The following is a 109,948-nucleotide window of genomic DNA, read 5'->3' as shown; positions in this document are numbered from 1 at the left end:
CCTTGGGGCCGATCCTCCTGGCCGCGGACGACGCCGGCCTGTCGGGCCTGTACTTCACGGATCAGCGGGATCTGCCCCGGGTGCCGGGAGTGCAAGCCGCCGCGGACGTGGTCTCCGATCCTTCGGCGGGATTCCGGGACGGCCGGGCGATCCGCACGTTCAGGGCCCTGCGGGAACAGCCGGCGGGCGCCAGCGGCGATCTGTTCACCGAAAAGAGCGCCGCCGGCGGGAAAGCGGCCGGGCGGCTCGCGCAAGGCGAGTCCCGGCCACAGGCCGCCTTGCGCCTGTTGCAGGAAGGCACCCCGGCCGGCGTTCAAGCGGTGCTGGAGCGGACCCTGCGCGAACTGGACGAATACTGGCGCGGCGCGCGCACGGTTTTCGAGATGCCGCTGGCGCCCCAGGGCACGCCGTTCCAGAAAAAGGTGTGGCTGGCCCTATTGGAAGTTCCTTGCGGCGAGACCCTGTCCTATGGCGAGCTGGCCGAACGGGCCGGCCTGAGCGCGGGCCATGGACGCGCGGTCGGCACCGCAGTGGGCAGCAACCCCATCAGCATCATCATCCCTTGCCACCGCATCCTGGCCCGCAACGGCACGCTGAACGGCTACGGCGGCGGATTGAACCGCAAGGCGCGGCTACTGGAAATCGAAGGCTTCACGATCCGCTGAGACGGCGGCAGGCCGAAGCAGCGTCAGTCCCCGCGGCTTTTGCGCGTGTCGTGCTTCATCAGCCGTTCTTTTTCGCGCGCCCAATCCTTGTCGCGCTGGGTGTCGCGCTTGTCGTGCAGTTTCTTGCCGCGCCCCAATCCGAAGTCCAGCTTGATGCGCCCGTTCTTGAAATGCAGATTCAGGGGCACCAGGGCGTAGCCGCGCTGCTCGACCTTGCCGATCAGCTTGCTGATCTCCTGGGCGTGCAGCAGCAGCTTGCGCGTGCGGGTGGCATTGGGATGGATGTGCGTCGAGGCGGTGGGCAACGGGCTGATGTGCATGCCCAGGATCCACAGAGCGCCGTCGCGCACGATGACATAGGCTTCTTTCAACTGGACGTGGCCGGCGCGGATGGCCTTGACCTCCCAGCCCTCCAGCACCAAACCGGCCTCGAAGCGTTCCTCGATGAAATAATCGTGGGTGGCTTTGCGATTCTCGACAATACTCATGGAGATTTGAACCAGGCTGGGGCTGACAATAGGGGCGGGCCCTCGGCCTGAGGCTTCGGGCGGGATTTCGCGCCGCCGGGAACACGGCGTGCACGCGCTGATAAAATCCCTTCATTCTAGCTTAACCGACCGCCCTGCCGATGCCTGCTATCCAGCGTTCCGTCCTCGTCCCGTTCAGTTGCGAACAGATGTTCGATCTGGTGGCCGATGTCGGCCGGTACCCGGAATTCATGCCCTGGTGCGGCGGAGCCCAAGTGCAGTGGCGCAACGAGCAAGGCATGCAGGCCACGGTGCAGATCCACTTCGCCGGCATCCGCCAGAGCTTCACCACCCGCAATGACCACGAATACCCGGACAAGATCGTCTTCCATCTGGTGGACGGCCCGTTTTCCAGCCTGACCGGGCACTGGGCTTTCCATCCCCTGGGAGACGATGGCTGCAAAGTGCTCTACACCATGGAATACGCTTTTTCCAGCCGGGCGCTTTCGACCGTGGTCGGGCCGGTCTTCAATCGCATCGCCACCAGCTTCATCGATTCCTTCACCCAGCGCGCCCATGCAATCTACGGGGGCTGACATGCAGGTGCATATTGCATTCGCCGCGCCCACGCGCGTGTGGCGGCGGACCCTGAACGTGCCCGAAGGAGCAACCGTCGGCCAGGTGCTGGCCCTGAGCGGCGTTGCCGAAGCGTTCCCCGAGTTCACCGACCATCCGCCCGCGATGGGCGTCTACGGCGAACGCTGCGACGTGCGGCGCGTACTGCGCGAGAATGATCGAGTCGAACTGTACCGGCCGCTGGTCTTCGATCCGCTGGAATCCCGCCGCCGCCGCGCCGCGCACCGCGGGAGCGCGATGAAACGGCCTTTGCCCCCAAAGACGCCGGCCGCCTGAGCCCGCAGGGCGGCTGCCGATTGTCGTGGGCGCGACAGCCGCAGCGCGGCGTCTGCGCTAAGGTGGGCGGGCCGCAGGGGCGTCACCTTCAAAGTGCTACAGTAGGCCTGCGGCGCATCGGCCGGCCCTTACCCGGGCCGGGCCGCGTCGGCCGGCGCCACGAGCATGCCGCGACAGCCCCATAAAAAAATCCGGAGACACGCACCATGGATTTTCGCCTCACCGAAGAGCAACAGGCCTTTGCACAGGCCGCCCGCGAATTCGCCCAGGGGGAATTGGCCCCGCATGCGGCGCAGTGGGACGAGGAACACATCTTTCCCCGCGAAGCTTTCGCCAAGGCCGGCGAACTGGGTTTCTGCGCCATGTATGCGCCTGAATCCATCGGCGGGCTGGGCCTGCCGCGCCTGGACGCCACCCTGGTATTCGAGGAAATGGCCGCCGTCGATCCTTCCACGACGGCCTTCATCACCATACACAACATGGCCACCTGGATGATCGGCAGTTGGGCCCAGCCCGGCGTGCGCGACCACTGGGGGCCGCTGCTGGCCAGCGGCGAGAAACTGGCTTCTTATTGCCTCACCGAACCCGGGGCGGGCTCGGATGCCGCTTCGCTGACCACCAGCGCCCGCCGCGAAGGCGGCCACTATGTCCTGAACGGGGCCAAGGCGTTCATTTCGGGCGCGGGCGACACCGATGTCCTGGTGGTGATGGCCCGCACCGGCGGCGAAGGCGCGCGCGGGATCTCGGCCCTGGTCGTGCCGGCCGACAGCGCCGGCATCACCTACGGCCGCAAGGAAAACAAGATGGGCTGGAACAGCCAGTCCACGCGCCCGATCACCTTCGAGAATGTGCAGGTGCCGGTGGAAAACCGCCTGGGCGAAGAAGGCGAGGGTTTCCGTTTCGCCATGAAGGGCCTGGACGGCGGGCGCATCAACATCGCCACCTGTTCGGTCGGGGCGGCTCAGGGCGCCTATGAAGCCGCGCGCCGCTATATGGGCGAACGTCGCCAGTTCGGCCGCGCCCTGGCGGATTTCCAGGCGCTGCAGTTCAAACTGGCCGATCTGCTGAGCAATATTGTCGCCTCGCGCCAGATGGTGCGGCTGGCGGCCTGCAAACTCGACGAAGACGATCCCCAGGCCACCGCCTACTGCGCGATGGCCAAGCGCCTGGCCACCGATCTGTGCTTCCAGTCTTGCCTGGACGCGCAACAGATCCACGGCGGTTATGGCTACCTGAAAGATTATCCGCTGGAACGACTGGTGCGCGACACGCGCGTGCACCAGATTCTTGAAGGCACCAATGAAATCATGCGCCTGATCGTGGCGCGCCACATTCTCAACCAGGAGGCTGATCTGCGATGAGCGCGTCCGCCGCACATGAATCCGCCGGCCGGGATCCGGTCCTGTTCCAGGAAATCCAGGGCCGCGACGGCCGCCGCATCGGCGTGGCCACGCTCAATAGCCCCCAGACCCTCAACGGCTTGTCCCTGCCCATGTGCCGCCTGCTGGATGAGCGGCTGCAGGCCTGGGCGGCCGACGACAGCCTCGTCGCCGTCGTGCTGAATGGCGCGGGCGGCAAAGCCTTCTGCGCCGGCGGCGACTTGCATGCCTTGTATCGCAGCATGCTCGACAGTCCGGCGGACGATCCCTGGGCGAATGCGGCGGCGCGGGCATTCTTCGAAACTGAATACCGCCTGGACTATCGCATCCATTGCTATCCCAAGCCGGTGTTGTGCTGGGCAAGCGGCATCGTGATGGGCGGCGGGGTCGGGTTGATGCTGGGCGCCAGCCACCGCATCGTCACCGGCACGACGCGCTTCGCCATGCCGGAAGTCACCATCGGCCTGTTCCCGGACGTGGCGGGCACCTGGATGCTCAGCCGCCTGCCGCGCGGGATCGGCACCTTTCTGGCCTTTACCGGCGCGCAACTGGGCGCAGGGGATTGCCTGCACTACGGCCTGGCCGACCGGGTCTGCGAAGCCGAAGGGCTGGAGGCCCTGCTGGCCGCCTTGGCGGCGGTGGACTGGGCCGCCGATCCGGGCAGCCATGCCGTTCAGGTGGATGCCGTGCTCGACGCCTGCCAGACGCCGGCGCCTGAACCCGGCCCGCTGCAGCGACACGCCGGCTCCATCCGCCAGGCCTGCAACCGCACGGGTTTTCTCGAAATCGGCGCGGCCATCGCTGCCTGGAAAAACCACCCCGATCCCTGGCTGGCCCGGGCTGCCGCCACTTTCCTGTCGGGATCGCCCGGCTCGGCCCGGCTCAGCCATACGCTGCTGGCGCGCGCCCGGCACCGGTCCCTGGCGGAAACCTTCCGGACGGAATTCACGGCTTCGCTGCATTGCTGCGCCGAGCCGGATTTCCGTGAGGGCATTCGTGCGCTACTGGTCGACAAGGACAAGACGCCTCATTGGAATCCAGCCACGCTCGAACAGGCGACGGCGGATTGGGCGCAACGGTTCCTGGCCCCCCTGGAACCGGCCGGGCAGCCTCACCCCCTGGCCGACCTGGGCGCCTGGACCACCGGCGCAGCGGCATCATAAGAATTCTACGTATGACAAGGAGACATGCATGAGCAGCACCATCGGATTCATTGGATTGGGCCACATGGGCGGCCCGATGGCACAGAACCTGCTGAAGGCGGGGCACAGGCTCCAGGTCTTTGACCTGGTCCCCGAAGCGATCCAGTCGCTGGTCCAGGCGGGCGCTGCGGCGGCGGCTTCGGCGGCCGAAGCCGCCAAGGGCGCCGACCTGGTCATCACCATGCTGCCGGCCAGCCGCCATGTCGAAGGCCTGTACCTGGGCAGCGAAGGCTTGCTCGCCTCCATCGCCGAAGGCACGCTGGTGTTGGAATGCAGCACCATCGCCCCCGAGTCGGCCCGCAAGGTGTCGGCCGCAGCCTCGCGGCGCGGCATCCGCATGCTGGACGCGCCGGTATCGGGCGGCACCGGCGGCGCCGTGGCCGGTACGCTGACCTTCATTGTCGGGGGCTCCGCGGCCGATCTGGAATCGGCGCGCCCCTACCTGGAGGCCATGGGCAAGAATATTTTCCATGCGGGCGGCGCCGGCGCGGGGCAGGTCGCCAAGATCTGCAACAACATGCTGCTGGGCATCCTGATGGCAGGCACCTCCGAGGCGTTGGCCCTGGGCGTGGCCAATGGCCTGGATCCCAAAACGCTGTCGGACATCATCGCCAAGAGTTCGGGACGCAACTGGGCGACCGAACTCTACAACCCCTGGCCCGGCGTCATGGAAAACGTGCCGTCTTCCAAGGACTACGCCGGCGGCTTCGGCGTGGATCTGATGCTCAAGGATCTGGGCCTGGCGGCCGAAGCCTCGATGCATGCCCGCGCGACTACGCCGCTGGGCGAATTGGCCCGCAATCTTTATGCGTTGCACAGCACCCAGGGGCATGGCAAGCTGGATTTTTCCAGCATCCTGAAGCTGTATCACCAGCCGCGCTGACAGCAGGGCGGGCCGGCGGGCGCCCATGACCGCCGGCCGCTGCCCTCGCTGGCGGGGCCGGCGGAGCGTGCCAGGAGGCTCAGGCTTTCGCGCCTCGGGGCGCCCGCATGTTCAGAATGGGGCCATCGGGCGCGCCGATCGCATAGCGCACCGCCGGCCAGTCCGATAGGGTAATTTCGGCCGCCACGTGCAGCAGCCCCTGATGAACGGCTGATTCGATCACGCGCCCCGCAGGGCGGCCAGCGGCATCCCCGGCCGCATACAGATCGGATGCCGGGGGCAGGGCCGAGGCTTCCGGCGGCCAGGCAGCGGTGCCGTACGCCAGGCGGCGCTTGACCGTCCCCCGGTAATGGCTGCGGGCGATCACTTCCTGGCCCGGATAGCAGCCCTTGGCGAAATCGATGGTGCCGTTCAGGTCCATGTCCAGGGAAGCCGGCAGGAACAGATCCTGGGCCGCCGCGCGGATCCAGGGCCAGCCGTCCGCCAACCGGGCGGCTGCCCAGGCATCGTCCGCCAGCGCAGTGGCGTCGTCTGGCCCGTCAGCCGCGATACGCCAAGCGGCGGGCCGTTCCGCGCGCGACATGGGCGCCACGATCCAGTCGGCGTCCTCGGCCGGGAAGCGCGTCCAGGCAGGCGCCTCGTGCAATTCGATTGGCACGGCCCGCGCCCCCAAAGCACCCCATGCCAGCAACGAAGCGTCCGGATCGATCATGACCCGGGCGCGAAGGACGAACATGCTCAGACGCTTGATCAGTGCATCTGCCACATCTCGGGACACCATCCACACGAAGTGATCGCTCTGTGCCCGCCACAGCACGCCGTTGGCCAGCAGACGCCCCTGGGCCGTGCAATAGGCGGCCGGGGCCGCCAGGCCGCCGTCCAGGCCGGTCACCCCATGCGTGAGTTGCCCGTGCAGGAACGATGCGGCATCCGGTCCCCGGATGCCGACCAGCGCGCATTCGGGCAAGGGTTGAAATCCATGGGGGGCGAAATTTTCCATACTCGATTCCACAACAAAATGGCCCGGTCGCCGCGCGAGTTTCCAGGCGTTGCGGTCTTGAAGGGGTTCGAAGCGCTCAGTCTTCAAGCCGGGCGAAGGGGCATCCATGATAGCGCGGCCGTGCTCTCGCAGGGACGAGGACGGGTCATGTGCAGGGGCATTTTGATGCAAGCATAAATAAATCAATATTTTTTATGCATTTACTAAAATGATTTGAATTTATTTATTTTAAACCGCTGCATAGAATGGCGTCCTTATTCGATCAAATCCCGTTTCTAAACGATGCTGCCGATTTCCGCCATTCCCCAGCCCCTTGCACCCGACGGGCACTTCGATGCGGCTTGCTCGCAGGAAGACGGCGGCCACCGCACTCCTTCGCTGTGGTACGGCCTGCTGCTGGCAGCCGGGCTGGGCGGGGCGGCCTTGCTGCTGGGCGGACGCTTTCCGCTGATCGGCGGACCGGTGTTCGGCATCCTGTTGGGCATCCTGTGGCGCAACACGCTTGGCCTGTCCCCGATCTTCACGCCCGGCGTGGTCTTCAGCAGTCGCCAGGTACTGAAATGGTCCATCATTGGCCTGGGTTTCGGCCTGAGTTTCACCCAGGTGATGAAGACCGGGTCTTCGTCCCTGGCCGTCACCCTGGTCACGCTGTCCGTGGCCTTTCTCGCCGCCTGGCTGCTGGGGCGCTGGCTCAAGCTGGGCGGGCACCTGAGCACCCTGATCGGCGTGGGAACCGCGATCTGCGGCGGTTCCGCCATTGCCGCGGTGGCGCCCATCATCAAGCCGGACGACCACGATACCGCGCTGTCGATCTCCACGATCTTCCTTTTCAATGTCGTTGCCGTGCTGCTGTTTCCCCTCTTGGGCCATTGGATGGGCCTGAGCGATGAGGGTTTCGGCCTGTGGGCCGGGACGGCCATCAACGACACGTCCTCGGTCGTGGCGGCGGGCTACAGCTACAGCACGGCGGCGGGCGACATCGCCACCATCGTCAAGCTCACCCGCGCCACGCTCATCATTCCGATCTGCATCGGGATTGCTTTCTGGGTCGCCTGGCGCAATCAGCATTCGGAAACCCGTGTGTCCTTGGTTTCGGTCTTTCCCTGGTTCATCCTCTGGTTCCTGGCGGCCTCGGGCCTGCGCAGCCTGGGCCTGATTCCGCAAGCCATGCTCGGTCCGCTGCACCAGGTCGCACAATTTCTCATCGTCATGGCGATGACCGCCATCGGTCTGTCTTCCAGCCTGCGCCACATGGCACTGGCCGGCGTCCGGCCGCTGCTGCTCGGTCTCGGGGTATGGGCCGCCGTATCCCTGAGCAGCCTGGGCGTGCAACTGGCGATGGGCAGCCTCTGAGCCCAAGATCCGCAGACCTTTCCGGACCGCCGGGCGGCGTTCCAGTTAAACTGGCGGGCATGGAAAATGTCTCTCTTTTTCATCCCGTGGCCGCCTCAAGATGAAAAACCTCCTGCGCGGATTCCTCTGGCTGTCGATCCTCGGGCTGCTGGCTGCGGCGGTGGCGATCGCCACGGCCGCCTGGTGGGGCTGGAAGCGCCCCGTTCCCATGCAGACACCGGTGGTGGACTACCTCATCGAGGCCGGCAGCACGCCGCGCCAGATGGCCTTGGCCATGCGGGACGCGGGCATCGACATCCACCCCGAGGCCTTCACCTGGCTGGCCCGCTTGAGCGGCCGCGACAAATGGCTCAAGGCCGGGGCTTATGAAGCCCGTCAGGGCGATACCCTCTGGCAATTGCTCGAACGCATGGCCAACGGGGACATGACCCAGACACGCCTGACCTTTCCCGAGGGCTGGACCTTCTCCCAGATCCGGGCGGCGCTGGACGCTGATCCCCAGGTCCGCCACGACACCCGGGGCATGGACGAGCAGGCCTTGCTGCAGCGCTTGGGCCTGGCGGCCGAATCGCTCGAGGGTCTGTTCCTCCCGGACACCTATGTCTTCACCCCGGGCAGTTCGGATCTGGACATCCTGCGCCGCGCCGCTCAGGCGGGCCGCCAGACGCTGGAGCGCGCCTGGGCCAGCCGCGACCGCGACCTGCCCCTGAAAACGCCTTATGAAGCCTTGATTCTGGCCTCCATCATCGAAAAGGAAACCGGCCACGGCGCAGACCGGGCGCGCATCGCCGGGGTATTCATCAACCGCTTGCGGATCGGCATGCCGTTGCAGACCGATCCCACGGTCATCTACGGTCTGGGCGCCGATTATCAAGGCCGCCTGCGCAAGAAGGACCTGACGCGCGATACGCCCTGGAACACCTACACCCGCGCGGGCCTGCCGCCCACGCCCATTGCCAATCCTGGCAGGGCCGCCCTGGAGGCGGCGCTGCACCCTGAGCGACACCAATACCTGTATTTCGTGTCCCGGGGAGACGGCACCAGCGAGTTTTCGAGCAACTTGACGGCGCACAACCGCGCCGTCAGCAAATACATTCTCAAGCGATAGTCCGATGACGACGACCCTGAGCGCCTGCTTCATCACGCTCGAAGGCCTGGACGGGGCCGGCAAAAGCACGCATATCCCCTGGATCGAGGACAAACTGCGCCGCGCCGGCGTGGATCTCCTCTCCACCCGCGAACCCGGCGGCACGCCCTTGGGGGAAACCTTGCGCGACTTGCTGCTGCACCGGCCCATGGATCTGCGCACCGAGACCCTGTTGATGTTCGCCGCCCGCAACGAACACTGGCGCACGCGCATCCAGCCCGCTCTGGAGGCGGGCCGGTGGGTGCTGTGCGACCGCTACACCGACGCCTCATTCGCCTACCAGGGCGGCGGCCGCTCCCTGGGCGCCGGACCCGTCCGCATCCTTGAAGAATGGGTGCAGCAGGGCAGGGGGCCGGATTGCACCGTGCTGTTCGACGTGCCGCTGGAAACCGCCCGGGAACGCCTCTTGCGGGGGCGTGCGCACGCGGATCGCTTCGAGCGCGAGGATGCCGCCTTTTTTGAGCGTACCCGGCAGGCCTATCACGCCCGTGTGGCCGCCGAGCCGGATCGCTTCCATGTCATCGACGCCCGGCGCAGCGTCGATGACATTCGCGCCGAGCTGGATGGCATTCTGGACGCTCTGCTGCGTGCGCGCGGCTTCCGGATTCCGGCATGAGCATGACGGACTTCCTGCCCTGGCAACAAGCGCCCGCGCGTCGCTGGCTGGCTTCGCGCGAGCGCTTCGCCCATGCCTGGCTGATTCATGGCCGGCCCGGTTGCGGGCAGATGGACTTTGCCTTGGCAGGCGCCTCCAGCCTGTTGTGCGAAACCCCCCGCGAAGGGCTGGCCTGTGGCCAATGCCAGGCCTGCCGGTGGGTCTTGGCCGGCAACCACCCCGATTTGCGCCGCATCCGGCCCGATGCGCAGGCCATGCGCGAAGGCGCCCTGGACGTGGCCGAGGATGCCAAAAAACAGCCTTCGCGTGAAATCCGCATCGAGCAGATTCGCAGCCTGCTGCCCTGGTTCAATACGGCCACTCACCGGGGCGGCTGGCGTGTCGCCCTCCTGTATCCGGCAGAATCCCTGAACGTCATTGCTGCCAATGCCTTGCTGAAAATCCTGGAAGAGCCGCCCGAACACACCGTGTTCCTGCTGGCGGCCCAAGCGCCTGATCGGCTCTTGCCGACGCTGGTATCGCGCTGCCGGCGCCTGCCCCTGGCGGTGCCGGGCGCCGCTGAATCCGTGGCCTGGCTCCAGGCGCAGGGCGTGCAAGAGCCCGCTGCCCGACTGGCGGCGGCCGGCGGCGCGCCGCTGCTGGCGCTGGAACAGGCCCGGGCGGGGCAGCCCGTCATGCCCGATTGGCTGATGCTGTTTCTGGATCAGGCGGCCGCGGGCGGCGATGGCGCCGCGCTGGCCGATGCGCTGCAGGCCGTCGACCCGGCCGATTGGGTGGATGGCTTCCAACGCCTGTGGCTGGATCTGAGCCTGGGGGCGCACGGCCTGCCGCCGCGCTATCATCCCGCCGAGGGCGCGCGGATCGCGGCCATCGCCAAAGCACTGGATCCGGCGGCGCTGGCCCACGCCGCGGGCTGGCTCCAGCAGCAGCGGCGGCTGGCGCGCCATCCCCTCAACCCCAAGTTGCTGACCGATCATGCCGCCCGCTATCTGCTGCAAGCGGTGCGGCCCCGATAGATTCCCCCGATCATGTACATCGATTCTCACTGCCACCTGAATTTCCCCGATCTGCAGGCCCAGTTGCCCGACGTCCTGGAGCGCATGCGGGCGGCCGGCGTGGGCCACGCGTTGGTGGTCAGCGTCAACCTGCGCGACTGGCCGGGCCTGATGGCGCTGGTGGAGCGGTATCCGTTTCTGCGGGCCTCGGTGGGCGTGCATCCGGACAATGACACCGAAGACGATGATGGCGCTGAACCCACGCTGGACGATCTGGTGAGCCGCGCCGCCCACCCCAAGGTCGTCGCCATCGGGGAGACGGGACTCGACTACTACCGTTTGAGCGAACCCCTGGAATGGCAGCGCGAGCGTTTTCGAACCCACATCCGCGCAGCGCATGCAACGGGATTGCCGTTGATCATCCATACCCGCGCCGCCGCGGAGGACACCCTGCGCCTGATGCGCGAGGAAAAAGCGCCAGGCGGCGTCATGCATTGCTTCACCGAATCCTGGGAGGTCGCGCAGGCCGCCATGGAACTGGGCTTTTATATTTCCCTGTCCGGCATCGTGACCTTCAAGAATGCCGCCCAGATCCAGGATGTCGCCCGCAAGATGCCCCTGGACCGCCTGCTGATCGAAACCGATTCCCCCTATCTGGCGCCGGTGCCGTACCGGGGCAAGCTCAACGATCCGTCGCGGGTGATCCACGTCGCCGAAAAGATCGCCGAGCTGCGAGGCGTGCCCGTCTCCGCCATCGAAGAGGCCAGCGCCGAAAACTACTGGCGGTTGTTCGCCAAGGCGGCCGTGCCTGCCTGAGCCCGGGCCCGCTTGTCTTCATCGCCACCGACGGAGGTCTTCCGCCATGCTCTTGCGCTCTCTTGTCCGCTCTTTTTTCCGGCGCGGCATCCTGCCCGCCCTGATCCTGGCCTGGGCGCTGGGCGCGGGTTTGCCGCCCGCCGCCTTCGCCCAACAGCCGCCGGGCGCCGATTGGTGGTCGGCCATCCGCCGCGACGATGTGTCCGCCATCCAGGGGATGCTGCTGCGCCATACCGATCCGAATGCCTTCAACGCCCTGGGCAATCCCGCGCTGACGCAAGCCGCGAGGGACCGGTCCTGGAGGGTTTTCGATGCCCTGCGCGTCTCGCCCGACGTGCGGGTGGACGAGCCCAACGCCCGGGACGAGACCGCCCTGATGTATCTGAGCATTCTGGGCGAGACCGAACGGGCCAAGGCACTGATCGCCGCCGGCGCCCAGGTCAACCGCCTGGGCTGGGCGCCTTTGCATTATGCCGCGTCCAAAGCCCAGGTGGAAACGGCGCGTCTGCTGATCGAGCGCGGGGCCATCGTCAATGCGCCCGGTCCGGACGGGACGACGCCGCTGATGATGGCGGCCCTGTCCGGAAAGCCGGACATCGTACGCCTGCTGCTTGAGCATGGCGCCGATCCGACCATGTTCAATGCCGCCCATGAGACTGCGGCGGATTGGGCGCGCAAGCGCAACCACCAGTCCCTGGCGGCGGGCCTGGACGGCGCAGCCGCCCGGACGGCGCAACGCCGGCAAGCGGGGACGGCCCCCGAACAGGCCCCCGCGGCGCCGGCGGATGCGGCCGCCGCACCGGCCGCCCAGGCCGAAGATGCCTCTTCGTTCTCGCGGTATTTCGACCTGGGCCGCTTCGAGGATACGCCGCAAGGTAAATAAACCCGGCTGCCGGCGTTTGCCGGGCCCGCCCGATCCCGGTCGGCTCAGTTCAGGAATACGCGCGCCTGGCGTGGCCGGGCGATGAACCGCTGATGGCCCTGCGCCCGAATCCGGTCGAATTCGAGGCTGGGCATGACGACTTCGATGATTTCCTGGGTATCCTCGCGGCGCAACTCCAGTTGCGCCAGCGGTCCGAAGGCATGCGCCCGCTGCAGATTCACCAGCAGGCCCTGTCCCGCGGGCGGATGATCCGCCGTCGGCAACGGCTCGATCTGGATATCGTGCGGCCGGACATAGGCCGTCCCCGGCGCATCGGCCGTGCCTTCCAGGCCAGGGACATCGAGCGCCGTGGCGCCAGTGACCAGCCGTCCGTCGCGCACCCGGCCGTGAAACAGATTCACGTGCCCGAGGAAACCGTAGACGAAGGCGGTTTCAGGCGTGTCGTACACGGCCTGAGGCGCGCCCTGCTGCTCGACACGGCCCTTGTTCATGATGACGACTTCATCGGCGACTTCCAGAGCTTCTTCCTGGTCGTGCGTGACGAAAATGCTGGATACGTGCAGTTCGTCGTGCAGACGGCGCAGCCAGCGCCGCAATTCCTTGCGAACCTTGGCATCCAGGGCGCCGAAGGGCTCGTCCAGCAGCAAGACGCGCGGCTCCACCGCCAGGGCGCGCGCCAGGGCGATGCGCTGGCGCTGGCCGCCCGACAAGGCGGCGGGGCGGCGGTCGGCCAGCCAGTCCAGTTGCACCAGCTCCAGCAGCCCCATGACTTTCTCCCGGATCCGCCGCTCGTCCGGCCGCTGCCCGCGCGGTTTGACGCGCAGGCCGAAGGCGACGTTCTCGAAGACCGTCATGTGCTTGAACAGGGCGTAGTGCTGGAAGACGAAACCGACATGGCGCTGACGCACGTGCGTGTGGGAGGCATCCTGGCCTTCCAGCAGGACCTGCCCCTGGTCCGGATGCTCCAGGCCGGCGATGATGCGCAGCAACGTCGTCTTGCCGCATCCCGAAGGGCCCAGCAAGGCGGTCAGCCGGCCGTCCGGGAAGGCCAGGGACACATCGTCCAGCGCTGTGAAAGAGCCAAATTGTTTGTGGATGCGGCGGACTTCGATGCTCATGAGGGCTGCTCCGATGCAGTGCGGCCGGACAGGGCGCGCAAACGCCATTCCGCCAGGGATTTCAGGACCAGCGTCAGCAGTGCCAGCAACGCCAGCAGCGACGCGACGGAAAACGCGGCCGCGAAGTTGTATTCGTTGTAGAGGATTTCCACATGCAGCGGCATCGTATTGGTCAGGCCGCGGATATGGCCGGACACCACGGACACGGCGCCGAACTCGCCCATGGCGCGCGCGTTGCATAGAATCACGCCGTAGAACAGGCCCCAGCGGATATTGGGCAGCGTGACATGCCAGAATACACGCCAGCCCGAAGCGCCCAGCACGATGGCGGCTTCTTCCTCTTCACTGCCCTGGGACTGCATCAGCGGGATCAGTTCGCGCGCCACGAAAGGCACGGTCACAAAGACCGTGGCCAGCACGATGCCGGGCACGGCGAACAGGATCTGGATGTCATGCGCCTGCAGCCAGGGGCCGAACCAGCCCTGGGCCCCGAACATCAGCACGTAGATCAGGCCGGCGATCACGGGAGACACGGAGAAGGGCAGGTCGATCAGGGTGATGAGCAGGTTCTTGCCCCGGAATTCGAAACGGGTGACGGCCCAGGCCGCGCAGACGCCGAACACCAGGTTCAGCGGCACGGCGATTCCGGCCGCGATCAAGGTCAGGCGGATCGCGGCCAGCGCATCGGGCTCCGTGATGGCGGCCACGCAGGCCGCCCAGCCCTTGCCCAGCGCTTCGTGAAAGACAGCCGCCAGCGGAATAAAGAGGAACAGGAACAGAAAGGCGAATGCCGTCCCCATCAACGCCAGGCGGACGAGACGGCCTTCGGCATCCGGCCGTTGCGCGGCGGCCCGGGGAAGAGAATCAAGGACGATGGAAGTCATGGAATCGGAAAACCCGTGTCAAGCCTGGCCAGTCGAGCGCCGCCGCACCCAGGCCTGCAGCAGATTGATGGTCAGCAGCAGCAGAAATGAAATGCCCAGCATCACCACGGCGATGGCCGTGGCGCCCGCGTAGTCGTACTGCTCCAGCTTGGTGACGATCAGCAGCGGCGCGATCTCCGAGACCATCGGCATGTTGCCGGCAATGAAAATCACGGAACCGTATTCTCCGGCCGCACGCGCAAAGGCCAGTGCGAAGCCGGTCAGCAGCGCCGGCAGGATGGTCGGGAAGACCACGCGAACGAAGACCTGCGCGCGTGAGGCGCCCAGGCTGCTGGCCGCCTCTTCGTATTCGGGCGCCATGTCCTCCAGCACCGGCTGGACGGTGCGCACGACGAAGGGCAAGCCGATGAAGATCAGCGCCACCACCACGCCCAGCGGCTTGAAAGCCACCTGGATGCCCAGCGGCGACAGCAGGCTCCCCAGCCAGCCGTTGGGCGCGTACAGTGCGGTCAGCGCAATCCCCGCCACGGCGGTCGGCAGCGCGAAGGGCAGGTCCACCAAGGCATCGATCAGCCGCTTGCCTGGAAAGTCGTAGCGCACCAGGACCCAGGCGACGATGCCGCCGAACACCGCATTCACAGCGGCCGCCAGCAGCGCCGCGCCGAAACTCAAACGATAGGAAGCCAGCACCCGGGGGGCGGTGGCGGCCGCCCAGAAAGCCTCCCCGCTCAGCGCCGAAGCGGTCAGAAAAGCGGCCGACAGGGGCAGCAGGACCACCAGACTCAGGTAAGTCAGCGTTAGCCCCAGCGTCAGGTTGCGCCCGGGCAGGACACGAGGCGCAGGCGCGTGCGGCGCGAATGTCGTCGACATGGCCTTATTGCGCGTTCGGCTGATAGATCTGGTCGAACACGCCGCCATCCGCGAAGTGCGTCTTCTGGGCGTCGGCCCAACTGGGTGCCACGTCCGCGAGGGTGAACAGCGACACGCTGGGAAACTGCTGCGCATGCCGTTCGGCGACCGCCTTCAAGGTGGGGCGGTAATGGTTCTTCGCCGCAATTTCCTGTCCGGCCTCGGTATACAGATAATCCAGGTAGGCTTGGGCGACGGCGCGCGTGCCGCGGGCATCGACGATCTTGTCCACCACTGCCACGGGCGGCTCGGCCAGAATGCTGACCGATGGAACGACGATGTCGACCTTGTTGGCTCCCAGTTCCTCGATGGCCAGGAACGCCTCGTTTTCCCAGGCCAGCAGCACATCGCCGATGCCGCGCTCGACGAAGGTGGTGGTCGAACCCCGCGCGCCTGAATCCAGCACCGGCACCTGGCGATAGAGCTTGCCGACGAACTCACGGGCCTTGGCCTCGTCTCCGCCGGGTTGCCGCAAGGCATAGCCCCAGGCGGCCAGGTAGTTCCAGCGTGCGCCACCCGAGGTCTTGGGATTGGGGGTGATCACCTGCACGCCCGGCTTGATCAAGTCGCTCCAGTCGTGGATGCCCTTGGGATTGCCCTTGCGCACCAAAAAAACGATGGTGGAGGTGTAGGGCGCGCTGTTCAGGGGCAACTGCTGCTGCCAGTCTTTGCGGATCGAGCCGCGCGCGGCAATGGCATCGATGTCCGGCGCCAGCGCCAGGGTCACCACATCGGCCTGCAGCCCATCGATCACCGAACGCGCCTGCTTTCCCGAACCGCCGTGGGATTGGCGGATGGTGACGCGGTCGCCCGTCTTGTCCTGCCAATATTTCGCGAAGGCGGCGTTATAGGCCTGATAGAACTCCCGCGTGGGGTCGTAGGACACGTTCAGCAGGGTGAGGTCGGCGGCGTGCGCGGCGCCGGACAAGCCCAGGGCGGCCAGGGCAAGCAGGAATCGGAATCGCATGAGAGGATGTCTCTTCTGTGGGCTGCGGAGACATCAGGTTAAAGCGTTCCTTTCCGGGACAGAACGAATCGTTTTGTCCAACGATATGAATGTCGCGCATTATGCTGCGCTGCTATATGCGTATGCCGTGCGCGGCGCCGCCCCTCAGGATTGCGGCGGCAGGAATTGCGGCCGCAGAATGCCGCGCAGATGGTCGTAGGGGATCAGCAGCTCGGGCTGTCCCCAGGCATAAGGCGCAATCTCGTAAGGCTGGTACTTGACCAGCAGGCCCAGGTCGGTCAGGCCCGCGTTGTCGCTGGAGGCAAAGGGCCACATGCGATTGAAAGTATCCCGGTTGTCGATCGCGTCCGCATGCTGATCCAGCCAGCGGCCATGTTCGGCGCGCAGCGCCGCATCAAAAGCCGGCCGGGCGCCGGGCGCCAGCAGATTGTCGAGCGTCAGCGCTTTTTCGGCCGCATTATCCCAGTTCAGCAATTGCGAACCAGTAATGCCATGGGCCATGCCGGTGCGGTACTGGCCCGCGTCCAGTTCGACCACGGTGAGGCGCTCGTTGCGATAACGCGTCCTGGCCGTCAGGTGGACCTCGTCGCGCGGCCCGGCCGTCTTCCAATAATAGGCTTCGAAGCCGGCCAGCGTGTCGTAGGGTACCGGGTTCTGCGTATCGATCCAGGTCATCGATGCCAGGGCATGGTCGACCAGTTCAGTGAGGCGGGGGTGCCCCGGAAATGCCAGGGATTTCACCACCAGCTTTGGACATTCGCCTTCGCAGCCTGGCCGTTCGCGCGTCCATTCGACCGGCTGCGTGAACAGGCCATCCCGGCGGGTTTCCTGATCGAGCCGGGACGGCACGAGACTGAGGTTGTCCTGGGGGCCGCTGGCGCAGCCGGCCAGCCCCAGGCTCAGCGCCAGGGCGACGGCAGACAGGGCGGCGCGCGAAAAAAGCGGCGGGCAAGATGCGGGCTGCAAGGTCATCGGCATGGGTATCGAGAAGAAAACACGGCGCTCGAAAACTGCGGTCGGGCAGGGGATTCCGGGCCGCCGGATCGTGGATAATGAGGGCTTTCCATCCAAGGAGGCCGCATGCCCAGAATCTACCACAACCCGCGCTGCAGCACGTCACGCAAAGCGCTGGAAGCGCTCCAGGCCACGGGGCGGCCTGTCGAGGTGGTCGAATATCTGCACACCTTGCCATCGCGGGATGAATTGCGCGCATTGATCCGCGCGGCGGGCCTGACCGTGCGCGAGGCATTGCGCTCCAAGGAATCCGTCTACGCTGACCTGGGGCTGGCCGACGCCTCTCTGACGGACGAACAACTGCTCGATGCCATCGAACGGCATCCCGTCCTGTTGAACCGGCCGTTCGTCGTCACGGACAAGGGGGCTCGCCTGTGCCGCCCCTTCGAGACCCTCCAGGAAATCCTCTGATCCGCTGTTGAGGCCTCTGGCGGCTGCTTCGTCCGGCGTCAACAAGGCCGCATCCGCCGATATCCCGCGAGGACTGCATGTTTGATTTCATGTACGACCTGCCCGAATGGGCCATGTTCGCCGCCTGCGTGCTGCTGGTCGGCGGCTTATCGGTGGCCGCTCTGATCCTGATGATCGTCTTCCGGCGCCTGTGGCCGCCCGGCCCGCGTGCCTACAATATGATCAGCACCATGCTTTCCGGCATTCTGCTTCCCACAGGCATCGTGATCGCCTTCGTGGCCTCCGATATCTGGCAGCAGGACGCCAAGGGCCGCACCGCCGTCGAGCAAGAGGCCATCGCCGTGGCCGATACGCTGCGCATAGCCAAGTTCCTGCCGGTCGAACTGCGCGAACAGGTCACCGGCGTACTCGATGATTACATCCGCGAGGTCATTGAAATCGAGTGGCCCTTGATGGGAGACGGGCGGGCCAGTCAGGTTGCCGAAGATCAGCTCGAGACCCTGATGATCCTCTCGGTGGAGATCGAGTCCGGGACCAGCCAGCTCGCTTCGCGGCGCGCCGCCGAAGAACTGCGGCGCTACACGACGGATATCGAAAATGCCCGCAACCAGCGCTTGCTGGTTGCGCAAGGCCGGGTGCTGCCGACGAAATGGGCGGCTTTGCTGGTGTTGCTCTTCACCGCCGCCTGCGTGCTGAGCGAGCTGCACCTCAACCACCGCCGGCCGTTGGTTCTGTCCATGGCGTTGTTTTCCCTGGGGTTCGGCGCCACGCTGTATATGGTTGCCTCGTTCGACCGGCCTTTCACGGGCACCACCGTCATCGAACCGACGTCCCTGTCCGTGCTGCTGGTCAGGGGGTAACGCCGGACGCCGCGGCCTCCCATGAGGTCACCCGGCGCCCTGCCGCCCGGGTTTCTAGGGCTGGACCGACGGTGCGCCGGCCGGGAAGCGGCGCGTGCGGTGCGTGACCGGCAGGCCCCGTCCCTTCAGCAGGATATTCCAGTAGAACCAGGGCATGAAACTGCGTTTGAGCCACCAGTAGAAGCGGCGCGGGATGCGCGGATCCAGCGGGAAGCTGGGCGTGATCGTACCGCCGTAGGTGAATTCGGCCAGCATGACCTTGCCGCGCGAAGTCGTCAGCGGGCAGGCGGCATAGCCGTCATAGCTTTCGACGTTGCCGGCGCCGCGCAGGACACTCAGCAGATTGAGCGTCAGGACGGGAGCCTGGCTCTTGATGGCAGCCGCCGTCTTGCTGTTGGGCGTCGACGTGCAGTCTCCCAGGCCGAACACATTGGCGTAGCGCGTGTGGCGCAGCGTGTGCTTGTCTACATCCAGCCAGCCGTTGGCGTCGGCCAGCGGGCTGTTGCGGATGAAGGCGGGCGCGCCTTGCGGAGGGACGACGTGCAGCAGATCGTAGGCGACTTCCTCGCGCACTTTTTCACCGTCCACCACCGACTCGAAGACGGCGATCTTTTCTTCGCCGCGGACCTGGACCAGGCTCTGGCCGAAAAGCGGCTGCGCGCCATACGAAGCCATGACTTTGTCCAGTGCCTGCGCGTAGAAAGGAACGCCGAAGACCGCGGCGCCGGCGGTGCGGAACTGCAGGCTGTCGGCCTTCACGCCCCGGCGGCGGAAATGGTCGGCCGCGAGATACAGCGCCTTTTGCGGAGCGCCCGGGCATTTCACGGCGCCGGCCGGCTGGGTGAAGATCGCGGTGCCTCCCTTGAATTCGCGCACCAGCTCCCAGGTGTAGGGCGCGAGATCGTAGCGGTAATTGCTGGTCACGCCGTTTTTCCCCAGCGCGTCGGCCAGGCCGTCGATGGCATTCCAGTCGATCTGGATGCCGGCCGCGACCACCAGGTAGTCGTACGCCACGCGGCTGCCGTCGTCCAATTCCACCACACGCTCGTCGGGCAGCAAGGCGGTCACGCGCTGGGCGATATGGCGCACGCCCTCCGGCAGGCAGTCGTGCAGAGGACGGCGGGTGTCCTCGGCTCGATAGGCGCCGCCGCCCACGAGGGTCCAGGCGGGCTGGTAGTCGTGATGGCCGGCCGGATCGATGACGACGATATCCAGGCCGGGCTCATGGCGCCGGAGCTGGGCGGCGACGGTCGTCCCGCCGGTACCGGCGCCGACGATCACCACAGAATGTTTGCGGAGGGGGACGTTGCTCATGAGGGCCTCGAATGGTCGAAAAGAGCCCGGGGCGGGGCGCCCAGGGGCACGGATGCGCTCATTCTAAGAGCCGGCTCCGCATGCGCGAACGACCGATGGGCTATGTCTTTATGACCATCCGCCTCAAAAACCCGATGATTTGCAAGGATATCCGCCGGGCGACGGGCAGGATGCCGCAACGCGGCAGGGGGCCGGCATGCTCACCGCCCGTCCCCGATCCGCGTAGCGGCCCTCAAGCCTGCTCGTCGGGCGCCGGCAGCGCGGCCGCGGGATAGGCGCGGGCGGTGTGCGCCGCGGCATCGAGCTTGAAGCCCGCCACGGCCCGTGCCAGGGTCTGCGCCTGGTCGCGCAGGCTGTCGGCCGCCGCAGCCGACTCCTGGACCAGCGCGGCATTCTGCTGCGTCATGCCGTCAAGCTGCTGCACCGCGATCTCGATCTGGCTGATCCCCAGGCTTTGTTCGCTGGTGGCGACCTTGATCTCGTTGATGATGTCCGTGACGCGCTGGACTTCGGACACGATCCTGTCCATGGCCGCACCCGCCTGACGGACCTGCTCGCCGCCATGCGCGACATGGGTCACGTTGGTGTCGATCAGGGCCTTGATTTCCCGGGCCGACTGGGCGCTGCGCTGGGCGAGCGAACGGACTTCGGAGGCCACCACGGCGAAGCCGGCGCCGTGTTCGCCGGCGCGGGCGGCCTCGACGGCGGCGTTCAGCGCCAGGATGTTGGTCTGGAAGGCGATGCTGTCGATCACGCCGATGATGTCGGTGATGCGGGCCGCGTTTTCGTTCATGCCCTGCATGGTCTCGACCACGCGGCGCATCAGTTCCCCGCCTTCCCGGGCGGCGGTGCGGGCGCTGTCGGCCAGTTGCACGGCGGCGTTGCCCGAATCGGCGGTCTGCTTGACGGTGCTGGACAGCTCTTCCATGGAACTGGAGGTCTCCTGCAGGCTGGCGGCGGCGCCTTCGGTGCGGCGGGCCAGGTCGGAGTTGCCGGCGGCGATCTCGTCGGATGCCAGATGCACGGAATCCGTGGTCTGGCGGATGCTGCGCAATGTGCTGGCGATCTTGTCGACGAATTGATTGAATGAGCCGCCGACTTGAGCCAGTTCATCGTGACCGGTCTGGTCCAGGCGCTGGGTCAGATCGCCTTCGCCGGAGGCGATATTTTGCAAAGCGTCTTTCAGCAGCCCCAGCCGCCGGAGCAGGGTGCGTGTCAGAAGAGCCAGGACGAGGGCGGCCAGCGCAATCATGACGAGGCTCGTCAGGATGGCCTGAAGCCGCATCTGGCGCACGCCAGCCAAGAGATCGCCCTGGTCGAGGGCCACCGCCAGCAGCCAGTCGGTGCCCTGGATGCGGTGCGCGCTGAGCCAATAGCGTCCCGCGGCGCTTTCGACTTGCGCCAGTTCGCCGGGCTGATCCGCCAATTGGCTCAATTGCGGAATATCGAAGTCCGTGAAGACCTCGGTCGCCGGCTTCAGGGACAGCCGCGTGTCCGGATGGGCGATGATCTTGCCGTCGCCGGAAACCAGGTAGGCGAAGCTGTGTTCCGAAGGGCGCAAGGCGCGAGTGCTGGCGACAATGTCGTCCAGGCCGATATCGGCCCCGATGACGGCTCGCGTCTGGCCGTTTTCCCGGACGGGAACCGAAACGCTGAGCACCAGGCCATTGGATGCCGCATCCAGATAGGGTTGGGTCAGGACCGGCTTGCCCGCCTGCGCCGCCAGAGCGTACCAGGGCCGCGTGGTGGGATCGTAGTCGCCCGGCAGGGTGAGCGGCTCGCTGAACTTCATGGTTTTGTCCGCTCCGCCCACGTAGGCGACCTTGAAGCGCCCGGAATGTTGAGCTTGCAGCAGGAACGGCTCGGGCGCTGCCGCCAGGGCCACTGGCCGCAGCGAGGACAGGACCGATATCTTGTCGCGCGCCCAGCTTTCGATTTCCCTGGCGTTGCTGTTGATCAGGCTTTCCGTCTGGGCCGCGACCAGCGCCCTGACGGTATGCTGGGCGGAATACAGGTTGGCGGCGGCCAGCAATCCCATGGCTATGGCGACGGTGGCCGCCGAAGCCAGGACCAGCTTTGCCCGGATGGATAAAGTACGGATGCCCATGGCAATGGATTCCAGGTGAAAGTCGACGCCGGCACAGGGCCGGACGAACGCGAAACAAGAGGGCTTTGAGAACACATGCCCCGAGAACCTTGATGACGGCCGATTTCGGTTACAGTTTAATGATCAAGCAATCCCCCGCGTCTTGGCTGAAACCCCGATTGCTTTCAACCGCGTATCCTGTATGAAATCCCTGCCTGCCCAACACGACCTCGAAACTCTCAACGTCCTGATCGAGGGGCGCGTACAAGGCGTGGGCTTTCGCGCCGCCACCGTCCGCCAGGCGCACCTGCTTCGACTCGGCGGCTGGGTGCGCAATTTATCCGACGGCCGGGTAGAGGCCCTGATTCAGGGCGAGCGCGGCGCCGTGGACCGCATGCTGTCCTGGCTGCTCCAGGGACCGCCCGCCGCCCGGGTGAGCGGCGTGTCGCACACGGAGATCGCCACGGAACGCCACTACGAACGATTCGAGCAGATCTGATCCATCATGGCATGGCGCAACCATGGAACCAAACCGTGCGCTTGCGCTCCAAGCTCCGGTGCGCCGGCCCCGGCGAGCCGCATTTATTTCGAAAGGATGGGCATGAAACGGTTTTTCATTTTCGGCCTGCTGGCCGCCGCCCTGGGGGGCGCTCTATCCGCACACGCCCAGGCGGGCGAGGCGGTCACCGTCTACCAGGATCCGAACTGCGGCTGCTGCCACGGCTGGGCCGAACACATGCGCGCCGAAGGTTTCGAGGTTCGCGAAATCCCGTCATCGGATATGGCGGCGGTCAAGACCCGCCTGGGCGTGCCGGCGGAACTGGCATCCTGCCACACGGCGCGGCTCGAATCGAGCGGCCAGATCGTCGAAGGCCACGTCCCGGCCTCCGCCGTGCGCAAGCTGCTGGCCGCAAAAGACACGCGCGGCGTGTCGGCGCCCGGCATGCCCCTGAATGCGCCCGGCATGGGCCCCCTGGACGGCAATCTGGTGACGCTCGATTTCGACGGCAAGCCGTTCTCGCGCGACTGATCCCGCCGAACCCGCGAAGCCGCCTACAAGGAAGAGGGCGCGGCCGCGGGCTTTTTCTGGACGGCGGCCGGCCGGGCCGCTTCCGGAGAGGCCTCGTCCTGATTCCTATGGGGTTTCTCCACCAGCAGCTCGACCCGGCGGTTGCGAGCGCGCCCTTCAGCCGTGCCATTGCCGGCGATCGGCCGGGAGTCGGCATAGCCGACGGCCTTCAGATGCTCTTTGGCGATGCCGTTGGCCTGCAGATAACGCACCACACTGCCGGCCCGCGCGCTGGAAAGCTCCCAGTTCGACGGGTAGCGGGCATTGCTGCGCACCGGCACGGAATCCGTATGCCCCTCGACGGTGATGTCGTAACCCGCGTCAGACAGAACCTTGACCATCCGCTGCAGCACCGACAGGCCGGCGCGGCTGAGATCGGTCTGGCCGGTATCGAACAGAATCTCGCTATTGATGCGCAGGCTGACGGAACGCTGATTGACGATCACCTCGACGTCATGGCCCAGTTCGCTCAGGGGAAGCGAAGCCGCCAGGGCGGCCCCTTCGGAGGGCGCTTCGGGCTCATGGGGTGCGGGCGCGCCGATGACCGGCGCGGGCGAGGATTCGGCGCCGGAGGGGGAAACAAACGCGAGCGCGGCGTCCTCGGGAGAATAGGGAGCGATATCGTCCGGCGCCGGAATCGGCGCCAGCGCCTCGGACGCCGGGGAGACCGGCACGGGCGGTGGCGGCGGCTCTGGTTCAAAATCGGGAAAGGTCCCGAACAGCGGCGAATGCACGGGCTCGGCCGGCAGCCGCTCGCCGAAGGCGAGGGCGGCGTCTTCCGCCTCGTAGACAAAGACGTCGCCGTCCGGCGCCGGAATCGGCGCCAGCGCAACAAGCGGCGTCTCATCCGCCTGGATGGCGGCGTCCGGCACCGCGGCCCGCTTGCCGATGGAGCCCGAGAACGCCAGCATCACGATCATGACGACCAGCAGCAGGGTCATCATGTCCAGATAGGTGATGAACCAGCCTTCTTCCTGGGTCGATTCCGTCACCGGCCGCTCCAGGCCCCAGCGGTCGGATGCCGCGCGCTTGCGGTCGCGCCGCAAGGCCTGCCGGGCTTGCTGCAATTCAGCTTCCATCGCCCGCATGCGTTGAGCGATGGCCTGCGCCGGACTCATGTCGACGGAGCCATGCCTGCTCATGAAGGCTCCGGTTCCTTGTCTTTTGTCGTGGCCACCGGGCCCGGATCGCGCATCTCATCGCGGATTTCCGCCACGAAGGCTTTCAGCGTTTCGCGCATCAAGGCCGGGCTGCGTTTCTGGCTCATCATGGTGATGCCTTGCATCAAGGTGTTCATCAGGATCAGGCGCTGCTCGGTGCGGCGTTCGAGCTTGACCGCCACGGGCTTGAAGACCAGATTGGCCAGCAACACGCCATAGAACGTCGTCATCAGCGCCAGGGCCATCTGCCGGCCGATGGCCGTGATGTCGCCGTCGCCCAACAGGAACAGCAGGTTCACCAGGCCCACCAAGGTGCCCAGCATGCCGAAGGCCGGCGCGAATCCCGCCATGGTCCGGAACAACTGCGCCTCGGCGTGTTCTTTGGCTTTCATGCGGGCGATGCGCCATTGCAGCAGATCCATGATGTCTTGCTCGGGCACATTGTCGATCACGAATTGCACGCCGTTGCGCAGGAAAGGGCTGGAAACCCGCTCCAGCGCCTGTTCGACGGCGTGGATGTCGTTCTGCATCCAGATGCGGGCGATCTCGACCAGATCCTCCAGGTCTTTTTCGGGATCCAGGGGCTCGTGGTGAACGACGCTGCGGATCAGCCCGAACACGCGCATGACTTCACGCAAAGGATAGGCGATGAAGGTGGCCGCCGCCGTGCCGATCAGCACGATGCCCAGGCCAGGCAGATCGACGAACAGCCGGGGATCCTCGGCCGACAGGAACAGGACAATGGCCAGCAGCAGGATGCTGGCGACGATGCCGATCAGGGTGGATGGATTCATGCGCGGGTCCGTTGGGCGAAACAGTGGCATCTTACCGTGATCGGCGGCGCGGGCGCGCGAAGAACAGCGGGTGCTTTCCGGGCTCGCGACGGGAACCCGCCCCCTCGGCTCCCTTTCTTTAATTCGCATAATGTATATTATGTAAAGTTAAGGAGATGCCCGCCAAGACGCCTGGCTTCACGCTCGCCCGGCCGCGCCGAAACCGTCGTTCGCGGCATGGGCTTTCGGGGTTTCCGGAATTCACCGGAGCACACTCGAAGTCATGCAAAGGCGCCCGCAGGCGCGATGGAGTCAACATCATGCCGCTCATCCTGCTCTGGGTCATCATCGGAACGCTGACCATGCTGGCCTACATCGCATTCTTCGTCGACATCGACAGCCGGTGGGCTGATCATTTCATCGGCTATCCGCTCGTCTACGCGTTCACGGTCTTTCTGTGGCCGGTCACGGCGTGCTGGATGCTCTGGTCGTGGCTCGGTCCCGCAGCCTCTTCCGTACAGCGCCGGTGAGGTCCAGTCCCAGCGTCCACACAGGAGGCCGCCATCATGACAAAGAAAGAGATCATCCAACCGGACACTGCGCGGAAAAACCGTCCGCATGCCGGGCAGGAATCCCCCCCGCTGTGCCCGCGATGCGGTGAGCCGCTCCCGGCTTGCGACTGCGCGAACCGCTGGGAAAACGAAGGCGGCGCCACCGCCCCCCTGCGCAAGCGCAAGGATTCCGGCTGACGCCGCCGGGCAGACTAAGTTCATGCGTGGCGCCGGCGCGCGCCAGGCCCGCTCAGTTCTGCTTGCCCGGATCCTTCACGGCCTCGAAAGTCGCGAATTCGATATTGCGCAGTTCGCCGTCGACCCGCTCCAGCTTGCGGATGTATTCGTTCTGGACGATGTCACGGGTATCGGGGTCGATCTGCACGGGGCCGCGCGGGCTTTCCCATTTCAGGCCCTTGGCCGCCTTGATGAAAGCGTCGCCGCTGGCGTCGCCGCCGGTCTTTTCCAGGACCTTGTAGATCAGTTGCATGCCGTCATAGCCGCCGACCGACATGAAATTGGCCCGGTCCTGCGGATAGGCCTTGGCGTAGGCGCCGACGAAGGCTTTGTTTTCGGGCGAGTCGTGGGCATCCGAATAGTGGAAGGCCGTGATCATGCCCAGCGCGTTGTCGCCCAGGGCGGCCAGCGAGTTTTCGTCGGTCATGTCGCCGGGGCCCATTTCCTTGATGCCCAGCTTGTCGAGCCCCATTTCACGGAAATTCTTGGCCAAGGCCACCATCGAGCTGCCCGGCGGCACGAAAAAGAAGAGCGCATCCGGTTGGGTTTCCTTGACGCGCTGCAAAAAGGGCGCGTAATCGGGCGTGTTGACCGGCGTGCGCACCTCGCCCAGCACTTTGCCGCCCAGTTCGGTGAAGGTTTTCTTGAACTGCGCCTGAGCGTCGTGTCCGGGGCCGTAATCGGCCACCAGGATGTAGGCCGAGTCGATGTCGTTCTTGACGGCCCACTGGGCGATGGCCCAGGAGCTTTGCGGCAAGGTCATCGACACCCGCACGATGTAAGGCGACTTCTCGGTGATCGAGGACGTGGCCGCGTTCATCACGATCATGGGCACCTTCGCTTCCGTGGCGAGGGGCGCCACCGAGAAGGCATTGGGCGTCAGGTCGAAGCCTGCCAGGATGTCCACCTTGTCCTTGATCAGCAGTTCCTGCGCCTGGCGCTTGGCGATGGCCGGCGCGATGCCGGTATCGTCCTTGACGATCAGCTTGATCTTGCGGCCGGCGACCGTGTCGCCATGCTGGGCCATATACGTCTCGATCCCGTTCTGGATCTGCCGGCCATAGTCGGAGAACGGGCCCGACATCGACAGCACGAGGCCGATCGTCAGGTCCTTGGCCTGGGCCGGCAGCGCAAACGCAGCTCCCCCGACGGACAGGGCGGCAATGCCCAGGATTGTGCGCAATTTCATGGTCTCTCTCCTTGTTTTCGGTATGTGCTGCATCCGTGCAGGCTTGTCATCGGTTTTTTCGATAAAAAGGACCGTTCAACCTTCTAGGATTGAAGCACCGCGATCCGATCTTTCCAAGAAAGAAATGACACTATCAGCTATGCCGAAAACAATATAGCGGGGATCACCCCAGCCGCCATGCCAAGGCCGCCAGCGCCGCGCCCAGCACCGGCAGCGTCAGCGCCAGGCCCATGCGGCAATACTGCCCCCACCCGATGCGGATATCCCGGCCGCGCAGCACATGCAGCCAGAGCAACGTGGCCAGGCTGCCGATGGGTGTCAGCTTGGGCCCCAGATCGCAGCCGATCACGTGCGCATAGACCATGGCCTCCCGCACGGCGCCCTGCGCCTGCGAGGCCTCGATGGACAGTGCGCCCACCAGCACCGTAGGCAGGTTGTTCATCAAGGATGACAAGACCGCGCTCAACAGGCCCGTGCCGAGGGTGGCCGTCCATATCCCCTGCCCGGCCAGCCAGTCCAGAACCCGGGTCAGGAGATCGGTCAGGCCCGCATGGCGCAGCCCATAGACCACGAGATACATGCCCAGGGCGAACACGATGATCTGCCAGGGAGCGCCGCGCACCAGGCGCCACACGGGAATGCGCCCGCCCCGGGCGGCCACGCCGGCCAGGCACAGCGCGCCGGCCGCCGCTGTTGCGCTGACGGGCAAGCCCAGAGGTTCCAGGACGAAAAAGCCCAGCAGCAGCCAGGCCAGCACGCCCCACCCTGCCAGAAAAACCCGCCGGTCGCGCACGGCCGTCGCCGGCGCAGGCAGCCGCTGCACGTCGTAGCGCGGCGGAATGTCGCGGCGAAACACCGCGCCCAGGACCGCCAGCGAGACGGCGACGGCCACCCCATCGATCGGCGTCATCACGGCCGCATAGCGGGCGAAACCGATGCCGAAGTAATCCGCCGTGACGATGTTCACCAGGTTGGACACCACGAGCGGCAGGCTGGCGGTGTCCGCGATGAAGCCGGCCGCCATGACAAAGGCCAGCGTGGCGCGGGAGGAAAACCGCAGCGCCGCCAGCATGGCGACGACGATGGGCGTGAGGATCAGGGCCGCGCCATCGTTGTTGAACAGCGCACTGACGGCGGCGCCCAGCAGGACCATCAGCGTGAACAGCCGGGCGCCCCGCCCCGCGCCCAGGCGCGCCATGTGCAGGGCGGCCCATTCGAAAAAACCGGCGGACTCCAGCAGCAAGCTGATGATCACCACCGCCACGAAAGTGCCGGTGGCGTTCCAGACAATGCCCCAGACCACTGGAATGTCGGCCGGCTGGATGACCCCGGCCAGCAACGCCAGCCCGGCGCCCAGGCAGGCGCTCCAGCCAATGCCCAGCCCGCGCGGCTGCCAGATGACCAGCGCCAGCGTCAGGATGAACAGGCTCAGGGCAAGCATGGCGCCTAGCCGCCCAGCCAGCCGGCCGCGTGCAGCAATGTCGCACAGCCCAGGACCGCAAACAGTGCGGCGGCGATGCCGTGTATCAGGCGGGCCGGCAACCGGTCGGCGGCGCGGGCGCCGAAATACACGGCGGGCGCATTGGCCAGCATCATGCCCAGCGTACTGCCTCCCACGACCGCGGTCAGGCTGTCGTAGCGTGCCGCCAAGGCCACGGTGGCGACCTGGGTCTTGTCGCCCATTTCAGCGAGAAAGAACAATGTGATCGTCGCAGTCAGCACTCCCAGGCCACGCATCGGCCGGGGCGCCTCGTCGAGCCGGTCGGGGATCAGCAGCCAGCCTGCCATGAGCAGGAAGGAAACCCCCAGCGCCCATTGAAGGATATCGGGATCGAGCAGCCGGGCGACCAATTGGCCAACCAGGCCGGCCAGGGCATGGTTGGCCAGCGTGGCGATCAGCACGCCCAGACAGATCAGGCCGGGCCGGTGATAGCGGGCGGCCAGCATCATCGCCAGCAATTGGGTCTTGTCACCGATTTCACCCAGAGCGACGACGCCGGCCGACACAAGAAAGGCATCCATGAAACGAGAGATCCGGGGCTGACGCGACTACGCCCCCGCCGGCCCCTTGCGGCGGGAAACGCAGTCAGCGGTCTTGCCAGGCCCGGGCATGCAAAGATGCCAGCGGGCCGCAAGCGCCATGGCCGGACGGCCAAGTGTGTTGACGCATGCACCGCGCGGCGGGCCCTCCTGGGTGGATGGCGCGCCGGACGCGAGTCGGCTACTCCCCGATGACGGGTGGCGCGAATTATACCGGGGATTCCTTTTCGACTGGCGTTTGCCGACAGTGCCGCAGGGTTGAAGGCCGAACCGGCGTGTCGCCCCGCGCCGATGCCCGCTTTGCGCGCAAGGCCGACCCGGGCGATGCGGGCGGCTTTGTCGTATGATGGCCTTCTACCCGTTTTTTCCGCTTCGACCCCATATCATCATGCCCTCAGGTACCCGAATCGTCGAATTCGACCGCCCGGACATGGCTGGCGGCACCCATACGGTTGCCGAAGCCTGGGCCCGGGTGAATCCGCCGCTGTCCCCTCAGGAGCGCGAATTCCAGAAAGACCGCATCCGCCGGCTGCTGGCTTCCCGCAATGCCGTTCTGGTGGCGCACTACTATGTCGATGCCGACATCCAGGATCTGGCCGAGGAAACCGGCGGCTGTGTGTCGGATTCCCTGGAAATGGCGCGCTTCGGCCGGGATCACGCGGCCGACACCCTGGTGGTCTCCGGCGTCCGTTTCATGGGCGAGACGGCCAAGATCCTCTCTCCGGAAAAGCGCATCCTGATGCCCGATCTGGACGCCACCTGTTCGCTGGACCTGGGCTGCGACCCGGTGGCGTTTGCCGCATTCCGGGCCCGGCATCCCGACCGCACGGTGGTGGTCTACGCCAATACCAGCGCCGCCGTGAAGGCTCAGGCCGACTGGATGGTAACCTCCTCCATCGGGCTGGACATCGTGTCCGAACTGCACCGGCAAGGCAAGAAGATCCTCTGGGCGCCTGACCGGCACCTGGGCTCCTACATCCAGCGGGAGACCGGCGCCGACATGGTGCTGTGGCAAGGATCCTGCACCGTGCACGACGAGTTCAAGGGCATCGAGCTCGACTTGATGCGCAAGGAACACCCGGGCGCCCTGGTGCTGGTGCATCCCGAATCGCCCGCCGCCGTCGTGTCCCAGGCCGATGTCGTGGGCTCGACCTCGCGGCTGCTGGCCGCCGTGACCGAATCCCCGGCCACGACCTTCATCGTCGCGACCGACCAGGGGCTGCTGCATAAAATGCGGCTGGCGGCGCCCGACAAGACGTTCATCGCCGCGCCCACGGCCGGCGAGTCCGCCACCTGCAAGAGCTGTGCCCATTGCCCCTGGATGGCCATGAACTCTCTCAAGGGCGTGGCCGACGCGCTGGAGTTCGGCACCAACGAAGTCCACCTGGACCCGGCCCTGGGCCGCCAGGCCAAGGTCTGCATCGACCGCATGCTGGACTTCGCCGCCGCGCGCCGCCGCAATACGCGGCCCGGCCCCGATCTGGCGCAAGAGCAGGCGCTGTTTTCCGGAGTCGGCCCGGCATGAGCCTCCCCTCTTCCACTTTGCGCAATCCTCACGCCCCCTTCTCGCCCGCGCTGCAATCGTCCCTCGACGCCAACATCGAACGCGCCCTGGCCGAGGATGTCGGCGCGGGAGACGTCACCGGCCTGCTGATTCCCGCCGAACAGATCGAGGCCGCCCATGTGATCGTGCGCGAGCCCGCCGTGCTCTGCGGCGCGCCTTGGTTCGAGGCTGCGATGCACCGGGTGGATGCGCGCATTCTGCTTGACTGGGCTTACGCCGAAGGCGATCTGATGGAAGCCGGCTCCGTGGTCTGCCGCCTTCACGGGCCAGTGCGCGCGCTCTTGACCGCCGAACGCACGGCCTTGAATTTCCTGCAGTTGCTGTCGGGCGTGGCGACGGCCACCCGCCGCTACGTGGACCTGACGGCCGGCACGCGGGCATCCATCCTCGACACGCGCAAGACCCTGCCCGGCCTGCGCCTGGCCGAAAAATACGCCGTGCGCGTGGGCGGCGGCAAGAATCAGCGCCTGGCCCTGTACGACGGCATCCTGATCAAGGAAAACCACATCCTGGCGGCGGGCGGCATCGCTGCCGCCCTGCGGGCCGCGCAGACGGTCTCGGGCGGTGTGCCGATCCAGATCGAAGTCGAGTCCCTGGACGAACTGCGCCAGGCGCTCGAAGCCGGTGCTGTTTCCGTGCTGCTGGACAACTTCAGCCTGGACGATCTGGCGGCCGCCGTGGCGCTGAATGCGGGCCGCGCACTGCTGGAGGCTTCGGGCGGCATCCGCCACGAAACCGTGCGCGCCATCGCCCAGACGGGCGTGGACCGGATTTCCATCGGCAGCCTGACCAAAGACATCCAGGCCGTCGATTATTCTCTGCGGGTCCTCTGACCCATCCGCCGGCGCAACCCGCCGGCTGCGCCGCACCTCAGCGAAAACCCTCTTCCGGCGTCATCACCGTGGGCAAAGCCCGGGGCAGCGTCCACGGGAAATCCTGGCAATAATGCAAGCCGCGGCTTTCTTTGCGGGATAACGCTGCGGCGACCACCAGCGCCGCGACCTGGATCAGGTTGCGGCACTCCAGCAAGTCGCTGGTGACCCGGTGTTCCTGATAATAGGCCTCGATTTCCTGCTCCAGCAGGCTGATGCGCTGGTGCGCGCGGCCCAGGCGCTTTTGCGTGCGCACGATCCCGACGTAATTGGACATCAGGCGGCGCACCTCGTCCCAGGCATGCGTGACCAGCACCGCCTCCGAGCTGTCCCGGGCGCGGCTGTCGTCCCATTCAGGCACCTGGCCCGGCAAGGGATCGGCCGGCGGCAAGGCATCGATGTCATGGGCGGCATTGCGGCCGATCACCAGGCACTCCAGCAAGGAATTGCTGGCCAGGCGGTTGGCCCCATGCAAGCCGGTGTAGGCGGTTTCCCCCACCGCGTAGAGGCCGGGAATATCGGTGCGGCCGTTCATGTCGACCACCACGCCGCCGCACGTGAAATGCATCGCCGGCACCACCGGGATCGGCTCGCGCGTCATGTCGATGCCGAACTCCAGGCAGCGGGCGTGGATCGTCGGAAAATGCTCGCGCACGAACTCGGCCGGACGGTGGCTGATATCCAGATCCACATGGGTCAGGCCGCGCTTCTTGATCTCGAAATCGATGGCGCGGGCCACCACGTCGCGCGGCGCCAGTTCCAGCCGCTCGTCATGCCACTGCATGAAGCGTTCGCCCGCCTGCGCGCCGGCCGAGGCCGGCAGGCGCAGCACCCCGCCCTCCCCGCGCACAGCCTCGGAAATCAGGAACGACTTGGCTTGCGGGTGAAACATGCAGGTCGGGTGAAACTGCATGAATTCCATGTTGGCCACGCGGCAGCCGGCCCGCCAGGCCATGGCGATGCCGTCGCCGGTGGAGGTGTCCGGGTTGCTGGTGTGCAGATAGACCTTGCCGGCGCCGCCCGTGGCCAGCACGACGCGGGCGGCCAGGATGGTGTGGACCCGGTCGGCGTGTTCGTCGTAGACGTAAGCACCCAGGCAACGGGCGGGCTGGCTGGCGGCCGGCGTCCCCTGGCCGGCCAGGATGCGGCTGGTGATGAGTTCGACCCCGGAATGGTATTCCAGCAAAGTGATGTTGTGATGGGCGCGGACCTGTTGCTCCAGCGTCTGCTGGACCAAGTGGCCGGTCGCGTCGGCGGCATGAATGATGCGCCGCTGGCTGTGACCGCCCTCGCGGGTCAGGTGGAAACCCAGCTCGGCGCCCTGGTCCGGCGTGAAGGGCACGCCAAGCTCGATCAGCCAGTCGATGGCCGAGCGGCCTTGCTCGACGATGTGGCGTGTGGCGTCGGAGTCGCACAGCCCGGCGCCCGCCACCAGGGTATCGGCGATGTGTTCGTCATGGCTGTCCTGGGAATCCAGCACGGCGGCGATGCCGCCCTGCGCCCAGTTGCTGGAGCCGTCCAGCAAGGCTTTCTTCGACAGGACGGCGACTTTTTTGTCGGCTGCCAGGTGCAGCGCCACCGTCAGACCGGCCAGGCCGCTGCCGATGATCAGGACATCGTATTGGTGATTCATGACACTTCTAGTTTGGATGGTTGCATCCCCGGTCTCCCCGGGCCGGGGGAACCATTCTATATCCGATTGCGCCACCTCGCGGCCTGCATGCCGCTCGGATTCGACAGGCACCGGACAGTCCGCAGGGACTGTTTGTGTGGCATCTCTCCACCTCGCGGCCTGCATGCCGCTCGGATTCGACAGGCACCGGACAGTCCGCGCAGGGACTGTTTGTGTGGCATCTCTCCACCTCGCGGCTTGCATGCCGCTCGGATTCGACAGGCACCGGACAGTCCGCAGGGACTGTCCGGTGTCCTGTCTCATCCACATGCTCCTGTGTAGCCGCAGTGGGTGCAGAACTGGCAGCCGTCTTTCTTGATGACGCTGTGCAGATGGCATTCCGGGCATTCCGTCCCGTGGGCGGGCGGCGCCTGGCGGGCCGCGGGCGCCGCGTCGACCGCGGCTTCGGCCTGGACGACGCCCATCTGCTCGACGGGCTCTCCCTGCTCGTCGAGAATGCCGAGCATCGTGTAGCGATGGATCAGCAGGCGGGCGATGTAGGCTTCCGTCGAGGGGAAGGAACTGGACTTGTCCGTGCCAGGCACCCGGGCGAGGAAATCCCCCTGGGGTTCCGCATACTTCATCAGCTTGCGCAGTTTCATGGCGATCCAGGCCGGATCGACGATGCGCATGTCCAGGCTCAAGAGTTTGAACAGGCCTTCGAAGGCGCGCGGGAACTTGCCCGCGCCCCACACGGAGTACGGCCGGGTGGAGCCGTCGGGCATGCGCAGTTCTTTGACCATGAGCACGAAATCGTCGCCCGTCACCGGGTTGAGGACGTCGCAGATCCAGCCCATCGTGCCGTCCGGGCCCGTCTTGGGCTCGCGCGGCGCGATCAGCGCCTCCATCATGGCCGATTTGGATTTGGCCGAGCGATCGATGCCCAGGGTGCGGTGGCGGAACGCCACCAGCCGCGCCAGGGCGGCCACCGTCGAAGGAACCCAGACGGGTTCGCCTGTTTCCGGATCCAGAACCTGGAAAGCCGTGCCGCCGTTGGTGCCGGCCAAGACCTCGAGCTTGCGGCTGAGCCAGGGGAAATCGTCCGTGTACATGTCCAGGCTGAGCATCTTGGCCACCGAGCCCAGGCCGCGCGGCGGCCGGGCCCCGTTGACCCAGACCTCGAAGGGCCGGTTCTGCAGGTCGGACACGAACACCACGAAACTGCCTTCCGGGGACTCGATGGCGTCCGAGGCCCAGCAGGAGGCCCCGCGCGGCAGCCGGGGGCGGTTGGGCCAGCGCAGGCTGTTGAGGACGGGCTCGATGACGCGCTTGAGCACGAGGCGGCGATCGGCTTCGGACAAGGAAATGGCTTCGGGCTGAGCGGGGTGCTCGGCGGCGGGCGCGACGGACAGTACGGCGGCGCGCTTGCCGCTGGGGCGGTAAGTCGTGATGCCTTTGAGGCCAAGCTTCCAGGCCTGCATGTACAGGTCCTTGAAGTCCTCGTAGGGATAATCGGCGGCCACGTTCACGGTCTTGGAGATTGCGGCATCCACGTGGTCTTTGACGGCGGCGACCATCAAGGCGTGATCGCGCGCAGAGATCTCCAGCGCCGTCCGGAAATACGGCGGCAGTTCGCCGGATACGTCGCCGCCCATCAGGCGGTAAAGGCGGTAGGCATGGTCTTCGACCACGTAGTCCTGCTTGCCGCCGTCGGCCATGCGCTTGGTGCGCGTATAAGTCCAGGAAAACGGCGGCTCGATGCCATTGGACGCGTTGTCGGCAAAGGCCAGCGAGATCGTGCCCGTGGGCGCGATCGAGGTGAGGTGGCTGTTGCGGATGCCGTGCGCCGCAATGGCAGCGCGGATGTCTTCGGGCAGGCGCCGGGCAAAACCGCTGTCCAGGTAGGCTTCGGCCTGAAAGCCCGGAAACGGGCCGCGTTCGCGGGCCAGCTCCACCGAGGCCCGGTAGGCGGCATGGGCGACCTCGCGGGCAAAACGGGCCGCCATCTCGCGCGCGGGTTCGCTGTCATAGGCCAGCCTGAGCATCACCAGGGCGTCGCCCAGCCCGGTGACGCCAAGCCCGACACGGCGCTTGTGGGCGGCTTCGGCCGCCTGCTCCGGCAGGGGCCAGACAGTGGCATCCAGCACGTTGTCCAGCATGCGCACGGCCACCGCCACGACGTCGGCCAATCCTGCCCAATCGACGGAAGGCTCGCCCTGCAAGCCAAACGGATGGCGCACGAAACGCGTCAGGTCGATGGAGCCCAGGCAGCAGCAACCGTAGCCCGGCAGCGGCTGTTCTCCGCAAGGGTTGGTGGCGTCCAGGGTTTCCAGGTAGTGCAGATTGTTCTCTGCGTTGATCCGGTCATGGAACAACACGCCGGGTTCGGCGTAGTCGTAGGTGGACTGCATGATCCGGTCCCACAGGTCGCGGGCGCGGATTTCCCGGTAGACCCACAGGCCGTCCTCGCGCTGGTGCGCGCCGGCCGCCTTGAGGTCGTCGCCGGGCTCCGCCGCATGGGTCAGGGGAAATGCCGTATCGTGCTCGACGGCGCGCATGAAGGCGTCGGTGACGCTGACCGACACGTTGAAATTGGTCAGTTCGCCGGCAGTCTGCTTGGCTTCGATGAACGCTTCGATATCGGGGTGGCCGACGTCCAGCACACCCATCTGCGCGCCGCGCCGGGACCCGGCGGATTCGACAGTCTCGCAGGAGCGGTCGAACACGCGCATGTAGGAGACCGGGCCGGATGCCTTCGAAGCCGTGCCCTTGACCAGCGCCCCGGCCGGCCGGATGTGGCTGAAGTTGTACCCCACCCCGCCGCCTCGCCGCATGGTCTCGGCGGCTTTTTGCAAGGCGTCGTAGATGCCGGGCCGGCCATCCACCGGAGCGGAGACCGAATCCCCGACCGGCTGGACGAAGCAATTGATGAGCGTGGCGGCCAGATCGGTGCCCGCGGCCGAATTGATGCGACCGGCGGGGATGAACCCGCGCTGCTGGGCATCCAGGAACAGGGCGCGGTAGCGGGCGCGTTGCTTCGGTTTTTCGACGGCTGCCAGGGCGCGCGCTACGCGTTGCTGAATCTCGACGATCGAGGTTTCACCGCCCTTGGCATATTTTTCGCGCAGGACTTCGACGGAAATCGATTGGGTCTCCAGACCCGAGAAAACATCCACTCGGTTCATGCAGGCTCCTGTGGGGAAATTGAAAAAACCCTGCGACGGCCGGCGGCCGCACACAGGGTCTCCGGGAATGCCCCGGCAGGCTTGCCCGGGGGCGAAGCCCCCGGGCGCCGTGCGATCACTGCGGAGCGCCGGCCACCAGCCAGTCGACCACCACCTTGATGTCGGCGTCGGAAATGCCGACATTGGGCGGCATCGGGATCGGGCCGTAAACGCCGGAACTGCCTTCCTTGATGTGCTTGGTCAGGACCGCGGCGGCATCCGCCTGGCCTTTGTGCTTGGCCGCAACCTCGTTGTACCCGGGGCCGATGACCTTCTTATCGACGGCGTGGCAGGCCAGACAGGCGTTCTTGGTCAGGATGTCCTTGACCTGGGCGAAATCCGGCGCGGCGTGGGCGGTCTGGCCCAGGGCCAGCAAGGAAAGGCTCAAGGCGAGAGCAGGCAATTTCATGTGTGAATCTCCGTCAAACAGGGAAGTGACCAGGGGGGCGCCCCACGAGCGCCCGAATCAGACCGCTGCAGGCAAGCGGCGGCGAAATCATTTCATTACACCACGGGTGGCAGGCGGGTGGAAGATTACCACTACGGTTTATAGGTTTTCCGGGTCCGGCGTCTTTTCCCCGCCGCCCGCCCGGCCTATCATGGGATGGATCCATCTCTGTGCGGAGCAGCAACATGATCAACGGCGCGGTGCCTCCCCCCTGGGACGTCGAAACCTGGCTGAATCTGTCCGATGAACCGCCTACCCTGGAGTCGTTGCGCGGATCCGTCGTGGTCGTGCATGCCTTCCAGATGTTGTGTCCGGGCTGCGTGTCCCACGGTCTGCCCCAGGCCAAGGCGATCCACGAGTCTTTTCCGCCGGGGCGCGTCCAGGTGATCGGCCTACACACGGTCTTCGAGCATCACGCGGCCATGGGCGAGATCTCGCTGCGGGCGTTCCTGCACGAGAACCGGATCCGCTTTCCCGTCGGCATCGACCGGCCTGCGCCATCGGGCAATCCGATCCCACTGACCATGCAGGCCTGGGGCCTTCAGGGCACGCCGTCGCTGGTGATCCTGGATGCCAAAGGCGGCGTCCGGCTGCATCACTTCGGCCGGCTGGACGACCTGCGGACGGGCGCCGTCATTGGTCAGCTTTTGGCCGAAGCGGACTCGATGGCCCCATGAATCCGGCCAACAGGTCGATGGGGATCGGAAACACCAGGGTCGAGGACTTGTCGCCCGCCACCTGGGCCAACGTTTCCAGGTAGCGCAACTGCATGGCGGACGGCTCCTGGGCCAAGGTATTGGCCGCATCGGCCAGCGCTTGCGCCGCCTGACGCTCGCCTTCGGCATGGATGACCTTGGCGCGGCGGTCGCGTTCGGCCTCGGCCTGACGCGCCATGGCGCGCACCATGGTCTCGTTCAGGCCGATGTCCTTGATTTCGACGTTGGTGACTTTGATGCCCCAGCCGTCGGTCTGGGCATCGAGGATGGTCTGGATGTCCAGGTTCAACTTTTCGCGCTCGGCGAGCATCTCGTCCAGTTCATGCTTGCCCAGTACCGCCCGCAGCGTCGTCTGCGCCAGTTGGCTGGTCGCCTCCAGGTAGCGCTCGACCTGGATGATGGCCTTGCCGGGATCGATCACCCGGAAATACAGGACCGCATTCACCTGCACCGACACGTTGTCGCGGGAAATCACATCCTGAGGGGGAATGTCGAGCGTGACAACGCGCATGTCCACGCGGACCGCCTGCTGCAGGAAAGGGATCACGATGATCAGCCCCGGCCCCTTGGTGCTCGTATAGCGGCCCAGCGTGAAGATCACGGCGCGCTCGTATTCGCGCAGGATGCGAAACAGCTTGAACAGCACGAATATCAGGAAAACGAGCGCCAGCAGGCTCAGGCCCGAATCCAGTTCCAGAAACATCATGAGGGTTCTCCCAGGGAAACATCCCGCTCGGGGACGGGTTCGACTTTCAGCATCAGGCCATGTTCGGCCCGGACTCGCACAGACTGGCCCAGCTTCAAGGGGGTATCCGCGTACACCTGCCAGATTTCGCCGCGCACCAGCGCGCGCGCCCTGCCCCGCGCATCGGATTCCTGGGTGACTTCGCCGGTCATGCCCGGCAGCTCTTCATTGCCGCCCCGGACCCGCCCGCGATGCGCCTGGATGGCGATGATCGCGGCCAGCGCCAGGATCAGCCCCAGCAGCGACAGCGCCCAGACCGATTCCGAACCAAAGTAGAGCAGCAACATGTTCCTTCCCGGAATAAAGAGACGGCATCGGGACCGGGCGCGGCCCCCGCGTGACCGGCGCGTCCGCGCCGGGCGTGTGTTCAGGCAATGCGGTGGCGTTTGGCGTAATCGTTCATGGCGTCGGCCAGGATCAAGGCGTGATTGTGTTCCGCATCTTTGGCGCCGAATACCAGCGTAATGCGTCGGCCCCGGGCCGCCTCGAAGACCTCGCCCATGCGGGCCTGAACCTGTTCATCCCGCAGTTCGGCGGCGTAGTCGCGGCGAAAACCATCCCAGTGTTCGGGCTTGTGGCCGAACCAGGTGCGCAACGCCGGACTGGGCGCCAGGTCCTTGCACCAGAGATCGTATTGGAACGCAGCCTTGGAGAGGCCGCGCGGCCAGAGACGGTCGATGAATACGCGCAGGCCATCGGTATCGGCCGGGGCCTCGTAGACGCGCTTGATCTGTACGGGCGATTTCATGATGACTGCCTTGCGGGCCCGGGGCCGGCATCCATGGCTTCGGACCGTCTGTTGCGGGTTTGTCCACCTCGCCGCCTGCGGGCGGCCTGGACCCGACCGGCGCCGGATAGCCCGCGGGGGGCCGCCGGCGCCGACCGGCCTCATGCCTTGCTGGGATGCGTCATGTCCAGGGGAACGATCCATTCATCGTACTGCGCATCGGTCAGAAAGCCCAGCGCCAGCGCGGCCTCGCGCAAAGTGCTGTGTTCTTTGTGGGCCTTCTTGGCGATCGCAGCCGCCTTGTCGTAGCCGATGTGGCGGTTCAGCGCCGTCACCAGCATGAGGTTCTTGTTCAGGTTTTCCTCGATGCGCGGCAGATTGGGCTCGATGCCCGCGGCGCAGTGCTCGTCGAAGGACAGGCAGGCGTCAGCCAGCAGGCCGATGCTTTCCAGAACGTTGTGCACCATGACGGGCTTGTAGACATTCAACTGGAAATTGCCTTGCGAGCCGGCGAAGGCCACGGCGGCGTCGTTGCCGTAGACCTGGGCGCACACCATGGTGATGGCTTCGCACTGAGTGGGGTTGACCTTGCCCGGCATGATGGACGAGCCAGGCTCGTTTTCCGGGATCAGCAGCTCGCCGATGCCGCAGCGCGGGCCGCTGGCCAGCCAGCGCACGTCGTTGGCGATCTTCATGAGTGCCCCGGCCAGCGTGCGCAGCGCCGCCGACAGGTTCACCAGCGCATCATGGGCCGACAGGGCGAAGAACTTGTTCTCTGCGCTGCGGAACGGCAGGCCGGTGATGTCGGCAATCCGCGCGGCGGCCAGTTCGCCGAAACGCGGATGGGCGTTCAGACCGGTGCCGACGGCCGTCCCGCCGATGGCCAGATCGTAGATGCCCGGCAGCGCCGCCTGCACGGCGTCCAGCGCGAAATCGAGTTGCGCCACCCAGGCGCTGATTTCCTGGCCCAGGGTGATCGGCGTGGCGTCCTGCAAGTGGGTGCGGCCGGTCTTGACGATGTTCTGGTAGGCCTTGGCCTTGGCGTCCAGCGTGGCGCGCAGGCGGCCGACGGACGGGAAGAAATGACGCGACAGTTCTTCCGCCACGGCAATGTGCATGGCCGTCGGGAAGGTGTCGTTGGATGATTGACCGCGATTGACGTGGTCGTTGGGGTGCACCGGGGCCTTGGAGCCCACCTGCCCTCCGGCCAGTTCGATGGCGCGGTTGGAGATGACCTCGTTGGCGTTCATGTTCGACTGGGTGCCCGAGCCGGTCTGGAAGACCACCAGCGGGAATTCGCCGTCGAGCTTGCCCTCGATGACCTCGTCGGCCGCACGCACGATCAGGTTGCCGATCTCTGCAGGCAGTTCGCCGAGTTCGGCATTGGCCTGGGCGGCTGCCTTTTTCAGCACGCCCAGGGCGCGGATGACGGGGGGCTGCCAGCGAAACCGGGTCACGCCGATGGGAAAGTTCTGGATGGAGCGCTGCGTCTGCGCGCCCCAATAATGCGCGGTGGGCACCTCGATGGCGCCCATGGAATCGGTTTCGGTCCGGCTTTCGGCCATGATGTCAAACTCCAATGGAAGAAGAAAAAATTTCAGGCGCCGGCGCGGCCGGCACCAGGAAAAGATCCGCCCAGATGCGCGCCACGTCGAGCATCCGGTTGGCGAAGCCCCATTCGTTGTCGAACCAGATCAGCAGATTGGCGAAACGACCCTGGTTGACCCGGGTCTGGCCGAGATCGACGACGACGGAATGCGGGTCGTGATTGAAGTCGATCGAGGCGTGCGGCTGGCTGGTGCAGGCGATCAGGTCGGGACGGGCCCGGGCCGCCTCGAGGAAAATCGCGTTCAGCGCTTCAAGAGAGGTGTCCCGGCGCAGGTTCACGGCCAGATCGATGGCCGACACGTTGAGGATGGGCACCCGCACCGCCTTGGCCTGGATGCGGCCGGCCAGTCCGGGCAGCAGGCGCTCGATGCCCTGGGCCAGCCCCGTCGCCACCGGCACGATGGATTGCATGGCCGAACGGGTACGGCGCAGATCGGCGTGGTGATAGCCGTCGATCATCGGCTGGTCGTTCATCACGGAATGCAGCGTCGTCAGGAAAGCGCTGTCGACGCCCAGGCGGCGCTCAAGCAGATCCAGGACCGGCACGGCTGCGTTGGTCGTGCACGAGGCCGCCGACGCAATGCGCTGGCCGGCCTGCAGATCGGCGTCGTTGATGCCATGGACGATGGTGCAGTCCACATCCGCCGCGCTTTTGCCGGGATGCGAGACCAGCACCCGGGGACAGCCGGCATCCAGAAAGGCGTGCAGGCTGTCGCGCGTGGAAAAAGCCCCGGAGCACTCCAGCAGCAGGTCGAACGCCAGCCGGCGCCAGGGGCCATCGGCCGGTTCGCGCGCATGGAACACCTGGATCGCCTGCCCTGCGATTTCCAGCCCGCCGTCGATCACGCCGACCTCACCCGGAAAGATCCCGTGGGTCGAATCGTAGCGGGTCAGATACGCCATGGAATCCAGATCGGCCGGCTCATTGATCGCCACCACGCGCACGTTGTGGCGGTGGCGGGATTCCATCAAGGCGCGCAGCACGCAGCGGCCAATCCGGCCATAGCCGTTGATGGCAACGCGCAAAGGGCGGGAGACGGCGCAATCGGAGCGGTCGGCGGGCATGGCGGGCATCTGGAAATCAGCGCACGGCGCGGAAACCGGCGACGACATTGCGGGGATCGTCCCGCAGGAAGGCGTCGATGTTGTCGCATACCTGCAGGATCATCGAACGGATGGCGGCCTCGCTGCTCCAGGCCATGTGCGGGGTCAGGATGAAGTTAGGCATATCCAGCAGGCGCATCAAAGGGTGGTTGGCCGCCGGTGGTTCCTGGGAGGCCACGTCGAAGCCCGCGCCGCTGATCTGGCCGGAGCGCAGCGCGTGTTCCAGCGCGTACTCGTCCACCAGCCCTCCGCGGGCGGTGTTGATGAGCAGCGGCTTGCGTTCCATCAGGGCGAATTCGGCGGCGCCGATCATGCCCCGCGTCTGGGCGTTGAGCGGGCAATGCAGGCTGAGCACGTCGCTGGTGCGCAGGACGTGGTTGAAATCGGTGTAGTCGTGGGTGGGTTCGCCGGTGTCCCGCCGGGCGGCGAACTGCACCTTCATGCCGAAGGCCCGGGCAAGCTCGGCCACGGCTTCGCCCAGGGCGCCCCGGCCGATGATGCCCAGGGTCGATCCGGCCAGGTCGCGCACGGGAAAATCAAAATAGCAGAACTGGCCGCTGGCCTGCCAACGGCCGTCGCGCACCGACTGGCGGTAGGCCAGCAGGCTGCGGCGAAGCGCCAGCATCAGGGCAAAAGTATGCTCGGGCACGGCATGCACGGCGTAGTCGCGCACATTGGATACGATGATGCCGCGCCGGTCGCAGGCCTCCAGATCGACGTTGTCGGTGCCGGTCGCCGTGATTGCGATCATGCGCAGGCGCTGCGCCTGGGCGATGGCATCGGCCGCCAGCGGAACCTTGTTGACGATGACGATGTCCGCATCGCGGATGCGCTCGGCGACCTGTTCGGGCGCCGTGCGGGGATGCGCCACCAGCTCGTGCGGCGCCTGCGGACCGGTGAATTCCGCTGCCGCGGGCAGAGAGTCCCGGTCCAGGAAAACGATGCGCAGGGGATTCATGGCACAGGCCTCATTGAAAGACAGCGTCAACCAGATAGTCTACCCCATGCGCGGCCAGCACAGCCTCGCCCGGCGGCCCGATCCGGGCCATGCGCGCCCGCAATGGTATAAAAGTGGGTCAATCCTCCCCTTCCCTCCGGAGCATCATGAAACTCTACTATTTTCCCGGCGCCTGCCCCCTGGTTTCCCACATCGTCCTCGAATGGATCGGCAAACCCTACGAAACCGTCCGCCTGACCTTCGCGCAAACCAAGGAAGCCGAGTATCTGGCGCTCAATCCAGCGGGCGCCGTTCCCACGCTGGTGGACGATGATTTCGTCCTGACCCAGAGCTCCGCCATCCTGAACTATCTGGCCGAACTGAACCCCGAGGCCGGTCTGCTGGGCGACACGCCGCGCGAGCGCGCGGAAACCCGCCGTTGGCTAAGCCTGTGCAATTCGGACATGCACAAGACTTTCACCTTGATTTTCGGCAACTACTACACCGGCGACGATGCGGCCCTGGGCAAGATCGTGGCCGGCAAGGCGGCCGAAAAGCTGCGCAGCCTGTTCGCCATCGTCAATGACCGCCTGCGCGGCCGCGAGTGGCTGACCGGGAAGCGCTCGGTGGCCGACGCCTACCTGTTCGTGCTGCTGCTCTGGGCAGGCATGAAAAAAATCCCGCTGGACGGATTGGACGAACTGGGCAAATTCCAGGCGCGCCTGAACGCCGACGCCGGCGTCCAAGCCGCCCTCAAGGCACAGGGATTGGCCTGACTCAGGACAGCCCCTGCGGGCTGTCCTGAGTACAGGCCAATCCGAGCGGCATGCAGGCCGCGAGGTGGGAGGACACGCCGCAAAAACAGACGGCCCCGCCTTTCAGGCGGGGCCGTCTGCCATTCGGCACGAAACCACGCAAGTCTCAGGCGCCGAGATAGGCTTTGCGGACCTCGTCGTTGCTGAGGAGATTGACGCCGGTGTCGGCCAGCACCACCTTGCCGTTTTCCAGGACATAGCCGCGATCGGCCACCTGCAGGGCCTTGTTGGCGTTCTGCTCGACCAGGAACACCGTCACGCCTTCTTCGCGGATGGTCCGGATGATATCGAAGATCTGCGCGATGATGAGCGGCGCCAGGCCCAGGGTCGGCTCGTCCAGCAGCAGCAGCTTGGGACGCGTCATCAGCGCCCGGCCGATGGCGAGCATCTGCTGCTCGCCGCCGGACATGGTGCCGGCGCGCTGGTTGGCGCGTTCGCGCAGGCGCGGAAACAGACCGAAGACGTGCTTCATGCCCTCCTCGGTTTCGGTGCGGTTCAGGAAGAACGCCCCCATGTTGAGGTTTTCCGCCACCGTCAGGTCCGGAAACACGCGCCGGCCTTCGGGAGAGATGGCGATCCCGCGCTGCATGATGAGATGCGTGGGCGCCTGGGTGATTTCCTCGTCCAGGAAAGTGATCTTGCCCGAGCTGGCGCGCGGATTGCCGCACACCGACATGAGCAGTGTCGTCTTGCCGGCGCCGTTGGCGCCGATCAGCGTGACGATTTCCCCCTGATTGACTTCCACGGACACTTCGTTCAGAGCCTGGATGGCCCCGTAGAATGTGCTGACTTTTTCGAGCTTGAGCACGGTTATTCCCCCAGATAGGCTTTGATGACGCGGGGATCCGCGCGGACTTCGTCGGGCAGGCCGGTGATGATGGGTTTGCCGTGCTCCATGACCAGAATGCGGTCGGACACGCCCATCACCAGGCTCATATCGTGCTCGATCAGCAACACGGCCACGCCGAACTCGCGCCGCAACTGATCGATCAACGCCTGCAAGTCGCGTTTTTCCTGGGGATTCAAGCCCGCCGCCGGCTCATCGAGCATCAGCAGGCGCGGCTGGGTGATCATGCAGCGGGCAATTTCCAGGCGCCGCTGGTGACCGTAGGCCAGGTTGCCGGCCTCCCGGTTGGCATACTGGCGGATGCCCATGAAATCCAGCCATTGGACTGCGTTCTTTTTGGCCTCGGTCTCGGAATGCCGGAACGAAGGCAGCTTGAACAAGCCCTGCAGCAGACCGGTTTCCATCCGGGTGTGCTGCGCCACCATCAGGTTTTCAAGCACGGTCAGGTTCTTGAACAGGCGTACGTTCTGAAACGTGCGCACCAGGCCGTGGCGGGCGACCTTGTGGCTGGGCTGGCCCGTGATGGCCTTGCCATCCATCAGGATGTCGCCCGTGGTGGGCTTGTAGAAGCCGCCCACGCAGTTGAAGACGGTGGTCTTGCCCGCGCCGTTGGGGCCGATGATGGCGAAGACCTCGTCGCGACGCACGTCGAATTCGACCTGGTCGACGGCCAGCAGGCCGCCGAAGCGCATGGTCAGTCCGCTGACCTTCAGCAATGTTTCACTCATGATTCCAATTCCACTTGCGGACGTTTCATCGGGAGCAGGCCCTGCGGGCGCCAGACCATCATGATGACCATGACCAGGCCGAAGATCAGCATGCGGTATTCGGCGAACTCACGGGCGATCTCGGGCACGACGGTCAACAGCACGGCGGCCAGAATGACCCCCAGCTGGGAACCCATGCCGCCCAGCACGACGATGGCCAGGATCAACGCTGATTCGATGAAGGTGAAGGATTCCGGGTTGACCAGCCCCTGGCGCGCGGCGAAGAACGCCCCGCCGAAGCCGGCGAACATGGCGCCCATGGTGAATGCCGACAATTTGATGTTGCGCGGATTCAGGCCCAGCGAGCGGCAGGCGATTTCATCCTCGCGCAGCGCCTCCCAGGCGCGGCCGATCGGCATGCGGATGAGTCGGCTGGTGAAGTACAGGGTGAACAGCACCAGCACCAGCGCCATCAGGTACAGGTAGATGACCACGTCCTGGCTGTCGAAAGTCCAGCCCATCAACTCGTGAAACGTGGGCGTGCCGTCCAGCGAGCGCCGCGTCATCTGGTAGCCGAAGAAGGAAGGCTTGGGAATGCCCGAGATGCCGTCCGGCCCGCCCGTGAAGCTGGTCAGGTTGATGAGCAGCAGGCGAATGATCTCGCCGAAGCCCAGCGTCACGATCGCCAGATAGTCGCCCCGCAGCCGCAGCACCGGGAATCCGAGGATGAAGCCGAAGAAGGCCGAGACCACGCCGGCCAGCGGCAGCGCTTCCCAGAAGCCCCAACCCGCCCAGTGATACAGCAAGGCGTAGGTGTAGGCCCCCGTGGCGTAGAAGCCGACGAAGCCCAGGTCCAGCAGGCCGGCGAAGCCCACCACGATGTTCAGGCCCAGGCCCAGCATCACGTAGATCAGCACCAGCGTGGCAATGTCCACCTGGGCGCGGCCGGTGAAGAACGGCCAGACCAGCGCGAACATGACCAGCACCAGAATCGCGCGATTACGGAAGCGGTCGGTGATGACGGGCAGCTTGAAGCGGGAGGCCGAGGCGGGCTTGCCGGCCCTGCGCTCGCGCAGCCAGGCGTGCAGGATCTGGAAGATGAACACGGCCAGCATGCCGCCGATGATCATTTTCCATTCGGGTTGCAGATAGGTTTCCTGACCCCTGCGCAGGATCTGCAGGCCATAGACGGGGGCAATGATCACCCCCGCCAGCAGCGAGGCAATCGCTGCATTCTTGAGATTCTGATTCATTTAGACTTTTTCCACCTCGGGTTTGCCCAACAGCCCCGTGGGACGGAACAGCAGGATGAGGACCAGCAGCAGGAAGGCGACGATGTCCTTGTACTGCGAGGAGATGAAGGCGGCGGCGAAGGTTTCGGCCAGCCCCAGCAGCACGCCGCCCAGCATGGCGCCGGGGATGCTGCCGATGCCGCCGAGCACTGCGGCGGTGAAGGCCTTGATGCCGGCGATGAAGCCGATGAAGGGATTCAGCTTGCCGATGGCCAAGGCGATCAGCACCCCGCCGACGGCGGCCAGCATGGCGCCGATGACGAAAGTGATGGAGATGATCCTGCTGGTGTCGATGCCCAGCAGATTGGCCATGCGCAGATCCTGGGAGCAGGCGCGCGAGGCCTGGCCGGTGCGCGAGTATTTGATGAACAGCGTCAGGCCGATCATCATCAACACCGTCACCACGATGATCAGGATGCGGGAATACGGCGCGGTCACGGTGAAGTCGCTGGAACCCAGCGTGAAATTGACCGATCCGTTGATCAGCGCCGGCACGGCCATATCGCGGGCGCCCTGCCCGGTGGCCACCCAGTTCTGCAGAAAGATCGACATCCCGATCGCGGAAATCAGCGGCACCAGACGGGGGCTGTTGCGCAACGGCGCGTAGGCGATCTTTTCGACGGCGAAGCCATAGACCGCCGTCACCAGTACGGCCATGATCAGCATGATCAGCACCATCAGGGGCAAGGGCAGGCCGCTGCCTACGCCGATGGCCGAGAGCGTGACCAGGCCCACGTAGGCGCCGATCATATAAATTTCACCATGAGCGAAATTGATCATGCCGATGATGCCGTAGACCATGGTGTAGCCGATGGCGATCAGGGCGTAGATGGCGCCCAGCGACAAGCCGTTGAACAGCTGTTGCGTCAATAGAGGAAGCAGTTCGGACATAATGTCGGGGGAATGAGACGAGAAAACGGCCGGGCGGCGGGCGCCCGGGAGAACCGCAGCGGCCCCGGATTGCACCGGGGCCGGCCGAGCCCGTCAGGGCTGGATCTGGGTCATGTTGCCATTGGCATCCCAACGGAAGACCGCGAACTCGAAGTGCTTGAGGTCGCCCTTCGCGTCGTAGTCCACCTTGCCGATGGCGGTATCAAAGCTGTTGGCGTGCATGTAGTCGGCAACCTTGGCCGGATCCGTGCCCACCGCGTTGATGCTGCTGGCCAGCACTTGCATGGCGGCATAGGCCGTCATCGTGAAGGCGCCGTCGGGGCTGCGCTGGTATTTCTTGAACTGCTCCAGAATCTGCTCGTTGCCCTTGCGCTTGGTGAAGTCGGCGGGCAGCGTCACCAGCAGGTTGTCGACGGCCGGGCCGGCGATGGCGGCGAGATCCTTGTTGGCCACGCCCTCGGGGCCCATGAACTGGGTTTCCAGTCCTTGCTCGCGCGCCTGGCGCAGCAACAGGCCCAGTTCGGGGTGATAGCCGCCGAAATAGATCAAATCGGGGCCCAGCGCCTTGAGCTTGGAGATCACGGCGGAGTAGTCGCTGTCGCCGACGTTGATGCCTTCAAACATGGCGATGTTCACACCCGCCGTTTCGAGGGCCTTCTGGACCTGGGTGGCCACGCCCGAACCGTAGGTCTGCTTGTCGTGCAAGATAGCGACCTTCTGCGGCTTGAGCTGCTTGGCGATGTAGTCGGCGGCAAACGGACCTTGCTGGTCGTCGCGGCCGATGGTGCGGAAAAAGAAGTGCGGCTTGATGGTGTCGGTCACCAGCGGGGACGTGGCGCCCGGGGTAATGGCGACGATGCCTTCCTGCTCGTAGACGTTGACCGCGGGAACCGTGGTGCCGGAGCATGCGTGGGCTACGGCGAACTTGGCGCCGGAATTGATCACGCGGTTGGCGGCCGGCACAGCCTGCTTGGGCTCGCAGCCATCGTCGATCAGCAGCGGCTCGATCTTCATACCTTTGATGCCGCCGGCTTCGTTCATGGCGTCGATGGCCGTCAGCGCGCCCGCCTGGATCTGATCGCCATACTGCGTGTTGGGGCCGGTCATCGGCTGCGGAATGCCGATCTTGAGGGTCTCGGCATGGGCACCGGCAGCCAGAGCCAGCGCTCCGAACGCGAGGATGCAGGGGGTGATGCGCAATTTGAACTTCATTCGATAGTCTCCGGTAGAGGCGCCGATGGCAATTTCAAATACCCGGTCGGGATTGAAGCCAGGGGCGCCAAGCCTTGGTTTTGCTTCCGCCCTGAGCGGCAGGCGTATTCTGAGGGTTGACCCCTGGGGGTGTCACTACGGTTAATCCCTTATGACGGAACGTTTCTGTACGTTTTCCAGTAAATGGGGCCGGATCAAGAAGAAAACTCGCGCGCCAGTTCGCCCGCCCTGCGGGCGGCGGCCGCGACTGCCTGGCGCATGATGTCTGTCAGGCCGCGTTCCTGAAAGACCGCCAGCGCGGCCGCCGTGGTGCCGCCCTTGGAAGTCACCCGCTCGCGCAGGACCGAGGGGGAATCCGGCGAAAGGCTTGCCAACTGGGTGGCGCCGTGAAAGGTGCCCAGCGCCAGCCGGCGCGCCTGCTCCGGCGTCAGCCCTTGCTCGATCCCGGCGGCGATCAAGGCTTCGAGAAACAGGAAGACATAGGCTGGACCACTGCCGGAAACGGCCGTGACGGCATCGATATCGGCATCGTCGCGCACCCAGATGACCTCGCCCACGGCGCGCAGCAGTTCTTCGGCCAGGGCGCGGTCGGCCTCGTCCACGCCCTCCAGCGCCGCCATGCCGGTCATGCCGCTGGCGATCAGCGCGGGCGTGTTGGGCATGCAGCGCACGATCCGGGCATAGGGCACGGCATCGGTGCCCAGCCAGCGTGCGATCGCCTCGCCGGGAATGCCGGCGGCGATGCTGATGACCAGCGTATCGGGGCGCAGCCAGGGACGGCACTGGCGCACGACCTCGGCCATGATTTGAGGCTTGACGGCAAAGAACCAGACACGGCATTCGGCCAGACGCGCGTCGGGCGCCGCCGCCGTGGTGGTGCCTTGCCCGGCCCATCGCTCGCGGACGGCTTCGCCCGGATCGATCACATGGACGTCGGCGGCCGCGCAGCGCCGCCCGATCAGGCCGCTGGCCAGGGCGTTGGCCATGTTGCCGCCCCCGATGAGCGCGAGAGAAAGTTCGGTTTTCATGATCCGGCATTGTACGGACAAGGGGGGCGCCATGAGAAGCGCCAGGCGGACCGCCGAGTCAAAACGCAGGGAAACACCGGTTGCCAAAGCCGTCATGAGGCTATCACAATGGGTTCCTACAATTCCCTCCAGCCGCCGCCCGGGCTGGTTCGGGAGGCACAACGACAGGAGACCCCTCATGGCTTTTTCCTTGTTCCGCACAACGGCCCTGGCCGCCCTTCTGAGCAGCGCGGGCCTGGCCCAGGCGGCCACCGACATCACGTTCTGGCACTCCATGGAAGGCCCCCTGGGTGAGCGTGTCGGCCAGATCGCCCGGGATTTCAACGCCAGCCAGTCCGACTACGTGGTGCATGCCGTCTACAAGGGCAGCTACGGCGAATCCATGAACGCCGGGATCGCCGCCTTCCGCGCGGGCAATGCCCCCGATATTCTCCAGGTCTTCGAGGTCGGCACCGCCACCATGATGTATGCCAAGGGTGCCGTCAAGCCCGTTCAGGCGCTGTCCGAAGCCGTCGGCGATCCGATCGACCCGAGCGCTTTTCTGGGCGCCGTTGCCGGCTATTATTCGTCTCCCGAAGGCAAGCTGGTGTCCATGCCCTTCAACAGCTCCACGCCGGTTCTGTACTACAACAAGGATGCCTTCAAGCGGGCCGGCCTCGACCCCGAGGCCCCGCCCAAGACCTGGCCCGAGGTCGCCGCCGCCGCCGGAAAACTGCGCGCGGCCGGGATGGAGTGCGGTTATTCCTCCGCCTGGCCGTCCTGGGTGCTGCTGGAAAATTTTGCCGCCTGGCACAACACGCCCTACGCCAGCCTGGACAATGGCTTCGGCGGGCTGGACGCCCGCCTGCAGCTCGACAGCCCCCTGTTCCGCAAGCACCTGAGCTTTCTGGCCGACATGGCCAAGGCCGGTACCTTTACCTACGGCGGCCGCGGCGATGCGGGCAATGCCTTGTTTACCTCCGGCAAGTGCGGCATGTACACGGGCTCCAGCGGCATGCGCGCCTCCATCCTCAAGACCGGCGGCTTTGCTTTCGGCACCAGCACCCTGCCCTATTATCCCGACGCGCCGGGCGCGCCCCAGAACTCCATCATCGGCGGCGCTTCGCTGTGGGTGTTCGCGGGCAAGACCGACGCCACCTACAAGGGCGTGGTGAAATTCTTCAAGTTCCTGTCCAGCCCCGCGCAGGCGGCCGCCTGGCACCAAGGCACCGGCTACGTCCCCGTCACCAAGGCAGGCTATCAGGCCACCCTGGAATCCGGCTTCTATGACCAGAACCCGGGCACGGAAATCGCCGTCAAGCAGCTTGACGCCGCCACCACCGCCAACTCACGCGGTATCCGGCTGGGCTACCTGCCGCAAATCCGCGACATCGAGGACAGCACCATGGAGCAGATCTTCGCCGGCAAGGTCAGCCCCGAGGACGGCCTCAAGAAAATGAATGCCGAAGGCAACGCCCTGCTCGAGCGCTTCGAAAAAAGCGTCAAGTAGGTCGATGGAAAAACGCGTCGTCTTCCGTCATCGCAGCCTGCCCTGGCTGCTGCTGGCGCCGCAACTGGCCATCACGCTGGTATTCTTTTTCTGGCCGGCGGGCCAGGCCCTGTGGCAGTCTTTCCGGCTGGAAGATCCCTTCGGCCTGTCGTCGCAGTTCACCGGTCTGGACAACTTCGCCGAGCTGTTCGCCAGCGCCGACTACCTGAGCTCGTTTCGGACCACACTCTGGTTTTCGGCGCTGGTGGCCTTCGGCGGGCTGGCGATCTCGCTGCTGCTGGCCGTCATGGCCGATCGCGTGGTGCGCGGCGCAGGCATTTACAAAACGCTGTTGATCTGGCCCTATGCGGTCGCGGCGGCGGTCGCGGGGGTGTTGTGGTTGTTTCTGTTCTCGCCCTCGGTCGGCATCCTGGCCGTCTTCCTGACGCAGCTTGGCTTCGATTGGAACCCACGCCTGGACGGGGCCGACGCCATGGCGCTGGTCGTCTTCGCCGCGATCTGGAAGCAGGTTTCCTACAACTTCCTGTTCTTCCTGGCCGGGTTGCAGTCCATCCCCCGCTCGCTGATCGAAGCCGCGGCCATCGACGGCGCGGGCCCGGTGCGGCGTTTTTGCACCATGGTCTTTCCGCTGCTCTCGCCCACGACCTTCTTCCTGCTGGTGATCAACTTCATCTATGCCTTCTTCGATACCTTTGCGGTGATCGACGTCGTCACGCAGGGCGGTCCCGGGCGAGCCACCGACATTCTCGTCTACAAGGTCTACAACGCCGGCTTCAAGGGCCTGGATCTGGGCGCCTCCGCCGCCCAATCCGTGATCCTGATGCTGATCGTCATCGGCCTGACGGCGCTGCAGTTCCGTTACGTCGACCGCAAGGTGAACTACTAGTGTCCCGCTTGCCCTGATGCCCCCCATTCCCGACCCATCCGGAGGCGCCCATGGTTGAACGCCGCCCTTTGCTGGACATCGTGTCGCACCTCACGCTGATCCTGGGCGTGGCGGTGATCGCCTTCCCCTTGTACGTGGCCTTCGTGGCCTCGACCCAGACGGCCCAGGAAGTCGCCCAGGCGCCGATGTCGCTGATTCCGGGCGCCCATTTCCTCGACAACTACTGGACCGTGCTGCGCGGCGGCGCCATCAACACGCCGCCCGTGGGCCGCATGCTGTGGATCAGCACCTTCATGGCCTTGGCGATCGCCGTGGGAAAGATCGCCATTTCCATGCTGTCGGCCTTTGCCGTGGTGTATTTCCGCTTTCCTCTGCGCATGCTGTGCTTCTGGATGATCTTCGTGACCTTGATGCTGCCCGTGGAAGTCCGAATCGCGCCCACCTATGCGGTCGTCGCGGATCTGGGCATGCTCAACAGCTACGCCGGCCTGACCTTGCCGCTGATCGCCTCGGCCACCGCCACGTTTCTTTTCCGGCAGTTCTTCCTGACGGTCCCCGACGAACTGGCCGAAGCCGCGCGCATCGATGGCGCCGGGCCCATGCGCTTCTTCAAGGACATTCTCCTGCCGCTGTCGCGCACCAGCATCGCCGCCCTGTTCGTGATCCAGTTCATCTATGGCTGGAACCAATACTTGTGGCCACTCATCATCACCACGCATGAAGACATGTATCCGGTGGTGATCGGCATTCGGCGCATGATTGCCGGGGGCGACAGCGTCACCGAGTGGAACCTGGTCATGGCCACCGCCATGCTGGCCATGCTGCCACCCGCGGCCGTCGTCATCCTGATGCAGAAATGGTTCGTCAAGGGCCTCGTCGACTCAGAAAAATAGGAAACCGCATTCCCCATGGCAAACCTCAGCTTGCGCGCCGTGCATAAAACCTACCCGGGCGGCGTGGCCGTCATCCACGGCATCGACATGGAAGTGCGCGACGGCGAGTTCGTCGTGATCGTCGGGCCGTCCGGTTGCGGAAAATCGACCTTGATGCGCATGGTGGCGGGCCTGGAAACGATCAGCAGCGGCGAGATCGCCATCGGCGGCCGGGTCGTCAACGACCTGGAGCCCGCCGAGCGCGACATCGCCATGGTGTTCCAGAACTACGCGCTCTATCCCCACATGAGCGTCTTCGACAATATGGCCTACGGCCTGAAGATCCGCCGCCTGGGCCGCGACGAGATCCGGCGGCGCGTCGAGGATGCGGCCCGGATCCTCGAACTGGACTCGCTGCTCGAACGGCGTCCGCGCCAACTGTCGGGCGGACAGCGCCAGCGCGTGGCCATGGGCCGTGCCATCGTGCGCGAGCCGTCCGTGTTCCTGTTCGACGAGCCCCTGTCCAATCTGGACGCCAAGCTGCGCGTGCAGATGCGACTGGAAATCCAGAAGCTGCACCAGCGCCTGGGGACCACCAGCCTGTATGTCACCCACGATCAGGTCGAGGCCATGACACTGGCCCACCGCATGATGGTCATGAATCAAGGCGTGCCCGAGCAGATCGGCACCCCCGCCGAGGTTTTCGAGCGCCCCGCCACGGTCTTCGTGGCCGGATTCATCGGCTCGCCGCCGATGAACCTGTTGCGCGTGGAGGCCGACGCACAAGGCCGGACGGCCGGTCCGGACGGCACCGTGCTGCCCCTGCCGGCTCCGCCCGGCCCCGCGCGCGGACTGATTCTCGGCCTGCGGCCGGAACACCTGGTGCTGGGCGTGCCGGGCGGTTTGCAGGCCCGGGTCGAGATGATCGAAATCCTGGGCTCCGAACAACTGATCCATGCCCGCTGGGGCGGCCAACCCCTGGTTCTGCGCTGCGCCGTATCGGCAACCCGGGCGCGGCCGCTGAACGCCGGCGACGAGATCACACTGGGGCCGGACGGCGCACATCCTGCGCACTGGTTCGATGCCGCAAGCGGAAAGCGCATCCAGGATTGACGCCTGGCCTGCGGCGCGCCGCCCGGCGCGGGCGGCTGCGATATGAAAAACGGCGCGCCTCTTGCGAGACGCGCCGTTTTTGGTGCCCGTGCGCGGCGATGCGCCCGGGAAATACCCCGGCTTACTTGAAGACGGACTTGGAGCCGTCGGCGTGCCAGGTGAAGACGTCGAACTTGAAGGACTTGAGGTCGCCCTGCTTGTTCCACGAGATCTCGCCGATCGGGGTCTTGACCGAATTGCTGTGCAGCCAGGCAGCCACCTTGGCCGGATCGTCCTTGCCCGCGCCCTTGATGCCGGCGGCGATGGCTTCGACGGCGGAATAGGCCGTCAGTTGGAAGGCGCCGCCCGGGTTGCGGTTCTTATCCTTGAAGGCCTTGACCACGGACGCGTTGGCCGGATCGGCGGTGAAGTCGGCGGGCAGGGTCACCAGCATGCCTTCGACAGCCGGGCCGGCGATGGCGTTGATGTCCGGATTGCCCACGCCTTCGGGGCCCATGAACTTGGCCTGCAGGCCTTGCTCGGCGCCCTGACGCAGCAGCAGACCCATTTCAGGGTGGTAGCCGCCGTAGTAGACGAAATCGGCGCCGGCGGACTTGAGCTTGGTGATCACGGCGGAATAGTCGCTGTCGCCGGCGTTGATGCCTTCAAACAGGACGACCTTGATGCCGGCCTTCTCGAGATCAGCCTTGACGGCCGTGGCAATGCCTTGGCCGTACGACTGCTTGTCGTGCAGCACGGCAACAGCCTGGGGCTTGACCTTTTGCGCGATGAACTCGGCAGCCGCGGGGCCTTGCTGGTCGTCACGGCCGATGGTGCGGAAGATCATGTCGTAGTTCTTGCCGTCGGTCACCAGGGGCGAGGTGGCGGACGGGGAGATCATGACCACGCCTTCGTTGTTGTAGACGGGCGTTGCGGCGATCGTGGCGCCGGAGCAGACGTGGCCCACGACGTAGTGGATTTTTTCGTTGACGACGCGGTTGGCCACGACGGGACCCTGCTTGGGTTCGCAACCATCATCGATCACGACGGCTTCGAGGGTATTGCCCAGCACACCGCCGCCCGCGTTGATGGTTTCGATCGCCGTATCCACGCCTTCCTTGACCATGTCGCCATACTGCGTCAACGCCCCGGTGAAGGGCCCCGCGATGGCGATGCGGATGGTATCGGCATGCGCCACGGAAGAAAGCATCATGCCGGCGGCCAGACCCAGTGCGGCTGCCATCGGCGTAAAGCGTACGTTCATAAGACCTCCTGTGAAAGACCTTGAAAAGAATACACGAAACCCCCGTACAGCGGTCATTGCGCCGTACGGGGGTTTTCCCGATATCGTCTTGCGCACCGCAGCGGAACAGCGCGCGGATATGGGTTCAAGCCAGCAGGCTGCGCAACATCCAGGCATTCTTCTCGTGCACGTCCAGGCGCTGCGTCAGCAGATCGGCCGTGGGCTGGTCGTTGACGGTGTCGGCGCACTGGAAGGCCCGGCGCGCGGTGCGCGCGACCGACTCATTGCCCTCGACCAGCATGCGCACCATGTCTTCGGCCACAGGCACGGCGGTGGGCTCCGAGATCGAACTCAGGCGCGCGTACTCGGCATAGGTGCCGGGCGCGTAATGCCCCAGGGCGCGGATCCGTTCGGCGATGGCGTCGAGCGCCTGCCAGATTTCCGTGTATTGATCCATGAACATCTGGTGCAGCGTGTTGAACATGGGTCCGGTCACGTTCCAGTGGAAATTATGGGTCATCAAGTACAGCGTGTAAGTATCCGCCAGCGTCTTGGACAATTCGGCCACGACGGCGGCACGGTCCTTGGCCGAGATGCCGATGTCGATCGGCAGGCCGCTCGAGGGCGCGATGGCGGATTTCTTCGGGCTGGTTTTCTTGACGGCTTTGGCCATGGAACACTCCTTCAAAAAGTCGTTCTTACGATGCCAGAATAGCATGGGGAAAAGCGCATGGGCATTGGCCCGCACAGGGCGAAACGCCTCGTTTCAAACCGTCTCGGCGGATTGCGGCGCGGCGTCTTCCAGCATGGTGGCGCCCGGCATGCCGCACTGGCGCACGGCCTGGATCAGCGCCTCGATGGCCGCCTGGCGCGGAAAGCTCTTGCGCCAGACCAGCACCACGCGCCGATCGGGGGCCGGCGGCTTGAACGGGATGTAGCGCAGCAACTGGCTTTCGGCACCCTGCACGCCCAGGGCGCTGGCCGGCAGGACCGTGATGCCGATCCCCGCGGCCACCATATGGCGGATGGTTTCCAGCGAGGATCCTTCGAACGTGCGCTGGATGCCTTCGCTGGAGGCCGAAAACCGCGAAAGCTCGGGACAGACCTCCAGCACCTGGTCGCGAAAGCAGTGGCCCGCGCCCAGCAGGAGCATGTTCTCTTCTTTGAGGCGGCGGGAGTCGACCCGGGCCTCGTCCGCCCAGGGATGATTGTGCGGCACGGTGACGTAGAAAGGCTCGTCGTACAGGGCGCACTGCGACAGGCCGGTATCGGGCAGCGGCAAGGCGACGATTGCGCAGTCGATCTCGCCCTGACGCAGCAACTCCAGCAACCGCGCGGTGTAGTTCTCCTGCAGCAGCAAGGGCATCTGGGGCGTGCGGCGGATCTGCTCGGGCACCAGGTAGGGCAGCAGGTACGGGCCCACGGTATAGATCACGCCGACGCGCAGGGGCCCCTCCAGCGGATCGTGCCCCTGGCGGGCGATCTCGCGCAGATTGGCGCCCTCTTCCAGGACCTTCTGCGCCTGGGCGACCACGCGCAGGCCGATGGGAGTGATGCCGATCTCGGCGCCGCCACGCTCGAACAGCACGACCCCCAACTCTTCTTCCAGCTTGCGGATGGCCACCGACAGGGTGGGCTGGCTGACGAAGCAGGCCTCGGCCGCGCGCCCGAAATGGCGTTCCCGCGCCACGGCAACGATGTATTTCAGTTCGGTCAGTGTCATCAGGGCTCCTCTCAACTGCGTAGATACTGGTCGGCACCCGCCATCCAGCGCTGCCGGTGGGCGCGGGCGTGCTCGGGAAAATCGGCACTCAGCCAGGCGGCAGCCTCGCGGGCCTGCTCAAGCAGGTCTTCGTCGGCCTCCAGGTCGGCAAAGCGCAGCAGGGCCTGGCCCGACTGCCGCAGACCGAGCAATTCTCCCGGTCCGCGCTGGGCAAGATCGCGGCGCGCGATCTCGAAGCCGTCGGTCGTCTCGTACATGGCGCGCAGGCGCTCGCGGGCGATGGCCGACAACGGCGGCTGGTACAGCAGGACGCAGGTGGCTTCGCCGCCGCCCCGCCCCACCCGGCCGCGCAACTGATGCAGTTGCGCCAGCCCGAACCGCTCGGCATGCTCGATCACCATCAGGCCGGCATTGGGCACATCCACGCCGACCTCGATGACCGTCGTCGCGACCAGAAGATCGATGGCGCCGGCGCGGAAGGCATCCATGACGTCCGACTTTTCCCGCGCCGGCAGGCGGCCGTGCATCAGGCCGATGTGCAGATCCGGCAGCGCCGCGCATAGCCATTCATAGGTATCGACGGCCGTCTGCAGTTGCAGCGCCTCGCTTTCCTCGACCAGGGGGCAGACCCAATAGGCCTGCCGGCCGGCGCGCACGACCTCGCCCACCCGCGCCAGGACTTCGTCGCGGCGACGGTCATCGAACAGACGCGTGCGCACCGGCACCCGGCCCGGGGGCAGCTCATCGAGCACGGAGACGTCCATATCGGCGAAGAACGCCATCGCAAGCGTGCGCGGGATCGGCGTGGCGCTCATGCTGAGCTGGTGAGGACGATAGCGGGCCTGGTCCCCCTTGCGATTCAACGCCAGGCGCTGTCCCACCCCGAAGCGGTGTTGCTCGTCACTGATCACCAGCCCCAACGATTCGAATACCACCTTGTCCTGGATCAAGGCCTGCGTGCCGACCGCCAGCCGCGTCTCGCCCGAAGCCATGGCATGCAAGGCCCGGCGACGCTCGGCGGCGGGCAGGCCGCCGGTCAGCCAGACCGGAACCACCCCCAGGGGCGCCAGCCATTCGGACAATTTGCGCCAGAGCTGTTCGGCCAGGATCTCGGTGGGCGCCATCACGGCGACCTGGGCGCCGGCCTCGATCGCCTGGGCGGCCGCCAGCGCGGCCACCAGGGTCTTGCCGCTGCCCACGTCGCCCTGCAGCAGGCGATGCATGGGATGCGTACGCGCCAGATCCTCGCTGATCTGCGCCACCGCGCGCAACTGGGCGCCGGTCGGCGCAAACGGCAGGCTGGCGAGCAGGCGGCCCGTCAAGCTGCCGTCTCCCTGCAGGCCGCGGGCCGCCTGGGCGCGGCGCGCGGCCCGGGCATCGGCCAGTGCCAACTGCTGCGCCAGCAATTCGTCGAACTTGATGCGCCGCCAGGCGGGATGACTGTGCCGCGCCAGCAAATCCAGGGAAATATCCGGCCCCGGGCGGTGCAGCAGGCGCAGGGACTGTTCGAAATCGGCCAGATGATAGGCCTGGCGCACGGCCTGCGGCAGCGTATCGCCCAGTTCGGCTTCATCCAGGGCGCGGGCGATGGCCTTGCGCAGAGCCGCCTGCGGCAGACCCTGGGTGGTGGGATAGACGGGCGTCAGGGCATCGGGCAGGGGCGTGCCTGGTTCAGTCACCAGAGGATGCACGATTTCCAGGCCGTGGAAGCCCGCGCGCACCTCGCCCCGGGCCCTCACCCGCCGTCCTGCGTGCATGCGCGCCTGCTGGCCCGGATACACGTGCAGCCAGCGCAGATTCAGGCGGCCCGAATCGTCGGCCAGGGTGGCCTGCAGTTCCCGCCGGGGACCGAAGCGGATCGCACTGTCCGTGATCTCGCCCTCGAACAAGGCGTGGACGCCAGGCTGCGCTTCGCTGATCGGAGTGATGCGCGTCTCGTCTTCATAACGCAGCGGCAGATGCGTGACGAAATCGGCGGGCGCGCGCAAACCCAGCCGCTCGAACAGGCGAGCCTGCGGAATGCCCGCGGTCTTGCGGGCGCCGGGCGAAGCCCGGCGCGGCTTGTCAGCCGAAGCCACGAAACGCTGTCCGGCAGGCGGCGCCGGAAATCAGAGCGCCAGAATAGCTTCGACTTCGAACTGGGCGCCCTTGGGCAGGCTGGCCACGCCCAGGGTGGAACGCGCGGGATACGGCTGAGGAATGATCTCAGCCATGATGGCGTTGGCGCTGGCGAACTTGCTGAGATCCGTGAGGAACAGCGTGAGCTTGACGATGTCGTTCAGCGTGCCGCCGGCCGCTTCGATGACCGCCTGCATATTGGCGAAAGACTGGCGAACCTGGCCTTCGAAGTTTTCGGACACCAGCTCGCCGGTGCCGGGTTCCAGCCCGATCTGGCCCGACAGAAAGACCAGCTTGCCGGCAGCGACGCTGACCGCCTGGGAATACGGGCCGACGGCGGCCGGGGCGGCATCGGTATGGATGATTGCCTTGCTCATGGTGGGGGGCTCGGTAATGGTTAAAAGACTATCAGAGTGTACCGACCAATAGCGAGAAATAAAAGCGGGCGCAGGGCACGGCCACGCTTATTTTTCGGCGAAGGCGCGCTCGTAGACGTAATCGCCCAGCTCGCCCACGCCCGGCGAGACGACGAAGCCGCGCGCATCCAACATGGCCCGGATGTCCATCAACATGGCCGGGCTGCCGCAGATCATGGCGCGGTCGACTGCGGGGTCCAGGGGCGGCAGGCCGATGTCCTCGAACAGCTTGCCGCTCTCGACCAGCGTCGTCAGCCTGCCCTGGTGCTCGTAGGGTTCGCGCGTCACGGTGGGGTAGTAGATCAGCTTGTCACGCACCATCTCACCCAGGTATTCGTCCTGGGGCAGATCCTGCCGGATGTAGTCGGAATAGGCCAGTTCGCTGACGAAACGCACCCCATGCATCAGGATGATTTTTTCGAAGCGCTCGTAGACCTCGGGGTCTTTGATGATGCTGAGGAAAGGCGCCAGCCCCGTGCCCGTGGCGAACAGGTACAGGTGGCGGCCCGGGCGCAAGTCGTCGGCCACCAGCGTGCCGACCGGTTTGCGGCTGACCAGCACGGCATCCCCCGGTTTCAAGTGCTGCAGGCGCGAGGTGAGCGGGCCGTTGGGGACCTTGATGCTGAAAAACTCCAGATTGTCTTCGTGGTTGGCGCTGGCAATGCTATAGGCGCGCATCAGCGGCTTGCCCTCGACTTCGAGGCCCAGCATCACGAAATGGCCGTTGTGGAAGCGCAAGCCGGGATCGCGGGTGGTCTTGAAGGAAAACAGCGTGTCGTTCCAATGACGTACGCTGAGGACTTGCTCGGAATTGAAAGCGGCCATGACGAGAGTCGAACTCCAGGATTCGGTAATGTAGGGGTCAGGGAAATGGTACGGCGCAGGTCGGAAAACACCAAGGCCCGGCCTCGCCCCCCGGAGGGTTTTTCTTGATTTGACGCAAGATTCGATGCAAAACCGCGTCGGACGCCGGGGATGCCGACTCATTTTAAGCGTATTCAGCTTGCCTTAAGCTGAACGCAGTGCTAAATTTTTAACCATTTTTGAGAATTATTCTCATTTTTACCCTCTCTCGACGAGACTTTGCCATGACGAACCGTTTTAGCGCCCTGCCCCTCGCCCGGCGTCTGTCCCTGCTGGTCGCCGCCCTGCCGTTGATGGCGGGCACCGCGCTGGCCGCCGAAGTCAATCTGTATACGACCCGCGAACCCAAGCTCGTCGAGCCGCTGCTGGCCGCCTTCACCCAGGATACCGGGGTCAAGGTCAACACGGTGTTCGTCAAGGATGGCTTGCTGGAGCGCGTGCGCGCCGAAGGCGCGCAATCTCCGGCCGATGTGCTGATGACGGTGGACATCGGCAATCTGCTGGATCTGGTGGACGGCGGGGTGACCCAGCCGGTGGATTCCGCCACGCTCAAGGCGGCCATCCCCGACAACCTGCGCGCTGCCGACGGCCAGTGGTTCGCCCTGTCGTTGCGCGACCGGGTCGCCTACGTCGCCAAGGATCTGGACCTTCAGACCTTCCATTACGAAGACCTGGCCGATCCGCGCTGGAAGGGCAAGGTCTGCATCCGCTCGGGACAGCATCCCTACAACACCGCGCTCATCGCCGCCATGATCGCCCATGACGGCGCAGAGGCCACGGAGCAATGGCTGCGCGGCGTCAAGGCCAATCTGGCCCGGCCCGCCGCCGGCGGCGACCGCGACGTGGCGCGCGACATCCTGGGCGGAATCTGCGACATCGGCATTGCCAACGCCTATTACGTCGGCCACATGAAAAACGCCGCCGAAGGCAGCGACGCCCGCCGCTGGGGCGATGCCATCCGCGTCATCCGCCCCACGTTCAAGAATGCGGCGGGCACCCACGTCAACATTTCCGGGGCTGCCGTGGCGCGCTACGCGCCGCACCGCGCCGAAGCCGTGCAACTGCTGGAATACCTGGTCTCGGACAAGGCGCAAAGCCTCTACGCCCAGGCCAACTACGAATATCCGGTCAAGGCGGGCGTGACGCTGGATCCGGTCGTCGCCAGTTTCGGGCCTCTGCAGGTCGATGCCCTGCCCCTGACTGAAATCGCCCGCCACCGCAAGCAGGCCAGCGAATTGGTCGACCGGACCGGTCTGAACCAGTAATCGGGACGCCATGACGGCACACCGCCACTCGCAGGCCTGGCCGTGGCATGCCGGAACGATCCTCGCAGCGCTGGGCGTGCTGGCGCCGATCCTGGCGCTGATGGGCCAGGCCGGCCAGGGTTCGGGCGCGCATTGGGGTCATCTGCTGCAATTCGTGCTGCCCGGCGCGCTGGTCCAGACCCTGGCCCTGCTCGGCGGGGTCGGCCTGCTGGCCGCCGCGCTGGGCGTGGGTGCGGCCTGGTTGGTCACGGCCTACGATTTCCCCGGCCGCAGAGTCCTGTCCTGGGCGCTGCTGCTGCCGCTGGCCGTGCCTACCTATATCGTGGCCTATGCCTACCTGGACATCCTGCACCCCATCGGTCCCGTCCAGGAGGCCGTCCGCGCCCTGCTGGGCTACTCCAGCCCGCGTGAATTCCGTTTGCCCGATCTGCGCAACCTGCCGGGCGCCATCGTGCTGTTGTCCTTCGTGCTGTATCCCTACGTCTACCTGACCACCCGCAGCATGTTCTCCAGCCAGGCGGCTCATTTGATGGAATCGGCCCGCCTGCTGGGCTACGGGCCCTGGAGCGCCTTCCGGCATGTGGCCCTGCCACTGGCGCGGCCCGCCATCGCCGTCGGCCTGTGCCTCGTGCTGCTGGAAACCTTGAACGACATCGGCGCTTCCGAATTCCTGGGCATCCAGACCCTGACTGTCGCCATCTACACGACCTGGGTGACGCGCTCCGACTTGGCCGGAGCCGCCCAGATCGCTCTGGTCGCCCTGGCGCTGGTCACTGTCCTGATCGCGGTCGAACGCCATGGCCGGCGGCGTCTTCGCTACACCGGAAACCGCCGCGCGGCGCCGATCCGCCCGCGCCGGCTCCAAGGCGCATCGGCTTGGCTGGCGACCCTGCTGGGCCTGGCGCCGGTCGTGATCGGCTTCATCGCGCCGGCCGCCTACTTGCTGGCGCTCACGCTCGAACGCCTGAGCGCGGGCCAGGGCCCCTCGCCCGCCCTGCTGCGTGCCGCCGGGCAAACCCTGACGGTATCGGCCCTGGCCACGGCGGCCGCGCTGGCCATCGGGCTGGTCGTCGCCTGGAGCCGCCGCATCATGCCCAAGGCGCGCGCCTGGCATCGCGCCCTGCCCAGGCTGGCCACATTGGGCTACGCCGTGCCCGGCACGGTACTGGCGATCGGCCTGCTGTTCCCCCTGATGGCGGCCGAGCGCGGCCTGGCGGCGCTGCGCACGGCCACCGGGCTGGATCCGGCGGGTCTCGTGCTGCTGGGCACCCCGGCCGCCCTGGCCCTGGCCTACGTGATCCGTTTCCTGGCCATTCCAGTCGGTACGCTGGAGGCCGGGCTGGAGCGAATCCCCCACTCCATGGACCAGGCGGCGCGCCTGCTGGGCGAGAATGTCCACGGCATGCTGCGGCGCGTGCACCTGCCCCTATTGCGGCCGGCACTGGCCGCCTCGGCGTTGCTGGTGTTCGTCGATGCCATGAAAGAGCTGCCCGCCACGCTGCTGCTGCGCCCCCTGAATTTCGACACCCTGGCAACCTGGCTGTACGCTGAAGCGGCGCGTGGCACTTACGAGGAAGGCGCCATCGCCGCCCTGGGGATCATCGCCGCCGGCCTGCTGCCTGTGATCCTGCTGGCCCGCCTGCTGGATCGGCCCGCCACCTGAGAGAACGACATGCTGGAACTGGACCGGATTTCCCTGAGCTACGCAACCGACGGCTGCCGGTGCGCCGTGCTGCGCGACCTGAGCCTGTCTTTGGAGGCCGGGCAGATCGCCTGCCTGCTGGGCGCTTCGGGCTGCGGCAAGACCAGCGTGCTGCGCGCCATTGCCGGTTTCGAGCCGCTGGACGGCGGCTCGATCCGCCTGGACGGGCGCCTGCTGTCGGGCGAAGGCGTGCGCATCGAACCCGAACACCGCCGCGTGGGCATGATGTTTCAGGACTACGCGCTCTTTCCCCATCTGGACGTCGCGGCCAACGTCGGGTTTGGCCTGCGTCGCCTGGACGCCGCCGAACGCAACCGGCGCGTGCGCGCCTTGCTGAACCTGGTAGGCCTCACGGGCCAGGAAGCGCGCCGGCCCCACGAACTGTCCGGCGGACAGCAGCAGCGGGTGGCGCTGGCTCGGGCGCTGGCCCCCGAACCAGAATTGCTGCTGCTCGACGAGCCTTTTTCCAATCTGGACGTGGACGCCCGTGAACGGCTTGCTTTCGAATTGCGCGACTTGCTGAAGGCGGCGGGGCGCACCGCCCTGGTCGTGACCCACAATCAGGCCGAAGCCTTCGCCGTGGCGGACCGGATCGGCATCCTGCGGGAAGGCCGGCTGGCCCAATGGGACACACCCTACGGCATGCACCACCACCCGGCCACGCCGGAAATCGCGGCCTTCATCCACCGTGAAGCCTTGATGGCCCGGCGCGCCCAGGCCAACTTGCGCGGCGCCCCCGACTCAGTCGCCGCCTGAAACGCCGGAAGGATCGGAAGGCGGCGGAGCCTCGCCTTCGGCCGGATCGTCCAGCCCCAGTTCCCGGCATTTGCGCGTCAGCGTATTGCGGCCGATGCCCAGGCGCAGCGCGGCTTCGCCGCGGCGGCCGCCCGCCTCGGCCAGACCGGCCTTCAACAGCGTCCGTTCGAAATCCCGCTGCAAGGCATCCATCACGCAGGGCTCACGGCGAGCCAGCCGGGCCCGCGCCTCAGCGCCCAGCGCGATGCGCCAGTCGGGCCGAAGGGCATGCGCCGGCGCCGCGGGCTGCTCGGGCGCCGGCGAGACCTCATGGTCGAGGCCGGGGCCGGCGGTGCTCACCTGCGCACCCGCGCCCAGAACTTCGGGCGGCAGATCCTCCAGGCCGACTTCCGCGCTGGGCGCCATCACCGTCAGCCATTGGCAGATGTTTTCCAGTTGGCGGATATTGCCGGGATAGTCGAAGCGGCGCAGCGCCTCCAGCGCCTGGGCATCGGGCCGGCGCGCCGGCACGCCGAGTTCCGCCGCGCTCCGGGCCAGGAAGTGCCGCGCCAGGGCCTCGATATCTTCGCGGCGTTCCCGCAATGGCGGCAGGCGCAGGCGGATGACGTTCAGGCGATGGAACAGATCGGCGCGAAAGAGGCCCGCCCGCACGCGCTCTTCGAGCGGCTGGTGGGTCGCCGCCACAATGCGCACGTCCGTCTGGACGGCTCGCGTACCGCCCACCCGGTAGAAGACCCCTTCGGCCAGCACCCGCAGCAAACGGGTCTGCAACTCGGCCGGCATATCGCCGATCTCGTCCAGGAACAGCGTGCCGCCGTCGGCTTCCTCGAAACGCCCCCGCCGCGACTGGACAGCCCCGGTGAAGGCGCCGCGTTCGTGGCCGAACAGCTCGGCCTCCAGCAGATCCCGCGGGATTGCAGCCGCGTTCACTGCCACGAAAGGGCCGGCGGCGCGACGGCTGTGCCGGTGCAGGGCCCGGGCGACCAGCTCCTTTCCGGTTCCGGACTCTCCGGTGATGAGCACGGTCGCTCCGGACTGAGACAGACGGCCGATGGCGCGGAACACATCCTGCATGGCCGGTGACTGCGAAGGCGCCATTTCCGCCTCGCCAAGCGCGGGCCTGGCATCGGCATGATCTTCGGGGGCGGCCGCGCGCCCAGCCCGGGAGGGCCCCGACTGAGCCGCACGGCCGATCAGTTCGACAGCGGCCTGGATGTCGAAAGGCTTGGCCAGGTAGTCGAAGGCGCCTTGCTCAAAAGCGGCCACGGTAGTGTCCAGATCGGTATAGGCCGTCATCATGATGACGGGCAGATCCGGCAGGATCGCCCGCGCCGCCGACAACACGGAAAGCCCGTCGGGGCCCGGCATGCGGATGTCGGACACCAGCACGGCCGGCGCACGGGGATCCGCGGCGCCTTCCAGGGCGTCGAGCGCTTCCTTCAGGGCGACCCCGTCGGCAAAGCTGCGCGCCGACCAGCCCGCTTTGTCCAGGGCTTTTTCCAGTACCCAGCGCATGCCGGGCTCATCGTCCAGGATCCAGATCGTCTTCATGCGGCATCCCAGGTCATGCGATCTCCAGCGGCAGCAACAGGCGGAATTCAGTCTTGCCGGGGACGGAATCGAACTCCAGCAGGCCGCCCTGGCGCTGCAGGCACTCCTGGGCCAGGCTCAGGCCCAGGCCCGTCCCCTGCGCCCGGCCGGTCACCAGAGGGTGAAACAGCTTGTCGCGCAGGGCCTCGGGCACGCCGGGTCCGTTGTCGGCGACCGCGATCCGCAGCCCCATGCGGTGCTGGCCTGCGGCCAGCAGGGGTTGGTGCAGGATGCGGGTGCTCAGCCGAAGCACCGGCGAAGCCCGGCCGGGCCCTTCGACGAGCGCCTGCGCGCCGTTGCGCGCCACATTGAGCAAAGCCTGCAGCAACTGATCGCGATCGGCGCGCATATCCGGCACTGAAGCGTCGTAATCGCGCTCCAGGCGGATTTGTTCGCCGAATTCGAGGTGGATCAGGGCCAGCACCCGTTCGCACAGTTCATGGACGTTGAAGATGCTGGGCGCCGCCGCGGGCTGGCTGGACGAAGCCAGGCGCGCCACCAGCCCGGCCAGCCGGTCGGCCTCGGCGACAATGACCCGGGTGTATTCGCGCAGATCGTCGCGCGCCAGTTCCATTTCCAGCAGTTGGGCGGCGGCCCGCAGGCCCGCCAGGGGGTTGCGCACTTCGTGCGCCAGATTGCGCAGGGTTTCGCGTTGCGCCTCTTCGCGGCCCCGGGCCTGCCGCAGTTCGTCCAGGTGGCCGCCTTGATGGACCGGGATTTCAATCAGCCACGCCCAGGGCGGATGGCCCCGCAGAGGCGTTTTCAAAACGCTGTCGAAGCCTTCCAGCCAAGGCTGCGCGGGCTGCCCCGCCAATTGCCGGCGGGACTGCCCCAGCAGTTCTTCCGCCGCGCTGTTGACGTGGCGGATGCGCAGGGATTCGTCCAGCAGCAGGACCGCCGTGCAAAGCAGGTCGAGGCCGGACGCGTCCACCGCATGCCTCTCTAGAGCGTGTAGTACAGGTCGAATTCAACCGGGTGCGGGGTCACGCGCAGCCGATCGAGTTCATTGGCCTTCAAGTCCAGATAGGCGTCCAGCAGGTCATTGCTGAAGACACCGCCTCGCGTCAGGAACTCGCGATCGCGGTCCAGCGCCTCCAATGCCTGTTCGAGCGACGAACACACCGTCGGGATCTTGGCATCCTCTTCCGGCGGCAGGTCGTACAGGTTCTTGTCGGCCGGATCGCCCGGATGAATCTTGTTCTGGACACCGTCCAGGCCCGCCATCATCAGGGCCGAGAAAGCCAGATACGGATTGGCCAGGGGGTCCGGGAAGCGCGATTCGACGCGGCGCGCCTTGGGATTGCTGACGTAGGGGATGCGGATCGAGGCCGAACGGTTGCGCGCGGAGTAGGCGAGCTTGACCGGAGCCTCGTAGTGCGGCACCAGGCGCTTGTAGGAATTCGTGCCCGGGTTGGTGATCGCATTCAGGGCGCGGGCATGGTGAATGATGCCGCCGATGTAGTACAGGGCGAATTCCGACAGGCCGCCATAGCCGTTGCCGGCGAACAGGTTCTGGCCATCCTTCCAGATGGACTGGTGCACGTGCATGCCCGAACCGTTGTCCCCCACCACGGGCTTAGGCATGAAAGTCGCCGTCTTGCCGTAGACGTGGGCCACGTTGCGGATCACGTACTTCATGATCTGGGTCCAGTCGGCGCGCTGCACCAAGGTGGAAAAGCGCGTGCCGATCTCCATCTGGCCGCAGTTGGCGACTTCGTGGTGATGGACCTCGACGGGCACGCCCATCTGCTCCATCAGCAGGCACATCTCCGAGCGCATGTCGGCAAAGGAATCGACCGGAGGTACGGGCACGTAGCCGCCCTTGACGGACGGCCGGTAGCCCAGATTGTTGCCGTTGGCCTCATTGGCGTTGGACCACACGCCCTCGTCGGACGAAATCTTGACGAAACTGCCGCTCATGTCCGCGTTCCAGCTCACGCCGTCGAACACGAAGAATTCCGGCTCCGGACCGAAATAAGCGGTATCGCCCAGGCCGCTGGATTTCAGATAGGCTTCCGCGCGCCGGGCCAGGGAGCGCGGATCGCGGTCGTAGCCCTTCAGGTCGGACGGCTCGACCACGTCGCAGGTCAGGATCAGCGTGGTTTCCTCGCGGAAAGGATCGAGACGGGCCGTGCCGGTGTCCGGAATCAGGATCATGTCGGAAGCCTCAATGCCCTTCCAGCCGGGCAGCGACGAGCCGTCGAAGGCCACGCCGGATTCCATCCGGTCCTCATCCACCAGACCGGCGGGGACGGTCAAGTGGTGTTCCCGACCCAGGGTGTCGGTAAAGCGGAAATCCACGAACGCGACTTCGCGTTCGGCGATCATCTGCACAACGTTTTCAGGGGTGGACATAAAAGCTCCTGTGCCCAATGCGCCGGGATGAGCCAGACAGCGCACTAGATGTCGTCAAAAGGGAAAGCCCGAGGCTTCGACAGATTCATAAGCAACGATCGTGCCAACTTTTCAGGCAATCCGCGAAAGCAAGCGCCCGCCAAACGGGTGCGGCTCTCGCCGTCATTGCGCATCAGCGCACCATTCGGGTGCACATTTTAGTGCAGACCCGGCACGAGACGCACCTTTTTAGTGCGTGCGACGAAATCAGGCCAGGAACTCCATTTGCAGTTCATTCAGGAACCGCCAACCCTGGGGCGTGGCACAGATCCTATCCAGGCCGGGTTCCAGCAGGCCGCGCTCGACCGCGCGGCGCATGGTCGGCAGAAGGGTCATCAGCGACAGGCCCGTCCGCTCGATGAACAACCCCCCTTCGACGCCTTCGCGCAAGCGCAGGGCATTGAGCATGAACTCGAAACCCAGATCGCCATGACTCAACTCGCGACGCTCGACCACATGCTTGCCGGCGCCTTCGGTCGCCAGCCGCATCCAGGCATCCGGCATGCGCGCGCGCGCCTGGCGCGTAATGCGATCCTGGAAGGAAATCTTGGAATGCGCCCCCGGGCCGATCCCCAGATAATCGCCGAAACGCCAGTAATTCAAGTTGTGCTGGCAGGCCTGATGGGACCGCGCGTAGGCAGAAACCTCATAGCGGTCGAAACCCGCCGCCTGGATCAGTTCGGCCACCCGGTCCTGCATGGCCGCACCCAGTTCGTCGTCCGGCACGCGGGGCGGGTATTTGGCAAAGACCGTATTGGGCTCCAGCGTCAGGTGATACAGCGACAAGTGGTCCGTCCCGAAGGCCAGCGCCTCGCGCACATCCTGCTCGCACTCGGGCAGGGTCTGCTCCGGCAGCGCGAACATCAAGTCCAGATTGACGCGCCCCACGGCGCGCTGGGCCATTTCAATCGCCGCCCGCGCCTGAGCGGCATCGTGGATGCGGCCCAGGCGGCGCAGCTTGTCGTCGTTGAAGCTCTGGACGCCCAGCGAGATCCTGTTCACCCCCGCCTGGGCGTAGCCCTGGAAGCGGCCGGCTTCGGCCGTGCCGGGGTTGGCCTCCAGCGTGATCTCCACATCGGGAGGCAGGTTCAGATAGGCCCGGAACAGGCCGATGATCCGGTCGATCGCTTCGGCCGACAGCAGGCTGGGCGTGCCGCCGCCGAAGAAGACCGTCGAGACCGGCCGCCCCCAGACATCCGGCACGGCCTGCTCCAGATCGGCCTCCAGCGCCCGCAGATACTCGGCCTCAGGCAGTTCCCCCGGGCGTTCATGCGAATTGAAATCACAATACGGGCACTTGTGCACGCACCAGGGCACATGCACGTACAGGGACAGCGGCGGCAGCGCCACCAGGCCGGGCTTGCCGCGCACGCCGGGACGGCCGTCGCCTTCGCGTTCAGGAGTGGGGACAGGCACCAGGCGTTTCATCGGGCGGCTCCGTTTGCCGCACGCTCGACCGGCGCCTGTTCGAGGTCGAACTCACTGCGCAGCGCCTGCAGCAGGCCGCGCAGCGCGCGGGCGCGATGGCTGAGGATGTTTTTCTGCTCCAGTGGCAATTCGGCGGCCGTCATGCCCAGGTCGGGCAGGTAAAAGTGCGGGTCGTAGCCGAAGCCGTTCACGCCGCGGGGCGCATCCAGGATCTCGCCGTCCCAGGATCCCTCGACCACGATCGGGCTCGGATCGTCGGCGCTGCGCACGTAGACCAGGACAGCGACGTAGCTGCCGCGCCGGTCAGCCTGGCCCGCCATCTCGGCGACCAGGCGGGCGTTGTTGGCCGCATCCGAGCGCGTGCCGTCAGACGCCTGCGCATAACGCGCCGAATGCACGCCAGGCGCGCCGCCCAGGGCATGCACGCACAAGCCGGAATCGTCGGCCAGCGCCGGCAGCCCCGTGGCGCGGCTGGCGTGACGCGCCTTGGCCAGGGCGTTTTCCACGAAAGTGCCGAAGGGTTCGTCGGCTTCGGAAACACCCAGCGCGCTTTGCGGCACCATGTCGATGCCGGCGGCCGCCAGGCTGGCGGAAAATTCCTTCAGCTTGCCTGGATTGCCCGAGGCCAGCACGACACGCTTCATGCCGCCTCCAGGGCTTGCGCCTGGGCGCGGACCAGGGCGCCGATGCCACCGGCGGCCAAATCCAGCAGGCTGTCGAGTTCGTCGCGGCGGAAGCTGCCGCCCTCGCCCGTGCCCTGGACTTCGACGAAATCCCCCGCGCCGGTCATGACCACATTCATGTCGGTCTCGCACGCGGCATCTTCCGGGTAATCCAGATCCAGGACCGGCCGGCCGTCCACAAGCCCGACCGAGACGGCCGCCACCTGGCCGCGCAGCGGATCGGCCGCCAGCAGGCCACCGGCCTTCAGGCCGCGCACGGCCAGTGCCGCCGCCACCCAGGCGCCGGTGATGCTGGCGCAACGCGTACCGCCATCCGCTTGCAGCACGTCGCAATCCAGGTGTAGCGTACGTTCGCCCAAGGCCTGGAGATCGAACACCGCGCGCAGGCTGCGGCCGATCAGGCGCTGGATTTCCTGCGTGCGGCCGCTCTGCTTGCCCCGGGCCGCTTCGCGATCGCCCCGGGTATGCGTGGCGCGCGGCAACATGCCGTATTCCGCCGTCACCCAGCCTTGGCCCCGGCCTTTCAGGAAAGGCGGCACCTTGTCGAGCACGCTGGCATTGCACAGCACACGGGTCTCGCCCATACAGGCGAGCACCGAACCTTCTGCGTGGCGCGTATAGCCGGTCAGCAGTTCGATGCGGCGCAGTTCATCCGGCCGGCGGCCGGACGCCCGCATCGGGGCGGAACCAAGGGAGGAAGGGAGCGTCATGGAGGATTTCCTGCGAGAGGGCCGGGCGAAGGAGCCGGACTACAATAACGTCCCATTGTAGATAAACGCCGACGAGACCGCCCCATGATCCGCAGCATGACCGCCTTTGGCTCCGCCCGACTGGATTCTGACGCCGGATCGGTCAGCATCGAAATCCGCAGCGTCAACAACCGCTTTCTGGACCTGAGCCTGCGGATTCCGGAAGACCTGCGTTTCGCGGAATCCCGCCTGCGCGAACTGATCGGCCGCCAGGCCCTGCGCGGCAAGGTCGAACTCAAGCTGAGCTACGCCGCGCTCGACCGCGAGGCTCTGCGCCCCTTCGATGCCGCCGCCGTGCAGGCGCTGGCGGAGCAACTGCAATGGGCTCGCCGGTTCATCCCCGACCTGCCCGCCCCCACGCTGGCCGAACTACCGCGCGAAGGCGCGGCGCGCAGCGGCCTGGAGGCCGACGTCTGGCTGCCCTTGTGCGAGCGGGCCTGTGCGCAGGCCCTGGAAGAATTCAGTGCCGCACGCCAGCGCGAAGGCGCCCGGCTGGCGGACGCGATGCGGGCCCTGGCCGATGCAATCGACCTGATCGTGGCGCGCGTGGACACCGAGTTGCCGGCATTGGTGCAACAGCACCAGGAACGGATCGCCCAGCGTTTGCGCGAAGCCCTGGAGGCCGCCAGCCCGGAAGGCTTCGCCGCCATCAACGGAGCCGAACTCACCGCCCGCATCGCCCAGGAAGCCAGCCTGTTCGGTTTGCGCGTGGACGTGGCCGAAGAACTCACCCGCCTGCGCTCGCACCTGCAGGAACTGCGCGAGATCCTGGCCGGCGAGCACGCCTCCTCGGCGCGCGGCGGCAGCGGCAAACGCCTGGATTTCCTGTTCCAGGAAATGAACCGCGAGGCCAATACGCTGGGATCCAAAGCCGCCGCCCTGTCCATCACCCAGGCCGCCATCGACCTGAAGCTGCTGATCGAGCAAATGCGGGAGCAGGCGCAGAATATCGAGTGACATGATGCGTCTATCAAACTAAAGAGGAGTCCCCGTGTCCGATACCGTTTTTATTCAACGCGTCGTGCTTCGCAACTACAAGAGCATCGGAAACTGTGATGTTCGCCTCCTGCCGCTGACATTTCTCGTTGGTCAAAATGGGGCGGGAAAAAGCAATTTTCTGGACGCACTGCACTTTGTCCGGGACGCACTCGCAGGCTCGCTGGACAGCGCCATCAATGAACGAGGCGGCCTGAACGAAGTGCGACGACGCTCCAGCGGCCATCCGACCCATTTCGGCATCCGGCTAGAATTCCGCTTGAGGGATGGCAGATCTGGATGGTATGCCTTTGACATCGGAGCGATGGCCAGTGGCGGCTATGAAGTTCAACACGAGGAATGCGTCATCACAGGAATTGGGAAAGGTCCATTCTTCCGAATCAACAAGGGCCAGTTGCGCGATAGCAGTGAAACCACCTTCCCCTCCATCACAGCAGATCGGCTTGCATTAGTCGCCGCATCTGGATTCACCGCATTCAGGCCGGTGTTCGATGCATTGACAGCCATGGGTTTCTACAATCTGAATCCGGCACTGATGCGTGAGTTGCAGAAACCGCAAGACGGCAGGCTGCTCAAACCTGTCGGTGAAAATATCGCCAGCGTGATCGGGCACCTGGAACGTGTTGCCCCCGAACGGATGGAGATCATCAAAGGATATCTACAATCCGTCGTCCCCATGGTGCACGGCATGGAACGCAAAGCCATCGGCCCCATGGAAACGCTCGAATTTCGCCAAGAAATGGCGGGCGCCAGGCACCCATGGAAGTTTCTGGCTCAAAATATGTCGGACGGCACTTTGCGTGCATTAGGCGTGATGACGGCATTGCTTCAAAGCAACGTCGATTATTCACCGACGCTCATCGGGATCGAAGAGCCTGAAACAGCGCTGCACCCTGCAGCCAGCGCTGCCCTGCGCGAAATTCTGGTTCATGCATCCAATGACACACAAGTCCTAGTCACCAGTCATAGCCCGGATCTACTGGACGATCTCGATATCGACGCCGATTCGATCTTATCCGTCATCTCAGAGGGAGGAGAAACAAAAATTGCGCCTCTGGATGAAGCCTCCCGGCAAGTATTGCGCGAGCACCTATTTTCCGCCGGCGAACTACTGCGCAAGAACCAACTAGCGCCGGACCGTACCATGATCGAACAACAGGACGCAGCCCAACCTGATCTCTTTGGCGAGTCCGTGTCATGATCAAAATTGCATCGATCGTGGAAGGAGACGGTGAGGTAGCCGCTTTACCGATCCTGCTCCGAAGGCTCGCCTCCGAGCGCGCACCTTATGCAGCGGTCAACCCCTTACCTCCAATCCGAGTTAGGCGCGATCAGTTTCTTCGCAAGGATCAGGAGTTCCGCCGACAACTCCTTTTAGCCGCAGCCAAGAGCAGCGACGACGGGTGGATCTTGATCTTACTGGATGCCGACGACGACTGCCCCGCAACCCGAGGGCGGGAGATCTACGAGCGCGCCCAGCAGCATATCCCACACCGACGTCTTTCCGTTGTACTGGCTAACCGCGAATTTGAAGCCTGGTTCATCGCCGCCGCACATTCCTTGCAGGGCGTCCGGGGGTTTTCTTATCCAACCAACGAGTTGATTCAAGCCGAGATTCCGCGTAACGCCAAAGGTTGGATGCGAGAACGCATGCAGCGTAAAAAATACAGCGAAATCCTGGATCAACCCGCATTCACGGCCCGAATCGATTTGCAGCAAGCCTTCGACAACAGCCGCTCATTTAGGAAGCTATGCAAAGAATGGGATGCACATGTTTCGACGCGGACATGAACCGTTGATCCCCAAGACGTTCGACCCAGTATTTCCTTGCATATTTTTCTGCCGTGAGTACTGAACTATTCACAAGCTCCTCTATCATGGGGAAAGTCCCCGTTCTGCCGCCGACTTGATGCAAGTTAAGGCATTGAAACAAGAAAATGGATTTATCTGGTCCAGACATTTCCTGCCTTGCTGACGGCGTCTGCATCTCCACCCCGGCATCCCTCTGCAAGGATGAAATTCAACTAATTGAAAAACAACATGAAAATCCTGTTGCTCGGATGCCTACACTGAATCTGATCCACTGGAGCCCCATCCCGCATCGCAGCAAAGAAAACCAACGTTTGTTGTTTTATCAGTAATTACGCATCAGCCATATCCCTCATCCGGCGTAATGACATCGGGATCTCCGCCCCTCTCCGCTCCTAGACTGATCCTGCCATCCACAACCTGGAGGGGAGGCAATCATGGCGCAACGCATCATCGACGGGGTGCTGTCGGCCCTGGCCGGCCTGGTCAGCGTGCTGCTGTCCTGGCCCTACTGGCGGGATTTCGAGTACTGGCCGGAATCGCCCGCCATGTGGTGGGTGTACATCGCCGCGGGTTATCTGTTGGCGGTCTACGTGTTCTATATCTTTCTGGGCAGTTTGCGCACCCTGTTCCTGCATGACGAGCAGGCCCGGGTTCCGGCCTCCGGGCGCGACGGCCTGGCGCGGGAGGAACGGCCATGAGCTGCCTGAACGGAACCGACTGCCGCGAACCGGCCAAGCGCCGCATCGCCCTGGCCGTGCTGGCGCTGATGCTGGCGATCTTCCTGCTCCTGTCCGTCTGGTCCTTCCTGCCTTCCCGCGGCCAAGCCGTCCCGGATTCGATCCAGTATGGCGGCGTCGATGCCGTGGAAGGCAAGCGCGTCTTCCAGGCCTACAACTGCATGGGCTGTCACACCATCGTCGGCAACGGTGCCTACCTGGGGCCCGACCTGACGCGCATCCATGCCGACGCCGGCGCCGCCTGGCTGGCCGCCTTCCTGCCTTCGGCCGGCGGCTGGCCCACGTCCGCCGCTGTTCGCGTCCAGTTGCAGAATCCCGCCGCCCAGGCCGACGCCGGCAGCGCCGATCTGCAGGCCTACCTGCAGCGCTACCCCGGCGCCGCCGAACGCCTGAGCGAACGCGGCGGGCAGCACACCCTGATGCCCAACCTGCCGCTGGACGCCCGTGAAGTCACTGCGCTGATCGCCTTCCTGAAATACACCTCGACCTTGCATACCGAAGGCTGGCCGCCGAAACCGCACGAAGGCCGGCGGATTCCGGCCGCGTTCCAGCCGTCCGGCGATACGGCTTCCACGGCTGTGGCCGGGGCCGAACCCAAGGCCGCAGCCCCGGCGGGGCAGGTCCAGGATGCGCTGGCGCGGGGACGGCAACTGGTGTCCGACCTGGGTTGCGTGGCCTGCCACGCCACCGATCAGAAGCGCACGGTCGGGCCGGGCTGGGGCGGTCTGGCGGGGCATGAGGTCCAGTTGACCGACGGCACCACCGTCACGGCGGACGAAGCCTACATCGTGCGCTCGATCCGCGAACCCGACGCCCAGACCGTGGCAGGCTATCCACCGCACGTCATGCCGTCCTATGACGCGCTGATCGACGATGCCGACATGAAGGCCATCGTGGCCTACCTGAGCAGCCTGTGAAAAGGAAGCCATCATGATCAAGATCGACTACCAAACGCAGCGCCTGAGCCTGCGCTTCTTCCTGCTGATGCTGGTCCTGTTCGGATTCCAGGTCCTGTTCGGCCTGCTCATCGCCGTGCAGCACGTGGATCCGCGCCTGCTGGCGGGCCTCCTCAACTTCAACGTCCTGCGCGCCGAGCACACCAACCTCGGCATCCTCTGGATCCTGTCGGGTTTCATCGGCACCATCCTGTTCGTCGGGCCGCTGCTGTCGCGCCGCGAGCTGGCCGCGCCGGCGCTGATCCGATTCCTGTTCTGGGCCTTGCTGGCGGTCACCCTCTGGAACGTCGCCACCCAATCCCTGGCGGCCCAAGGCACGGCCGGCTGGTGGCTGGGCCAGCCCTGGTTGCAAGAGGGCCTCGAATACCTGGAAGCCGGGCGCGCCGCCGACATCATCATCTTCGTCGGCTTCGCCATCCTGGCCTGGGTGCTGCTGCGCACCTTCCCCGCCCGCTGCGACTGGAACGAAATCCATTGGGGCCTGGCGATCGGCGTCACCGCCCTGACCTTCGTCTGGCTGTTCGGCGTGTTCTTCATCGAACGCCTGGACCTGCAGGAATACTTCCGCTGGTACGTGGTGCACTATTGGGTCGAAGGCGTCTGGGAAGTCATCCACATCAGCCTGGTGGGCTTCCTGCTGGTGCTGATGTTCAAGGCCGACGTCAAGGCCGTGGGCTACGCCGTGTTCTGGGGGGTCGCGATGGTCTGGCTTTCAGGCCTGATCGGCAATGCCCACCACTACTTCTGGATCGGCACGCCGGAATTCTGGCAATTCTGGGGGTCGCTGTTCAGCGCCCTGGAGCCGCTGCCTTTGGTATTCTGCTTCTGGCACATCTACCTGGACGCCCACCAGGATCGCCGGCCGCTGGAAAACGCCCCGGCTTTCTATTTCATCCTGGGCTCGGTGGTGCTGGAGCAGGTCGGCGCGGGCATCCTGGGCTTCACCATGACCTTCGCGCTCACCAACGTCTGGTCCCACGGCACCTGGGTGACGCCCAGCCACGCCCATCTGGCGCTGTTCGGCACCTTCGGCATGCTGGGCATCGCCTCGGCCTACTATGCCATCCCCCTGCTGCGCGGCGTCAAGGATTTCGACCAGCGGCTCGGGCGGATCGCTTTCTGGCTGGTGTTCGCCGGCATGCTGGGCATCGCCTTCGCCTTCGCCATCGGCGGCACGATCCAGGTCTTTCTGCATCGCTCCATGGGCTTGAGCTGGTTCGGCGGCCAGGTCTTCCCCGCCATGCAATTCTACAAGGTGCTGGTGCCGCTGTTCGGTCTGGTCTTCCTGGCAGGCGCCGGCCTGCTGATCTACGATCTGCTGACGATCGGATTCCGGGCGCGTCGGGCACCCCTGCCCCAGGCCATGCCCCGGGCTGCCGCTCCGGGACGCTGGAGCCAGACGCTGCACGGCGCGGAAGCCGGCCTGTGGCTGGCGGGGATGTGGATCTTCGGCATCATCATCACTCTGGGGCTGCTCAGCTTCAACCTGGAGACCGTGGCGCTGGGCGACCCCACCATCCCCTACGTCCTGGCCGGGGTGGGCTACCCGGGGCTGCTGCTGCTCACGCTGCTGTTCGTCTGGCGCTTCCTGGCCTCTCTGGAAGCCCGGCCGGCTTTTGAGCCGGCACCGGCCAGTGGCCGTTCCACCGCCATCGATCAGGCTGTGCGCGCCTGACGGCGACACTCCTGGGCGGCCCATCGCGCCGCCCAGGTCGCCAGCAGAAACGGCGCCGTCAGGGACGGCAGCTCCAGCCACTGAAAGCCCCGCATCAGGCCCAGGCTCAGCAACACGCCCAGGCATGGCCACAGCCAGTGGCCCGCCCGGGCCGTCCGCAGCGCTTCGGCCGTCAGCACGGCATTGAATCCGTACAGCCCCAGCAGGGCCGCATCGGCCGGAAAGCCCGCCAGACCGGCCGCCAGAAAACACAGCCCCGACGCCAGGGCGGCGGACAAGGCCGCCGCGGGCGCGCCCAGCGCCAGCCCCAGCACGCACAGCGCGCCCGCCCAGGGATCATCCATGAACATCACCTGGCCCACCCCGCGCACCAGGCTCAGCACGGCGGAATTCCAGGGCATTTCAACCGCGGCGGCCGTCGCGACGCCCGGCAGACCCAACCCGGCGGCAACGGCCATCACCAACCAGGTCACGAGCACGAACGGCGCCGTGTAAGGCGGCACGGCGCTGCGGCAACGCCAGGCATGGGCCATCCACGTCGCCAGCACGGCCAGCGGCGCCACCAGGGACCAGGCAAGCCATCCGGGCGGCAGCACCGCCATCACGCCCAGGCCCGCCAGCGCGCCGTTGTAGCCGTTCAAGCCGGCGCGGCTGCCGGCGATATCGCCGATGGACAAAGCCCACAGGGTTCCCGCCAGGGCGCCGAGCAGGCAAGCTCCCGCCAAAGACCCTGACTGCCAGGCCACGGCGCCCAGCAGCAAGGCGCCCGCCCAGCCGCTGGACAGCAGATAGATCTGGCTGATCCCGCGCAGGAGCATGCGCATGAACACGACGCCAGGGCACTCATGAACCCGCTGAAACATGGCCAAGAAGCTGCGGAAGAAGTCAATCAGGAAACGGGATCGTACTGCGGGACGGGCGCGGGCGGATGCCGCGCCAGGCATAATGACCATGCGGCTGCCGCATACCCGGGACCGGCGTACAATCCCCCGGTGCCATCGCCCTATTCTTTATGAAAGAAACTCTTGCCACAGCGCCATCCGGCGCGGCTCCCTCCGAACCCGGCGTTGCCTTCCCCGTGCTGGGAGCCATCAGCCTGACCCACCTGCTCAACGACATGATGCAGTCGGTGCTGCTGGCCATCTATCCGGTGCTGCAAGGCCGTTTCGATCTCAGCTTCGCCCAGGTCGGCATCATTACGCTGGCCTTTCAGTTCTCCTCCTCGCTGCTGCAGCCGCTGGTGGGGCGATTCACGGACCGCCATCCCATGCCCTATTCCCTGCCGGTCGGCATGGGCTTTACCTGCTGCGGCCTGCTGCTGCTGTCTCAGGCATGGAATTTTCCTCTGGTGGTGCTGGCCGCCACGCTGGTGGGCGCCGGCTCCTCGGTCTTCCATCCGGAGTCCTCGCGCGTGGCGCGCATGGCCTCGGCAGGCCGGCACGGCCTGGCCCAATCGATCTTCCAGGTGGGCGGCAACATCGGTTCTTCGATCGGCCCGCTGCTGGCCGCGCTGCTGATCGTGCCTCATGGCCAGGGAAGCGTCGCCTGGGTATCGCTGGCCGCCCTGCTCGGCATTTGCATCCTGATCGGCGTCAGCCGCTGGTACGCCGCCAACCTGTCCGGCGTGCGCGGCCGCACATCCCTCAACAAAATCGACAACGGCTTGTCGCCGCGCCAGGTGCGCGGCGCCATCCTCATCCTGCTGCTGCTCATCTTCAGCAAATATTTCTATCTGGCGGGGCTGAGCAGCTACTTCACCTTCTTTCTGATCGACCGCTTCAGCCTGGACATCCAGCAGGCGCAATACGCCCTGTTCGTCTTCCTGGCCGGCGCGGCGGCGGGAACGCTGACCGGAGGCCCGATCGGCGACCGCATCGGGCGCAAGCGCGTGATCTGGGCCTCGATCCTGGGCACCGCGCCGTTTTCACTGGCCCTGCCCTACGCCAATCTGCACTGGACACTGGTCCTGGCTTTTTGCGCCGGTTTCATGATCGCCTCGGCCTTCCCGGCCATCGTCGTCTACGCGCAGGAACTGATGCCCGGCAAGACCGGCACGGTCTCGGGCCTGTTCTTCGGCCTGGCCTTCGGCATGGGCGGCATCGGAGCCGCCGCGCTGGGCAAGCTGGCCGACGCCACCAGCATTGCCTTCGTCTACCATCTGTGCGCTTTCCTGCCCCTGTTGGGTCTGGCGGCCTTCTTCCTGCCCGACACGCGGCGCCGAGTCGCATGAAATCCATCGCCGCCCGGCCCGCCGCCTGGATCGTTGCGGCCAGCCTCCTGCTGCTGGCCGCCAACCTGCGCCCGCTGTTTCCCAGCACCGCCATCCTGCTGCCCGAGTTGACGGAGGCGTTGGGCCTGACCGGCGCCCAGGCCGGCTACCTGACCACGCTGCCGGTGCTGTGCATGGGGTTGTTCGCGCCTTTGGCGCCCCGTCTTGCGCAACGCACTGGCATCGAACGCACCCTGCTGCTGGTGCTGGCGCTGATCACCCTCGGCACGGCCTTGCGCGGCATGCTGGGCGTCGCGGGCCTGTTTCTGGGCACCGGCCTGGCAGGCGCCGGCATCGCGCTGGGCAATGTGCTGCTGCCCAGCCTGGTCAAGCGGGATTTCTCCGATCGGGCCGCCCTGATGACCGGCCTGTACACCATGAGCCTGGTCGGCGGAGCGGCGCTGGCCGCCGCCACCACCCTGCCCTTCACCCAGGCCATGGGCGGCCGTTGGGATCTGGGCCTGGCCCTATGGGCGGCGCCGGGCATGGTCGCCTTGGCCGCCTGGGCGCCCATCGCTTTGCGCGCGCCCGGCCATTCCTCGGGCGGCCGCCACATCCTGCCGGTCGAGGGCTTGCGGCGCGATCGCCTGGCCTGGGCTGTCACTTTGTTCATGGGCCTCCAGTCGGCGCTGGCCTATTGCGTGCTGGGCTGGATGGCGCCGATGCTCCGCGATCGCGGGCTGGACGGCACCGAGGCCGGGCTGGTGACGTCGCTGTCGATCCTGATTCAGGTCGCCGCCTGCCTGCTCACCCCCATGGCGGCCTCACGCTGCCGTGATCAGCGAGGCCTGGCGGTCATTCTCGCGGCTGCGGCCACCCTGGCCCTCATCGGCATGATTCTGGGGCCGTCCTGGGCCATCTGGCCATTGGCCGTGATCCAGGGGATCGGCCAGGGCGGCCTGTTCGCCCTGGCCCTCATGCTGATCGTGCTGCGCTCCGGAGATGCCCACGTCGCCGCCCACCTGTCCAGCATGGCCCAGACCACGGGTTATGTGCTGGCCACCAGCGGCCCCCTGCTCGTCGGGATGCTGCACGACTGGAGCGGCAACTTCCGTGCGTCGACCGGGCTGCTGGCGGCATTGGGGCTGGGAACCGCGCTGGCGGGCTGGCGCGCCGGCCGCGCCGCGTTGGTGCACGCCACCGTCATCCGGAGACGCTCGGATAGCGCGGACGCCGGGACGGACTGATGCGAATCCGAAAGCGCTGACGGCATCGTCGGGCCACGCCGGGCCGGCCCGCGCCGGCATGCAAACGGCCCGCCGGAAAACCGGCGGGCCGTTTGCATGCGTTCAAGACCGAATCCAGGCTTGCGCCCAGAGGATCAGAGCCCCGCGCGAGAAAACACCAAGGTGGCGTTGGTGCCGCCAAAGCCGAAGCTGTTGGACAGCGCGGTCTCGATGCGGGCCTGCGGCAGGGTTTCACGCAGAATGTTCATCCCTTCGGCGGACTGATCCAGCGTATCGATATTGGCCGAGGCCGCGACAAAGCCGTGCTGCATCATCAACAGCGTGTAGACCGCTTCATTCACGCCCGCCGCGCCCAGGGCGTGGCCGGACAGGGATTTGGTCGAGGCGATCCAGGGCTGGTCTTCACCGAAGACCTCGCGGATGGCCTCGAGTTCCTTGACATCGCCCACCGGCGTGCTGGTGCCGTGGGTGTTGATGTAGTCCACACGCGTGCGCACATCGATCAGCGCCTGGCGCATGCAGCGCGCCGCGCCTTCACCGGAAGGCGCCACCATGTCGTAGCCGTCGGACGTCGCGCCGTAGCCGACGATTTCAGCCAGGATGCGGGCGCCGCGCGCCTTGGCGTGCTCGTATTCCTCGACCACCAGGATGCCGCCGCCGCCGGAAATGACGAAACCGTCCCGGTCGGCGTCATAAGTGCGCGAGGCGCGCTCGGGGGCATCGTTGTAGCGCGTGGACAGCGCGCCCATGGCGTCGAACATGAAGGACAAGGACCAGTGCTCTTCCTCGGCACCGCCGGCGAACACGATGTCCTGCTTGCCGAGCTGGATCTGCTCGACCGCGTTGCCGATGCAATGCGCGCTGGTGGAGCAGGCCGAACTGATGGAATAGTTCACCCCCTTGATCTGGGCGCCGGTGGCCAGGCAGGCGGACACGCCGCTGGCCATGGCCTTGGTGACCATGTAGGGCCCCACGCGGCGCACGCCTTTTTCACGCAGGATATTGATGCCGTCGTGGATCGAGGAGTGCGAGGCGCCGCCGGCGCCAACGATCAGGCCGGTGCGCGGATTGGATACCAGTTCGGGTGTGAGGCCGGCATCCTGAATGGCTTCCTGCATCGCCAGCCAGGCATAGGCATGGCCGTCGGCCATGAAGCGGCTGAGTTTGCGGTCGATCCGGTCGAGCGCATCCAGGCGCACCGAGCCCGCCACGTGCGAGCGCAGGCCCTGTTCGGCGTATTCCGGCTGGAAAGTAATGCCCGAACGCCCCTGGCGCAGGCTGTCGAGGACTTCGGACTGGTTGTTTCCCAGGCTGGACACAATGCCCATGCCGGTAACGACGACACGACGCATGATCGAAGCTCCTAGAAATTGTCCGTGCGGGTGAACAGGCCCACGCGCAGATCGTGGGCCGCATAGATTTCGTGGCCGTCGACTTCCATGCGCGCATCCGCGATCCCCATCACCAGCTTGCGCATCATGACGCGCTTCATGTCGATGGTGTAGCGGACCAGCTTGCCGGTCGGCAGGACCTGGCCGGTGAACTTGACCTCGCCGACGCCCAGAGCGCGGCCCCGGCCCTGGCCGCCGCAGCAGCCCAGGAAAAACCCCACCAGTTGCCACATGGCATCCAGCCCCAGGCAGCCCGGCATGACCGGATCACCCTGGAAATGACAGCCGAAGAACCACAGATCGGGGCGGATATCGAGCTCGGCCACGATCTGGCCCTTGTCGTGCGCGCCGCCCTTGTCATCGATGTGAGTGATCCGGTCGAGCATCAGCATGGGCGGCAGCGGCAACTGGGCGTTGCCGGGACCGAAAAGTTCCCCGCGCCCGCACGCCAGCAGTTCGTCGTAGCTATAGCTGTTTTTTTCCATGATGTTCCGTCTGAGATCCCCGGCCCGGCGGCCATTTCGCGCACGAGGCGCCTTCCACTTTAAGTAAGCTGGCTAGTATAACCCGAGGTCGAACCAGACCGTCACCGTCCCCCGGACAAACACCGGCGGGTGGCCGCCCCCCCAGTCTTCGACCTCGTGCACCAGCAGCAAAGGCCCAACCGCGGCACGACCGTCGAAGGCGTGTGTCTGGACACTGCGGCCCCGCAGCGGCACGCACGGCCCCTGCGCCGAGCCCCAGCAGAGCCGGGTGGCAATCCGGGCGGCGCTGTCATAGTCTCTGGAGGCATAGACCCCTGTGATGCGCGCCGCCCCGGAAAGCGTCCCGTCCCGGGGGCCTGGGGCATAAGACACCGCCACGGCCCGTCCCTGAGCCTGCAGGCCGTGGCTGACCTGATCGCGCGTCCAGGCGCGGTCCGCGGCCTGGGCCCCGGCCGCCGCCAGCATCAATCCCGCCGCGAGCCCCCCCGCACCGAACAGAAAACGGCCCCGGGCGCTCATCCCTGCGGCAAGGCGGGCGCGCCCGGCCCGCTCAACTGAAAGACCCCCACAGCACGGTTCAGGCCGTTCATCTGGTCGTTCAGGGCCTGGGCGGCCGTGCCCGCCTCGACCACCAGCGCGGCGTTCTGCTGGGTCACCTGATCCATCTGGCCGATGGCCAGATTGACCTGCTCGATGCCCGAGGCCTGCTCGCGGCTTGCCAGTGTGATTTCGGACATGATGTCGGCGACCCGCTGCACGCTGGAAACGATCTCGGACATGGTCTGCCCCGCTCCGTCGGCCAGCGTGGCGCCGGTCTGGATCTTCTTGACGGTGTCGTCGATGAGACTGCCGATTTCCTTGGCCGCATTCGAGGAACGCTGCGCCAGCGCGCGGACCTCGGAGGCCACCACCGCGAAACCGCGCCCCTCCTCTCCGGCGCGGGCGGCCTCGACAGCCGCGTTCAGGGCCAGAATATTGGTCTGAAAGGCGATGCTGTCGATCACGCCGACGATATCCGACATCTGCCGCGTCGAGGCATTGACCTCGCCCATGGTCTCGACCACCTGGCTCACGGTCTGGCCACCGCGCACAGCCACTTCGGAAGCGGTCGCCGCCAGCGTGTTGGCCTGCTGGGCATTGGCCGCGTTGTGGCTGACCGTGCTGGTGATCTGCTCCATGCTGGCCGCGGTCTCCTGCAGCGAGGCGGCCTGCTGCTCGGTGCGTGCGGAGAGATCCAGATTGCCATGCACGATCTGGCCGACCGATTGGCCGATCCACTCGCTGCCCTGGCGCACCTGGGCCACGGCCTGGGCGATCCCGTCGCGCATCACCCGCATGGCATGCATCATGCTGTAGGAATCCCCCGGCCGCACTGGAATATCGACGCGCAGATCGCCTTGCGACATGCGGTCGGCGATTCGGATGACGGCATCGGGCTCGCCGCCCAACTGGCGCACCAGCCGGCGAGACAGGACCGCGCCCAGCACCAGCAGGATCGCGGCCAGGATGGCGGCCGCCAGCGCAAACCCGCCGGCCTGCCCCCAGACGACGGCATCGACCGTGTCTAGGTACACCCCCGATCCCAGGATCCAGCCCCAGGGGGTGAATTCCTTGACATAGGAAACCTTTTGCACGGGCTGATCGACACCCGGCTTGGGCCACAGATAGAACACGAAGCCATCATGCGTCGGACTGGCCTTGACGGTATCCACGAATGCCACGAACAGCCGCAGGCCGTTGGGATCCTGCATGCCTCCGAGTTCCTTACCCTCGAGTTCGGGCTTGATCGGATGCATCACCATGCGCGGCTGCATGTCGTTGATCCAGAAGTACTCCTGGCCGCTGTAGCGCATGCCGCGGATGGCGTCCATGGCCAGTTGCTTGGCCTGGGCCTCGGTCAGGGCGCCGCTGGCCGCCTGGCGATGGTAGTACTCGATGACCCCATACGCCGTTTCAGTGGCCTGGCGCGCGCCGATCTGGCGCTCCTGCAACAAGGCGCCGCGCTCCATCCAGAGCAGCGATGCCGTCAGCACGACGATTCCGACAATCGCCGCCAAGGTGAATAACGCGAATTTGAACGCGGTCGTCCGCGTCCAGGCCTGCAATGACCGTGACATGATGCCTCCTTTTCTTATCTCGCCATCCGAAATCGGGACGCACCCGTATTTCATTCCAGGACGGCCGCGGGCGGATCACAGCGCGGTCGCGAAATCAGTATACGATTGCGGAATCTCCGTCAAGCGGCCGAAAAAAAGGCCATATCCCGGGATTCCGATCCCGCCGGAACCGCGCCATGTGCATCGCCTACCTTTCTCTGGGAAATCCCGACTGGCCCCTGCTGATCGCCGCCAATCGCGATGAATTCCACGCGCGGCCCGCCCGGGCGGCGGGCCCCTGGCCCGAAACCCCGCAACTGATCGCCGGACTCGATCTGCGGGGCGGCGGCACCTGGATGGGCGCGACGGCCGCCGGCCGATTCGCCCTGTTGACCAACTACCGCGAACCCGGGCACACCATGCCGCCCGAGGCCCCCTCGCGCGGCCTTCTGGTGCGCGATTTCCTGCTGAGCACGGACGAGCCCGATCTCTGGATCGCCGCGCTCGCGGCCCGGGCGCACGCCTGGGCGGGCTTCAACCTGATCGCGGGCGATACGAGGCAGGCCTGGTACCTGGGCAACCGGGGCGACGCCCGCGAACCGCGCCGGCTGGGGCCCGGGCGCTACGTGCTGTCGAACCATCTGCTGGACACCCCCTGGCCCAAGGCCGCCCGGCTGCAGGCCGCCCTGGATGCGCTGCCGCCCGCCGCCTGGGCCTCCGCGCCGGAGCAGGTGTTCGAACGGCTGCGCGACACCACGCCCGCCCAAGAGACGCAACTGCCCTCCACGGGGCTGTCTCCGGCCCTGGAACGTTTGCTGAGCAGCCCCTTCATCATCAGCCCCGACTACGGCACCCGTTGCTCGACGGTGCTGGCGCGCAACGCGGGCGGCCGCACTCTGTTCAGCGAGCAGTCCTACGACGCGGCGGGCAGTGCGCACGAACGCCACGACTGGCGGTTGTAGCGCGGCGCGGCCCGCCCTGCCCCATGGGAGCGCGCGCTAAAATGCCATTTTCACGCCCTACAGGACACATTCATGAGCACCGGGCTCGCCCATCAGATATCCGACGCCATCAAGGCCGCCATGCGCGCACACGACAGCACCCGCTTGGGCACCTTGCGGCTGCTGCAGGCCGCCATCAAGCAAAAGGCCGTGGATGAACGCGTCGAGCCCGACGACGCCGCGATCCTGGCCATCATCGAAAAACAGGTCAAGCAGCGCCGCGAGTCGATCGCGGCCTTCGACTCCGCCGGCCGCGCCGAAAGCGCCGCCCAGGAGCGCGCCGAACTGGACATCCTGAAAGAATTCCTGCCCCAGGGCGCCGCGCCCGAGGAAATCGCGGCCGCCCTCGACGCGGCCTTTGCCCAGGCGGCCGATCAGGGCCTGCAAGGCGGCGTCGCCATGGGCGCCATCATGGGACAACTGAAAAAGACCTTGGCCGGCCGCGCGGACATGGCCGAAGTATCGGCCCAGGTCCGCGCCCGGCTAAACGGCTGAGACGGACAGGCCGTCCCGCAGTTGCCGGACCAGGCCGGGATCGCGCACGAACGCCCGGCCGAAGGCGACGGCTTCGCACTGCCCGGCCTGCACGGCACGCAGCGCGCTTTCGGGGTCGAAGCCTTCGTTCAACACCAGCGCACCGCTGAAGGCATCCCGGATCACCGGCGCCAGGGCATCCGCACCCTCGTGTTCGCGCACACAGATGAAGGCGATGCGCCGCTGGCCCAGTTCACGGGCCACGTGGCGGTACAGCGCGGCCGGATCCGAATCCCGCATGTCGTGGCGATCGCCACGCGGCGACAGATGCACCCCGACACGCCCCGCCCCCCAGATGCCGGCACAGGCGTCGACGATTTCCAGCAGAAACCGGCTGCGCTTGCACACGGGGCCGCCGTAATCGTCCTGGCGGCCATTCGAGCCGTCATGCAAAAACTGATCGATCAGGTAGCCATCGCCGGCATGCACTTCCACGCCGTCGAATTCCGCCAGCCAGGCATGGCGCGCCGCCTGCTCGAAATCCGCGATCACGCGCCGGATCTCATCGAGCCGCAGGCTGCGCGGCACCACGAAGCCTCCCGGCTGCGGGCATACCCCCCGGCTGCAAGCGATGGCGCTGGGCGCCACAGGCATCTCGCCCGACAAGTATTCGGGATCGGCCACCCGGCCGGCGTGCCACAACTGCAAGACAATGCGCCCGCCGCGCCGATGCACGGCATCCGTCACGGCGCGCCAGCCCTCGACCTGGCTGGAGTTCCAGATGCCCGGCATATCCGGATGCCCAACGCCCAGGGGCGACACCGAAGCCGCACCGGCCAGGATCAGGCCGGCCTCGGCGCGCTGGGCATAGTATGCGCGCATGCCATCGTCCGGAATGCGGCGCGGCGCCGCACCCATGCCCGTCACGGGCGCCATGACGACGCGATTGGGCAGCTCGATTTCCCCCAGCCTGACCGGATCGAACAAACTTGTCATATCATGCGGGAAAAAGCGGGGCTGGCTCAGCGCATTCCCCAGGGTAGTTTGCTGCAACGCACCATCCAAACAGTCAATACATTCAAAAATCCATCAGGGTTTTTACCAGATTTTCGCCCCCATGACCATGGCCGCGACGCCACCCCGGGCTCATCAAAAGCGTCCAGGCCTCCCGGCTGCGGGGGCGATATGCTCAAATTGCGCCAACAGGAACACGGAAGGATCACCATGGGACAATTCGCCGTCATCGGCCTGGGCCGCTTCGGCAGCGCCACCTCGCTGGAATTGATGCGGCTGGGCCATTCGGTTCTGGGCGTGGACGCCGACGGCCGCGTGGTCGACCAGATGGCCGACAAGCTCACCCGCGCCGCCATCGCCGACGTCACCGACCGCGACGCGCTGGCGGAGCTGGGCCTGGCCGAATACGACGTGGTCCTGGTCGCCATCGGTGAAGATCTGCAGGCCAGCCTGGTCTGCACCGTGCACCTGAAGGCCCTTGGCGTGAAGGTCTTGTGGGTCAAGGCCTCTTCGCGCGCGCATCACCTGATCCTCGCCAAACTGGGCGCCAACCGCATCATCCACCCAGAGGATGAAATGGGCATCCGGATCGCCCAGGTGCTCAGCTACCCCATGGTCAACGACTATATCTCCCTGGGCAATGGCGACTTCGTGGTCGAGATCGAAGCCAGCGCACAACTGGATGGCCGCACCCTGGGCGACGCCCTGACCACCGACCCGCCGGGCGCCATCCACGCCCTGGCCGTCAAGCGCAAAGGCGAGACCACCGTGCATCCCACCGACCAGTTCGTGGTGCGCGCCAAGGACACCCTGATCCTGTTCGGTCCGCTGCATTTCCTGAAAAACGCCGCTCCGAAACTGAGCTGAGCCGCCCTCCCATGACCCGGCACCCCGTCCGCCCCGATTGAGCATGGCCCGCATCAACCTCCATCCGCTGCAGGCCTACCGCCAGGCGCGCCATACCGGCCAGTTGCAGGCCAGCCCGCCGGCCGTGCTGGCCGGCAGCTTCCTGGTCCTGATCCTGGCCGGAACCCTGCTGCTGGCCCTGCCCATCGCGCAGCGCCACCCTTTCGGCGTGTTCGAGGCGCTGTTCACCGCCACCTCCGCCGTCACCGTCACCGGCCTGATGCTGATCGATCCGGCCACGGACCTGACTTTCTTCGGCCAGGCGGTGCTGCTGGCCCTGGTGCAGATCGGCGGCATCGGCTTCGTCACCTTCGCCATCATCGCCACCCTGACGCTGGGCAAGCGCGTCAGCCTGAAATACCAGGCGCTGGCGCTCGAAGCCTTCAATCAGACCAGCGTGGCCCGCATCCGCCAGACGGCGCTGACGGTGCTGAAGTTTTCCCTGGCCATCGAAGGCGCGGCCGTCCTGATCCTCACGCTCTGGTGGTGGCGCCACGACAGCCTTGAACATGCCTTTCTGCTGGCCGGGTTCCACGCCGTCTCGGCTTTCAACAATGCCGGCGTGTCGCTGTTCCCGGGCAGCATGGCCGGCTTTGCCGGAGACCCGGTCACGACCTTCGTCATCACCGGATGCATCATCCTGGGCGGCCTGGGCTTCAGCGTGCTGGCCGACATCCAGCAGAAACGCAGTTGGGCCACACTGGCCTACTACACGCGGCTGATGCTGATCGGCACCCTGATCCTGAACCTGGCCGGTTTCATGCTGTTCTGGCTGATCGAGGCGCGCAACCCGCACACCCTGGGGGCGCTGCCCGCCGCAAGCCAGGGGCTGGCGGCCTGGACCCAGGTCATCGCGGCGCGCACCGCCGGCTTTGCCAGCGTCGACGTCGGCCAGCTCTACGACAGCTCGCGCTTCCTGCTCACCGGCCTGATGTTCATTGGCGGCGGCTCGCTGTCGACCGCCAGCGGCATCAAGCTCGCCACTTTCATCGTCCTGCTGGCCGTGGTCCGCGCCTACATCCTGCAGCGCAAGGAGGTCGTGCTGATGCATCGCACGATCGCGCCGGAAACCATCCAGAAAGCCCTGGCCCTGATGATGATGTCGGGCCTGCTGGTCTGCCTGGGCATTTTCCTGGTCAGCCTGTTCGAGGATATGCCCTTCATCGCCGTGGTCATGGAGGTCATGTCGGCCTTCAGCACCACCGGCATCAGCCCCGACCTGACCCGCGCCCTGAGCCTGCCCAGCCAGATCGTGCTGATGCTGTTGATGTTCATCGGCCGCCTGGGTCCCCTGACGCTGGTCTACAGCCTCGGCACGCAACGCCGCAGCCGGGTGCGCTACCCCGAGACGGTCGTCCAGATCGGGTGAACCTTGGCCCATGATGTACTACTATTACTCCTTTCCCAATCCCAACCTCTCATTAGGATTCCGTCCATGGTGATTTCCATCGCACGACAGGCTGCGCTGTGCGCCGCCCTCGGCCTTGCAGGCCTGGCCACTACGGTTTCGGCCGCCACGCTGAAAATCGGCACCGAGGGCGGCTATCCGCCCTGGAGCATGGTCGACGCCAGCGGCAAGGTCACCGGGTTCGACGCCGACGTCGGCCAGGCCCTGTGCCAGAAGCTGGACATGAAATGCCGCTTCGTGGTCCAGGCCTTCGACAGCCTGATCCCGGCCCTGCAGGCCGAGCGCTTCGACCTGGTGATTTCCGGCATGTCCGTCACCGCCGAGCGCGCCAAGGTCATCTCCTTCAGCATCCCCTATGCCACCGAGGATTCCGCCTTCGTGCTGCCCAAGGGCGATGCCCTGCTGAAGGCCGCCGATCCCAAGGCCCTGATGGCCGGCCTGGCGGGCAAGACCGTCGGCGTGCAAAGCGGCACCACCCAGGGCGCCTTCCTGCAGAAATACGCCCCGGACATGAAGCTCAAGACCTACGAGACCCAGGACCAGATGCAAATGGACCTGGCGGCCGGCCGCCTGGACGCGACCTTCTCCGAAGTCACCCCCCAAAGCCAGTTCCTGGAGACCTCCGGCAAGGAGAAATTCGCCTTGGCCGAGGCCGTGGTCAAGAGCAGCGCCGACCCGGAAGTCCTGGGCCTGGGCATCGGAGCGGGCATCAATCAGAAAAACACCGAACTGAAGGCCAAGGTGGACAAGGCCCTGTGCGAGCTGATCACCGACGGCACCATCAAGGCCTCCAGCACCAAGTGGTTCGGCGTCGATCTGTCCAACTACGCCGCCTGCAAGTAATCCTCGACCATGCCTGACGACGCAAGCGGCCCCGCCCGGGGCCCGCGTCACGCCCCCAGGGCCGCCGGCGGCTTCATCCCGGCACCGCCCTGGGGTTTTTGCTCGATTCCATGATCCAGTCTCTGCACGATATCCTGAGCGCCGGCTGGGGCGGCATGCTGCTGCGCGGCGCGGCCATGACCGTTTTCATCAGCATCTGCGGCATCTGCCTGGGCATGGCCATCGGCATTGCCGGCGCGGCCGCCAAGACCGGCGCCAACCGTGCGGCGCGCGCGCTCGTCGCCCTGTACACCCTGATCGTGCGCAGCATCCCCGAACTGCTCATCATTTACCTGCTGTTCTTCGGCGCGGTGCAGCCCGCCGCCGACCTGGCCGACTGGCTGGAATGGGACGACCTGATGAGCACCGTGTTTCCCATGCTGGTCGGCATCCTGGCCATTGCGCTGATCTCGGGCTCGTACAGCGTGGAGGTCTTTCGCGGCGCCTTCAAGGCCATCGATCCCGGCCAGCTCGAAGCCGCCCGCGCCATCGGCCTGGACCGCCGCCAGTGCCTGCGCCGCATCACCCTGCCGCAATTGTTCTGGTACGCCTTGCCCGGCGCCAACAACGTCTGGCAGGCCGCCCTGAAGGACACCGCCCTGGTATCCCTAGTGGGCCTGGTCGAACTCATGCGCGCCGCCGTCCTGGGCGCCGCCGCCACGCGCGCGCCCCTGGCCCTGTACCTGATGGCCGGCATCCTGTATTTCCTGATCGGCGCCTGCAGCCAGGGCCTGTTCGTCTGGGCCGAGCGCCACTTCGGTCGCGGCATGCGGGGGGCCGGGCGATGATCGACCTGTTCGAAAAAGCCGTCCCGGTCCTGATCGAAGGGTTCTGGATCACCCTGCGCATCGGCCTGTTCTCCATCCTGTTCGCCTCGCTGCTGGGCCTGGGCGCGGCATTGATGCGCACTACGCGCCACCCGCTGGTGTCGGGCACCGCCTTTGCCTACAGCACCGTGTTTCGCGGCACGCCGCTGCTGATTCAATTGTTCCTGCTGTACTACGGCATCGGCACGCTCGAGTTCGTACGCGGGCAGCCCGCCTTGTGGTGGCTGTTCTCCGATGGTGCGCGCTGCGCCATCCTGGCCATCGCCCTGAACAGCGGCGCCTACATGAGCGAAGCCATCCGTGGCGGATTGCAGTCCGTGCCCACCGGCCAACTGGATGCCGCCGCCTCCTGCGGCATGAGCCGCCTGCAGATCTTTCGCCGCATCCGTTTCCCCCTGGCCATCCGCCAGGCCTTTCCGGCCTACAGCAACGAGCTGGTGCTGGCGATCAAGGGCACCAGCCTGGCCTCGACCATCGCCGTGATGGAACTGACCGGCTTCGCCCGCCGCCTCATGAGCCAGAGCTACCTGATCGTCGAGACCTTCGTCATCGCCGGCGTGCTGTATCTGGCCATCAACGTCACCTTGCTGGGCTGCGCCTGGCTGGTGGAACGCAGTTTGGGGATCCGGACGGGGGCTTAATCCAGTGTCCATGCACGCCGACCGGCGAGCCATCATTCATGAAACACGCACCCGATCACCCCTGCCCCTGCGGCCTGCCGGCCGCCTACGCCGACTGCTGCGGCCGCTGGCATCATGGTCCCTTGCGCCTGCGGGCACCCGACGCCCAGGCCCTGATGCGCTCGCGCTACAGCGCCTATGTACTGGATGAACTGGACTATCTGCTGCAGACCTGGCATCCGGACACCCGCCCCGCCGCGCTGGAGCCCAATGAGCCAGGAACACGCTGGCTGGGCCTGGATGTGCGCCGCCACGAGCGGGCCGACACCGATCATGAGACTGAATCACACCGGGTTTTCAGGAGGCTTCGATTCTTGAGAGAATGGAGCCATGAGCAAGAACAACAAGTTTTCCCCCGAAGTTCGTGAGCGCGCCGTACGGCTGGTCCAGGAGCATCGTGGCGAGTATCCATCGCAGTGGGTAGCAGTGCAGTCCATTGCGCCCAAGATCGGCTGCTCGGCATACACCCTGTTGAAGTGGGTTCAGATCCAGGAAGTGGAGGCCGGTACGCGGGCCGGCGTGCCGCAGGCAGAGCAAGAGCGCATCAAGGCTCTGGAACGTGAAGTCAAGGAATTGCGCCGGGCCAATGAAATTCTCAAGTCGGCCAGCGCTTTTTTCGCTCAGGCGGCGCTCGACCGCGAACTGAAGAAATAAACGCCTACATCGACCAGCATCGGGGCCTGTATGGGGTCGAGCCGATCTGCAAGGTGTTGCAGGTCGCCCCGTCAGCCTACCGGCGATATGCCGCCCGATGCCGGAATCCGGAACTGCGAAGCCTGCGAGCCAAGAGGGATGAACAACTCATGGTGAATATCCAGCGTGTGTGGGAACAGAACTTTCGGGTCTATGGAGCCCGCAAGGTCTGGAAGCAGTTGAATCGAGAAGGGGTGATGGTGGCGCGGTGCACCGTGGAGCGTCTGATGCGACACCTTGGCATCGAGGGGATCAGGCGCGGCAAACGGGTTCGCACCACGATCCCTGATAGCGCAGCTGCCTGTCCACGAGATCTGGTGAAGCGGCGCTTCGAGGCCGACCGGCCCAATCGACTGTGGGTCGCAGATTTCACCTACGTCTCAACCTGGCAGGGATGGTTATACGTGGCCTTTGTCATTGACGCCTATGCCAAGCGTATCGTCGGCTGGCGAGCCTCCAGCAGCATGACGACAGACTTTGTCTTGGATGCCCTGGAGCAGGCTGTCTATGACCGAAGACCGACGCAGTCCGATAGGCTCGTCCATCATTCCGATAGGGGATCCCAATACGTGTCCATCCGCTACTCCGACCGATTGAGCGAGGCCGGAATCAATCCATCAGTCGGCAGCACCGGAAGCGCCTATGACAATGCGCTGGCCGAAACGATCAACGGCCTCTACAAAACGGAAGTGATTCATCGGCGCGCGCCCTGGAAAACCAAGGCTGCCGTGGAATTGGCGACCCTGGAATGGGTCTCGTGGTTCAACCACCAACGCCTGCTCGAATCCATCGGCGACATTCCGCCCGCTGAGGCCGAAGCGCGATACTATCGGCAACTTGCAGCGCCGACTGTGGAACCTGTTTTACTTTAACCAAACAGCCTCCGCGATCCCCGGTGTGATTCATGACCGTGGAATTCGTCGCCCGGGTGCGCATCCACGGCCGCGCCACCCGGATCCATGAAACCAGCCGCTTCACACGGCTGGAAGGGGTGTGGGTGTATGTGGATGGGACCATGGTGGAATAAAACCAGGAGTCACACGAAGCAGGCCCCAGCCTCCTACCAAAGCCGCGGCATACTTTTGCAAAGCCGAGGGCGATGGCGAGTACTTGTCCGTGATCGTCCTGGGCAGGCCCATAAACCGCTTGATCAATCGCGAAAGACGTCATCCAGCGTCGCAGCGTCCAGAATGTTCAAGGACCAGGTTTCCAGGTCGCGCGCCCGGGCGCTGCGGATGCGCTGCTCGGTCGCCTCGTCTACCGCGCCGAAGCGGCGACGAACCTGGCGCAGCAAGAGATCGGCCTGGCCTTCGACACGACCTTCGACACGACCTTCGACACGGCCGCGCTTGATGCCTTCGCGTTCAATCAGCGTCACGTACGTCATCTTGTGTTCCTCCGACAGGGCGTTGACCGCCCGCAGGTATTCCGGTTCCAGATCCTTGGGCAGCGTGATCATCCATTCAATCAGGCGGTAGATCTGGCCGGCGGTGTTCGGCGCATAGCCATAGCGCCGCAGGCTGCGGACCAGTTCGAATTTGGGCCCCAGGCGCGTGCGCTTATCCCGATAGCGATTGGCCTGCAACTGCGCCATGACCACCACCGCGAACGGATTGCCGGCCGCCCGGGATTCCAGTTCGTCCCAGCGTGACCGCCATGCCTCCAATTCTACGACAGGAAAGGTGAAATGCACGCCCTGCCCCCGGTGTTCGTCGGTGTAGACCAGATGGTCGCCCACACCCGGGTTGTCCAGCAGAATGCCCAGGCTGTAGACGGGCGGCGGCAGAGCCAGATCGCTCTGGCGCATCAGGCGGGTCTGGATGCGATGGCGGTATTCGTACATCCGCCAGGCGAACAGGCTCAGGGACTTGCGGCCGCGCAGGCGGCGTTCGACCTCGACGTGGATCAGCAGCCAGGCCGCGGCGCCGCTGCACAGGCGCACCTGGACCAGCTTGTCCACGAAGCGGCGGCCCTTCTTGCCCGGCAGGGCAATGGCCTGCAGCTCCTTGTCCAAAAAAACCGGCGCGGCTGTGCGATCTATTTCAGCATGCAGACCCGGGACCAATAGTTCGAGGGCTTGCAGGAAGAAAACCTCCAGCGCTTCCTTCCAGGGACTGTCGTGGTCGTCGATGGGCGCAGCGGCAGACAGTGCAGTGTCGAGGCCGGGCATGGCAGGGCTCCGAATCCGGGAGCCCCATTCTGGGCAAGACCCGCCAGCATCACCAGACTGGGATGTACGGACGGATCAAACGATCCCGTCATCCCATTGGGGCTGTGTCAGACGATACGGTTCAAGCCGGTTTGACGGCGATCTTCAACACGCCGTCGCGCTGGCGGGCAAACAGATCGTAGGCCGCGACGATGTCATCCAACTTGTAGTGGTGGGTAACCAGCACGCCCAGATCCAGCCGCTCGGCGGCAATCACGTTCATCAGGCGGCGCATGCGCTCCTTGCCGCCGGGGCACAGGGCGGTGCGGATACGGTGATCGCCCAGGCCGGCGGCAAAGGCATCGAGCGGAATCTTCAGATCCTGCGAATACACGCCCAGGCTGGACAGCGTCCCGCCCGGCTTGAGGCAGCGCAGCGCCTGCTCGAACGTGGTTTGCGTACCCAGCGCCTCGATGGCCGAATCCGCACCACGCCCGCCGGTCAACCGCATCACCTCGGACACCACGTCGCAATCGCGGAAATCGAGGGTGACATCGGCGCCCAACCGCCGCGAAATGCCCAGGCGGTGTTCGTTGCCGTCCACCGCGATGATGGTGGTCGCCCCCAACAGGCGCGCGCCGGCGGTCGCGCACAGGCCGATCGGCCCCTGGGCGAAGACGACCACCGTGTCGCCCAGGCGGATGTTTGCGTTTTCAGCCCCCTTGAAGCCGGTGGACATGATGTCCGGGCACATCAGCACCTGTTCGTCGGTCAGGTCGTCTGGAATCGGCGCGAGATTGGCCTGTGCATCGGGCACCCGCACGTATTCCGCCTGGGTGCCGTCGATCAGATTGCCGAAACGCCAGCCGGCGGTGGCTTTGTAGCCGTGGCAGCCGCAGCGCCCTGACGGAATCAAGTAACTGCCATCCTGCGACGGGACGCCGTCCTGCGCGGCGTAGGAACTGAAATTCGGGCAGATCGCCCCCGCGATCACACGCTGACCCTCAGCGTAGCCGGTGACCGCGCTGCCGAGTTTTTCGATGACGCCCACGGGCTCATGACCGACCGTGAGACCCGGGGCGACCGGATATTCGCCCTTGAGGATGTGAACGTCGGTGCCGCAGATCGTGGTGGTGGTGATGCGGACCAGCGCATCGTTGGGGCCGACATCGGGGATGGGTTTTTCAACCAGCTCGATTCGGCCGGGTTCGACGAACACGGCTGCTTTCATTGTGGCGACCATGATGCTCTCCTTGGATGCGATCAGCGGAATCCCAGCCTGCCCGCCCGCAGGCGATGGCTTCATCGTATAGCTTCGCTGCGGCCAAGAGTTTGCGCCACATCATGAGAACCCATACTCATGCAGAGCATGGGTTCCGCCGCCGGATGCGGACAGCCTAGCCTGGCCGCATCGCCCGGGCCTTGTCCCGGTATTCGGCCGCCTGGGCCGCCCGCCCCGTGTTCTCGTACAGCACGGCCAGGTTCTGCGCGGCCAGATAGCTGCCCCGGCCAGCGACGGATTCCGACAGGTCCGGGCGTTCACCGATCTCCAGGCACTTCAGCCAACTGGATTCCACAATCGGCAGAAACCGGGATTCTGCCTCGGCGGGGTGCTGGATCGCCCAGTCCAGGAAAACGTCCGCGACGCAGAAGAAATAATCCGGGGAATCCTGCCAATAGGGGAATTCTTCCTCGGCCAGTAGAATGGCCCGTTCCAGATGCCCGGCCTGCTTCAACGAATACAAAGCCCGCACGACCAAGTCGTGGCGGAACTGCTGTGCGCCCGTCGAATACGCCATGGCCTGCAAAAAGTGCCTGGCCGCCTCGTCGTGTTGTCCATAGATGGCCAGCTCTTTGCCCAACTGATACGCCAGATAGGCATCCTGCGGGGTTTCAGCCAATGCCTGACGCAACAGGGCTTCGTTACGGCCTTTTTTGGCGGCCAGCCCTTCGGGCATGTAACCATCGTGGCCCACGTGCACCTCGAGCCGCTGCCTGATCAGCCCCTGGTTGTTGACCGGTTGCTCGTGGATCCTGCCGGCATAGCGGACACCACGCGGCAGAATGCGCGACACCCACTCAATGGATTCCCGGACCTCTTGCCCCTGCATGAAACGATTGTGGATCGCCACCTGGCCGATGAACGACTGACTACCCAGGGTACTCAATAAATCATGCCCGGAGACCAGCCAGTTATCGGCGTCCAGGATCAGATTCCAATCCGCCGATGAACAGGCCAGCGCCGCGTTGCGTGCGGCCGAGAAATCATTGGTCCAGTCGAAGTGATGCACCTGGGCGCCAAAACCCCGGGCTATGGCCACGGTGTCGTCCGTCGAGCCTGTATCCAACACGATCGCGTCGTCGACATATCCTTGCACGCTGGACAGGCACCGTGCCAACGTGGCCGCACCGTTCTTCACGATCATGACCAAGGCGATGGTGGGGGTTTTCATAGGCTTATCGTACCTAATAAAAAAGCCACCGGCTTACGCCAGTGGCTTCCACATGCCGGGGCGGCCGAAACCGCCCCGATCCGTTGCGCGAATTAACGCAGCAGGGACAGCATGGTTTGCGGGACCTGGTTGGCCTGGGCCAACACGGCGGTACCGGCTTGCTGCAGAATCTGAGCCCGCGTCATGTTGGACACTTCCACCGCGTAGTCGGCGTCTTCGATCCGCGAACGCGAAGCCGACAGGTTGGTGATCGTGTTGTTCAGGTTGTTAACAGTCGAGGTCAGGCGGTTCTGCACCACACCCAGCTCACTACGAGCCTTGTTGACGTTTTCCAGCATCTTGTCGACAGTGTTGATGACCTTGTGTGCATTGTTAACGGCGCTGCCTGAGGTGCCGGACCCGCCGGTCGTACCCGTGACTGTAATAGCGCCAGAGGTGTCAAAACCACCACCAGTCGCACCAGTAGTCACACCGCTCAAGAGGCCACCAGCAGCCACCGTCGCGTTGAAGGTCTTGATCTCGATGACGTCATTCGACGTCGTGTTGGAACCCACTTGGATCGTCAAGGTGCCGCTGGCTTTCAGCAGATCAGTGCCGTTGAATTTCGCGCCGTTGGCAACACGATCGATTTCCTGTAGACGCGCTGAAATTTCATCCTGGATTGACTGACGGTCAGTCGTACCATTGACGTCGTTGGCCGCCTGGACAGCCAGTTCGCGAATACGCTGCAGGTTATTGTTGATTTCGTTCAGGTTGCCTTCGGCGGTCTGGGCCAGCGAGATGCCGTCGTTGGCATTGCGGGCAGCCTGAGTCATGCCCTTGATCTGGGCGGTCATGCGGTTGGCGATGGCCTGGCCAGCGGCGTCGTCCTTCGCGCTGTTGATGCGCAAGCCTGAAGACAGGCGCTCGATAGCCGTACCCAGAGAGGACTGGGACTTGTTCAGGTTGTTCTGGGAGACCAGAGCAAGATAGTTAGTATTGATAACAGCCATGAAAGACTCCTAAGTGATTCGGCGGAGATCCGCCCGTATTGCCCAGGATGACAAACCGAGTGACCTCCTGTTCTGGCTCATTAACGGTACAAGGACAGAGAACTTTAGGGCCACCATAGAGAAAAGCCACCGACTTGCGCCAGTGGCTTTTCCACATGCCGGGGCGGCCGAAACCGCCCCGATCCGCTGTGCGAATTAACGCAGCAGGGACAGCATGGTTTGCGGGACCTGGTTGGCCTGGGCCAACACGGCGGTACCGGCTTGCTGCAGAATCTGAGCCCGCGTCATGTTGGACACTTCCACCGCGTAGTCGGCGTCTTCGATCCGCGAACGCGAAGCCGACAGGTTGGTGATCGTGTTGTTCAGGTTGTTAACAGTCGAGGTCAGGCGGTTCTGCACCACACCCAGCTCACTACGAGCCTTGTCGACGTTTTCCAGCATCTTGTCGACAGTGTTGATGACCTTGTGTGCATTGTTAACGGCGCTGCCTGCGGTGCCGGACCCGCCGGTCGTACCCGTGACAGTGATATCCGCCGCACCGGTAAAGCCACTAACAGCAGCAGCACCGCTCAAGAGGCCGCCAGAAGCCACCGTCGCGTTGAAGGTCTTAATCTCGATGACGTCATTCGACGTCGTGTTGGAACCCACTTGGATCGTCAGAGTGCCGCTGGCTTTCAGCAGATCAGTGCCGTTGAATTTCGCGCCGTTGGCAACACGATCAATTTCATCAAGACGCGCTTTGATTTCATCTTGGATTGACTGACGGTCAGTCGTACCATTGACGTCGTTGGCCGCCTGGACAGCCAGTTCGCGAATACGCTGCAGGTTATTGTTGATTTCGTTCAGGTTGCCTTCGGCGGTCTGGGCCAGCGAGATGCCGTCGTTGGCATTGCGGGCAGCCTGAGTCATGCCCTTGATCTGGGCGGTCATGCGGTTGGCGATGGCCTGGCCAGCGGCGTCGTCCTTCGCGCTGTTGATGCGCAAGCCTGAAGACAGGCGCTCGATAGCCGTACCCAGAGAGGACTGGGACTTGTTCAGGTTGTTCTGGGAGACCAGAGCAAGATAGTTAGTATTGATAACAGCCATGAAAGACTCCTAAGTGATTCGGCGGAGATCCGCCCGTATTGCCCAGGATGACAAACCGAGTGACCTCCTGTTCTGGCTCATTAACGGTACAAGGACAGAGAACTTTAGGAGGTCAGCAAAAATTTCCAGGGTACGCTACGGACGCGGCAACCAAGCCGCCACCCATTGATCCAGGAAAGCGCCTTCCAACATCCAGGACTGGCGGACCGCCGCTTGTAGAGCGTCGCCTTGTCGTGCCAGGGCCTCGGGCTCTGCCAGATGCTCTCTGACCGCTTTTTCCCAATCCTGATAGCGATTGCGCACCCGCGTTACAGGTAAATCGCAGCGATACGGTTCGATATCGGTACATATGATTGGTACCCCGCAGGCACCAAGTTCCAACAAACGCAAATTACTCTTACTGCGATTGAATTGGTTCATTTCCAAAGGCACTAGTGCCAGGTCCAAATTCAGTGCGGCCAATGCAGCGGGATATTTCGAAATTTCGACTCCCGGGTGAAATTCGCAACGAATGTCTTCTGGCTGCATGCCCATGAAAACCCAGTCGACCTCGTCTTCCATATCTTTAATCAAGGTGCGTATTACAGCCAAATCCCCGGTATGGCTATTACCACCAGCCCAACCTAGGCGCAGTTTTTTACCGGTACGCCGTTGCCCAGAAAGATTGCCCCAGACGTTTTTTGGCAAGCCGTTACAAGCCACCCTGATCTCCGGGTGCCAAGCAGAATACTCTTCAGCCAGTGCAGGCGTGGAAACCACCAGCCAATCCACCCGCTCAATTGCTCGACGCATCAATTTAATCAAATCCTTTGGCATAGCGCGTCGATGTATGCTGCGTACAGGCACATTGGGCAGATAGTCATCGAATTCAAGCAAGACTTTTGCCCCAACAGCATCCTGAATCCGCCGTATTTCATCCAAAATGCCCTGGTTACCCCAAGCACCCTGCAATATCACCACATCTGGCTGAGATCCAGCCACGTCAGTAAAATGAAAATTCCCGTCTTTCAACCCGCCTTCTAGTCGCCCTTCGGACTCCAGCGCCTGAAAAGGGTGGATGATCCGGTAGTGTCCACAACCCTGCCAGTCGCCATGCGACGCCAACACTACTGGTAGAGGTCGCCCCGGCAGCGGCCGATGAATTCGACTGGCCTCACGACTTAAACTAAAACCCGGGGACAGACGTCCAAAAGCAGGATGGTAGGAGGGGTCATCAACCAATTTTGGCAGCCATTTCGCATACAGGCGATCACTCTGCTCCAGATTCGGCAACGCATCCTGACCGAATTGCTCGGTCAGCAAGCGGGTAGCTCCACCCATATGCTTGAGCCGGACTTCAGCCGCTTGGGTAATCAGGTAGCCTGCCTGCGTCACCCGCAGGCACAAATCCGCATCACCATAAAAGACAGGAAAATCTGTTTCATCGAAACCGCCCAGTTCCTGGTAAACATCCCTGCGCATCATCATGCACGAAGCGCTGACCGCCCCGACGTTCTGGGTCGTCACCAGGCGATTCATATAGCCTTGAGTCTGATCTGATTCCCCTCGGAACCCAAACCCGACGCTGTTATCCATACCCAGTACCAGGCCGGCGTGCTGGACGCGGCCATCCAGATAATCCAAGCGTGCGCCGACTGCACCGACCTCGGGGCGCAAGGCATGACCCAACATCAAGCCCAACCACTCCGGATCGATCACTTCCGTGTCATTGTTCAAAAATAGCAGGACGTCCCCGCGCGCCTGCTTAGCGGCGAAATTGTTGATGGCTGAAAAGCTGAAAGGATGCGGCCATCGAAGGATGCGCACCTGCTCCAGACCCATCGCCTCCAACTGCTGCAGAAACTGAACCGCAGCCTTGTCCTGACTGCCATTGTCCACAATCAAAAGTTCATAGCGGGTATAGGCGGTTTTCTCCATCAGGCTTTCCACGCAAGCCCGCAGCACAGGCAGTTGATCGCGTGTCGGGATGATGATGGATACCAGGGGTTCACCCGAAATCGGATATTCCAGGCGGGATTCGCCCACCCGTCCGGTGGCTTGGATCGTGGCTGTACTGCCAATCCGATCCAGGTGAGCCTGCGTCACCGATCGCGCGTGCGATGCGACATCTGCATTTGCCAGCCAGGAAAACAACTGTTGATCCGTGTAAACAGCGACTTCGGGGATATGTCCCACCAGTTGGGGGCCGGCCTGTTCCACCAATCGCCAGGCAAGATCCTGAGCAGCCAATTGCCCATAAGCATCCTGCAGCCCCCCGACTGCCTGAACAGCGGCAGTACTGAGAATCAGATTTCGCCCCATGTAGGGATAGCTGCGCAAAAGATCCAGGTTGAAATCCGGCTTGAGCATGGGTTTGCCCGGCACGCCATCTTCGAGCATGGCCTCGTCAGCGAACCAAACCAATGGATCCGGATGGCGCAGGCGGTATTCCCCGAATAACAAAGCAGCATGGGGAAGCAATTGGTCGCCAGGATACAGTATCCAGATGAAATCTGGCGCTTGTGCTTGGCTGATCTGATCTGCAAGCGGCTGAGACCAGTGTGATTCAGCGGGCAGATACTCAAAATTGCCATCCGGCAGCGTGGCTGGCGCCGTCTTCCCGATCAGCCAAATTTTATGCAAAGGCTGGCTCTGGGCATACAGACTAGCCAGCGTTCTGGATAGGGACTCTGGCTCTGGTTCGTCGGGCAGAACCACAACCGCACCCAAAGTGCCAACATCCGGATGCGCATTCACCAAGGACTGCAGCAGCCGGATTCTGGCAGCTGATGGCGCGCGATCTTTGAACCAGTCAGCAACCGACCAAGTGGGTTGTGGAACTACGCCAGGACCCGCGGAGCCAGCGGACACAGTAGCGCCTTTCCACCGGCCTATGTCGTCCGGCAAGGTATCCTGAAATTTTGCGTTTAATTCGTCCAGCCAGGCCAAGCCTTGCGAGAGCCTATCACCGCCACGACCCGAGGCTTTTTTGTCGTCATGCTGCACATCAACATCCAGAACATCCGCACAAAAATTGCTGAAACGTCTGGAAAGTAATGTTTCGCCAATCTTCGCGCGAGACTCAAAGGCCTTGATGATATCAATGAACCACTTCAGGAAATTCGCATCAAACACCAGATCGTCGATGTTCGACGCCGCATATTTATTCAGGCCTTTCAAGCAAGCAGGATCGTCGGCGAGCCATTTTCTCAGATTCAGCAGCAAGCCACCCTGCTGAAGTTCTTGGTGAAAGCCGTTAAAAAATAGAAATTTGAACACATGTTGCGCACTTTGATAGCGTTGCTGCAGATCTTCTATAGGTGAAAATTTTCCGAGCAAGAAAAGCGCGCACTGGACCGCCGTGCTTACGCCCATGAATCTGATCATGGGCAGGCTAAGGCCAACATCCTTACACAACAACTTATAAAAACGATCGAGACTATCGCCAGTGTGCGCACCATAATGCGGATAGTGCACAAAAAACCCACGCCCAGACTCTTTGACAAAATTGCCATATGACAATCTATTTAACTCAAATAGATCCTCTGCCAACGTCATGCCAAAGATCGGGGTGGCCTTCAAATAATCGATGGCGTTATCTAGGGTGTCTCTTCTGCTGACATCATACATAGTGACTCTAGCAGAAAGCCCGTTCCAAAAGCTCATTCTTTCGACCGGGCTTTCCCCGACCATAGAGTTCTGACTTATATCCAGCAGACGATGATCCCCAAAGTCTACAAATGAAGTCCCAACTGAAACACAAGAGGCATTATTCGATTTTTTTAAAAAATCGTAACCATCCAAATAATATGTTGGAGACACGGAGTCATCATCCGCCATGATGGCAGTAAACTCAACCGATTTACTCCACTCGAAAAGAAAGTAAAAATTCTCAGTCGCCCCAATATTTTTTTTATGCGAATAAAAAATAATATACTTATTTATTTCATTCAGCTTGGCAAGAAATTCATGCTTCTCGGGGTTTTCGCTATTGTCCGCGACAAGAACAACAACATCTTCCCTGGCGACGCCACAAAATGACGCAAGAATCGACTTAACCTCCCCCCCCCATCTAAACGTAGGAATCAATATCGCACACCTAGCCGTCACGGGAATTTCTGGAAAAACAATAGATTCTTTAACCATCACCAATCTCTGAACATATGAGCCATGAAAGCTCGATCATGCCGCCAAAAAACTCAAATGATCTTTGTCTGACTTACATGTCTAAACAAAACCTTCAACTGCTGTGGTAAATATCACCCAACCCGACGCAGGAATCCTTCTCTTGCGACGGTAATCAGCAGTTTGTGCTCAATGTTCCGGTCTACTTCGAACTCGGGATGCCCCGCCAGATACTCGCGAGCCGCCGTCAACGGGCTGTTGCCTGGCCCCCAAGGGCGCCCCTCGCACAATTCCGGCGGCATGTCTTCCACCACCGTATCGAACACGACACAATAGCTGCCTACGCTGACCAGCGGCGCATACGCCTCCAGTTCAGCAAGTACATGCTCATGGGTATGATTGCTGTCCAGACTGACCAGGACACGTTGATATTTGGACGCAATGTCCTTGACCTGCGCCACCAGCGCCGGATCCACGCTTGAGCCTTGCAGCATCTGAATACGCGCGGCCATCGGGTGCGATTCGATCGCCTCGCGGTTGTGCGCCCGGATATCGATGTCGATCCCCAGTACCTGACGGGCTGGTTTCCGCGGGTCAAGTACGCGCCCCTGTTCCTGAGCTTCGCACAGATCCAGCAATGCCAGCAGCGAGGCGTTCATGATCAAGGAACCGCCATGCGCGATCCCGGTCTCGATGATCAGATCCGGCTTGATCGCCCAGATCAGCTCCTGCATGGCCACCATGTCTTGCGGATACTGGATGATTGGGCGTCCCATCCAGCTGAAATTATAGGTATAGGCGCCAGCGGCCCCCGTTTGCAGCATCCAGTCCAGGGATGCCTGCTTCAAGCTTGTATCGGCCCCCAGCCGGGCGATGTTTTGCTCGACCTCTGCCTGGAACTGTTCAATTGGATTCATGCCGCTTATTCCTGTTAATGTATTTTATCTTGTCGATGCGCCCGCCGATCTGGGCGCCGTGGTAGAGATTCTCATATAGAAAGGGTTCAAATCCTGCTTCTTTCATGGATTCGACCGTTTCTTCAATGTTGTAGGCAACACGCCTCAATTCAATCCGATCCCCATCGAAAATGGCATAAGCCGCCCGGCTGTCGCCATCCCTGGGCTGCCCGACCGAGCCCGGATTGCAATACCACTTCCCCTGCGCTACCGGCATCAGTGCCTGCACATGCGTATGCCCAGAGAACAGCCGATCGACATCCTCTGGCACCGTGTCGTCATCAATGACATAGAGATATTGATCCCGCGGGTCCTCGGGTCCGCCATGCACGAACAAAGAGCCGGATTCCCTCAAGCTGGGCAGGGAACCCTGCAGCCAGGTCAATTGTGCCGGCGTCACGATGCGTTTCTGATAATCAATGATGCTGGCCACCACCTTGGAGCGCGAACAATTCTCTTCACTGATCAGGTAGTGATCGTGATTGCCCAGAATATTGATTGCATCGTGCTGCGCCAGCAGATCAATGCATGGCCCAGGCTGCGCGTGGTACCCCACCACATCGCCCAGAGACAGGATGCGCGTGCACCCACGCGTGCGGGCATCATCCAGCACCGCGCGCAAAGCGGCCAAATTGCTATGAATATCAGACAGGATCGCGATCATAAACGATGTAATCCTCGCTATAGCGCCAGCCAATGCCATGACGGATCTCAGGCGGCTGTGGCAGGCGATTCAACACAAAGTATTCCAACGCCATTTGCGCCTCGTTGTACCCAAAGCCGGTGCGCAGGGAATTACTGCTGGAAAACCTCGGATTGACCTCCAGCAGATAGGCCTCGCCATCGTGCACCCGGAACTGGTAGTTCGTCGGCCCTATCGGTTTGAGCAAGGCATTGAAGGCAGCCACTTTTGCCTGCAGCAGGGGATGGTCGACCACCTCGGCCTGCTGCGTATTGCCGGCTGCGGACAGACGCCGGCGCATGATGATCGGCGCCACGGCCTGACCATCACCCAAGCCGAACGAGCCCACCGTGTATTCCTCGTGTTCGCTGCCCACGATACGCTGGAGCATCCACGGTTCTGCGGTCTTGCGAGTCCAGTAAGCAAAATCCTCCCGATCATGCAAGCGCACGATCCCGCGCGAGCCATTGCCCTGGCGAGGCTTGAGCAAAATCGGCGCCGCGCCCAGCGTTGCCAGGGCGTCATCCCAGCTTGCGTCGATCATCGTCGGGATGGCCGACAGACCATGGTCTTCCAAGAACAGGTGCATCAGCCACTTATCGCCGGTCAATGCAATCAGGGCACTGTGATTGAGCGCCAGCACGCAAGCACCATGCTCTTTTTCAAACATTTCCCGCTGTCCATCCAGAAACAGCATATCGACCTCAAGCCCCGGCAAGACGAGATCAATGCTTTCCTTCCTGATCAAATTCTGCCAGAAGTCCCGATATCCATCGGAGCGCTCGTCGCAGATCGGTTTTTGGACGAACACATCACACCAGTCAGGCCCTGGGGGCCGGGCGCTGCGATCCAGGCCGATGACCTTGACGGGATGGCCGCTGGCTCTCAGGCTGCGGACAATGCCCTGTCCGATGATGGCCCCCACCCCTGTCACCAACACATGAATTGGAGAAGCGTTTGTCCTGCTCATGTCACATCCAAGGGGCCAAAGGCGCCGGCGCAGCCCGTATCCCGAATCATTTTCAAGCCCTGCTCCATGCTGATTTCCGGCCACATGCCCAGGCGATCAAACAAGGCATCTCCCGCAGGCAGGTTTAAAGCGCGAAATGGCTGCTTGGCCTGTGCGATCTCGATGTGCCCACCTGAGCCAAACACGCCATAAGCACACTGCGCAATCTGCCAATAATCCAGCGACTCTGGGTGAACAATATCCCATACGCCGCTCACGCCTTCCTGCCAGGCCTGCATCAGCAGCCGAGCGGCATCGCGCACATGCAGGAAATTACGCGCGCCACCCGGTGCCGGCATATGGAGGTCCATGCCACGTGACGCATAGGCCACGATCCGTCCGAACCAGGGCTGGTGCCGGCAGCAACGTCCCTCCACATCGTAGAGTTGGGGAAACCTGAGACTGCAAAACACTCCGCCAACCTGACGCTCCATCAGCCCCCAGGCCAACACCTGTTCCCCCAGCGCCTTTGACAGCCCGTAGCTTGAGCGGCCCTGCGCTTCCACACCAGCCGTCGAAGAAAGACTGCCAGCATAAATGCATATGCCGCATCGCAACTGAAGCATCAACGCTAAGACATTAAAGCAGCCCAGCACATTGGTCATGCCATTGGCTTTTTGGCCTGCAATCGAATCTTCCGCAAAAGCGGACGCGCAATGGAAAATGACATCGACTGCCTGAACATTATCTACCTCGACGACCTGCGTTGCATCCAGATCGTACAGGATATCGCAATCCGCACTTCTCCCAATGCGCAATACCTGGGTACCAGCATCGAGCAGCTGCCGGGCCAATTCCATACCCAGCATTGAATTTGCACCAATGATGGCCGCAATCATTCTTTTCGACTCGCGTCACTCGATTGACAGAATGGACTCTGCATGATCAATCCTACAAATAAAAGAACTCCAGCGACTTTCCTTGCCATTGCTCGATTTGACCTATAACACTCTTAGCAATCACGGGATTCAAACCGACAAGCACATGGCTGACTTCGTCTGGAATATCCTGTGGCGCGACGATCGGCTTGCTCATGATCCTCTTTCCTCGAAGATATTCATTCTGGTCGACAAAGCAAGAAATCCGTTCCGGGAACATCAATAAGGTAGAAATGAAATTTCCATAGAACCCAGCTCCGTAAATCGCCATCGCGCCATCTCCCACCATCCCCTCGTATTCTTTGACTCGAGCGGCAAAGGTATTCCAATATTGCGCGATATGGAGCGCCTCCTCGCGTAGGCGAGCCAAGGCGTCTCCGTCAGGGGTGTCCATCCCAGCCCCCTCTCCGATGAAGCGAGCTTTGACTACGAAAGCCGCATCATGGATCTGCTCATCCACCTCTATCTCACCAAACCCATGTCTTTGCAGCAGATAGGCCAGGGAAGAGGCACTGAAATGATTCACATGATCCGCAACAACAAAATCAGCAACATTGTGGTACATATTAGGAACGAGGAAATAAAAAATCCCGCCAGTCTTCAGCAACCGCTTCACATTCAAAAGCGCCTGCGTCAAATCCGAAACATGCTCGAGGGCATAAAATGATAAAACAACATCCATGGTTCCAAACCAGTCGGGGTTCGGCGTATGCGTCGACCACTGAACGTCCTGGGGGAACCTTTCCCAGAAGGGAACATAGCGATCTGTGACATCGAACAGGAACGGCTTAATGCCTGAATGCCGGGTCAAGACCTTTTTCAGAGTCGCCGATTTCGCGCATCCATAGTCCAATACCCGCAACCCATCCCGAAATGATATTTTGCTCATCAGCACCGAGGCTTGATGCTCTGCTCGATATACTTTTCGTCCGTCAACGACCTTGTACAACTGATCTTCCTCATCGCTTGTCGCATTGATCTCATATTCATTCGCGTAATACTCAACCAGCGAAGGCAACTCAGAAGTTTGCACATGACCGCAATGCGAGCAAAAACGGACCTCGGTCGTACCTTCGATCATCTGATTCATCGTGGTAATTGAAGCCGTACCGAGCGATTCATACAGGGAGACAGACAGTGCGGATTCACACACATTACAGATAGCAATCATATTAATTTTCAAATAAAATTTTCAGGGAAAATTTTCTCAACATCAGAACCCGCAGTAATCGATGCCCTCCACCCGATTTCGATCCCTGTCGGCTCATTGAAGTTGAAAAACCTCGATTGAATGGACCACCTGGATCGATTGGATATATTGAACCCGGATTGATGGATCGTGAGAAAATCCATGATGATCAGATCTCCCGGCTCGGTCAGCGGCGCAACATGATCGTATGCACTCACCACTTCCGTCTCATTGCTCAACCCTATCCGGTAGGAACCTGATTTATTCGCATGAACCCCATGCCGGGTATACACACACAATCCCTTCTGATGAGACCCAGGACACACAATGACAGGTCCCAGATCACGAGTGATCGGCACCAAGGGTGTCCAAAAAACGACTCCATCCATACTTTGTGGCTGGAAAATAAACTCTTGATGCCAATGTGATCGAAACTGTTCTTCGTGGGGGTTATCGATCCGGATTCCATAGCTTCCTGCACCGATACCAGCCATATCGGTACCTCTGAGGTCACAAAATAGTGTCTCGCTCTTCTTGGAAGAGATCAATCTGATGAACGAAGGGATCTGTGTGATCAGGTCATATATTTCGGCGCCCAGATTCCGATCATTTTTGATGATATCCAGATAGGAAGCATCAAAATTGCCCTCCTCGAATGGCGGGCGCTGAATGGGAATTCCGTGACGCTTTGCGACCAATCCGATAATTTCATAAATATGCTTCTGAATCGGATTGATTTCTCTCTTTACATCATAGAAGCCTTTAATCACGAGCACCCCATCGTGCTCGAACTGCTGCTTCTGATCATGGCTGATGACGCTCACGATGGAACCACTTCCATCAGCAAGCCCACGCACAAATCGGGAAACTCAATTCCGACCTGCAGCATCGCCTGCAGATTGGCCTGCATGTCCGGCAGCGTTTTCAAGACCGCCAGAGGTAAGGGCTTGAGATAGATGCCTTCCTCATGTGTAACTGCATAACCGGCTTGCTGCAAAGCAGCCCGCAATGTGTCCCGGCAATACTGCCGCTGATGTCCCAGCGCCAAGTCATTGGCATTGAGGCTGTAGATATCGTCGATTAGCCCCAGCTCCAACCCCAGCCTGCGATTGAGCGACTTGGCGTTGGGCACCGCCACATACATGCGCCCACCCGGCTTCAGGTACTGCCGATAACGGCGCAGAATCAAATCCGGGTCATCCACATGCTCCAGGATGAAGCCCATGACAATGACGTCAAAGGGCGCCTGTGGCTCATAGTCCTCGAAGTAGCCCTCCACGATCCGGCCAGAAAATCCGGGTTGTGCGCGGCGAAACTGCTCGATGACGCTGGAGGCGCCATCGACGATGACGTGCTCAGCGCAGGCCTCGTTGAATATTTTTGCGGTAAAGCCATGCCCCAGCCCTAATTCCAACAGTCGATCCACGCGGCCCATGCGTTCGATGATCCGCTTGGGATACCAGTGCAGCATCAGGTCGTTTTCGATTTCCGTTGCGGCATTCGGTTTGTATTCCGATGCCTCGGCATTGAGATCTCGCGCCATTTTCACCTCGTTATTTCCTGTCCTGTGCCGGTGCCTGCCGTCCCACGAATGCACGCCATGGCACTGCGCGCCCGCCAATCAATTCCCGCCCTTGTCGCCCGCAGTTGGCCACCAGGTCCAAGGCGGTCACATAGGGGGTAAAGGCACCATGCTGTTGCGGGTAGGACACGCATCCGTATTCAATATAGGACACGCCCATGCCCCTCGCCTCGAATTGTTCATGATCCAGGTAATGACGCGCACCGTGGCCAGTCAAATATTGTTTGGCATGTTCTGCCGCGCATAGATCAATCAGGCGCCGCGTGCCATGACCCTCGATCGAGCCCTCCGAGGATCGCAGAAAATCGCACGCTGACTCAAGCTCGAAATAGTGCGCCAACGCCAATGTGCTGGCCATCGACAGCTCGGCCAAATTCGCCACCGGCTTGGCAAAGACGTCTGCCATCAACGTGACGGCATCATCCAGAAAAGGCGCTCTCGCATAAGCCTGCCGAAAGGCGTCCAGATGACTGCGGCGCCAATCCACGCGCTCGTCGATCTGTGTCTCGCTGATCAATTGTCCCCGGTGCTGATCTCGCAACGGCACCGTCATCCAACGGATGCCGCCCGCGGTTTTGATCTGAACCCGATTGAAAAACCCCCGTGCAAATTGCACGTCGTCGTAGAACACAAAAGCATCGGCCAAGCGGACCTGCTCCAATTGCCCCACCCAAGGAAAATACATAGGCTGAGAGACGACCACCGTTCGGCCCAGGGACTCGCGCATCTATGCTCCCTCGCCCACGCAGGCGCGGATCACGCGGCAGACGCGCGCCTGCTCGCTCGCATCCATCTCATGATAGCTAGGCAAATTGATCGCTCGCCCCGGAATCGACCAGGCATTGACATTGTCGCGCACC

The 109,948-nt window shown here is 64.4% G+C and carries 108 protein-coding genes, 1 pseudogene, 1 riboswitch and 1 other annotated feature (2 of these 111 cut by a window edge); of the genes and pseudogenes, 47 read left to right on the top strand and 62 right to left on the bottom strand.

What is annotated here, in order from left to right; genetic code table 11:
- Positions 1-665, top strand: the 3' portion of a protein-coding gene (locus ABRZ00_RS12210) for a methylated-DNA--[protein]-cysteine S-methyltransferase (RefSeq protein ID WP_368641853.1). 28 nt of this gene lie to the left of the window's left edge; only the last 665 of its 693 coding nucleotides appear in the window; its start codon lies off the left edge, out of view; the stop codon is at positions 663-665.
- Between the two features lie 23 nt (positions 666-688).
- Here ABRZ00_RS12210 and smpB read toward each other — a convergent pair whose 3' ends face one another.
- Positions 689-1,153: an SsrA-binding protein SmpB gene (gene smpB / locus ABRZ00_RS12205; RefSeq protein WP_343835162.1), complete on the bottom strand. Its 465-nt coding sequence runs from the start codon at positions 1,151-1,153 to the stop codon at positions 689-691.
- 140 nt (positions 1,154-1,293) lie between these two features.
- Here smpB and ABRZ00_RS12200 point away from each other — a divergent pair, with 140 nt between their 5' ends.
- From ABRZ00_RS12200 to mmsB, 5 genes are all read left to right on the top strand, one after another.
- Positions 1,294-1,728: a type II toxin-antitoxin system RatA family toxin gene (locus ABRZ00_RS12200; protein ID WP_368641854.1), complete on the top strand. Its 435-nt coding sequence runs from the start codon at positions 1,294-1,296 to the stop codon at positions 1,726-1,728.
- A gap of 1 nt (position 1,729) precedes the next feature.
- The gene (locus ABRZ00_RS12195; protein ID WP_368641855.1) at positions 1,730-2,044 is read left to right on the top strand and encodes an RnfH family protein; all 315 of its coding nucleotides are present in this window, start codon (positions 1,730-1,732) and stop codon (positions 2,042-2,044) included.
- A 206-nt stretch (positions 2,045-2,250) separates the two neighbouring features.
- A complete protein-coding gene (locus ABRZ00_RS12190) occupies positions 2,251-3,405 on the top strand; it encodes an acyl-CoA dehydrogenase family protein (RefSeq protein ID WP_368641856.1) in 1,155 nt (384 codons plus the stop codon).
- On the top strand, positions 3,402-4,586 hold the full coding sequence (locus ABRZ00_RS12185; RefSeq protein WP_368641857.1) for an enoyl-CoA hydratase/isomerase family protein: 1,185 nt from the start codon (positions 3,402-3,404) through the stop codon (positions 4,584-4,586). The genes ABRZ00_RS12190 and ABRZ00_RS12185 overlap by 4 nt, the downstream gene beginning before the upstream one ends.
- Positions 4,587-4,614: 28 nt before the next feature.
- Positions 4,615-5,508 (top strand): 3-hydroxyisobutyrate dehydrogenase, encoded by an 894-nt coding sequence (mmsB, locus tag ABRZ00_RS12180; RefSeq protein WP_368641858.1) that lies wholly within the window; start codon positions 4,615-4,617, stop codon positions 5,506-5,508.
- A gap of 79 nt (positions 5,509-5,587) precedes the next feature.
- On the opposite strand, the gene ABRZ00_RS12175 is transcribed toward mmsB, so the two are convergent.
- Positions 5,588-6,508 (bottom strand): folate-binding protein YgfZ, encoded by a 921-nt coding sequence (locus ABRZ00_RS12175; RefSeq protein WP_368647700.1) that lies wholly within the window; start codon positions 6,506-6,508, stop codon positions 5,588-5,590.
- Positions 6,509-6,790: 282 nt separating this feature from the next.
- Between ABRZ00_RS12175 and ABRZ00_RS12170 the strand changes: the two genes are divergently transcribed.
- The 6 genes from ABRZ00_RS12170 to ABRZ00_RS12145 all read left to right on the top strand — a co-directional run bounded on the left by ABRZ00_RS12170 (position 6,791) and on the right by ABRZ00_RS12145 (position 12,318).
- Positions 6,791-7,861, top strand: a complete 1,071-nt coding sequence (locus ABRZ00_RS12170) for a YeiH family protein (protein WP_368641860.1) — start codon at positions 6,791-6,793, stop codon at positions 7,859-7,861.
- Positions 7,862-7,961: 100 nt separating this feature from the next.
- Entirely contained in the window at positions 7,962-8,969 is a 1,008-nt protein-coding gene (gene mltG / locus ABRZ00_RS12165) for an endolytic transglycosylase MltG (RefSeq protein ID WP_368641861.1), read from the top strand.
- A gap of 4 nt (positions 8,970-8,973) precedes the next feature.
- Positions 8,974-9,624, top strand: coding sequence for a dTMP kinase (gene tmk, locus ABRZ00_RS12160; protein ID WP_368644303.1), 651 nt, complete (start codon positions 8,974-8,976; stop codon positions 9,622-9,624).
- Entirely contained in the window at positions 9,621-10,640 is a 1,020-nt protein-coding gene (gene holB, locus ABRZ00_RS12155) for a DNA polymerase III subunit delta' (RefSeq protein ID WP_368641863.1), read from the top strand. The genes tmk and holB overlap by 4 nt, the downstream gene beginning before the upstream one ends.
- 12 nt (positions 10,641-10,652) lie before the next feature.
- Positions 10,653-11,435: a TatD family hydrolase gene (locus ABRZ00_RS12150; RefSeq protein ID WP_368641864.1), complete on the top strand. Its 783-nt coding sequence runs from the start codon at positions 10,653-10,655 to the stop codon at positions 11,433-11,435.
- A 46-nt stretch (positions 11,436-11,481) separates the two neighbouring features.
- The gene (locus tag ABRZ00_RS12145; protein ID WP_368641865.1) at positions 11,482-12,318 is read left to right on the top strand and encodes an ankyrin repeat domain-containing protein; all 837 of its coding nucleotides are present in this window, start codon (positions 11,482-11,484) and stop codon (positions 12,316-12,318) included.
- A gap of 44 nt (positions 12,319-12,362) precedes the next feature.
- On the opposite strand, the gene ABRZ00_RS12140 is transcribed toward ABRZ00_RS12145, so the two are convergent.
- From ABRZ00_RS12140 to ABRZ00_RS12120, 5 genes are all read right to left on the bottom strand, one after another.
- Positions 12,363-13,436, bottom strand: coding sequence for a sulfate/molybdate ABC transporter ATP-binding protein (locus tag ABRZ00_RS12140; protein ID WP_368641866.1), 1,074 nt, complete (start codon positions 13,434-13,436; stop codon positions 12,363-12,365).
- Complete coding sequence (cysW, locus tag ABRZ00_RS12135; protein WP_368641867.1) at positions 13,433-14,320, bottom strand: sulfate ABC transporter permease subunit CysW; 888 nt, start codon at positions 14,318-14,320, stop codon at positions 13,433-13,435. The genes ABRZ00_RS12140 and cysW overlap by 4 nt, the downstream gene beginning before the upstream one ends.
- 18 nt (positions 14,321-14,338) lie before the next feature.
- Entirely contained in the window at positions 14,339-15,190 is an 852-nt protein-coding gene (gene cysT, locus ABRZ00_RS12130; protein ID WP_368639096.1) for a sulfate ABC transporter permease subunit CysT, read from the bottom strand.
- Positions 15,191-15,194: 4 nt separating this feature from the next.
- On the bottom strand, positions 15,195-16,196 hold the full coding sequence (locus tag ABRZ00_RS12125; RefSeq protein WP_368641868.1) for a sulfate ABC transporter substrate-binding protein: 1,002 nt from the start codon (positions 16,194-16,196) through the stop codon (positions 15,195-15,197).
- A gap of 144 nt (positions 16,197-16,340) precedes the next feature.
- The gene (locus tag ABRZ00_RS12120) at positions 16,341-17,174 is read right to left on the bottom strand and encodes an RsiV family protein (RefSeq protein ID WP_368641869.1); all 834 of its coding nucleotides are present in this window, start codon (positions 17,172-17,174) and stop codon (positions 16,341-16,343) included.
- Between the two features lie 102 nt (positions 17,175-17,276).
- Between ABRZ00_RS12120 and arsC the strand changes: the two genes are divergently transcribed.
- Both arsC and ABRZ00_RS12110 read left to right on the top strand, forming a co-directional pair.
- The gene (arsC, locus tag ABRZ00_RS12115; protein WP_368641870.1) at positions 17,277-17,621 is read left to right on the top strand and encodes an arsenate reductase (glutaredoxin); all 345 of its coding nucleotides are present in this window, start codon (positions 17,277-17,279) and stop codon (positions 17,619-17,621) included.
- Positions 17,622-17,698: 77 nt separating this feature from the next.
- The gene (locus ABRZ00_RS12110; protein ID WP_368641871.1) at positions 17,699-18,481 is read left to right on the top strand and encodes a hypothetical protein; all 783 of its coding nucleotides are present in this window, start codon (positions 17,699-17,701) and stop codon (positions 18,479-18,481) included.
- 54 nt (positions 18,482-18,535) lie between these two features.
- Here the strand turns inward: ABRZ00_RS12110 and ABRZ00_RS12105 are convergent, their stop codons facing one another.
- A complete protein-coding gene (locus ABRZ00_RS12105) occupies positions 18,536-19,795 on the bottom strand; it encodes an FAD-dependent oxidoreductase (RefSeq protein WP_368641872.1) in 1,260 nt (419 codons plus the stop codon).
- Between the two features lie 232 nt (positions 19,796-20,027).
- Entirely contained in the window at positions 20,028-21,902 is a 1,875-nt protein-coding gene (locus ABRZ00_RS12100) for a methyl-accepting chemotaxis protein (protein ID WP_368641873.1), read from the bottom strand.
- Positions 21,903-22,083: 181 nt separating this feature from the next.
- Here ABRZ00_RS12100 and ABRZ00_RS12095 point away from each other — a divergent pair, with 181 nt between their 5' ends.
- A complete protein-coding gene (locus tag ABRZ00_RS12095) occupies positions 22,084-22,380 on the top strand; it encodes an acylphosphatase (RefSeq protein ID WP_343835133.1) in 297 nt (98 codons plus the stop codon).
- A 102-nt stretch (positions 22,381-22,482) separates the two neighbouring features.
- On the top strand, positions 22,483-22,911 hold the full coding sequence (locus ABRZ00_RS12090) for a DUF411 domain-containing protein (protein ID WP_368641874.1): 429 nt from the start codon (positions 22,483-22,485) through the stop codon (positions 22,909-22,911).
- A 23-nt stretch (positions 22,912-22,934) separates the two neighbouring features.
- Here the strand turns inward: ABRZ00_RS12090 and ABRZ00_RS12085 are convergent, their stop codons facing one another.
- Both ABRZ00_RS12085 and ABRZ00_RS12080 read right to left on the bottom strand, forming a co-directional pair.
- Positions 22,935-24,092 carry an OmpA family protein gene (locus ABRZ00_RS12085; protein WP_368641875.1) on the bottom strand — a complete coding sequence of 386 codons (1,158 nt, stop codon included), beginning with the start codon at positions 24,090-24,092 and terminating at the stop codon, positions 22,935-22,937.
- Positions 24,089-24,904, bottom strand: a complete 816-nt coding sequence (locus ABRZ00_RS12080; protein ID WP_343835129.1) for a MotA/TolQ/ExbB proton channel family protein — start codon at positions 24,902-24,904, stop codon at positions 24,089-24,091. The genes ABRZ00_RS12085 and ABRZ00_RS12080 overlap by 4 nt, the downstream gene beginning before the upstream one ends.
- 299 nt (positions 24,905-25,203) lie before the next feature.
- Here ABRZ00_RS12080 and ABRZ00_RS12075 point away from each other — a divergent pair, with 299 nt between their 5' ends.
- Entirely contained in the window at positions 25,204-25,413 is a 210-nt protein-coding gene (locus ABRZ00_RS12075) for a hypothetical protein (RefSeq protein WP_368641876.1), read from the top strand.
- Positions 25,414-25,684: 271 nt separating this feature from the next.
- On the opposite strand, the gene ABRZ00_RS12070 is transcribed toward ABRZ00_RS12075, so the two are convergent.
- The 3 genes from ABRZ00_RS12070 to ABRZ00_RS12060 form a co-directional block, all read right to left on the bottom strand.
- Positions 25,685-26,860 (bottom strand): ABC transporter substrate-binding protein, encoded by a 1,176-nt coding sequence (locus ABRZ00_RS12070; RefSeq protein WP_368644302.1) that lies wholly within the window; start codon positions 26,858-26,860, stop codon positions 25,685-25,687.
- A gap of 163 nt (positions 26,861-27,023) precedes the next feature.
- Entirely contained in the window at positions 27,024-28,301 is a 1,278-nt protein-coding gene (locus tag ABRZ00_RS12065) for an arsenic transporter (RefSeq protein ID WP_368641878.1), read from the bottom strand.
- 5 nt (positions 28,302-28,306) lie between these two features.
- On the bottom strand, positions 28,307-28,882 hold the full coding sequence (locus tag ABRZ00_RS12060; RefSeq protein WP_368641879.1) for a TMEM165/GDT1 family protein: 576 nt from the start codon (positions 28,880-28,882) through the stop codon (positions 28,307-28,309).
- Positions 28,883-28,961: 79 nt separating this feature from the next.
- A riboswitch (yybP-ykoY riboswitch) is annotated at positions 28,962-29,102 on the bottom strand.
- A gap of 186 nt (positions 29,103-29,288) precedes the next feature.
- Between ABRZ00_RS12060 and nadA the strand changes: the two genes are divergently transcribed.
- A complete protein-coding gene (gene nadA / locus ABRZ00_RS12055) occupies positions 29,289-30,425 on the top strand; it encodes a quinolinate synthase NadA (protein ID WP_368641880.1) in 1,137 nt (378 codons plus the stop codon).
- Complete coding sequence (gene nadC, locus ABRZ00_RS12050; RefSeq protein ID WP_343835124.1) at positions 30,422-31,297, top strand: carboxylating nicotinate-nucleotide diphosphorylase; 876 nt, start codon at positions 30,422-30,424, stop codon at positions 31,295-31,297. Before nadA ends, nadC begins: the two co-directional genes overlap by 4 nt.
- Before the next feature lie 37 nt (positions 31,298-31,334).
- Here nadC and nadB read toward each other — a convergent pair whose 3' ends face one another.
- From nadB to ABRZ00_RS12035, 3 genes are all read right to left on the bottom strand, one after another.
- The gene (gene nadB, locus ABRZ00_RS12045) at positions 31,335-32,969 is read right to left on the bottom strand and encodes an L-aspartate oxidase (protein WP_368641881.1); all 1,635 of its coding nucleotides are present in this window, start codon (positions 32,967-32,969) and stop codon (positions 31,335-31,337) included.
- 299 nt (positions 32,970-33,268) lie between these two features.
- Positions 33,269-36,133 carry an adenosylcobalamin-dependent ribonucleoside-diphosphate reductase gene (locus ABRZ00_RS12040; protein ID WP_368641882.1) on the bottom strand — a complete coding sequence of 955 codons (2,865 nt, stop codon included), beginning with the start codon at positions 36,131-36,133 and terminating at the stop codon, positions 33,269-33,271.
- Positions 36,134-36,248: 115 nt separating this feature from the next.
- On the bottom strand, positions 36,249-36,581 hold the full coding sequence (locus tag ABRZ00_RS12035) for a c-type cytochrome (protein WP_343835120.1): 333 nt from the start codon (positions 36,579-36,581) through the stop codon (positions 36,249-36,251).
- 224 nt (positions 36,582-36,805) lie between these two features.
- Here ABRZ00_RS12035 and ABRZ00_RS12030 point away from each other — a divergent pair, with 224 nt between their 5' ends.
- Positions 36,806-37,297 (top strand): TlpA family protein disulfide reductase, encoded by a 492-nt coding sequence (locus tag ABRZ00_RS12030; protein ID WP_343835118.1) that lies wholly within the window; start codon positions 36,806-36,808, stop codon positions 37,295-37,297.
- Here the strand turns inward: ABRZ00_RS12030 and ABRZ00_RS12025 are convergent.
- The 6 genes from ABRZ00_RS12025 to ABRZ00_RS12000 all read right to left on the bottom strand — a co-directional run bounded on the left by ABRZ00_RS12025 (position 37,254) and on the right by ABRZ00_RS12000 (position 42,478).
- Positions 37,254-38,039 (bottom strand): slipin family protein, encoded by a 786-nt coding sequence (locus ABRZ00_RS12025; protein ID WP_368642840.1) that lies wholly within the window; start codon positions 38,037-38,039, stop codon positions 37,254-37,256. The two genes, ABRZ00_RS12030 and ABRZ00_RS12025, sit on opposite strands and share 44 nt — an antisense overlap.
- Complete coding sequence (locus ABRZ00_RS12020) at positions 38,039-38,368, bottom strand: NfeD family protein (protein WP_368641883.1); 330 nt, start codon at positions 38,366-38,368, stop codon at positions 38,039-38,041. Before ABRZ00_RS12020 ends, ABRZ00_RS12025 begins: the two co-directional genes overlap by 1 nt.
- A gap of 80 nt (positions 38,369-38,448) precedes the next feature.
- Positions 38,449-38,829: a DUF488 domain-containing protein gene (locus ABRZ00_RS12015; protein WP_368641884.1), complete on the bottom strand. Its 381-nt coding sequence runs from the start codon at positions 38,827-38,829 to the stop codon at positions 38,449-38,451.
- A gap of 140 nt (positions 38,830-38,969) precedes the next feature.
- The gene (fumC, locus tag ABRZ00_RS12010; RefSeq protein ID WP_368641885.1) at positions 38,970-40,373 is read right to left on the bottom strand and encodes a class II fumarate hydratase; all 1,404 of its coding nucleotides are present in this window, start codon (positions 40,371-40,373) and stop codon (positions 38,970-38,972) included.
- Between the two features lie 4 nt (positions 40,374-40,377).
- On the bottom strand, positions 40,378-41,490 hold the full coding sequence (locus tag ABRZ00_RS12005; protein WP_368641886.1) for a type I glyceraldehyde-3-phosphate dehydrogenase: 1,113 nt from the start codon (positions 41,488-41,490) through the stop codon (positions 40,378-40,380).
- Between the two features lie 7 nt (positions 41,491-41,497).
- The gene (locus ABRZ00_RS12000) at positions 41,498-42,478 is read right to left on the bottom strand and encodes a D-2-hydroxyacid dehydrogenase (RefSeq protein ID WP_368641887.1); all 981 of its coding nucleotides are present in this window, start codon (positions 42,476-42,478) and stop codon (positions 41,498-41,500) included.
- A 146-nt stretch (positions 42,479-42,624) separates the two neighbouring features.
- Between ABRZ00_RS12000 and ABRZ00_RS11995 the strand changes: the two genes are divergently transcribed.
- Positions 42,625-43,233, top strand: coding sequence for a glutathione S-transferase family protein (locus tag ABRZ00_RS11995; RefSeq protein ID WP_368641888.1), 609 nt, complete (start codon positions 42,625-42,627; stop codon positions 43,231-43,233).
- A 145-nt stretch (positions 43,234-43,378) separates the two neighbouring features.
- Here the strand turns inward: ABRZ00_RS11995 and ABRZ00_RS11990 are convergent, their stop codons facing one another.
- From ABRZ00_RS11990 to proC, 6 genes are all read right to left on the bottom strand, one after another.
- Complete coding sequence (locus tag ABRZ00_RS11990) at positions 43,379-44,080, bottom strand: ABC transporter ATP-binding protein (RefSeq protein ID WP_368644298.1); 702 nt, start codon at positions 44,078-44,080, stop codon at positions 43,379-43,381.
- A 2-nt stretch (positions 44,081-44,082) separates the two neighbouring features.
- Entirely contained in the window at positions 44,083-44,847 is a 765-nt protein-coding gene (livG, locus tag ABRZ00_RS11985; protein WP_343835110.1) for a high-affinity branched-chain amino acid ABC transporter ATP-binding protein LivG, read from the bottom strand.
- Positions 44,844-46,079, bottom strand: coding sequence for a high-affinity branched-chain amino acid ABC transporter permease LivM (locus tag ABRZ00_RS11980; RefSeq protein WP_368639111.1), 1,236 nt, complete (start codon positions 46,077-46,079; stop codon positions 44,844-44,846). Before ABRZ00_RS11980 ends, livG begins: the two co-directional genes overlap by 4 nt.
- Positions 46,080-47,009: a high-affinity branched-chain amino acid ABC transporter permease LivH gene (livH, locus tag ABRZ00_RS11975; protein WP_368639112.1), complete on the bottom strand. Its 930-nt coding sequence runs from the start codon at positions 47,007-47,009 to the stop codon at positions 46,080-46,082.
- Positions 47,010-47,102: 93 nt separating this feature from the next.
- Positions 47,103-48,221, bottom strand: a complete 1,119-nt coding sequence (locus ABRZ00_RS11970; protein ID WP_368644297.1) for a high-affinity branched-chain amino acid ABC transporter substrate-binding protein — start codon at positions 48,219-48,221, stop codon at positions 47,103-47,105.
- Between the two features lie 194 nt (positions 48,222-48,415).
- Positions 48,416-49,249, bottom strand: a complete 834-nt coding sequence (proC, locus tag ABRZ00_RS11965; RefSeq protein ID WP_368641891.1) for a pyrroline-5-carboxylate reductase — start codon at positions 49,247-49,249, stop codon at positions 48,416-48,418.
- A gap of 178 nt (positions 49,250-49,427) precedes the next feature.
- Between proC and ugpB the strand changes: the two genes are divergently transcribed.
- The 4 genes from ugpB to ABRZ00_RS11945 are packed head-to-tail and all read left to right on the top strand — an operon-like array spanning position 49,428 to position 53,609.
- The gene (gene ugpB, locus ABRZ00_RS11960; protein ID WP_368641892.1) at positions 49,428-50,738 is read left to right on the top strand and encodes a sn-glycerol-3-phosphate ABC transporter substrate-binding protein UgpB; all 1,311 of its coding nucleotides are present in this window, start codon (positions 49,428-49,430) and stop codon (positions 50,736-50,738) included.
- A 4-nt stretch (positions 50,739-50,742) separates the two neighbouring features.
- Positions 50,743-51,624, top strand: a complete 882-nt coding sequence (gene ugpA, locus ABRZ00_RS11955; RefSeq protein WP_368641893.1) for a sn-glycerol-3-phosphate ABC transporter permease UgpA — start codon at positions 50,743-50,745, stop codon at positions 51,622-51,624.
- Positions 51,625-51,674: 50 nt separating this feature from the next.
- Positions 51,675-52,517, top strand: coding sequence for a sn-glycerol-3-phosphate ABC transporter permease UgpE (gene ugpE / locus ABRZ00_RS11950; RefSeq protein ID WP_368641894.1), 843 nt, complete (start codon positions 51,675-51,677; stop codon positions 52,515-52,517).
- A gap of 15 nt (positions 52,518-52,532) precedes the next feature.
- Positions 52,533-53,609: a sn-glycerol-3-phosphate import ATP-binding protein UgpC gene (locus ABRZ00_RS11945; protein WP_368641895.1), complete on the top strand. Its 1,077-nt coding sequence runs from the start codon at positions 52,533-52,535 to the stop codon at positions 53,607-53,609.
- Positions 53,610-53,730: 121 nt separating this feature from the next.
- On the opposite strand, the gene ABRZ00_RS11940 is transcribed toward ABRZ00_RS11945, so the two are convergent.
- The 6 genes from ABRZ00_RS11940 to ABRZ00_RS11915 form a co-directional block, all read right to left on the bottom strand.
- The gene (locus tag ABRZ00_RS11940; RefSeq protein ID WP_343835100.1) at positions 53,731-54,852 is read right to left on the bottom strand and encodes a branched-chain amino acid ABC transporter substrate-binding protein; all 1,122 of its coding nucleotides are present in this window, start codon (positions 54,850-54,852) and stop codon (positions 53,731-53,733) included.
- Between the two features lie 124 nt (positions 54,853-54,976).
- Complete coding sequence (locus ABRZ00_RS11935; protein ID WP_343835099.1) at positions 54,977-55,504, bottom strand: Dps family protein; 528 nt, start codon at positions 55,502-55,504, stop codon at positions 54,977-54,979.
- 93 nt (positions 55,505-55,597) lie between these two features.
- Positions 55,598-56,554, bottom strand: coding sequence for a LysR substrate-binding domain-containing protein (locus ABRZ00_RS11930; protein ID WP_368639118.1), 957 nt, complete (start codon positions 56,552-56,554; stop codon positions 55,598-55,600).
- A gap of 11 nt (positions 56,555-56,565) precedes the next feature.
- Entirely contained in the window at positions 56,566-58,575 is a 2,010-nt protein-coding gene (gene recG, locus ABRZ00_RS11925) for an ATP-dependent DNA helicase RecG (RefSeq protein WP_368642841.1), read from the bottom strand.
- Positions 58,576-58,662: 87 nt separating this feature from the next.
- Positions 58,663-59,049, bottom strand: a complete 387-nt coding sequence (locus ABRZ00_RS11920) for a Rid family detoxifying hydrolase (protein ID WP_368641896.1) — start codon at positions 59,047-59,049, stop codon at positions 58,663-58,665.
- Positions 59,050-59,136: 87 nt separating this feature from the next.
- Positions 59,137-59,913: a ferredoxin--NADP reductase gene (locus ABRZ00_RS11915; protein WP_368641897.1), complete on the bottom strand. Its 777-nt coding sequence runs from the start codon at positions 59,911-59,913 to the stop codon at positions 59,137-59,139.
- A 263-nt stretch (positions 59,914-60,176) separates the two neighbouring features.
- Between ABRZ00_RS11915 and ABRZ00_RS11910 the strand changes: the two genes are divergently transcribed.
- Genes ABRZ00_RS11910 through ABRZ00_RS11900 form a run of 3 tightly spaced genes read left to right on the top strand, consistent with a single transcriptional unit; the run spans position 60,177 to position 63,675 of the window.
- Positions 60,177-61,217 carry a Fe(3+) ABC transporter substrate-binding protein gene (locus tag ABRZ00_RS11910; protein ID WP_368641898.1) on the top strand — a complete coding sequence of 347 codons (1,041 nt, stop codon included), beginning with the start codon at positions 60,177-60,179 and terminating at the stop codon, positions 61,215-61,217.
- A gap of 10 nt (positions 61,218-61,227) precedes the next feature.
- Positions 61,228-62,880: an ABC transporter permease gene (locus tag ABRZ00_RS11905; protein WP_368641899.1), complete on the top strand. Its 1,653-nt coding sequence runs from the start codon at positions 61,228-61,230 to the stop codon at positions 62,878-62,880.
- A gap of 9 nt (positions 62,881-62,889) precedes the next feature.
- A complete protein-coding gene (locus tag ABRZ00_RS11900) occupies positions 62,890-63,675 on the top strand; it encodes an ABC transporter ATP-binding protein (RefSeq protein ID WP_368641900.1) in 786 nt (261 codons plus the stop codon).
- Here the strand turns inward: ABRZ00_RS11900 and ntrC are convergent.
- The 6 genes from ntrC to rph all read right to left on the bottom strand — a co-directional run bounded on the left by ntrC (position 63,661) and on the right by rph (position 70,447).
- Positions 63,661-65,226, bottom strand: coding sequence for a nitrogen regulation protein NR(I) (ntrC, locus tag ABRZ00_RS11895; protein ID WP_368644295.1), 1,566 nt, complete (start codon positions 65,224-65,226; stop codon positions 63,661-63,663). The two genes, ABRZ00_RS11900 and ntrC, sit on opposite strands and share 15 nt — an antisense overlap.
- 13 nt (positions 65,227-65,239) lie before the next feature.
- The gene (locus ABRZ00_RS11890) at positions 65,240-66,196 is read right to left on the bottom strand and encodes a nitrogen regulation protein NR(II) (RefSeq protein ID WP_368644294.1); all 957 of its coding nucleotides are present in this window, start codon (positions 66,194-66,196) and stop codon (positions 65,240-65,242) included.
- A gap of 11 nt (positions 66,197-66,207) precedes the next feature.
- On the bottom strand, positions 66,208-67,620 hold the full coding sequence (glnA, locus tag ABRZ00_RS11885) for a type I glutamate--ammonia ligase (protein WP_368641903.1): 1,413 nt from the start codon (positions 67,618-67,620) through the stop codon (positions 66,208-66,210).
- 246 nt (positions 67,621-67,866) lie between these two features.
- Positions 67,867-69,078, bottom strand: a complete 1,212-nt coding sequence (hemW, locus tag ABRZ00_RS11880) for a radical SAM family heme chaperone HemW (RefSeq protein ID WP_368642842.1) — start codon at positions 69,076-69,078, stop codon at positions 67,867-67,869.
- A 5-nt stretch (positions 69,079-69,083) separates the two neighbouring features.
- Positions 69,084-69,731, bottom strand: a complete 648-nt coding sequence (gene rdgB, locus ABRZ00_RS11875) for an RdgB/HAM1 family non-canonical purine NTP pyrophosphatase (RefSeq protein ID WP_368641904.1) — start codon at positions 69,729-69,731, stop codon at positions 69,084-69,086.
- Positions 69,728-70,447: a ribonuclease PH gene (gene rph / locus ABRZ00_RS11870; protein WP_368642843.1), complete on the bottom strand. Its 720-nt coding sequence runs from the start codon at positions 70,445-70,447 to the stop codon at positions 69,728-69,730. Before rph ends, rdgB begins: the two co-directional genes overlap by 4 nt.
- A 117-nt stretch (positions 70,448-70,564) precedes the next feature.
- Here rph and ABRZ00_RS11865 point away from each other — a divergent pair, with 117 nt between their 5' ends.
- From ABRZ00_RS11865 to ABRZ00_RS11835, 7 genes are all read left to right on the top strand, one after another.
- Positions 70,565-71,476: a YicC/YloC family endoribonuclease gene (locus tag ABRZ00_RS11865; RefSeq protein ID WP_368644292.1), complete on the top strand. Its 912-nt coding sequence runs from the start codon at positions 70,565-70,567 to the stop codon at positions 71,474-71,476.
- 34 nt (positions 71,477-71,510) lie between these two features.
- Complete coding sequence (locus ABRZ00_RS11860; protein WP_368641906.1) at positions 71,511-72,716, top strand: AAA family ATPase; 1,206 nt, start codon at positions 71,511-71,513, stop codon at positions 72,714-72,716.
- Complete coding sequence (locus ABRZ00_RS11855) at positions 72,713-73,306, top strand: DUF4276 family protein (RefSeq protein WP_368641907.1); 594 nt, start codon at positions 72,713-72,715, stop codon at positions 73,304-73,306. Before ABRZ00_RS11860 ends, ABRZ00_RS11855 begins: the two co-directional genes overlap by 4 nt.
- 146 nt (positions 73,307-73,452) lie before the next feature.
- Positions 73,453-73,656 (top strand): hypothetical protein, encoded by a 204-nt coding sequence (locus ABRZ00_RS11850; protein ID WP_368641908.1) that lies wholly within the window; start codon positions 73,453-73,455, stop codon positions 73,654-73,656.
- A gap of 105 nt (positions 73,657-73,761) precedes the next feature.
- Positions 73,762-74,025, top strand: coding sequence for a hypothetical protein (locus ABRZ00_RS11845; protein ID WP_343835084.1), 264 nt, complete (start codon positions 73,762-73,764; stop codon positions 74,023-74,025).
- The gene (locus ABRZ00_RS11840; protein ID WP_368644291.1) at positions 74,022-74,981 is read left to right on the top strand and encodes a c-type cytochrome; all 960 of its coding nucleotides are present in this window, start codon (positions 74,022-74,024) and stop codon (positions 74,979-74,981) included. Before ABRZ00_RS11845 ends, ABRZ00_RS11840 begins: the two co-directional genes overlap by 4 nt.
- A gap of 13 nt (positions 74,982-74,994) precedes the next feature.
- Positions 74,995-76,695, top strand: coding sequence for a cbb3-type cytochrome c oxidase subunit I (locus ABRZ00_RS11835; RefSeq protein ID WP_368644290.1), 1,701 nt, complete (start codon positions 74,995-74,997; stop codon positions 76,693-76,695).
- Here ABRZ00_RS11835 and ABRZ00_RS11830 read toward each other — a convergent pair.
- Entirely contained in the window at positions 76,677-77,519 is an 843-nt protein-coding gene (locus tag ABRZ00_RS11830) for an urea transporter (protein WP_368644288.1), read from the bottom strand. The two genes, ABRZ00_RS11835 and ABRZ00_RS11830, sit on opposite strands and share 19 nt — an antisense overlap.
- 188 nt (positions 77,520-77,707) lie before the next feature.
- Between ABRZ00_RS11830 and ABRZ00_RS11825 the strand changes: the two genes are divergently transcribed.
- Together ABRZ00_RS11825 and ABRZ00_RS11820 are read left to right on the top strand one after the other, a co-directional pair.
- Positions 77,708-78,925, top strand: a complete 1,218-nt coding sequence (locus ABRZ00_RS11825) for an MFS transporter (protein WP_368641912.1) — start codon at positions 77,708-77,710, stop codon at positions 78,923-78,925.
- A complete protein-coding gene (locus tag ABRZ00_RS11820; protein ID WP_368644287.1) occupies positions 78,922-80,151 on the top strand; it encodes a CynX/NimT family MFS transporter in 1,230 nt (409 codons plus the stop codon). The genes ABRZ00_RS11825 and ABRZ00_RS11820 overlap by 4 nt, the downstream gene beginning before the upstream one ends.
- 134 nt (positions 80,152-80,285) lie before the next feature.
- On the opposite strand, the gene fabB is transcribed toward ABRZ00_RS11820, so the two are convergent.
- The 4 genes from fabB to ABRZ00_RS11800 form a co-directional block, all read right to left on the bottom strand.
- A complete protein-coding gene (fabB, locus tag ABRZ00_RS11815) occupies positions 80,286-81,503 on the bottom strand; it encodes a beta-ketoacyl-ACP synthase I (protein ID WP_368641914.1) in 1,218 nt (405 codons plus the stop codon).
- A gap of 11 nt (positions 81,504-81,514) precedes the next feature.
- Entirely contained in the window at positions 81,515-82,030 is a 516-nt protein-coding gene (gene fabA, locus ABRZ00_RS11810) for a 3-hydroxyacyl-[acyl-carrier-protein] dehydratase FabA (RefSeq protein WP_343835885.1), read from the bottom strand.
- A gap of 69 nt (positions 82,031-82,099) precedes the next feature.
- Positions 82,100-82,546: a flagellar protein FlhE gene (locus ABRZ00_RS11805; protein ID WP_368641915.1), complete on the bottom strand. Its 447-nt coding sequence runs from the start codon at positions 82,544-82,546 to the stop codon at positions 82,100-82,102.
- Positions 82,543-84,144 (bottom strand): methyl-accepting chemotaxis protein, encoded by a 1,602-nt coding sequence (locus ABRZ00_RS11800; protein ID WP_368641916.1) that lies wholly within the window; start codon positions 84,142-84,144, stop codon positions 82,543-82,545. The genes ABRZ00_RS11805 and ABRZ00_RS11800 overlap by 4 nt, the downstream gene beginning before the upstream one ends.
- Positions 84,145-84,320: 176 nt before the next feature.
- Here ABRZ00_RS11800 and ABRZ00_RS11795 point away from each other — a divergent pair, with 176 nt between their 5' ends.
- Positions 84,321-85,085 carry an NRDE family protein gene (locus tag ABRZ00_RS11795; RefSeq protein WP_343835073.1) on the top strand — a complete coding sequence of 255 codons (765 nt, stop codon included), beginning with the start codon at positions 84,321-84,323 and terminating at the stop codon, positions 85,083-85,085.
- 72 nt (positions 85,086-85,157) lie between these two features.
- Complete coding sequence (locus tag ABRZ00_RS11790; RefSeq protein WP_368641917.1) at positions 85,158-85,619, top strand: GatB/YqeY domain-containing protein; 462 nt, start codon at positions 85,158-85,160, stop codon at positions 85,617-85,619.
- Here the strand turns inward: ABRZ00_RS11790 and ABRZ00_RS11785 are convergent.
- Complete coding sequence (locus ABRZ00_RS11785; RefSeq protein ID WP_368639130.1) at positions 85,608-86,585, bottom strand: alkene reductase; 978 nt, start codon at positions 86,583-86,585, stop codon at positions 85,608-85,610. The genes ABRZ00_RS11790 and ABRZ00_RS11785 overlap by 12 nt on opposite strands.
- A gap of 237 nt (positions 86,586-86,822) precedes the next feature.
- On the opposite strand from ABRZ00_RS11785, the gene ABRZ00_RS11780 reads away from it, so the two are divergent.
- The 8 genes and pseudogenes from ABRZ00_RS11780 to ABRZ00_RS11745 form a co-directional block, all read left to right on the top strand.
- The gene (locus tag ABRZ00_RS11780) at positions 86,823-87,479 is read left to right on the top strand and encodes a TrkA family potassium uptake protein (protein WP_343835069.1); all 657 of its coding nucleotides are present in this window, start codon (positions 86,823-86,825) and stop codon (positions 87,477-87,479) included.
- A gap of 43 nt (positions 87,480-87,522) precedes the next feature.
- On the top strand, positions 87,523-88,887 hold the full coding sequence (locus tag ABRZ00_RS11775; RefSeq protein WP_343835068.1) for a potassium transporter TrkG: 1,365 nt from the start codon (positions 87,523-87,525) through the stop codon (positions 88,885-88,887).
- A 66-nt stretch (positions 88,888-88,953) separates the two neighbouring features.
- Positions 88,954-89,769, top strand: coding sequence for a transporter substrate-binding domain-containing protein (locus tag ABRZ00_RS11770; RefSeq protein WP_343835066.1), 816 nt, complete (start codon positions 88,954-88,956; stop codon positions 89,767-89,769).
- Positions 89,770-89,879: 110 nt separating this feature from the next.
- Entirely contained in the window at positions 89,880-90,596 is a 717-nt protein-coding gene (locus tag ABRZ00_RS11765; RefSeq protein ID WP_343835064.1) for an ABC transporter permease subunit, read from the top strand.
- A complete protein-coding gene (locus ABRZ00_RS11760; protein ID WP_368641919.1) occupies positions 90,593-91,276 on the top strand; it encodes an ABC transporter permease in 684 nt (227 codons plus the stop codon). The genes ABRZ00_RS11765 and ABRZ00_RS11760 overlap by 4 nt, the downstream gene beginning before the upstream one ends.
- A gap of 38 nt (positions 91,277-91,314) precedes the next feature.
- Positions 91,315-91,683, top strand: a complete 369-nt coding sequence (locus ABRZ00_RS11755) for a YchJ family protein (RefSeq protein WP_368644286.1) — start codon at positions 91,315-91,317, stop codon at positions 91,681-91,683.
- Positions 91,646-92,880 (top strand): IS3 family transposase gene (locus tag ABRZ00_RS11750; RefSeq protein WP_343839197.1). Its coding sequence is split into 2 segments (ribosomal slippage): positions 91,646-91,925 and positions 91,925-92,880, totalling 1,236 coding nucleotides; the frame shifts between segments, so codons are not numbered across the junction. Before ABRZ00_RS11755 ends, ABRZ00_RS11750 begins: the two co-directional genes overlap by 38 nt.
- Positions 91,924-92,040: a sequence feature (AL1L pseudoknot), on the top strand. Its footprint overlaps the gene before it by 117 nt.
- A 35-nt stretch (positions 92,881-92,915) precedes the next feature.
- Positions 92,916-93,035 (top strand): annotated as a pseudogene (locus ABRZ00_RS11745) (YchJ family metal-binding protein); the annotation flags it as partial.
- 123 nt (positions 93,036-93,158) lie between these two features.
- Here the strand turns inward: ABRZ00_RS11745 and ABRZ00_RS11740 are convergent.
- The 15 genes from ABRZ00_RS11740 to ABRZ00_RS11670 all read right to left on the bottom strand — a co-directional run.
- Positions 93,159-94,178, bottom strand: a complete 1,020-nt coding sequence (locus ABRZ00_RS11740; RefSeq protein ID WP_343835060.1) for a DUF4351 domain-containing protein — start codon at positions 94,176-94,178, stop codon at positions 93,159-93,161.
- Positions 94,179-94,299: 121 nt separating this feature from the next.
- Positions 94,300-95,400: an NAD(P)-dependent alcohol dehydrogenase gene (locus ABRZ00_RS11735; RefSeq protein WP_368641920.1), complete on the bottom strand. Its 1,101-nt coding sequence runs from the start codon at positions 95,398-95,400 to the stop codon at positions 94,300-94,302.
- Positions 95,401-95,554: 154 nt separating this feature from the next.
- Positions 95,555-96,610: a glycosyltransferase gene (locus ABRZ00_RS11730; protein ID WP_368641921.1), complete on the bottom strand. Its 1,056-nt coding sequence runs from the start codon at positions 96,608-96,610 to the stop codon at positions 95,555-95,557.
- Between the two features lie 92 nt (positions 96,611-96,702).
- Positions 96,703-97,602 (bottom strand): flagellin, encoded by a 900-nt coding sequence (locus tag ABRZ00_RS11725; RefSeq protein ID WP_368647699.1) that lies wholly within the window; start codon positions 97,600-97,602, stop codon positions 96,703-96,705.
- 195 nt (positions 97,603-97,797) lie between these two features.
- Positions 97,798-98,688, bottom strand: coding sequence for a flagellin (locus ABRZ00_RS11720; RefSeq protein WP_368641922.1), 891 nt, complete (start codon positions 98,686-98,688; stop codon positions 97,798-97,800).
- Positions 98,689-98,823: 135 nt separating this feature from the next.
- Complete coding sequence (locus ABRZ00_RS11715) at positions 98,824-102,813, bottom strand: glycosyltransferase (RefSeq protein WP_368644284.1); 3,990 nt, start codon at positions 102,811-102,813, stop codon at positions 98,824-98,826.
- Between the two features lie 113 nt (positions 102,814-102,926).
- On the bottom strand, positions 102,927-103,709 hold the full coding sequence (locus ABRZ00_RS11710) for a cephalosporin hydroxylase family protein (protein WP_343835055.1): 783 nt from the start codon (positions 103,707-103,709) through the stop codon (positions 102,927-102,929).
- The gene (locus ABRZ00_RS11705) at positions 103,696-104,412 is read right to left on the bottom strand and encodes a metallophosphoesterase family protein (RefSeq protein WP_343835054.1); all 717 of its coding nucleotides are present in this window, start codon (positions 104,410-104,412) and stop codon (positions 103,696-103,698) included. The genes ABRZ00_RS11710 and ABRZ00_RS11705 overlap by 14 nt, the downstream gene beginning before the upstream one ends.
- Positions 104,393-105,400 carry an ATP-grasp domain-containing protein gene (locus tag ABRZ00_RS11700; RefSeq protein ID WP_343835053.1) on the bottom strand — a complete coding sequence of 336 codons (1,008 nt, stop codon included), beginning with the start codon at positions 105,398-105,400 and terminating at the stop codon, positions 104,393-104,395. Before ABRZ00_RS11700 ends, ABRZ00_RS11705 begins: the two co-directional genes overlap by 20 nt.
- The gene (locus tag ABRZ00_RS11695) at positions 105,397-106,278 is read right to left on the bottom strand and encodes an NAD(P)-dependent oxidoreductase (RefSeq protein WP_343835052.1); all 882 of its coding nucleotides are present in this window, start codon (positions 106,276-106,278) and stop codon (positions 105,397-105,399) included. Before ABRZ00_RS11695 ends, ABRZ00_RS11700 begins: the two co-directional genes overlap by 4 nt.
- 52 nt (positions 106,279-106,330) lie before the next feature.
- Positions 106,331-107,398 carry a class I SAM-dependent methyltransferase gene (locus ABRZ00_RS11690; protein WP_343835051.1) on the bottom strand — a complete coding sequence of 356 codons (1,068 nt, stop codon included), beginning with the start codon at positions 107,396-107,398 and terminating at the stop codon, positions 106,331-106,333.
- A gap of 98 nt (positions 107,399-107,496) precedes the next feature.
- Positions 107,497-108,330 carry a phytanoyl-CoA dioxygenase family protein gene (locus ABRZ00_RS11685; RefSeq protein ID WP_343835050.1) on the bottom strand — a complete coding sequence of 278 codons (834 nt, stop codon included), beginning with the start codon at positions 108,328-108,330 and terminating at the stop codon, positions 107,497-107,499.
- The gene (locus tag ABRZ00_RS11680) at positions 108,327-109,049 is read right to left on the bottom strand and encodes a class I SAM-dependent methyltransferase (protein ID WP_343835049.1); all 723 of its coding nucleotides are present in this window, start codon (positions 109,047-109,049) and stop codon (positions 108,327-108,329) included. The genes ABRZ00_RS11685 and ABRZ00_RS11680 overlap by 4 nt, the downstream gene beginning before the upstream one ends.
- A gap of 10 nt (positions 109,050-109,059) precedes the next feature.
- A complete protein-coding gene (locus ABRZ00_RS11675) occupies positions 109,060-109,815 on the bottom strand; it encodes a WbqC family protein (RefSeq protein ID WP_343835048.1) in 756 nt (251 codons plus the stop codon).
- A protein-coding gene (locus tag ABRZ00_RS11670; RefSeq protein WP_343835046.1) for a DegT/DnrJ/EryC1/StrS family aminotransferase crosses the window boundary here: on the bottom strand, positions 109,816-109,948 show its final stretch. The gene runs 983 nt beyond the window's last position; only the last 133 of its 1,116 coding nucleotides appear in the window; its start codon lies beyond the right edge, outside the window; it ends in the stop codon at positions 109,816-109,818.

Origin of the sequence: Castellaniella ginsengisoli (assembly GCF_040955415.1) — a bacterium.
GTDB lineage: Bacteria > Pseudomonadota > Gammaproteobacteria > Burkholderiales > Burkholderiaceae_B > Castellaniella > Castellaniella ginsengisoli.
This window is presented reverse-complemented; position numbering and strand designations above follow the sequence as displayed.

What these genes read in the sequence shown, in the direction of transcription:
- ABRZ00_RS12015 (WP_368641884.1), bottom strand. Translation starts at nt 38,829, where the DNA reads ATGAAATCGCCCGTACAGATCAAGCGCGTCTACGAGGCCCCGGCCGAT.
- ABRZ00_RS12000 (WP_368641887.1), bottom strand. Translation starts at nt 42,478, where the DNA reads ATGAATCCCCTGCGCATCGTTTTCCTGGACCGGGACTCTCTGCCCGCG.
- ABRZ00_RS11910 (WP_368641898.1), top strand. Translation starts at nt 60,177, where the DNA reads ATGACGAACCGTTTTAGCGCCCTGCCCCTCGCCCGGCGTCTGTCCCTG.
- ABRZ00_RS12185 (WP_368641857.1), top strand. Translation starts at nt 3,402, where the DNA reads ATGAGCGCGTCCGCCGCACATGAATCCGCCGGCCGGGATCCGGTCCTG.
- ugpE (WP_368641894.1), top strand. Translation starts at nt 51,675, where the DNA reads ATGGTTGAACGCCGCCCTTTGCTGGACATCGTGTCGCACCTCACGCTG.
- ABRZ00_RS12195 (WP_368641855.1), top strand. Translation starts at nt 1,730, where the DNA reads ATGCAGGTGCATATTGCATTCGCCGCGCCCACGCGCGTGTGGCGGCGG.
- ABRZ00_RS11820 (WP_368644287.1), top strand. Translation starts at nt 78,922, where the DNA reads ATGAAATCCATCGCCGCCCGGCCCGCCGCCTGGATCGTTGCGGCCAGC.
- ABRZ00_RS12150 (WP_368641864.1), top strand. Translation starts at nt 10,653, where the DNA reads ATGTACATCGATTCTCACTGCCACCTGAATTTCCCCGATCTGCAGGCC.
- ugpA (WP_368641893.1), top strand. Translation starts at nt 50,743, where the DNA reads ATGGAAAAACGCGTCGTCTTCCGTCATCGCAGCCTGCCCTGGCTGCTG.
- ABRZ00_RS12105 (WP_368641872.1), bottom strand. Translation starts at nt 19,795, where the DNA reads ATGAGCAACGTCCCCCTCCGCAAACATTCTGTGGTGATCGTCGGCGCC.
- ABRZ00_RS12065 (WP_368641878.1), bottom strand. Translation starts at nt 28,301, where the DNA reads ATGCTTGCCCTGAGCCTGTTCATCCTGACGCTGGCGCTGGTCATCTGG.
- ABRZ00_RS11830 (WP_368644288.1), bottom strand. Translation starts at nt 77,519, where the DNA reads ATGCGCATGCTCCTGCGCGGGATCAGCCAGATCTATCTGCTGTCCAGC.
- ABRZ00_RS11835 (WP_368644290.1), top strand. Translation starts at nt 74,995, where the DNA reads ATGATCAAGATCGACTACCAAACGCAGCGCCTGAGCCTGCGCTTCTTC.
- ABRZ00_RS11840 (WP_368644291.1), top strand. Translation starts at nt 74,022, where the DNA reads ATGAGCTGCCTGAACGGAACCGACTGCCGCGAACCGGCCAAGCGCCGC.
- ABRZ00_RS12110 (WP_368641871.1), top strand. Translation starts at nt 17,699, where the DNA reads ATGTTTGATTTCATGTACGACCTGCCCGAATGGGCCATGTTCGCCGCC.
- ABRZ00_RS11945 (WP_368641895.1), top strand. Translation starts at nt 52,533, where the DNA reads ATGGCAAACCTCAGCTTGCGCGCCGTGCATAAAACCTACCCGGGCGGC.
- ABRZ00_RS11935 (WP_343835099.1), bottom strand. Translation starts at nt 55,504, where the DNA reads ATGGCCAAAGCCGTCAAGAAAACCAGCCCGAAGAAATCCGCCATCGCG.
- ABRZ00_RS11770 (WP_343835066.1), top strand. Translation starts at nt 88,954, where the DNA reads ATGGTGATTTCCATCGCACGACAGGCTGCGCTGTGCGCCGCCCTCGGC.
- ABRZ00_RS12090 (WP_368641874.1), top strand. Translation starts at nt 22,483, where the DNA reads ATGAAACGGTTTTTCATTTTCGGCCTGCTGGCCGCCGCCCTGGGGGGC.
- ABRZ00_RS12040 (WP_368641882.1), bottom strand. Translation starts at nt 36,133, where the DNA reads ATGAACCGAGTGGATGTTTTCTCGGGTCTGGAGACCCAATCGATTTCC.
- holB (WP_368641863.1), top strand. Translation starts at nt 9,621, where the DNA reads ATGAGCATGACGGACTTCCTGCCCTGGCAACAAGCGCCCGCGCGTCGC.
- ABRZ00_RS11930 (WP_368639118.1), bottom strand. Translation starts at nt 56,554, where the DNA reads ATGACACTGACCGAACTGAAATACATCGTTGCCGTGGCGCGGGAACGC.
- ABRZ00_RS12120 (WP_368641869.1), bottom strand. Translation starts at nt 17,174, where the DNA reads ATGCCGATGACCTTGCAGCCCGCATCTTGCCCGCCGCTTTTTTCGCGC.
- ABRZ00_RS12070 (WP_368644302.1), bottom strand. Translation starts at nt 26,860, where the DNA reads ATGAAATTGCGCACAATCCTGGGCATTGCCGCCCTGTCCGTCGGGGGA.
- ABRZ00_RS11735 (WP_368641920.1), bottom strand. Translation starts at nt 95,400, where the DNA reads ATGGTCGCCACAATGAAAGCAGCCGTGTTCGTCGAACCCGGCCGAATC.
- cysT (WP_368639096.1), bottom strand. Translation starts at nt 15,190, where the DNA reads ATGTCGACGACATTCGCGCCGCACGCGCCTGCGCCTCGTGTCCTGCCC.
- ugpB (WP_368641892.1), top strand. Translation starts at nt 49,428, where the DNA reads ATGGCTTTTTCCTTGTTCCGCACAACGGCCCTGGCCGCCCTTCTGAGC.
- ABRZ00_RS12190 (WP_368641856.1), top strand. Translation starts at nt 2,251, where the DNA reads ATGGATTTTCGCCTCACCGAAGAGCAACAGGCCTTTGCACAGGCCGCC.
- ABRZ00_RS12170 (WP_368641860.1), top strand. Translation starts at nt 6,791, where the DNA reads ATGCTGCCGATTTCCGCCATTCCCCAGCCCCTTGCACCCGACGGGCAC.
- ABRZ00_RS11710 (WP_343835055.1), bottom strand. Translation starts at nt 103,709, where the DNA reads ATGAATCCAATTGAACAGTTCCAGGCAGAGGTCGAGCAAAACATCGCC.
- ABRZ00_RS11800 (WP_368641916.1), bottom strand. Translation starts at nt 84,144, where the DNA reads ATGTCACGGTCATTGCAGGCCTGGACGCGGACGACCGCGTTCAAATTC.
- ABRZ00_RS11825 (WP_368641912.1), top strand. Translation starts at nt 77,708, where the DNA reads ATGAAAGAAACTCTTGCCACAGCGCCATCCGGCGCGGCTCCCTCCGAA.
- ABRZ00_RS11725 (WP_368647699.1), bottom strand. Translation starts at nt 97,602, where the DNA reads ATGGCTGTTATCAATACTAACTATCTTGCTCTGGTCTCCCAGAACAAC.
- ABRZ00_RS12140 (WP_368641866.1), bottom strand. Translation starts at nt 13,436, where the DNA reads ATGAGCATCGAAGTCCGCCGCATCCACAAACAATTTGGCTCTTTCACA.
- mmsB (WP_368641858.1), top strand. Translation starts at nt 4,615, where the DNA reads ATGAGCAGCACCATCGGATTCATTGGATTGGGCCACATGGGCGGCCCG.
- proC (WP_368641891.1), bottom strand. Translation starts at nt 49,249, where the DNA reads ATGAAAACCGAACTTTCTCTCGCGCTCATCGGGGGCGGCAACATGGCC.
- fumC (WP_368641885.1), bottom strand. Translation starts at nt 40,373, where the DNA reads ATGGCCGAAAGCCGGACCGAAACCGATTCCATGGGCGCCATCGAGGTG.
- ABRZ00_RS11775 (WP_343835068.1), top strand. Translation starts at nt 87,523, where the DNA reads ATGGCCCGCATCAACCTCCATCCGCTGCAGGCCTACCGCCAGGCGCGC.
- ABRZ00_RS12060 (WP_368641879.1), bottom strand. Translation starts at nt 28,882, where the DNA reads ATGGATGCCTTTCTTGTGTCGGCCGGCGTCGTCGCTCTGGGTGAAATC.
- nadB (WP_368641881.1), bottom strand. Translation starts at nt 32,969, where the DNA reads ATGAATCACCAATACGATGTCCTGATCATCGGCAGCGGCCTGGCCGGT.
- ABRZ00_RS12035 (WP_343835120.1), bottom strand. Translation starts at nt 36,581, where the DNA reads ATGAAATTGCCTGCTCTCGCCTTGAGCCTTTCCTTGCTGGCCCTGGGC.
- ABRZ00_RS12030 (WP_343835118.1), top strand. Translation starts at nt 36,806, where the DNA reads ATGATCAACGGCGCGGTGCCTCCCCCCTGGGACGTCGAAACCTGGCTG.
- ABRZ00_RS11940 (WP_343835100.1), bottom strand. Translation starts at nt 54,852, where the DNA reads ATGAACGTACGCTTTACGCCGATGGCAGCCGCACTGGGTCTGGCCGCC.
- ABRZ00_RS12200 (WP_368641854.1), top strand. Translation starts at nt 1,294, where the DNA reads ATGCCTGCTATCCAGCGTTCCGTCCTCGTCCCGTTCAGTTGCGAACAG.
- nadA (WP_368641880.1), top strand. Translation starts at nt 29,289, where the DNA reads ATGCCCTCAGGTACCCGAATCGTCGAATTCGACCGCCCGGACATGGCT.
- ABRZ00_RS12100 (WP_368641873.1), bottom strand. Translation starts at nt 21,902, where the DNA reads ATGGGCATCCGTACTTTATCCATCCGGGCAAAGCTGGTCCTGGCTTCG.
- ABRZ00_RS11790 (WP_368641917.1), top strand. Translation starts at nt 85,158, where the DNA reads ATGAGCACCGGGCTCGCCCATCAGATATCCGACGCCATCAAGGCCGCC.
- tmk (WP_368644303.1), top strand. Translation starts at nt 8,974, where the DNA reads ATGACGACGACCCTGAGCGCCTGCTTCATCACGCTCGAAGGCCTGGAC.
- cysW (WP_368641867.1), bottom strand. Translation starts at nt 14,320, where the DNA reads ATGACTTCCATCGTCCTTGATTCTCTTCCCCGGGCCGCCGCGCAACGG.
- ABRZ00_RS11970 (WP_368644297.1), bottom strand. Translation starts at nt 48,221, where the DNA reads ATGAAGTTCAAATTGCGCATCACCCCCTGCATCCTCGCGTTCGGAGCG.
- smpB (WP_343835162.1), bottom strand. Translation starts at nt 1,153, where the DNA reads ATGAGTATTGTCGAGAATCGCAAAGCCACCCACGATTATTTCATCGAG.
- ABRZ00_RS12125 (WP_368641868.1), bottom strand. Translation starts at nt 16,196, where the DNA reads ATGCGATTCCGATTCCTGCTTGCCCTGGCCGCCCTGGGCTTGTCCGGC.
- arsC (WP_368641870.1), top strand. Translation starts at nt 17,277, where the DNA reads ATGCCCAGAATCTACCACAACCCGCGCTGCAGCACGTCACGCAAAGCG.
- ABRZ00_RS11720 (WP_368641922.1), bottom strand. Translation starts at nt 98,688, where the DNA reads ATGGCTGTTATCAATACTAACTATCTTGCTCTGGTCTCCCAGAACAAC.
- ABRZ00_RS11845 (WP_343835084.1), top strand. Translation starts at nt 73,762, where the DNA reads ATGGCGCAACGCATCATCGACGGGGTGCTGTCGGCCCTGGCCGGCCTG.
- ABRZ00_RS11780 (WP_343835069.1), top strand. Translation starts at nt 86,823, where the DNA reads ATGGGACAATTCGCCGTCATCGGCCTGGGCCGCTTCGGCAGCGCCACC.
- ABRZ00_RS11695 (WP_343835052.1), bottom strand. Translation starts at nt 106,278, where the DNA reads ATGATTGCGGCCATCATTGGTGCAAATTCAATGCTGGGTATGGAATTG.
- ABRZ00_RS11730 (WP_368641921.1), bottom strand. Translation starts at nt 96,610, where the DNA reads ATGAAAACCCCCACCATCGCCTTGGTCATGATCGTGAAGAACGGTGCG.
- ABRZ00_RS11915 (WP_368641897.1), bottom strand. Translation starts at nt 59,913, where the DNA reads ATGGCCGCTTTCAATTCCGAGCAAGTCCTCAGCGTACGTCATTGGAAC.
- mltG (WP_368641861.1), top strand. Translation starts at nt 7,962, where the DNA reads ATGAAAAACCTCCTGCGCGGATTCCTCTGGCTGTCGATCCTCGGGCTG.
- ABRZ00_RS11765 (WP_343835064.1), top strand. Translation starts at nt 89,880, where the DNA reads ATGATCCAGTCTCTGCACGATATCCTGAGCGCCGGCTGGGGCGGCATG.
- rph (WP_368642843.1), bottom strand. Translation starts at nt 70,447, where the DNA reads ATGCGGGCGTCCGGCCGCCGGCCGGATGAACTGCGCCGCATCGAACTG.
- livH (WP_368639112.1), bottom strand. Translation starts at nt 47,009, where the DNA reads ATGTCCGAACTGCTTCCTCTATTGACGCAACAGCTGTTCAACGGCTTG.
- ABRZ00_RS12085 (WP_368641875.1), bottom strand. Translation starts at nt 24,092, where the DNA reads ATGAGCAGGCATGGCTCCGTCGACATGAGTCCGGCGCAGGCCATCGCT.
- ABRZ00_RS11850 (WP_368641908.1), top strand. Translation starts at nt 73,453, where the DNA reads ATGGATTTATCTGGTCCAGACATTTCCTGCCTTGCTGACGGCGTCTGC.
- ABRZ00_RS11705 (WP_343835054.1), bottom strand. Translation starts at nt 104,412, where the DNA reads ATGATCGCGATCCTGTCTGATATTCATAGCAATTTGGCCGCTTTGCGC.
- ABRZ00_RS12080 (WP_343835129.1), bottom strand. Translation starts at nt 24,904, where the DNA reads ATGAATCCATCCACCCTGATCGGCATCGTCGCCAGCATCCTGCTGCTG.
- ABRZ00_RS11700 (WP_343835053.1), bottom strand. Translation starts at nt 105,400, where the DNA reads ATGAGCAGGACAAACGCTTCTCCAATTCATGTGTTGGTGACAGGGGTG.
- ABRZ00_RS11795 (WP_343835073.1), top strand. Translation starts at nt 84,321, where the DNA reads ATGTGCATCGCCTACCTTTCTCTGGGAAATCCCGACTGGCCCCTGCTG.
- ABRZ00_RS11680 (WP_343835049.1), bottom strand. Translation starts at nt 109,049, where the DNA reads ATGGCGCGAGATCTCAATGCCGAGGCATCGGAATACAAACCGAATGCC.
- ABRZ00_RS11905 (WP_368641899.1), top strand. Translation starts at nt 61,228, where the DNA reads ATGACGGCACACCGCCACTCGCAGGCCTGGCCGTGGCATGCCGGAACG.
- ABRZ00_RS11715 (WP_368644284.1), bottom strand. Translation starts at nt 102,813, where the DNA reads ATGGTTAAAGAATCTATTGTTTTTCCAGAAATTCCCGTGACGGCTAGG.
- ntrC (WP_368644295.1), bottom strand. Translation starts at nt 65,226, where the DNA reads ATGAAGACGATCTGGATCCTGGACGATGAGCCCGGCATGCGCTGGGTA.
- ABRZ00_RS12025 (WP_368642840.1), bottom strand. Translation starts at nt 38,039, where the DNA reads ATGTTTCTGGAACTGGATTCGGGCCTGAGCCTGCTGGCGCTCGTTTTC.
- ABRZ00_RS11740 (WP_343835060.1), bottom strand. Translation starts at nt 94,178, where the DNA reads ATGCCCGGCCTCGACACTGCACTGTCTGCCGCTGCGCCCATCGACGAC.
- glnA (WP_368641903.1), bottom strand. Translation starts at nt 67,620, where the DNA reads ATGTCCACCCCTGAAAACGTTGTGCAGATGATCGCCGAACGCGAAGTC.
- fabB (WP_368641914.1), bottom strand. Translation starts at nt 81,503, where the DNA reads ATGCGTCGTGTCGTCGTTACCGGCATGGGCATTGTGTCCAGCCTGGGA.
- ABRZ00_RS11865 (WP_368644292.1), top strand. Translation starts at nt 70,565, where the DNA reads ATGATCCGCAGCATGACCGCCTTTGGCTCCGCCCGACTGGATTCTGAC.
- ABRZ00_RS12145 (WP_368641865.1), top strand. Translation starts at nt 11,482, where the DNA reads ATGCTCTTGCGCTCTCTTGTCCGCTCTTTTTTCCGGCGCGGCATCCTG.
- ABRZ00_RS12075 (WP_368641876.1), top strand. Translation starts at nt 25,204, where the DNA reads ATGCCGCTCATCCTGCTCTGGGTCATCATCGGAACGCTGACCATGCTG.
- ABRZ00_RS11920 (WP_368641896.1), bottom strand. Translation starts at nt 59,049, where the DNA reads ATGAGCAAGGCAATCATCCATACCGATGCCGCCCCGGCCGCCGTCGGC.
- ABRZ00_RS11900 (WP_368641900.1), top strand. Translation starts at nt 62,890, where the DNA reads ATGCTGGAACTGGACCGGATTTCCCTGAGCTACGCAACCGACGGCTGC.
- ABRZ00_RS11675 (WP_343835048.1), bottom strand. Translation starts at nt 109,815, where the DNA reads ATGCGCGAGTCCCTGGGCCGAACGGTGGTCGTCTCTCAGCCTATGTAT.
- rdgB (WP_368641904.1), bottom strand. Translation starts at nt 69,731, where the DNA reads ATGAAGCGTGTCGTGCTGGCCTCGGGCAATCCAGGCAAGCTGAAGGAA.
- ABRZ00_RS11805 (WP_368641915.1), bottom strand. Translation starts at nt 82,546, where the DNA reads ATGAGCGCCCGGGGCCGTTTTCTGTTCGGTGCGGGGGGGCTCGCGGCG.
- ABRZ00_RS11690 (WP_343835051.1), bottom strand. Translation starts at nt 107,398, where the DNA reads ATGATCGAAGGTACGACCGAGGTCCGTTTTTGCTCGCATTGCGGTCAT.
- ABRZ00_RS12095 (WP_343835133.1), top strand. Translation starts at nt 22,084, where the DNA reads ATGAAATCCCTGCCTGCCCAACACGACCTCGAAACTCTCAACGTCCTG.
- ABRZ00_RS11760 (WP_368641919.1), top strand. Translation starts at nt 90,593, where the DNA reads ATGATCGACCTGTTCGAAAAAGCCGTCCCGGTCCTGATCGAAGGGTTC.
- ABRZ00_RS11855 (WP_368641907.1), top strand. Translation starts at nt 72,713, where the DNA reads ATGATCAAAATTGCATCGATCGTGGAAGGAGACGGTGAGGTAGCCGCT.
- ABRZ00_RS12175 (WP_368647700.1), bottom strand. Translation starts at nt 6,508, where the DNA reads ATGGAAAATTTCGCCCCCCATGGATTTCAACCCTTGCCCGAATGCGCG.
- ABRZ00_RS11995 (WP_368641888.1), top strand. Translation starts at nt 42,625, where the DNA reads ATGAAACTCTACTATTTTCCCGGCGCCTGCCCCCTGGTTTCCCACATC.
- ABRZ00_RS11980 (WP_368639111.1), bottom strand. Translation starts at nt 46,079, where the DNA reads ATGAATCAGAATCTCAAGAATGCAGCGATTGCCTCGCTGCTGGCGGGG.
- ABRZ00_RS12005 (WP_368641886.1), bottom strand. Translation starts at nt 41,490, where the DNA reads ATGCCCGCCATGCCCGCCGACCGCTCCGATTGCGCCGTCTCCCGCCCT.
- ABRZ00_RS11755 (WP_368644286.1), top strand. Translation starts at nt 91,315, where the DNA reads ATGAAACACGCACCCGATCACCCCTGCCCCTGCGGCCTGCCGGCCGCC.
- ABRZ00_RS12020 (WP_368641883.1), bottom strand. Translation starts at nt 38,368, where the DNA reads ATGTTGCTGCTCTACTTTGGTTCGGAATCGGTCTGGGCGCTGTCGCTG.
- nadC (WP_343835124.1), top strand. Translation starts at nt 30,422, where the DNA reads ATGAGCCTCCCCTCTTCCACTTTGCGCAATCCTCACGCCCCCTTCTCG.
- livG (WP_343835110.1), bottom strand. Translation starts at nt 44,847, where the DNA reads ATGAGTGAAACATTGCTGAAGGTCAGCGGACTGACCATGCGCTTCGGC.